Genomic DNA, 113698 nt, shown 5'->3' on the forward strand with positions numbered 1-113698 from the left:
CTTCGAGGAGGCGTCGTCCGAAGCGGACGCGTCCGATTCGTCGTCGGGATCACGGCGCACGATGACCTCGCGTTCGCCCCGCTTCGCGGCCAGCACGAAGTAGATGACCGCGCCGATGAACACGAGCACGGAAACGAGCACGTTGATGCGCATCCCGAAGACCTCGGTGGCCGGGTCGACGCGCATGATCTCGATCCAGAACCGGCCGGCCGTGTAGCCGGCGACGTACAGCGCGAACACCCGGCCGTGGCCCAGCCGGAACTTCCGGTCGGCCCACACGATCAGCAGCACGACGCCGAGGTTCCAGAGCAGTTCGTAGAGGAACGTCGGGTGCACGATCGCGATCGGGGTGTGGTCCAGCGCGACGCCGGCCAGGTCGTCCTTGAAGCCGGTGTCCGGGTCGACCCGCTCGTAGATCTCCAGGCCCCACGGCAGCGTGGTGGGACCGCCGTACAGCTCCTGGTTGAAGTAGTTGCCGAGGCGGCCGACGGCCTGCGCGGCGACGATGCCGGGGGCCAGCGCGTCCGCCATCGCGGGCAGGGGGATGCCCCTGCGCCGGCAGGCGATCAAGGCGCCCACGCCGCCCAGCGCGATGGCGCCCCAGATGCCCAGGCCACCGTTCCAGATGGCCAGCGCGTCGAGCGGGTTGCGGCCCTCACCGAAGTACTTGTGGTAGTCCGTCGCCACGTGGTAGAGCCGACCGCCGATCAGGCCGAACGGGACGGCGAAGACGGCGATGTCGGTGACGTCGCCCTTCTGCCCGCCACGGGCCACCCAGCGGCGCTCACCCCACCAGATGGCCAGGATGATGCCGAGGATGATGCAGAGCGCATAGGCGCGGATCGGGATCGGTCCCAGTTGCCACACGCCCTGGTCGGGGCTGGGGATCGTCGCGAGGTAAGTCGTCACCACGGCCACCACCGTAGTGGGTGCGCCCGTTCGTCCTAGAGGGACAGCTCGATTGTTACCGGGAAGGGTCGTTCGAGCTTCAGGAACCTGCCCTCGCTGCGCGCGATCTCCACGTACTCGATGCCGTCGAGTTCGTGCAGGGTGGCAACCGGCTCAGCGCCCTTCGGGTCTACGACCAGGTAGAACGGCACTCCGGCCTCGGCGTAGAGCCGCTTCTTGAGGGTGAGGTCCTGGAGCCGAGTGCTCGGCGACAACACCTCTGCTGCCAGCACCAGGTCATCGACCGGCAGCAGCAGCCCGTCGAAGCCCACGTGGTTGACCGTGACATCTGGGATCAGCATTCGACCGCCGGACAGGCCGACATTGAGGCCGGGCAGTGCTTCAAGCGCAGGCGGACAAGCAGCCGCCAACGCAGAGCAGACCCGCCATACGAGCCGCTGGTGCCGGGCGGTGCCGAGGGGGCTCACGAGCAGCGCCCCGTCAACCAGTTCGACGCGCTGCGACCGGTCATCGGGCAGGGCGAGCACTTCTTCAAGGGTCCACGGCCCGTCGTGGTGGAACGACGGAGCGGGATGGTCGAAGTGGCGTTCGTAGTCCGCCGGCAGCGCCATGCGACATCACCTCCGGAGGCAGCCCGACGCACGCCAGTGTCGCACGCTGGGTCGTAGATGGGCTTGATCACGAGCCCAGCATGCCGACGGGCGCCGACGATTTCGGCGGTTCAGGGCCGCCGAACGGCGTAGTTCACTCGAACGTGCGTGCTAAGCGGGTGTTGGCACTTGGCGGACCCCGGTGGCCAAGTCCTCGGTCAGCGCCGCCACGGTGTCGTCCTGCACGGCCGACACGAACGCCGACCCCACGATGACACCGTCCGCGAACGCCGCCAGCTCCGCCGCCTGGGCCCCGTTCCGCACGCCCAACCCGACGCCGATCGGCATGTCCGTGTGCTCACGCACCCGCTTGACCAGCGCCGGAGCGGCCGACGACACGACATCGCGCGCCCCGGTCACCCCCATCACCGACGTCGCGTAGAGGAACCCGCGCGAAGACTTCGCCGCCAGGTCGATGCGCTCACCGCTGGACGACGGCGCGACCAGGAAGATCCGGTCCAGGTCGTGCGCGTCGGTGGCCTCGATCCACGCGGCGCCTTCGTCGGGCACCAGGTCGGGCGTGATCACGCCCAGCCCGCCGGCCGCCGCCAGGTCACGCGCGAACCGGTCCACCCCGTACGCCAGCACCGGGTTCCAGTACGTCATCACGACCGCGCGCCCACCGGCCGCCACCACCGACTCGACCACGCCGAACAGGTCCCGCACCCGGAACCCGCCGCGCAGCGCCTGCTCGGCCGCGCGCTGGATGGTGACGCCGTCCAGGACCGGGTCGGAGAACGGCAGGCCGACCTCCACCAGGTCGCACCCGGCCGACACCATCGTCTTCAGCACGTCCTTCGAGCCCTCGACCGACGGGAAGCCCGCCGGGAGGTACCCGATCAACGCCGCCCGCGACTCGGCCCGACAGGTCGAGAAGACCGAAGCCAGCCTGCTCACGACTCCACCCCCAGGCCGAACCACTTGATCGCGGTGTCCATGTCCTTGTCGCCGCGACCGGACAGGTTGACCAGGATCAACCCTTCCGGCCCCAGTTCACGTCCGAGCACTAGTGCGCCGGCCAGCGCGTGCGCCGACTCGACCGCGGGGATGATGCCCTCTTCCCGGGACAGCAGCGCGAACGCCTCCATCGCCTGGGCGTCGGTCACCGGCCGGTACTCGGCGCGTCCGGTGTCCTTCAGGTGCGCGTGCTCGGGCCCGACGCCGGGGTAGTCCAGGCCGGCCGAGATGGAGTGCGCCTCGGTGATCTGCCCGTCCTCGTCCTGCAGGACGTACGACATCGCGCCGTGCAGCGATCCGGGCGTGCCGGCGGTCAGCGTCGCGCCGTGCCGGGCGGTGTCGATGCCGTCGCCGCCGGGCTCAAGGCCGACGAGCCGCACGGACGGGTCGTCGATGAACCCGTGGAAGATGCCGATGGCGTTCGAGCCGCCGCCGACGCACGCGGCCACCACGTCGGGCAGGCGGCCGGCCTTCTCCAGGATCTGCTGACGCGCCTCGATGCCGATGATCCGGTGGAAGTCGCGCACGAGCACCGGGAACGGGTGCGGCCCGGCCGCGGTGCCCAGCAGGTAGTGGGTGTCCTCGACGTTGGCGACCCAGTCGCGCAGCGCCTCGTTGATGGCGTCCTTGAGCGTGCGCGAGCCGGTCTTCACGGGGATGACCCGCGCGCCGAGGAGGCGCATCCGGGCGACGTTCAACGCCTGCCGCTCGGTGTCGACCTCGCCCATGTAGACGACGCAGTCGAGGCCCATCAACGCGCACGCGGTGGCGGTGGCGACGCCGTGCTGGCCGGCGCCGGTCTCGGCGATGACCCGCTTCTTGCCCATCCGCTTGGTGAGCAGCGCCTGGCCCAGCACGTTGTTGATCTTGTGCGAGCCGGTGTGGTTGAGGTCTTCGCGCTTGAGGAACACCCGCGCGCCGCCCGCGTGCGCGGCGAACTTCGGCGCCTCGGTGAGCAGCGACGGACGCCCCGCGAAGTCGCGCAGCAGCCGGGCGAACTCGTCCAGGAACTCCGGATCGACCCTGGCCTTCTCGTAGAACGCGGCGAGTTCGTCGACGGCGCCGATGAGCGCCTCCGGCATGAACCGCCCGCCCCACGGCCCGAAGTGGCCGCGCTCGTCCGGGTCGTGGGGTGTCGGAGCCAACTGGCCGCGCGACATGCGCTCTCCCTCTACCTGCTCGGTGCTATCGACTGGGCCGGGGGCACGCGGGATGCGATCCCGCGGTCACCAGCTTGTTCACCGCGACCTTGGGGTCGCCGCTCGTCACCAGGCTCTCGCCGACCAGCACCGCGTCGGCGCCCGCGCCCGCGTACGCCATCAGGTCGCCCGGACCGGACACGCCGGACTCGGCGATCTTGATGGTGTCGAAGGGCAGGCCGGGCGCGATCCGCCCGAACACGTCCTTGTCCACTTCCAGGGTGTGCAGGTTGCGGGCGTTCACGCCGATGACGCTCGCCCCCGCCTCCAGCGCGCGGTCGGCCTCCTCGGCCGTGTGCACCTCGACCAGGGCGGTCATGCCGAGCGACTCGACCCGGTCCAGCAGGGCGACCAGGGCGTTCTGCTCCAGCGCCGCCACGATCAGCAGCACCAGGTCCGCGCCGTGCAGGCGGGCTTCGTGCACCTGGTACGGGCTGACGATGAAGTCCTTGCGCAGCAGGGGAACCCCCACCGCCGCGCGCACCGCGTCGAAGTCCGCCAGGGACCCGCCGAAGCGGCGTTCCTCGGTCAGCACGCTGATCGCACGCGCGCCGCCCAGCTCGTACTGCACGGCCAGTTCCGCGGGCTCCGCGATGTCGGCCAGCTGTCCCTTGGACGGGCTGCGCCGCTTGACCTCGGCGATCACGCCGACACCCGGTCCACGCAGGATCGACATCACGTCCTGCGGCGGCGGCACCTTGGTCGCCTTCTCCCTGAGCACGTCGAAGGGCAGTGCCGCCTCACGTGTGGCGAGGTCTTCGCGGACGCCTTCGATGATCGATTCGAGCACGGTCATCCGCGCACCCCGCTCGACTCCGTCAGACCTTCCGGTTCAGTCGCAAGCTCCCGCACGTCATGCTCCCCTTCCCGCCACGAGGATGCTAACCCCGCCGGGACCGGCGTCCGGCCACCGGGGTAGGCCCGTTCGCGCTGCTGACCAAGGCCCTCACGAGCCGACGTGCGCAAACGTGCGGGACCGCTGGTCCGGTCGGCCGCCGGCGCGTGGTCAGTCCCGGTCCGTGGGATCGTCGCCGCGTTCCAGCGCGTGCCACAGGTCGCGCTCGGGATCGGCGTTCTTCTTGGCCGCGCCGGGCGTCTGGTAGCCGCCTCCGAGACGTGGCATGGCGGAACCCCGCACCACGAGCAGCACTCCCGCGGCGACCACGGACAACGCCGCCAGGAGCACCAGGCCGCGGCCGGTCGCCGGTCCGTCGGCGTCCAACCCCTGGAACGCCGCCGCGGCTCCCGCGAGGAGCACGACGACGCCCAGCACGCGCCGCACCCAGCCGCCCAACGCCACCACGGCGGCGATGGCGGCCAGGCACAGCAACGCCAGCGGGGTCAGTGCGGGCACGACGTCCGCGCCGGTCCGGTCCGCCGAGGCGTCCCAGGTGATGCCGGAAACGCCCCACAACGCCGCCGCGCCGAGCAGCAGCAGGGCGACCACGATCCACAGTGGACGCCTGCCCGGCCTCACCCCTGGCCCGTCCGACGCGGGCAAGTCGGGCGTGCCCTCGTCAGGCCTGGGCTCCTCAGCCACCGGCTCGTCGCGCGCGGGCGCGCCAGGCACCGGCTTGTCACGCACCGGCTCGTCGCGCTCTGGCCCGTCGGGCGCGGGCACGTCCGACACCGGCCCATCGCGCTCTGGCACGCCGGACGCGGGCACGTCAGACACGGGCCGGGTCCACCGCCGGCGCCATGGTCCCGGCGGTCGCGATCGCGGAGAGCACCGCGCCCGCCTTGTTCAGGCACTCGTTGTCCTCGGCAACCGGGTCGGAGTCGGCCACGATGCCGCCCCCCGCCTGCACGTACGCCACGCCGTCACGCACCAGAGCGGTGCGGATGGCGATCGCGGTGTCGGCGTCGCCGGCGAAGTCCAGGTAGCCGACGACACCGCCGTACAGCCCGCGCCGAGTGGGCTCCAGCTCCTCGATCAGCTCCATCGCCCGCGGCTTGGGCGCGCCGGACAGGGTGCCCGCCGGGAAGCACGCGGCGACCGCGTCGAACGCCGTCTTCCCGTCCGCCAGCTCGCCGCTGACCGTGGACACGATGTGCATGACGTGGCTGTACCGCTCGACCTTGAAGAAGTCGACCACCGTCACCGAGCCCGGCTTGCACACCCGGCCCAGGTCGTTGCGGCCCAGGTCGACGAGCATCAGGTGCTCGGCGCGTTCCTTGTGGTCGGAGAGGAGGTCCTTCTCCAGCAAGGCGTCCTCCTCCTCGTCCACGCCCCTCCAACGGGTGCCCGCGATGGGGTGCGTGGTGGCCTTGCCGTCGCGCACGGTCACCAGCGACTCCGGGCTGCACCCGACGATGTCGAAGTCGTCCAGCCGCAGCAGGTACATGTACGGGCTGGGGTTGGACGTGCGCAGCACGCGGTAGATGTCGAGCGCGTCGGCCTCGGTGCGCATCTCGAACCGCTGCGACAGCACGACCTGGAACGCCTCACCCGCGCGGATGGCCTCCTTGGCCTTCTCCACCGCCGCGTAGTGCTCCTGCTGCGTGCGGCGGCGGACGAACTCCGGCTTCGGCCGGGCGAACACGGCGGCCGACGGCGGGGCGGCGCTCTGGAGGTCCTGCGTCATCCGGTCGAGGCGGGCCACCGCGTCGTCGTACGCGGCGTCCACACGTTCCGGTGAATCGTCCCAGTTGATGGCGTTGGCGATGAGCGTGACGGTGCCCTCGTGGTGGTCCAGCGCGGCCAGGTCGGTCGCCAGCAGCATGACCAGCTCGGGCACGTTCAGGTCGTCCTCGGTCAGCGACGGCAGCCGCTCCAGCCGGCGGACCGCGTCGTAGCCGATGTAGCCGACCATGCCGCCGGTCAGCGGCGGCAGACCGGGCAGCGGGTCGGTCCGCAGCACCTCGATCGTCTCGCGCAGCGCGGCCAGCGGGTCGCCGCCCTCGGGCAGCCCGACCGGGTGCGGGCCCTGCCAGAACGCCTCGCCGCCGGTCGCGGTCAGCGCGCCGGCGCTGCGCGCGCCGACGAACGACCAGCGTGACCAGGAACGACCGTTCTCCGCCGACTCGAACAGGAACGTGCCCGACCGGTCCGCCGCGAGCTTGCGGTACAGCCCGACCGGCGTCTCCGCGTCCGCCAGCAGCCGCCGCACCACCGGGATGACCCGCCGTTCGGCGGCGAGCTCGCGGAACTCCTCGCGCGTCGGGCTGACCTCGCCCAGACCCACACCTGCACCGATGACGCTCACCATGAGCGACATTGTGCCCGTGGTGTCCGTGCACCCCTTCGACCGGGCTCTATTTCAACGCGCGTTGAAAAACTTGCGGGCCTCACGCATGATGGTGGGGTGAACCCAGGCTCGCAACACACCGAACCGAAGCGCCGTGGCCGGCGGTCGGGCGGCGAGGACACCAAGGCCGCGCTGCTGGCCGCCGCACGCGAGGTGTTCGTCGAACGCGGCTATGAGGGCGCGACGGTCCGGCACATCGCCGCACGCGCGGGCGTGGACGCGGCCATGGTCAACCACTGGTTCGGCGGCAAGGAAGGCCTGTTCGCCAAGGCCGTGCTGCAACTGCCGATCGACCCGAACACGCTGGTCGACCACCTGCTCGACGGCCCGGACGAGGCGATCGGCGAACGGATCGTGCGCACGTTCCTCACCGTCTGGGACCCGATCGGCGGCGGCCCGTTCGCCGCCATGGTGCGCAGCGTGACGTCCCACGACCAGGTCGCCGAGGTGATGCGCGGCTTCTTCGTGAACACCCTGCTGAGGCGGATCGTGGTGCACCTCGACGCGCCCGACGGCGACCTGCGCGCGACCCTGGCCGCCAGCCAGATCATCGGCATGGGCATGGTGCGCTACGTGGTCCGGTTCGAGCCGCTCGCGTCGGCGGACGTGGACACGCTGGTCAAGGCCATCGCGCCCAACGTCCAGCGCTACCTCACCGGGGATCTGGGCTGAGCAGCACGGTCGAGTCGAAGCACGTCGCGTCACCGGTGTGGCAGGCCGCGCCGACCTGGTCCACGACCAGCAGCAAGGTGTCCCCGTCGCAGTCCAACCGCACCTCGTGCACGTACTGGGTGTGCCCGGACGTCTCGCCCTTCACCCACAGCTGCTGACGGCTGCGCGAGTAGTACGTGGCGCGGCGGGTGGTGAGCGTGCGGTGCAGGGCCTCGTCGTCCATCCACGCGACCATCAGCACCTCCCCCGTGCCGCGTCGCTGCGCCACGGCGCACACGAGGCCGTCGGCGGTGCGTTTGAGCCGTGACGCGATGGACGGGTCGAGCGCGCTGGTCAACGCTTTCCTCCGATGAAGTGGATCCGGGCGGGCCGGGTGTTGAGCAGCACGACGGCGAAGACGTGGGCCGCGGAGATGAGACCGGACAGCACGCGGATCCACAGCGCGCCCTGGTTGAGCACGGCGAGCAGGTGGATCAGCGCCACCACACCGAACACGAACGCGGCCGTCAGCCGGGCCGCACGGGGGCCCGCGACCAGGCCGCCGACCGCCAGCAGCTCCAGCACCGCGACGATCACCGGGAACTTGATCCAGCTCGGGTCACCGTCGAGCTGCCACTGGATCGCGCCCATCAGGATGAACGCCAGGCCGCCCACCACGCCGATCAGGATCGCGAGGGCCACCTCGGGGGGCGCGTTGCGGGGAGCGAACATCAGCGCACCTCCACGCCCGCGTCGCGCAGGCTGTTCTTCACGTCGCCGATGCGCAGCGTGCCGAAGTGGAAGACGCTGGCGGCGAGCACGGCGTCCGCGCCCTCGGCCACGGCCGGCGGGAAGTGCTCCAACGCGCCCGCGCCGCCGCTGGCGATGAGCGGCACGTCCACCACCTTGCGGGTCAGCCGGATCAGCTCCAGGTCGAAGCCCGCCTTGGTGCCGTCGGCGTCCATCGAGTTCAGCAGGATCTCGCCGACGCCCAGCTCCTGGCCACGGGCGGCCCACTCGACCGCGTCGATGCCGGTGCCCTTGCGCCCGCCGTGCGTGGTGACCTCGAACCCCGACGGGGTCGGCTTCTCGCCCTCGGGCACACGCCGTGCGTCCACGGACAGCACGATGCACTGGGCGCCGAACCGGCGGGACAGCTCGCCCAGCAGCTCGGGACGTGCGATCGCGGCCGTGTTGACGCTCACCTTGTCCGCGCCGGCGCGCAGCAGCTTGTCCACGTCGTCCGCACTGCGCACGCCGCCGCCCACCGTGAGCGGGATGAACACCTGCTCCGCGGTGCGCCTGACCACGTCGAACGTGGTTTCGCGGTCGCTGGACGACGCGGTCACGTCGAGGAACGTCAGCTCGTCCGCGCCCTCCGCGTCGTAGGCCCGCGCCAGCTCGACCGGGTCGCCGGCGTCGACGAGGTTGGTGAAGTTCACGCCCTTCACCACCCGGCCCCGGTCGACGTCGAGGCAGGGGATCACGCGCACCGCTACTGACATGGGTAAAAGCCTACGGGGGTGCTCCGAGCGGCCGGCTCGCGGTGCCCGACCGCCCGACCGGCGGCGTCGGAGCGGGGGGCCGGCGTGTTCTGAGCGTTGAACTCGGGGGTCCTGAACGTAGGACTCACGGGGTCTGAACGTAGGACTCACGGGGGTTGGAGGTTCGACACGAGGGGCCCGGACGTTCGACTCGCGGTCCCACTTTCGGGGGGATGGGACGTGGGACACGTGCCGAGGGGGCGACGTGGCGGCCAAAGTGTGGTTCACTTATGGAGGTCGCAAGTTTTGTGTTCGTGTTTATCCACGCTCGCGAAACGCGTTTGAGCGTGTGATTCCTCAGGGTCAGCGTTTGGACCGGCCGCAGCGGGTGCGTTCGCCCCGTTGGTAGCTGTATGAGGAGTAAAGCATGGCGCAGGGCACCGTGAAGTGGTTCAACTCGGAGAAGGGCTTCGGCTTCATCTCCCCCGAGGATGGCGGCGCTGACGTGTTCGTCCACTACTCGGAGATCCAGAGCGGCGGCTACCGCAGCCTGGAAGAGAACCAGCGCGTGAGCTTCGATGTCGGCCAGGGTGCCAAGGGCCCCCAGGCCACCAACGTGACGGTCATCTGACCTGAGCGTTACCGGTTGAGCCCCGTTCCCACTTGTGGGGGCGGGGCTCTTCCGCGTTCCGGCCAACGTCGCGCGGCGGCTAACGTTGCGTGACATGGACCTCGCAACCGGCAAGTACCTGCTGCTGATCACCTTCCGCAAGAACGGCGCCGCCGTGCCGACACCGGTCTGGGTGGCGGGCGAGGGCGGCACGTTGTACGCGTGGTCCGCCGCCGACGCGGGCAAGGTCAAGCGCATCCGCCGCTCCGGCGACGTCCGGATCGGCCCGTGCGACATCAAGGGCAAGCCCACCGGCGAGCAGATCCCGGCCACCGCGCGACTGCTCGACCAGGCCGGCAGCGACCGCGTCCGGTCCCTCATCGCCAAGAAGTACGGCGTGATGGGCCGGATCACGCTCTTCGGCAGCCGACTCCGTCGAGGCCGTGAGGGCACCGTGGGCATCGAGATCACGCCGTCAACCTGAAGTTGACCGGCCCACGACCGTCAACCTACAGTTGACGGGTGGTAGCCCCGCCGGTCCAGCTCACGGACCTCATCGTCACCGTCGCGTCGGAACACCCGGACGTGCTCGGGAGACTCACCGCGGCCGTGGAGCTGAGCGGCCAGCTGGACGAGCTGGGTGATCACCTCATCGGCCACTTCGTGGACGAGGCACGGCGCGCGGGCGCGAGCTGGACCGACATCGGCGAGAGCATCGGCGTCACCAAGCAGGCCGCGCAGAAGCGGTTCGTGCCCAAGGAGTCGCCGGACCTGAAGCCGAGCTTCGACCGCTACACCGACCGCGCGCGGCGGGTCGTCGTGCTGGCCCGGCACCACGCCCGGTACAGCGAGCACATCGGCACGGAACACCTGCTGCTCGGGCTCTTGGACGAGTCCGGCGGCCTGGCCGCGAAGACGATCGCCAAGCTGGAGGCGTCGGAGGGCACCACGCGGATGGCCGTGCTCAACGCGCTGGACAGCACGGTCCGGCAGCGGCCCGAGCCGCAGCCGTTCACCACGCACTGCAAGAAGGCGCTGGAACTGGCCGTGCGCGCGTCACTGCGCCACGGCCACACCTTCGTCGGTCCCGAACACCTGCTGCTCGGCCTGCTCGCCGAGGGTGGCGGCACCGCGGCCAAGGCCCTGGACGACACGGGTGTGACCAGGGAGGCCGCGGAGGCCTACATCGTCAAGGAGATCAACGACGCGATCAATCGCGCACGGCGGCCAGCGCCTCCGGGAGCGTGAACGCGCCCGCGTAGAGGGCCTTGCCGACGATCGCGCCTTCCACACCGTCGCGGGACAGCTTCGACAGCGCGATCAGATCGTCCACACTGGACACCCCGCCGGAGGCGATCACCGGCGCGTCGGTGCGTGCGCAGACCTCGCGCAACAGGTCGACGTTCGGGCCCTGGAGCGTGCCGTCCTTGCCGACGTCCGTCACCACGTAGCGGGCGCAGCCGTCGCGGTCCAGCCGCTCCAGCACCTCCCACAGGTCGCCGCCGTCCTTCGTCCAGCCGCGCGCGGCCACCCGGTGGCCCTGGTCGGTGATCCGGACGTCCAGCCCCACCGCGATCTTCTCGCCGTGCTCGGCGACGACCTTCGCGCACCACACCGGGTCTTCCAGCGCGGCGGTGCCCAGGTTCACCCGGGCGCAGCCGGTCGCCAGCGCGGCGGCCAGCGAGGCGTCGTCACGGATGCCGCCGGACAGCTCGACCTTCACGTCGAGCTCGCCGACCACGCGGGCCAGCAGTTCGCGGTTGCTGCCGCGGCCGAACGCGGCGTCGAGGTCGACCAGGTGGACCCACTCGGCGCCGTCGCGCTGCCACGCGCGGGCGGCGTCCAACGGGTCGCCGTAGTTGGTCTCGGTGCCGGCCTCGCCCTGGACGAGGCGAACGGCCAGGCCATCGGCCACGTCAACAGCCGGGAGCAGCGTGAAAGTCACACGAACAGCCTAGTTGAAGCTAGTTGAAGCTCTTCAGCCAGTTCTCCAGCAGCTGGGCACCCGCGTCACCGGACTTCTCGGGGTGGAACTGGGTCGCCCACAGCGGCCCGTTCTCGACCGCCGCGACGAACTCGTCGCCGCCGTGCTCGGCCCACGTCACCAGCGGCGCCTTGAGCGTGTCCGACGGGTCCAGCTCCCACTTGCGCACGCCGTACGAGTGCACGAAGTAGTAGCGAGTGTCCGCGTCGAGGCCGGCGAACAGCTTGGTGTCCTCCGGCGCGCGGACCGTGTTCCAGCCCATGTGCGGCACGACCGGCGCTTCCAGCCGCTCCACCGTGCCCGGCCACTCGCCGCAGCCCTCGGTGCGCACGCCGTGCTCGATGCCGGTCTCGAACAGGATCTGCATGCCGACGCAGATGCCGAGCACCGGACGTCCGCCGGCGAGCCGTTGGCCGATGAGCCGACCGCCCCTGATGGCGTCCAGACCGGCCATGCACGCGGCGAACGCGCCGACACCGGGCACCACCACGCCGTCCGCGTCGAGCGCGGCCCGATGGTCGGCGGTCACCTCCACGTCGGCGCCGACGCGCTGGAGCGCGCGCTCGGCGGAGCGGATGTTGCCGAATCCGTAGTCCAGCACAACGACTCGTGGCACGTCACCAGGTTAGGCCAACGGTGAACCGCCCTGGGTCACCGGGACCACCGGCAGCACCGTGTTGATGGGCAGGCCGGCCCGGTCCGGCAGCGCGGTGACCCACGTGTCGGCGCGGCCCTCGTCCACCAGGGCCCGCACCTCGGCGACGTCCGCGGGCAGGTCGACGGGCAGGGGACGGGCGTCCAGCCGCCACCAGCGCAGCAGGCCGACCAGCCGCCGGGCCGGGCCGGTGGAGCCCGCCCGCTCGCCGTCGGTCCACACCTCAGCACCTGGAGTCCAGCGCACCATCAACGCCGCCGCGCCCGTCTCCCGCACCTGCTCCGCGAGCCTTGCGGCGTCCGCGAACCCGATCTGCCTGCGCGGCAGCAGCACGGTCCCGGACGCCACCGGGACCAGGGCGGCCGGGCCCGCCTCCGCGCGGTGCAGGTTCAGCTGCAACTCCGCCGTCGGCGCGGGTGTCCAGATCAGGGTTCTCGGCACGCTCACAGGCAGAGATCATGCCGCAGCCGCCGGGTGACCGAACATCCGACGCACGGCGGCGGCGATGCCGAGCACGTCGAGGTCGTGCGCCGAATCGTGGTCCTCGGCGGTGCCGTAGGCGCGGAGTTCGGCGTCACGCCGCACGCCGAGGGACCGCAGCCGGTGCGGCACGTCGGCCAGAGCCTCCGCCGCCAAGTGCGCGGACGTGCCCTCCAGGTAGGGCTCGACCAGCAGCACGTCGGCCTGGTCCGCCCGGTCCACCGCCGCCTGGAGACCCGCCGCGTCGAACGGCCGGACGGTGGTCGCGTAGAGCACGGTCACGTCCACGTCCCGGGTCGCCTCCAGCACCTTGTCCAGCATCGGCCCGACGGCCACCACCACGCCCTGCCGTCCGCGCCGCAACTCGGTGAACCCCTCGACCACCGGGTGCGGCGACTCGTTCTCCCGCAGCGACAGGCGGATGTAGATCCGGTCGTCGCGCGCCAGGGCGTCCCGGACGATCGGCCCGACCTCGTCCGGGTGTCCGGGCACCCGGACCGTCCAGCCGGGCAGGGTGTCGAACAGCGCCACGTCACCGGGAGCCTGGTGCGTGCGGCCCCACACGGGGTCGTCGTAGGAGCCGCCGATGCTGACCAGCACGCCGCCGACGTCCTGGTGGCCGAAGTCCAGCTTGATCTGCTCGAACGGCCGTTCGACCAGGAACGGCGCGTAGGTGTGCACGACCGGACGCATCCCGCTCAACGCGAGGCCGCTGCCGACGCTCACCAACGCCTGTTCGCGGATACCCACGTTGATCAGGCGTTCTTGTGGCGTGAACACGTCGCGGGAGATCTCGGCGATCACGACCGCCACCCGCGGGTCGTGCCGCATCACGTCCTCCACGGTGTCCACGAACACCTGTCGCATCGACATCACCAGTCCCCCTTCCGGATCTTCGCCACCACGGCCAGCGGACCTTCGTGCTGCTGCGTGAATGCCTCGTGCAGCGCGTCGTGATCGCGGCCGTCCACTGTGGACGCCTGCCACCCCTCGACCTCGAACCGCTTCGCCACCCCGCCGGGCCACCCGTGCGTGCCGGACTCGTTGTCCACCACCACCGTGACGAGGCGGTCCAGCCCGAGCCGTCCGGCCAGCGCGATGGCCTCGTGGTTACTGCCCTCGTCCAACTCCGCGTCCCCGACCAGCACGAACGTCCGCGCGGCGCGTCCCTGGAGACGCAGGCCGAGCGCGGTGCCGACGGCGATCGGCAGACCGTGCCCCAGCGAGCCGCTGCTGATCTCGACGCCCTTGACCAGGACCCGGTCCGGGTGTTGGCCCAGCGGCGAGTCCCACGCCGTCCAGGTGTCCAGTGTGGACGGTTCGAGGTAGCCCTTCGCGGCCAGCACGGCGTAGTACGCCATCGGCCCGTGCCCCTTCGACAGCAGGAACCGGTCCCGGTCCGGGTCGTCCACCCGGTCCGGCGACACGTCCAGCACCCGGTCGTAGAGCACCCACAGCACGTCCAGGGTGGACGCCGCCGCCCACTCGTGCTTCTCATCCCCTGTCATCCGCCGGAACAACGCGGGTATGTCCGCGAACCCCGACTCCCTCGTGACTGTCATGCCTCCACCAAACAACTTCGACTTAGGTCGAGGTCAACCCATAGGATGGGCACGTGAGCAAGTTGCCGGAGATGTTGACCATCGGTCAGGTGGCCGAACGCAGCGGCGTGCCGCACACCGCGCTGAGGTTCTACGAGGAACGGGGCCTGATCGCGTCCGAGCGCACCACGGGCAACCAGCGGCGGTACCCCCGGCACGTGCTGCGGCGGCTGGCGTTCATCCGCACGGCGCAGCGGGTGGGGCTGTCGCTGGAGGACGTGCACGACGCGTTGGCGACGCTGCCCGACAACCGCACGCCGACCAAGTCCGACTGGAGCAGGCTGTCCGCCAACTGGCAGGTCGAGCTGGACGCGCGGATCGACGCGTTGCGGCGGCTGCGCGACCGGCTGACGTCGTGCATCGGGTGCGGCTGCCTGTCGCTGCGGAGCTGTTCGCTGCACAACTTCGACGACGGGCAGGCCGTGGACGGTCCCGGTGCGCCGAAGCTCAAGCCCGCAGTGGAGGGCGGCACGTGAAATTTGGTTGTGGTGCCGTGCTGCACTGGAAGTCGTGCAAGAGATGAAGCAGATGGTCCGCTTGTCGAAGCGGATGTCCAAGGTCCTGCGCCACGCGCCGGAGGAAGTCGGGCTGACGCTCGACGCGGCCGGGTGGGTGGACCTGGACGATTTGGTGCGCGCCCTGGGCGTGACCCGGGCGCGGGTGCTGGAGGTGGTGGAGGGCAACGACAAGCAGCGGTTCGCGATCGAGGACGACCGCATCCGGGCCAGTCAGGGGCACACCGTGGCGGTGTCGTTGGACCTGCCGGTGGCCGAGCCGCCCGCCGAGCTGTACCACGGGACGATCGGGCGGTTCCTGCCCGACATCCTCCGCGACGGGCTGCGGCCGATGGCGCGGCACGACGTGCACCTGTCCGCGACCGTCGAGACGGCGGTGCGGGTCGGGTCACGGCGGGGGAAGCCGGTGGTGCTGGTTGTCGACGCCGCCGCCATGTCGGCCGACGGGCACGAGTTCCGGGTGAGCGCGAACGGCGTGTGGCTCGCTGCCGCCGTGCCGCCTAACTACCTGCGAGAACACGTCTCGTGAGCCAGTCGAGGCCCGCGACGACCTCGTCCGGGCCGAGGCCGCGCACCTGTCTTTGGTACTGGTAGACCTCGGGGGCGAGGGGCGCCATCAGGGCGTCCACCACGGCCGCCGGGGCGCCGTCGACCAGTGCGGCCACGTGCCGCCGCCAGAAGCCGTAGGCGCCGGCCCGGAACCGCGCCCGGCCCGTCTCCGCGCCGAGGACCAGGTGGAGGTGCCGTTCCAGCAGGGCCACCATGGCCCGGTAGAACGCGGCCAGCCGTTCGTCCGGCGGCGCCCCCGGGCCCAGTGGCGGCGGTCCGCTGAGGATGCGTTCCTGGATCTCGTACTCGTGCTCGTCCAGCAGCGCCTGCGCGATGGACGTCGTGTCCGGGTAACGCCGGTAGAGCGTGGCCCGACCCACGCCGGCGGCCCTGGCGATGTCCTCCATCGTGACGCCGACCGCCCCACCCGCGGCCTCGAACACCTCCTCCGCGGCGGCGAGCACGCGGGCCCGGTTGCGGGCGGCGTCGGCCCGCTCCCGAGGACGACCGACGGTGATGGTGGTCTCACCCGGTGACGACATGTGACCAACCATACGCAGACAGCCAAACCGCCCGCGCCCGCCGTCCTGAACGTTGAACTCGAGGGACACGAGTGTTCGACACGCGGGGCCTGAGTGTTCGACTCGCGCGTGTCGAACACTCAGGCCCCGCGTGTCGAACGTTGAGGTACCCCGAGTTCTACGTTCAGGTCCGGGCGGTCAGAGGAGCCAGGTGAGGGCGGCGCCGGCGGTGACGACGGTGAGGATCAGCAGGATGATCGCCAGGCCTCGGGCGGTCTTCCAGGTGCTGTAGACGCCGCCGATCAGGAAGCCCGCCAGTGCCAGCAGGCCGATGACCACGTATTCCTTGGGCACTAGAGGACGCCCTTGGTGGAGGGGACGCCTCCCACGCGCGGGTCCGGTTCGACGGCGGCGCGCAGTGCCCGGGCGACCGCCTTGAACTGCGCCTCGGTGATGTGGTGCGGGTCCCGCCCGTACTCCACCCGGACGTGCAGCGCGATGCCCGCGTGGAACGCCAGCGAGTCGAACACGTGCCGGTTCAGCACGAACGGGTAGTTACCGCCGATGGTGAAGGTGTTGAACTGCTCCGGCTCGCCCACGTGCACGCAGTACGGCCGCCCCGACACGTCCACCGCCGCGTGCGCCAGCGTCTCGTCCATCGGGATCCACGCGTCGCCGAACCGGCGGATGCCCGCCTTGTCCCCCAACGCCTCCCGCAACGCCTGGCCGAGCACGATCGCCACGTCCTCCACGGTGTGGTGCGCGTCGATCTCCACGTCACCCGTCGCCCGCACGACCAGGTCGAACGACCCGTGCACGCCCAACGCGGTGAGCATGTGGTCGTAGAACGGCACGCCCGTGCCGATCTCGACCTTCCCGGTGCCGTCGAGGTCGATCTCGACGTGCACCGACGATTCCCTGGTGGTCCGCTCCACCTTGCCGACCCGGCTCACCGGCCAACCTCCTTGCTCGCCGCGAGGAACGCGTCGTTCTCCTCCGGAGTACCGACCGTCACCCGCAGATGTCCGACGATGCCGACGTCCCTGATCAGCACACCGCGTTCCAGGTACGACCGCCACGTGGCGTGCGCGTCCTCGAACCACCCGAACAGGACGAAGTTCGCGTCGCTGTGCACGACCGAGAAGCCGAGACCCGCCAACGAGTCCATCACCCGGTCGCGTTCGGCCGCGAGCAGGGCCACCGACCCCAGCGTCTCGGACGCGTGCCGCAGCGACGCCCGCGCGGCGGCCTGGGTCAACGCCGACAGGTGGTAGGGCAGCCGCACGAGCTGCAACGCGTCCACCACGGCGGGAGCGGCGGCGAGGTAGCCCAGCCGACCGCCGGCGAACGCGAACGCCTTGCTCATGGTCCGGCTCACGATCAGCTTGGCCGGGTAGTCGTCGAGCAGCACGACCGCGCTCTCCCGCGACGAGAACTCGACGTACGCCTCGTCCACCACGACCATCCCCGGCGAGGCCTCGATCAGCACGCGCAGGTCGGCCACCGGCAGGCTCTGGCCGGTCGGGTTGTTCGGGCTCGTCACGAACACCACGTCCGGTGCGTGCTCGGCGACGATCTCCGCCGCGCGCTCCACGTCCAGCGAGAAGTCGGCACGGCGGGGCGTCGGCACCCACTCGGTGCGCGTGCCGGCCGCGATGATCGGGTGCATCGAGTACGACGGCTCGAAGCCCAACGCCGTCCGCCCGTGGCCGCCGAACGCCTGGAGGATCTGCTGCAACACCTCGTTCGACCCGTTGGCCGCCCACAGGTTCGCCGACATCAGCGGCACGCCCGTGGACGACGTCAGGTAGGCGGCCAGGTCCTCGCGCAGCGCCACCGCGTCCCGGTCGGGGTAGCGGTGCAGCTCGCAGGCGATGGCGGCGACCTCCCGCACCACGTCCGCCACCAGGGCGGGCGTGGGCGGGTACGGGTTCTCGTTCGTGTTCAGCCGCACGGGCACGTCGAGCTGCGGCGCGCCGTAGGGCGTCCGACCGCGCAGGTCGTCGCGCAGGGGGAGGTCGACCTGCTCCACCCGCGATCCGATCGGCTTCACCGGTTGAACCTCGCCATGACGGCCTGGCCGTGCGCGGGCAGGTCCTCGGCGTTCGCCAGCGCCACGACGTGCGGCGCGACGTCGCGCAGCGCGTCCTCGCTGTAGTCGATCACGTGGATGCCGCGCAGGAACGTCTGCACCGACAGCCCGGACGAGTGCCGCGCGCAGCCGGCCGTGGGCAGCACGTGGTTGGAGCCCGCGCAGTAGTCGCCCAGCGACACCGGCGAGTGCGGCCCGACGAAGACGGCGCCGGCCGCGCGCACCCGCGAAGCCACCTCACGGGCGGAAGCGGTCTGGATCTCCAGGTGCTCGGCGGCGTACACGTCGACCACCCGCAGGCCGTCGTCCACAGTGGACACCAGCACGGTGCCGGACTGCCTGCCCCGCAACGCCGTCCGCACGCGTTCGCTGTGCTTGGTCGCGGCGGTCTGGCGGTCCAGCTCGGCGTCGACGGCGTCCGCCAACTCCTCCGACGTGGTCACCAGCACGCTCGCGGCCAGCGTGTCGTGCTCGGCCTGGCTGATCAGGTCGGCGGCCACGTGCACCGGGTCGGCCGTCTCGTCGGCCAGGATCGCGATCTCGGTCGGCCCGGCCTCGGAGTCGATGCCGATCAGGCCGCGCAGCAGGCGCTTGGCGGCGGTCAGGTAGATGTTGCCGGGACCGGTCACCAGGTCGACCGGCTCCAGCACGCCACCGTCGGTGTCCGTGCCGCCGTAGGCGAGCAGGGCGACCGCGAGCGCGCCGCCGACGGCCCACACCTCGGTCACGCCGAGCAGTGCGGCGGCGGCCAGGATCGTCGGGTGCGGCAGGCCGTCGAACTCCGCCTGCGGCGGCGAGCAGACCACCAGCGACTCGACGCCCGCGAGCTCCGCCGGCACCACGTTCATCACCACGGTGGACGGGTACACGGCCAGGCCACCGGGCGCGTACAGGCCCACGCGGGACACCGGCACCCAGCGCTCGGTCACCGTGCCGCCGGGCACCACCTGCGTGGTCGTGTCGACCCGGAGCTGGTCGGCGTGCACCTTGCGGGCGCGGGCGATGGACTCCTCCAGCGCCGCGCGCACGGCCGGGTCCAGCTCGACCAGCGCGCGTTCCAGCTCGGACGCGGGCACGCGGATCGAGGCGGGCCGGACCTTGTCGAACTTCTCGCCGTGCTCCAGCACGGCCTCGACGCCCCGTTCGCGCACGTCGTCCACCAGCGGCCGGACATGATGCAGCACCGCGTCCACGTCGACCTCGGCGCGCGGAAGCGCGGCACGCAGTTCTGCCGGTGACGGGACCCGACCTCGCAGGTCGATGCGGTTGAGCATGCCTCCAAGGGTAAGCGGTCCCGAATTCCGTCAACTGTCACCCCGCGCGGAACCCGGGACGGTCGCGGCCCCCGAAAACCGGTTCTCAGCTCTCGGGCCACGTGAGTGTGTTCGAGGTGATCCTGGTGTCCCCGAGGTCGACGTAGGCGTAGACCTGCGCCCCCGGCACGTCGTAACGCGTGTCACCGCACACCGCCGCGCCGTTCGCGTCAGCGGTGGTGACGCACGGTTCGCTGAAATCCCGCCCGTCGCCGATGGCGACGACCTCGATCCGGGCGATCGGCGGGAACCCGCTGAGCCGCGTGTCGATCCAGTGGCAACTGGGGCTCTCGCACCGGGCGCTGCCCGTCGGCGCGCCGACGGCGATCTCGATGCGAGGACCGGGCGGCGTGGCGGACGGAACCGGCGGCACGACGCCGAGCACGGGCGCGGCGGGCGACCTGGTCGTCGTCGACGGGGGCAGGGTGGTCGAAGTGGGCGACAAGGCGGCCGGAGCGCCCGACTGGCGGCCGGAGCGCCCTGGGCTCACCACTACCAGCAGCAGGATGAGGACCAGCAGGAAGGCGACGCCGAGCAGGCGGTTCACCACGACCAGACCGTGGCCGACCTTGATCTCCGGGACCGGGTGGTTGTGGACGGTGACCGGCATGCTGCCGACGGAAGCCGGTTGGAACACGGCGCCGACCCGGTCCGAATTCACGACGTTCGAAACCTCGCTCTTCGGGTCCACGGTCTCCCCTGCGCGTTCGGCCCGGACGAGTTCGGGCTGCCGACCTTAGACCATTCAGCCCAATGGACGGCGCGCGCAGCGGTCCAGTCCGTCAACTGTCACCCCGCACCGCGACGGCCAACCCGACAAACGGGGGCTACCTCTGTCCGTCACCACCGGGCCACGCTGCGTGTGCGGCACATCTGGCGCCGCACATCTCCGTCGCAACCCTGCTGATGATGGAGGCTTGATGTTCACCAAGCGCCGCGGCCTTGTGGCCGCCGCACTGGTAGCGGGCGTGACCCTGGTGCTCCCTGTGCACCCAGGGTCGGCACAGCCCTCGACCGAGCAGAACCAGCGGACCGTCTTCGAGATCACCGCGACCAGCCCGGAGGCGCGCACGAAGGTCGCGCGGACCGGCGTCGACGTCCTCGGCCAGGACGGCGACCGGCTGACCGTCATCGCCGAACCGCGGCAGCAACGCGCGCTGCGCGCGACCGGGCTGCCCATGAAGAACACCGGTGACGCCGACGCCCAGCTCGCGGGCCTCGGCAAGGCCGACTTCACCGACCCGCAGGTCGGCGCCCAGGACTTCCCGTCCGGCTACGCCGGCTACCACAACTACGCCGAGATGGTCGCCGAGCTGAACCAGACCGTCCGCGACCACCCGAACCTGGTCACGATGCGCAGCATCGGCAAGTCGTACCAGAACCGGGACCTGTGGATGATCAAGATCAGCGACAACCCGGGCGTGGACGAGGCCGAGCCCGAGGTGCTGTTCACCTGCAACCAGCACGCGCGCGAGCACCTCACCGTGGAGATGTGCCTTCACATCATCAAGCGGTACACGGACAACTACGCGTCCAACGCGGCCGTCAAGAGCGCGGTCGACAGCCGGGAGATCTGGATCATCCCCAGCGTCAACCCGGACGGCGCGGAGTACGACATCGCGACCGGCTCGTTCCGCGCGTGGCGGAAGAACCGGCAGCCGAACTCCACCGCGGTCGGCACCGACCCGAACCGCAACTGGGGCTACCAGTGGGGCTGCTGCGGCGGCTCCAGCGGCAGCGGGTCGAGCGACACGTACCGCGGCACGTCCGCGTTCTCCGCTCCCGAGGTCGCCCGCGTGCGCGACTTCGTGGGCACGCGCGTGGTCGGCGGTGTGCAGCAGATCAAGACGCACATCGACTGGCACACGTACTCGGAGCTGATCCTCTGGCCGTACGGCTACACGTACGCCGACACGGCCGCCGGTCTGGACGCCACGCAGGCCAACGTGTTCCAGACCATGGGCCGGCGGATGGCGTCGCTGAACGGGTACACGCCGCAGCAGGCCAGCGACCTGTACATCACCGACGGCAGCGTGGACGACTGGATGTGGGCCGCGCACAAGATCTGGAGCTACACGTTCGAGATGTACCCCAGGTCGGCGAGCGGCACCAGCGGCTTCTACCCGCGCGACACCGTGATCGCGGCGCAGACCTCGCGCAACGACACGGCGGTCCAGTTGTTCCTGGACTACTCCGACTGCGTCCCGCGCATCACCGGGCGCACCTGCTGACGGCCTCCACGGCCTGATCCACCTGCTCGGGCTGGACGAAGTAGTGGGGCGACGCCCGCACGACCTCGTCCAGCCCGCGCCGGGTCATGTCCAGCAACGTCGAGGACGCCGAGCTGACGGTGACCGTCACACCTTCACGAGCCAGTCGGTCACGCACGTCGGCCGCGCCGACGCCGTCCACGGTGAACGTGACGATGCCCGCCATGCGCTCGCCCACGTCCCGCACCGTGACGCCCGGCAAGGCACTGAGTCCGGCACGCAGCCGGCCCGCCCGGTCGGCGACCTCGCGTTCGATCACGTCCAAGCCCTTGGCCAGCGCGTGCCTGGCCGCGGCGATGAGGCCGAGCCGGGCGGCGATGTTCGCCTCCCAGATCTCGTAGACCCTGGCGTCCTCGCGCAGCCGGACGTCGTGCGGCCCGACCCACTCGGCGCTGTGCAGGTCGATCAGCCTCGGCCGCATCCGCCGTGCCGCCTCACGCCGGACCACCAGCGCGCCCGTGCCGCGCGGGCCGCGCAGCCACTTCCGGCCGGTGCAGCTGATCAGGTCGACGCCCAGCTCGTCGGCACGCACCGGCATCTGCCCGATCGATTGGCACGCGTCCAGCAGCACCAGCGCGCCCACGTCGTGCGCCGCGTCGGCGACCTCGCGAGCCGGGTTCACCAGGCCGCTGTTCGTCGGCACGTGCACCAGCGACACGAGCTTGACCCGCTCGTCCAGCATCTCCTTCAACGCGCCCACGTCGATCTGCCCGGACGAGTCGGACGGCACCGCCTCGGCGATCGCGCCCACCTCGCGGGCCCGGTGCAGGATGGGGATCGCGGTGCCCGCGTACTCGGCCTCGCTGTAGAGCACCCGGTCGCCGGCGGCCAGCGGCACGGCGTCGAACGCGGTCAGCCAGGCACGGGTGGCGCTGTCGGTGAACGCGATCTCGTCCGGCTCGGCGCCCAGCAGCTCGGCGAACACCCCGTAACCGGCTTCAAGGTCGTCCTCGCGTTCCCGCGCGGCGACGTAGCCGCCGATCTCGGATTCCCGGCGCAGGTGCGCGAAGACCTCCGCCGACACCTCCTCCGGCGGCAGCGAGGAACCAGCTGAGTCGAGGAAGATCGTCATCGGGGCGTCCACTTCTCCAGGTTCCACCAGGGTCCCCAGGACAACGCGCCGTGGGCGTACGGGTCCACGACCTCCTGGTAGCCGTTCCAGTTCTCCCGCATCACGTACGTGTGCTGCACCGACGCGAGCACCACCATGCCCGGAGCCGCCGCGTACGCCCGCTGGAACTGCTTGTACGCCGCCGCCCGCTGGGCCGGGTCCAGCAGTGAGCGCCCGGTGTCCAGGGCCGCGTCGACCTGCGGGTTCGAGTAGCCCCACGGGTTGCCGGTGTGCAGCGGCTGGTAGGTCATCAGGTCCGGGTCGAACGGGGTGCCGGCGCCGTGCAGCAACGCGTCCACGCCGAGCCTGGGCGTGACGGCCTCCCAGCTCAGGCCGGCCAGCTGCACGTCGATCCCGACCGCCTTGGCGTCCGCCGCGAACGCGGTGGCCAGGTCGGCGCGCACCACGTCGCCGATCGGGTACATCAGCGTGAACCGGGCCGGCACGCCGTCGCGCGCACGCACGCCATCGGTGCCGCGCGCCCAGCCTGCCTGGTCCAGCAGCAGCTCGGCCTGCGCCTTGTCGTGCTCGAACCGCGCGCCGGTCTCCACGAACTCCGGCAGCGTGTCCGGCACCGGCGTGCTCACCGGCGAGCCCTTGCCGCCCAGCAGGTTGTCGACCATGCCCTTGCGGTTGACCGCGTGGTTCAGCGCCATCCGGATCGCGGCGTCGCCCGTCACCTGGCCGCCGCCCGGAAGGGTGATCGCACGCAGGTCGGCACTGCGGTGTGTGACGACCCGCATACCGTTCGTGGTGCCGAAGGACGCGGCCAGCCGGGGCGGCAGCACCGTGCCGTCGAACTCCCCCGCCTGCATCCGCTGGGCCCGGGTGTTGTCGTCCGGCACGAACACCACGGTCAGCTTGCGGATCTTCGGCTCACCGCCGAAGTACGAGGCGTTGGCCTCCAGCACCATCCGGTCGCCCTTGCGCCACTCCGCCAGCCGGTACGGGCCGGTGCCGACCGGCTGGACGTCCCGCAGCGGGACGCCGAGCGCCTCGCTGGGCAGGATGCCGAGCACGAGCATGTGCGGGAACGCCGCCCACGGCTTGGCCAGCGCGAACCGCACCGTGCGCACGTCCAGCTGCTCCACTCCGGTCAGCTCGGGGTACGCGGCGCGCTCGGTCGAGCCGGACGCCGGGTCCAGCAGCGTCCGGTAGGTGGCCACCACGTCCTCGGGGCCGAACGCCGTGCCGTCCGCGAACTTGACGTCGTCGCGCAGCCTCACCGTCCAGCTCAGCCCGTCCGCGGCGGGCGCGGGTGCGCCGACCGCGAGCTGGGGCCGCACCGAGCCGTCCGCGCGGTGCTCCACCAGGCCGTCGTACAGCTTGGACACGCCCTCGCGGCCGTAGCCGAGCAGCGGGTTCAGCGTGGTCGGCTCGACCGGGTCGGCCAGCACGATCGCGCTGCCGTCCGCGGTGCCCTCGGCGTTCGGTGTGGTCGTGCCGGTGCACCCCGCAACGGCAAGGACGGCTGTGACGACAAGCAGGGGCAGTAGGGGGCGCACGAGTCCCGACACTACCTAGAGTGGGCGACATGCGTGTCGCCCTCTGTCAGATCAACTCCTCCACCGATCCGACGGCGAACCTCGACCTGGTGCGTTCGGAGACGAAACGCGCGGCGGCCGGCGGCGCGCGGGTGGTCGTGTTCCCCGAGGCCACGATGTGCCGCTTCGGGGTGTCACTCGGTCCGGTGGCCGAGCCCCTGGACGGGCCGTGGGCGAGCGCGGTGCGTGACATCGCCGACGAGCACGGCGTGGTCGTCGTGGCGGGCATGTTCACCCCCTCGCCAGATGGCCGCGTGGCGAACACCCTGCTGGTCACCGGCGGTGGGCGGCACCTGGGTTACGACAAGATCCACTTGTTCGACGCGTTCGGGTTCGCCGAGTCGCGCACCGTCGCGCCCGGCTCCGAGCCCGTCGTGGTGGAGGTCGACGGCGTCACGTTCGGCCTGGCCACGTGCTACGACGTGCGGTTCCCGGAGCTTTTCCGGGCGCTGGCGGACCTGGGCGCGACGGCAGTGCTGCTGTGCGCGTCGTGGGGCGCCGGGCCGGGCAAGCGGGACCAGTGGGAGCTGCTGGTGCGGGCCAGGGCGTTGGACTGCACGTCGTGGGTGCTGGCGTGCGGCCAGGCCGACCCCGGCGTCGACCACGGCGGCGCGCCCACGGGGATCGGCTTCAGCGCGGTGGTCTCACCCCTGGGTGGCGTGGTCGAGCGGTTGGCCGGCGAACCGGGCCTGATCCTGACCGAAGTGGACACCCAGAGTGTCACGGAGGCGCGGCGGACCCTGCCGGTCCTGGGCAACCGTCGGCTCTGAATATCTTTCGGGGGAACCCCCCATCACACAATCGGGTGGCAGCCGAATAGGTGGCCCTTTACCCCGGGAATCCTTGCGCGGAAGTAAAAACACACGCGAAGGGGACTCTGGCCATGATCAACCAGGCCGAAGTGGACCGTCTGTACGACTGTGAAGTGATCGATGAGCACGGTGAGCGCATCGGCTCGGTGAAACAGGTCTGGCTCGACGACCGCGACGGTCGGCCGATGTGGGCCTCGGTGCACACCGGCCTGTTCGGTCTCAAGGAGTCGTTCGTGCCGATCCAGGACGCGACCCTCGGCAACGGCGTTGTCACCGTGCCCGTGGAGAAGCAGCAGGTGAAGGACGCGCCGCGGATCGACGTGTCGGACCAGCACATGTCCGACCGGCAGCAGGACGAGCTGTACGAGTACTACGGCTTGATCCCGTCCCACCGCACCGCCGAGCACGACCGGCTCCCGGGCCGGGGCCGTGCCGACACGGCGCCCATGGCGGGCGGCCGGACGACCACCGGGCAGACCGGCCAGCGCATGCCGGGCGACCGGATGGCGACCGGGCGCGGGCCCAGCCGGATGCCCGAGCAGACCACCGGGCAGACCGTCGCCGGTCAGACCACGACAGGACGGACGGCGGCCGGACAAACGGCGGCCGGACAGACCGCTGGTCAGCGGGGCAGGCACGAGGCCCGGACCGGTGACGCGGTCACGCGGTACGAGGAAGACATCGAAGTCGGCACCCGCGAGTCGGAGGCCGGCCGGGTGCGGCTGGTCAAGCACGTGGTGACCGAGCAGAAGGACGTCACCGTGCCGGTCACGCACGAAGAGGTCCGCGTGGTGCGCGAACCCGCCGACGGCGAGCCGACCGGGAAGGCGTTCACCGAGGAGGAAGCCGAAGTCACGCTGCGCCGGCAGGAGCCGGTGGTCGAGAAGAAGGTCAAGCCGGTGGAGAAGGTCCGGCTGGAGAAGGAGACCGTCACCGAGCAGGAGCACGTCCGCGGCCAGGTCCGCAAGGAGCGCGTGGACGTGGAGCGCGACGAGCCGACCATGCGGCGCGACGACAAGATGATGCGGCCCGACGAGACCAAGCGGCGCGACACCACCTGAGCCAGGGCGTACCCGCGCCTAGTGCCCCGGGCGCGGGTGCGTCCGACCCCTGTCGGCGGCTCAGCGCAGGTCCAGCCCCAAGTCCAGAGCCGGGGCGGAGTGCGTGAGGCCGCCGACGGCCAGGTAGTCCACGCCGGTCTCGGCGTAGGCGCGGGCCACGGCCAGCGTCAGCCCGCCGGAGGCCTCCAGCCGGACGCCGCCCGCACGCCGCACCGCCTCCGCGCAGTCGGCGACGGTGAAGTTGTCCAGGAGCACCAGTTCCGCTCCCTCGGCCACGGCCTCGTCCAGCTGCTCCAGCGAATCGACCTCGACCTCGCACGGCAGGTGCGGGGCGTGTGCGCGCACGGCCGCCATGGCCGCCCGCACGGAACCCGCGGCCCGCACGTGGTTGTCCTTGATCAGCACGGCGTCGCCGAGGCCGAGCCGGTGGTTCACGCCGCCACCACGGCGGACCGCGTACTTCTCCAGCAGCCGCAGGCCCGGCAGGGTCTTGCGGGAATCGCGCACGCGCGCCTTGGTGCCGGCGATCTCGTCCACCCAGGCGGCGGTGAGCGTGGCCACGCCGGAGAGGTGGCAGAGCAGGTTCAACGCCGTGCGCTCGGCGGTGAGCAGGCCGCGCACCGATCCGCGCAGGACGAGGGCGGGCTCGCCGGGCACGGCCTTGTCGCCGTCCTCCCGACGCTCCAGCACCTCCACGTCGGTGACCTGGCGGAACACCTCCAGCGCCACCGGGACGCCCGCCAGCACACCGGCCGCGCGAGGCGTCAACTCGGCCACGGCGACCGCGTCGGCGGGCACGGTGGCCTCCGTCGTCGCGTCCGCGCCGTACCGCAGGTCTTCCTCGAGCGCCGTCGCGATCACGCGGCGCACGTCCCGCATGTCGAGTTCTTCCCGGGCTTCTTCCTGGGCGGTCATGCCACTCCCATCGCGACGACCGGGTCCGCCAGCACCGGCTGGCCGGACGGGTTGAGCCGGACGACCTGGCTGCGCGACCAGCGCACCTCGTCCCGCTCGGTGAAATCGGTGCGGACGTGGCAGCCGCGCGACTCGTCACGTTCCGCCGCCGCCGCGATCAGCGCACGCGCGGCCACGGTGAGCGCCGCGTCCTCCACCAGTTCCCGGGTGTCCAGCACACGGTCCACAGTGGACAAGTCGAGCACCGAGCCCACCACGGCCAGGCCCTCGGCGTCACGGCCGATCGCCGCGTACCGGGACATGACGCGCTGCAACGAGTCACGTGCCGCGACCGGCGCCGTCGGCAACTGCACGGGTCCGGTGGCAGAGCAGCGGGCCAGCACGTTGAGCGCGATGTCCGCGGCGACCGCCTCGGCCGCGCGCGTGCCGACGACCAGGCCTTCGAGCAGGCTGTTGGACGCCAGCCGGTTCGCGCCGTGCAGCCCGGTCCGGGCCACCTCACCCGCCGCGTACAGGCCGGTCACGCCCGTTCGTCCGTCCACATCGGACACCACGCCGCCGCACGCGAAGTGCGCCGCGGGCGCCACCGGGATCGGCTCGCCCGCCGGGTCGATGCCCGCCTGGCGGCACGCCGCGTGCACGGTCGGGAACCGGCGCGCGAAGTCGGAAATGCCTGTGGCGTCGAGGAAGACGTGGTCGTCCACGCCGCCGGGCGAGGCCGCCATGTGCCGGGTGATCGCCGCCGCGACGACGTCCCGCGGCGCCAGGTCCTCCAGCGGGTGCATGCCCCGCATGACCCGCGCGCCGGTCGCGTCGACCAGCACCGCGCCCTCACCGCGCACCGCCTCGGTCACCAACGGGCAGCGGCCACGCGCGCCGCGCCCGGTGTAGAGCACGGTCGGGTGGAACTGGACGAACTCGACGTCCGCCGCCACCGCGCCCGCGCGCAACGCCAGCGCCAGACCGTCGCCGGTGGCCACCTCCGGGTTGGACGTCGCCTGGTACAGCTGGCCGAGGCCGCCGCTGGCCAGCAGCACCGCGGGCGCGCTGAGCACACCGGGCACGCCGTTGCCGTCCAGCACGAGCAGACCGCAGACCTGGCCGAGCGGAGTCCTGATCGCATCGACGGCGACGTGCTGCTCCAGCACCGGCACCCGCCCGTCGGACGCCGCCGCCAACAGCGCGCGCTCCACCTCCGCGCCGGTCGCGTCACCGCCCGCGTGCACCACCCGGAACGCGCTGTGCCCGCCCTCCCGCGTGCGGGCCAGCCCACCGGTCGGCGACGCGTCGAACACCGCGCCGCGCTCGCGCAGCCTGGCCACGGCCGCCGGACCGCCCGCGATGATCGCCTGCACGGCGTCCTCGTCGCACAGCCCCGCACCCGCGACCAGCGTGTCGCGCACGTGCGCGTCGACCGAGTCGCCCTCGTCGTGCTCGCCTGGCAGCACGACGGCAACGCCGCCCTGAGCCCAGCGCGTGTTGCCGTCCTCACCGGACGCCTTCGTCAGCACCAGGACGCGGAGCCCCAGCTCACGGGCACGCAGCGCCGCCGTCAGACCGGCGACACCCGTGCCGACCACGACCAGGTCGGCTCTCGCCTCCCACAGCGGGGTGTTCATTCGCCGCCGCCGGGCTGCCCGATCTCGATCATGCGCTGCACCGCGCCCCGGGCCCGCTCGGCGGTCTCCAGGTCGACGTGCACCTCGTCCTTGCCCTCGCGCAGCCCGCGCAGCAGGGCCGCCGGGGTGATCATCTTCATGTAGCGGCACGACGCCCGGTCGTTCACCGCCCGGAAGTCGATCCCCGGCGCGGCCCGGCGCAGCTGGTGCAGCATGCCGATCTCGGTGGCAACCAGCACCGACTTCGCGCTGGTCCGCCGCGCGGCCGTGATCATGTCGCCGGTCGACAGGATCTTCACCTTGTCGCCGGGCACGATGCCCTCGCCCGCCAGGTAGAGCGCCGACGTGGCGCAGCCGCACTCGGGGTGGATGAACAGGTCCGCCTCCGGGTTCGCCGCCGCGCGCGCCGCCAGCTCCGGGCCGTTGATGCCCGCGTGGACGTGGCACTCCCCCGCCCAGATGTGCAGGTTCTCCCGGCCGGTCTCGCGCTTCACGTGCTGGCCGAGGTACTGGTCCGGCAGGAACAGCACCTCGCGGTCGGCGGGGATCGACTTCACCACGTCCACCGCGTTCGACGAGGTGCAGCAGATGTCCGTCTCCGCCTTCACCTCGGCCGTCGTGTTGACGTACGAGACGACCACCGCGCCGGGGTGCTCGGTCTTCCACTCGCGCAGCTGCTCGCCCGTGATCGAGTCGGCCAGCGAGCAGCCCGCCCGCTCGTCCGGGATCAGGACCGTCTTGTGCGGCGCGAGGATCTTCGCCGTCTCCGCCATGAAGTGCACGCCGCAGAACACGATGGTGGACGCGTCGCTCGCGGCCGCGATGCGGCTCAGCGCCAGCGAGTCACCGGTGTGGTGGGCGATGTCCTGGATCTCGGGGAGCTGGTAGTTGTGCGCCAGGATGACCGCGTCCCGCTCGCGCGCCAGCTCCAGCACCTCGTCACGCCATGCGGCGTCCGGCGCGATCCCGTCGTAGGCGCCGTCCGAGGTGCGCTCCACATAGGCGGTGGCGACCATGGGTTCCTCCCTTGAGCCAGGTTTTCGCCTATAGGTCGAAAACGTGGCCGATAGTATCAGCCGAGTGGGACTTGCCGGGCATGAGGTGCTGGCCGCGGTGCTCCAGGTGAGAGCCGGATCACTCCAGGTCATGCTGTGGGAGCGCGCTCGGGAACCGCACGCTCACCGCTGGTCACTGCCCGGCGGCGGACTCGGCGACGACGAGGACGTGGAGACGTCGATCCGGCGTCAGCTGGCGGAGAAAGTGGACGTGCGACAACTGTCACACGTGGAGCAGCTGGCCGTCTTCAGCAACCCCGCGCGGGTGCCCGGCCTCCGGGTCGTGGCGACGGCGTTCCTCGGCCTGGTGCCGTCCCACATCGACCCGGTGGTGCCGTCCGACACGGCGTGGCACCCCGTGGACACCCTGCCCTCGACGGCGTTCGACCACCAGGCGATCTGCCGCCGTGCCCGGAGCCGGCTGGCGTCGAAGCTGTCGTACACGAACCTGGGGTTCGCGTTGGCGCCGCCGGAGTTCACGATCTCCGCGTTGCGCTCGCTGTACTCGGCGGCGCTGGGATACAAGGTGTCGGCGACCAACCTGCAACGCGTGCTGTCGCGGCGGGGGTTGCTCGAGCCGACGGGCGGGACCGTGCAGCCGGGGCCGTCCGGTGGTCGGCCGGCGGCGCTGTTCCGGTTCGTGTCCGGGGAAATGCGGATCACCGATCCCTTCGCCGTGCTGCGGCCACCGTCCACCCGTAGCTTGGGCTCGTGACGACGACGCTCCCCCTTTTTCCGCTGGGCACCGTGCTGCTGCCCGGGGCGTCCCTGCCGCTGCACGTGTTCGAGCCCCGCTACCGGCAGTTGACCGTCGACCTGGTGACGGGCGCGGTGCCGGAGCGGACGTTCGGCGTCGTGTCGATCAAGCAGGGGTGGGAGGTCGGCGCGGAGAACGTCGAGGCGCTGTGCGACGTCGGGTGCACGGCGGTGCTCCAGGAGGCGCGGCGGCTGCCGGACGGGCGGTACGACCTGACCACCGTCGGCGGGCGGCGGTTCCGGCTGCTGGACGTGGACGGGGACAGCGCGCCGTACCTGATCGCGTCGGTGCGGTGGCTGCCGGACACGGAGGCGCCGCCGGAGGTCGAAGCCGTGCTGCCGTTGTTGGCGGAGAGCGCGCGTGCGGCGCACGGGCGGTACCGGGACGTGGCGTACGAGAGCGTGACGCGCCGGCCGCCGGCGGCCGACACGGCGATGGCCGACCTGGCGTACGCGTTGGCGGGCGACTGCCTGTTGACGTTGGAGGACCGGCAGCGGCTGCTGGAGGAGACGTCGCCGGCGCGTCGGCTGCGGCTCGTGCGGAAAGTGCTGCACCGCGAGGCGGGCATTCTCGACGCGCTGAGCGCCGTGCCCGCGCCGTTGTCGGAATTGGGCCACCTGCCTCATCGCAACTGACCGTTCCGGCGCCCGGTGTAGGATCCCGCGAATGAATACCATGCGTGCGCTGGTCGACGGCGGTGTGCCCCTGGTCGCGGTGAGCTTCGACGACAACGACTGCGAGCGTGCGGCCCGGGAAGCGCTGGCTTCCGGTGTCGACGTGGCGGAATTGCGCATCGACCGGTTCTCGCGGACCGATGTCGGGCACGTGCTGGAAAAGGTGCACGCGTTCCGGGGCCTGCCGGTCCTGGCGACCGTGCGTTCAGCCGTCGAGGGTGGCGGGTGGGGCGGCACCGAGGAGGAGCGCCTCGACCTGTTCCGCGCCGTCGCGCCGCTGGTGGACGCGGTGGACGTCGAGCTGTCGTCGGGCGGCATCCTGACCGACGTGATCAGCGCGGCGCGTGCGCACGACGCGCTGTCGATCGTGTCGTACCACAATTTCGACCACACGCCCGGTCTCGACTCGCTCGAAGCCATTGTCCGTGACGCCGAAACCGCCGGGGCCGATATCGTCAAAATCTCCACGATGGCGACGTCCGGCACCGACGTGAAGACCCTGGCATCGCTTTTGCTGAACGCCGGCGAGAATACGCAAATGATCGTCATCGCAATGGGCGCGACCGGCACCGCGTCACGAATCTTCTTCCCCGCTCTGGGCTCGCGCCTCACTTATACGTTCATCGGCCACCAGCCCACGTCGGGCCAACTCGATTTCGCCGAGACGTTCGCCCTGATGCGCAAGTTCTACCCGGAGTTCGACCGGCGGAAGGCCCCCGGCGGCTCCTGAGCGTTGAACTCGGGGGTCCTGAACGTAGGACACGCCTGTTCCGAACGTAGGACTCACGCGTCGCGAACGTAGGACTCACGCGACGGGGTGGTTCGCCCTCTTGCTCTATGGTGGGATTGTTCAACAATCCTCTAGCGTGTGGGGTACGGCACACCCTCACGGCTGCGAGGTGATCCCCGAGATGAGCACCACGGACATCGACACCGAGGAAGTCCGAGGCCCGTTCGCCTGGTTCCACACGCTGGGTCGCAACGGCAAACGGGCGTTCGTCGGCGCGTTCGGCGGCTTCGGCCTGGACGCCTACGACTTCCAGGTCCTCCCCCTGGGCCTGTTCGCCATCACCGCCTACTTCGGCATCACCCAAGGCCAAGCGGGCCTGCTCAACACCGTCACCCTCGTCGTCTCCGCCCTCGGCGGCGCGATCGCGGGCATCTTCGCGGACCGCATCGGCCGGGTCCGCACCCTCATGATCACCGTCATCACGTACGCCGTCTTCACCGTCCTGTGCGGCTTCGCCACCAGCTACGAGACGCTGCTGGTGTTCCGCGCCCTCCAGGGCCTGGGCTTCGGCGGCGAGTGGGCGGCCGGCGCGATCCTCGTCGCCGAGTACTGCAAACCCCAGTACCGCGGTCGCACGGTCGCGTTCATCCAGAGCTCGTGGGCCGTCGGCTGGGGCCTGAGCGTGATCGTCTACACCGTCGTGTTCAGCTTCCTGCCCCAGGACATCGCCTGGCGCGTGCTGTTCTGGACCGGCGCGATCCCCGCCGTCCTCGTCTTCTACATCCGCCGCAACGTCAAGGACGCCCCGAAGGCCGAGACGGCGCTGAAGTCCAGCCCGCGCAAGGGGAACTTCAAGGCCGTCTTCGCCGGGAAACTCGGCCGGACCACCCTGTTCGCCGCACTCCTCGCCACCGGCGTCCAAGGCGGCTACTACACGCTGGCGAGCTGGGTGCCGACGTTCCTCAAGACCGAACGCGGCCTGAGCGTCGTCGGCACCGGCGGGTACCTGGCCCTGCTCATCACCGGCGCGTTCGCCGGGTACGTCACCGGCGGCTACCTGACCGACCGGCTCGGCCGCAAGCGCACCTTCACCCTGTTCGCCGTGCTCAGCGCGATCCTCCTCGTCCTGTTCACCCAGATACCCGCGGGCGCGAACTGGCTGATCCTGCTGGTCACGTTCCCGCTCGGCTTCACCTCGTCGGCGATCTTCAGCGGCTTCGGCGCGTTCCTCGCGGAGCTCTACCCGACCGAGCTGCGCGGCACCGGCCAGGGCTTCACCTACAACTTCGGCCGCGCGGTCGGCGCGTTCTTCCCGGCCCTGGTGGGATTCCTGGCGGAGAGCACGGGCGTGGGTGGCGCGATGATCGTCGGCGCGATCGCGTACGGCATCGCCGTGCTGGCGCTCCTCGGGCTCCCCGAGACGAAGGGCGCCGTGCTGACATGACCACGACACCGCAAGAGGTGCGCCGGCACCACGGCGGCCACGCGCCGGGGCACATGTTCGTCACCGACGTGCCCGACGCGGAGTACCGGCTCTGACCCGGCGGGTCCAACCCGAAAGGAGGACCTAACCCAGCCTGCGACCGAGGTCGTCCAGACCGTTCCACGCGGCCAGGCAGCCGTACGCCAGCGCCGTGCCCAAGGGCCACGCCAGCACGCCCCACCACGTCTCCAGCACCGGGGCCAGGGCGATGACGTCACCGACCTCGGGCGCGGCGCCGACGGTGTACTTGCCGGCGGCCGTCCCGGTGCCGGTCAGCTGGCCCAGGTAGGCCGCCACGACCGAGCCGAGCGTGGCCGCCAGCATCACCACCGGCCCGCGCCGTTCCCGCAGCATCCACACCGCGATGCCGGTGATCAGCCCGATGCCCAGCCCGATCAGCACGAACAGCATCAGCCCGTCGAGCCGGTGGTAGCTCTCACCGGTCACCGGGACCATCGACGCGTCCTGCTGCACGACCACGTTCTGCGGCGGCGCGAGCCACGCCCACAGCCACCCCACGGGCAGCCCGAGCAGCGCGATCGCGGACAGCACGGAGAACGCGGGCAGCAGGTCCCGCTTCACCACCACCCGCGGGCGCTGCACCACGTAGTAGTACTCGAACGCCGGCGCGGGTGGCACCCGAACGGGCGTGGCCCGCTCGTCCACCGGTTGCTCCGCCACCCGACGACCTCCCTGCACACGTGACCAGATGCAGGGCAGGTTACCGCGCGGAGGTGATCTCCCCGTGGCGGCTGCACGCGGCGGTCCAGCCGGCGGGCGTCACCTGCACCACCATCCGGCGCGCGCACTCGCCGCAGAACCGCGGCGGGTCGATCACGCCGAGCCGCGAGGCGCACGCCGAGTGGTCCGTCGCGGCAAGGTCCTTGCCGCAGTATCCGCAGTACGTCACAGGGTCTTGCTCAGCTCCTTGATCGGCATGGACAGCTCGCCCAGCATGTCGAGGTCCTGCTGCGCCGGGCGGCCGAGGTTGGTCAGGTAGTTGCCGACGATGATCGCGTTGACGCCGCCGAGCATGCCCTGCTTGGCCCCGAGGTCGCCGAACGTCAGCTCACGGCCGCCGGCGAAGCGCAGGATCGTCCGCGGCAGGGCCAGCCGGAACGCGCCGACCGCGCGCAGGGCGTCCGGGCCTTCCACGATCGGGTAGTTCTCGTACGGGGTGCCGGGGTTCGGGATGAGGAAGTTCAGCGGCACCTCGTCCGGCTCCAGCGAGGCCAGCTGCACGGCGAACTCGGCGCGTTGCGCCAGCGTCTCCCCCATGCCGATGATGCCGCCGCAGCAGACCTCCATACCGGCCTCGCGGATCATCTTGAGCGTGTCCCACCGCTCTTCCCACGAGTGCGTGGTGACCACGTTCGGGAAGTGCGAGCGGGCCGTCTCCAGGTTGTGGTTGTAGCGGTGGACGCCCATCTCCACCAGCTCGTCCACCTGCTCCTGGGTGAGCATGCCGAGCGAGCAGGCGATCTGGATGTCGTTGCCGTCCTCGCGGATGGCCTTGATTCCGTCGCGCACCTGCGACAGCAGCCGCTTGTCCGGCCCGCGCACGGCGGCGACGATGCAGAACTCGGTCGCGCCGGTGTCGGCGGTCTGCCGGGCGGCCTTCACCAGGCCGGGCACGTCCAGCCAGGCCGAGCGCACCGGCGACGGGAACTGCCCGGACTGGGAGCAGAAGTGGCAGTCCTCGGGGCAGCCGCCGGTCTTCAGCGACACGATGCCCTCGACCTCGACCTCCGGCCCGCACCAGCGCATGCGCACCGCGTGCGCGAGCTCCAGCAGGTCGGGGATGCGCTCGTCGGGCAGCTGGAGGACTTCGAGCACCTGCTCCTCGGACAGCCCGACGCCCTGCTCCAGCACCTGCTCACGGGCAACGCTGAGGACATCGACCTGTTCGGGCGCTGCGGTCACGACTTCTCCTCGGGAACTCCGGCGGTGGTCCGCCGTGCAGTCTGCCGCACGGACCTGGGCCGGTCCCAGCGATGTGCGTCACTGGATTCGGTCAGCAGGTGTGCGGCGCGGCGAACTTCTCCGGGTCGAAGTCGCCGCCGAACCACGGCGACAGGGCGTCCCGGGCCATTTCGGCGAACTCCGTGCGGTCCAGCGACCCCGCCCCGTCGGGCAGCACGCCGAGCAGTGGCGCGCCGGCGGCTTCGGGCAGGTCCACGAGGTTGGTGCGGGTGGCCAGGTCGGGTGTGGAAGGCCAGCGGCCGACCACCACGCCGATCGACTCCAGACCCCGCCGGAGCAGGGCTTCCGAGGTCAGCGCGGTCATGTTCAGGGTGCCGAGGCCGGGGTGGGAGACGATCAGCACGGGGGCGTTGAGCGCCCACGCCGCGTCGGCGATGGTCGAGCCCGTGTCGTCGAACCGGACCAGCAGCCCGCCCGCGCCCTCGACCAGCACCAGGTCGTGCGTCTCGTCCAGCGCCACGGCCGCCGAGGCGATCTCGCTGGGGTGCACGGTGGGCAGGCCGGACCGGCGCGCGGCCGTGGCCGGCGCCAGCGGTTCGGGGTATCGACGCAGCTCACGGGTGGTGACCGGGCCGGCGAGGCGGACCACCTCGGCGAGGTCGCCCGGTTCGCCGTCGGCGACGCCGGTCTGCGCGGGCTTGAGCACGGCGACCCGTCGGCCTTCGGCGACGGCCAGTGCCGCCAAGGCGGCGACGACCACCGTCTTGCCGACCTCGGTGCCCGTGCCGGTGATCACGAGGACGCTCACGGGCACCGAGCCTAGGCGTTCACGTAGAGTCGCGGCCGGCCGCGTTCTAAAGTCACACGCATGAGTGAGATCGTTCTCTACGGTGCGGACTGGTGTGGCGACTGCCGACGGGCGAAGGCATGGCTGCGGGAGCACGAAGTGCCGTTCACCGAGGTCGACGTCGAACACGACGACGCGGCCCGCGACCGGGCGATCGAGATCGCCGGCGGACGCAAGAACATCCCGGTGGTCGTGCTGCCGGACGGCCGGGTGCTGATCGAGCCGACGAACACCGAACTCGCCGCCGCCGTCCAGCACTGACGTGGGCAAGAACGGCAGACGCAAGCGCCGACAGCGGAGCACCCAGCAGGAGCGCGACAACATCGCGGTCATCGCAGCCACCCGTTTCCCCCAGCCGGCCGTGCGGACCAAGCCGAAAAACTGGTTCGACCGGCAGAGCGGCGGCGTGCAGACCTTCATCGTCGTGGCGGCAACCGCTTGGTTGATCGGCGGGCACCTGATCATGTGGGACCTGGTGTTCCCCACCCTGGGCAAGGTGGTCGGCCGGGTGCCGGTCGTGTCGACGGTGACCGGCTGGCTGTTCGTCGGTGGCGCGTTCATCGCGTGGGCCGTGGTCGCCTTCAACCGGGGCACCGCGAAACCCGGGACGGCGAACCGGCTCAAGGGCGTGGCCTGGGTGTGGTCGGCGGTCGCGGTGGTGTGCGTTCCCACCTACTACGCCGACGGCGTCAGCCTGCCGGTGGACTTCTGGGCGGGCGTCTACTCGGGTGGGTACGGCGTGTTCGCCGCGCCGCCGGCCCTCGGCGTGGCCGCGCTCGGCTGGTGGCTGGTGTCCGGCGTGGTGCTCAAGCGCAAGGGCAGGCCGACCAACCAGACCGTCGGCTGGATCTGCGTCGCCTACGCGACCCTGCTGCTGGTGTTGGGCTCAACCCTGCTGCGCGTGTGACGCCTCGGCCGCGGCGACGACGGCGGCGCTGATCGCGGCCACGTCGTCGTCCGTGCTGATGAACGGCGGCATGGTGTAGATCAGGTCCCGGAACGGCCGCAGCCACACCCCGTGGTCGACGGCGGCGGCGGTCGCGGCGGCCATGTCCACCGGGTGGTCGAGCTGCACGACGCCGATCGCGCCGAGCACCCGCACGCCACCGGGGGCCTGCGCCAGCCCGGACCTCAGCCCGTTCTCAATCCGCCCCACCGACCCCTTCCAGTCCTGGGACAACAGCAGGTCGGTGGACGCCAGCGCGACCGCCGACGCGAGCGGGTTGCCCATGAACGTCGGCCCGTGGGCCAGCACCGGCACGTCGCCGCGCGAGATGCCGTCCGCCACGCGTGACGTGCACAGGGTCGCCGCCATCGACAGGTATCCGCCGGTCAACGCCTTGCCAAGGCACATGACGTCCGGGCTGATCCCGGCGTGGTCGGCGGCGAACAGCTCACCGGTGCGGCCGAAGCCGGTGGCGATCTCGTCGAAGATCAGCAGCACGTCGTGCGCCAACGTCAGCTCGCGCAGCACGTGCAGGTAGCGCGGGTCGTGGAATCGCATCCCACCGGCGCCCTGCACGACCGGCTCCACGATGACGGCGGCCAGCTCGCCGGCGTGCGCCTCGATCAGGTCGGCCAGCTCCTGGACGTACGCGGTCTCCAGGTCGCGCGGCGGCGCGGACGCGAACACCTGCTCCGGCAGCACGCCCCGCCACAGCGAGTGCATCCCGCCCTCCGGGTCGCACACCGACATCGGCTGGAACGTGTCGCCGTGGTACCCGCCGCGCCACGTCAGCAGCCGCCGCTTCTCCGGCCGGCCCTGTGAACGCCAGTACTGCACCGCCATCTTGACCGCGACCTCGACCGACACCGAGCCCGAGTCGCACAGGAACACGTGCTGCAACGGCTCGGGCGTGATCTCCACCAGCCGTGCCGACAACGCCACCGCGGGCTCGTGGGTGAGGCCGCCGAACATGACGTGGCTCATCCGGCCGAGCTGGTCGCGCACCGCCTCGTCGAGGACGGGGTGCCGGTAGCCGTGGATCGCGGCCCACCAGGACGACATGCCGTCGACGAGCTCGCGGCCGTCGTCCAGCCGCAGCCGGACCCCCGAAGCCGACGAGACCACCAGCGGCTCCAGGGTGCCCGGCATCGGGCCGTACGGGTGCCAGACGTGTGCCTGGTCCAGCTTCAGCAGCTCATCGCGGTCCACGGGGCGTCAGGCTAACCGGGAGCGACTCCAGCCCGCGCATGAGCGTGCCCTGCCGCCACCGCAGCGACTCCGGGTCGGCCGCCAGGGCGAAGTCGAACCGGTCCAGCAGCGACCCGATCGCGATCTCGCCCTCCATCCGGGCCAGCGGCGCGCCCAGGCAGTAGTGCACGCCGTGGCCGAACGCCAGGTGCCCGCCGGCGGGCCGGGTGATGTCGAACCGGTCCGCGTCGGGGAACCGGTCCGCGTCGCGGTTCGCGCCGTTCAGCGACACGACCACCACGCTGCCCTTCGGGATGACCACGTCGCCGACCTCGACGTCCTCCACGGTGACGCGGATCGTGGCGTGGTTGACCGGGCTCTCGTAGCGCAGGAACTCCTCCACCGCGCCCGGCAGCAACGACCGGTCGGCGCGCAGCCTCTCCGCCTGGTCGGGGTGGCGGAGCAGGAGCTGCACGCCGCTGGTGATCAGGTTGACCGTCGTCTCGTGCCCGGCGACCAGCAGCAGGAACGCCATGGAGATCAGTTCCATGTGGTCGAGCCGGTCGCCTTCCTCGTCGGCGTGCACCAGCTCCGAGAAGAAGTCGTCACCCGGGTCGGACCGCTTGTGCTCGACCAGCCGGGTCAGGTAGTCCGCCATCCGACCCGCCGCCTCCTGCACGGCGTCCGCGTCCGGGCCGCCGAGGACGAGGGTGTTCGACCACGCCCGGAAGTCGTCGCGCTGGTCCAGCGGCACGTCGAGCATCTCGCAGATCACCGTGATGGGCAGCGGGAAGGACAGCGCGTCGACCAGGTCGATCCCGGCGCCGGTGGTCGCGGCCTTCGCGGCCATCTCGTCCAGCAGCCCGTCGGTGATCTCCTGCACCCGGGACCGCAGCTGCTCGACCCGCCGCGCGGTGAACGCCTTGGTGACGAGCTTGCGCAGCCGGGTGTGGTCCGGCGGGTCCAGGTTCAGCATGTGCTTCATCAGGGACTGGTCGAACTCCTCCGGCACGTCGTCGTCCCCGACCTTGTTGCGCCGCATGACGTCCGGGAAAGCCCGGTAGTCCTTGCTGAACCGCTGGTCGGCCAGCGCGTGCCGGGCATCCTCGTACCGGGTGACGAGCCACGCCCTCGTGCCGCGCGGCAACACCACTTCGGTCGCCGCCGCCTGCTCGCGCATCCGCGCGTGATAGGCGTGCGGGTCGGTGAAGTACTCGGGTCCGAGCACGTCGAGACCGGCGATCTTCTCCCCCACAGGGATCTCCTCCTCAGTCGAGTAAACCCTGTTCACTCAACGATTCGAGACTCCCTCGTGTCCCCGGATGGGACCTACGTCACCCGATCATCCCAAGCACCCTGGTCCAAGCAGCGCCTTCAGATCGCCCATGAGGGACGGCGTCGGCGTGACCCGCAGCGCGTCGTCCAGCTTCAGCAACGTGTTGCGGCTGCTGTTGATGACGAGGTTCAGGTGCACCTCGGTGGTGCCGGGGTGCGCGGAGAGGACTTCCTTCAGCAACGTCACCAGCTTCGGGTCGCAGCGCGACGCCGCCACCTTCAGCTTCAACGCCTGCGCGCCCAGTTCCGACAGGTCCGGCACGACCAGGTCGTTGGCGATCAGCGACGTCCGGTCCTCCCGCTTCGCCACCCGCGCCTTCACCAGCACGATCGCGTCCTCGGCCACGGACATGCCGTGCACCATGTAGCTCTTGGGGAAGAACAGCACCTCGATGCCGCCCGCCAGGTCCTCCAGCATCGCCGACGCCCACGGCTCGCCGTTCTTGTTCACCCGGCGGGTCACGGTGGTGAGGATGCCGCCCAGCGTGACCTGGGTGCCGTCCTGCACGTCGCCTTCCAGGATGCGCGGGATCGACGTGTCCGAGTAGGACCCGAGCAGCTGCTCCACGCCGTTGAGCGGGTGCCCGGACACGTACAGGCCGAGCATCTCCCGCTCCAGCGTGAGCTGGTGCTTGGCCTCCCAGTGCTCGTCCGGGATTTTCACGTCGAACACGCCCGCGTCGTCGCCGCCGCCGTCACCGAACAGGTCGAACTGGCCGCGCGCCTCTTCCTTCTTGGTCAGCATGATCGCGTCGACCGCCTCGACGTGGACCATGTGCAGGCCCTTGCGCGGGTGGCCGAGCGAGTCGAACGCGCCCGCCTTGATCAGCGATTCGACGACCTTCTTGTTGCACGCCTGGACGTCGACCTTGCGCAGGAAGTCGGAGAAGTCGGCGAACTTCCCCTTCTCCTTGCGGGTCCTGATGATCGCGTCGACCACGTTCGCGCCGACGTTGCGGATCGCGCCGAGGCCGAACCGGATGTCGTTGCCGACCGCGACGAACTCGCGTTCGGACTCGTTGACGTCCGGCGGCAGCACCGTGATGCCCATCCGGCGGCACTCGGCCAGGTAGACGGCCGACTTGTCCTTGTTGTCCGAGTTCGTGGTCAGCAGCGCCGCCATGTACTCGCCGGGGTAGTTCGCCTTGAGGTACGCGGTCCAGTACGCGATCAGGCCGTACGCGGCGGAGTGCGCCTTGTTGAACGCGTAGTCGGCGAACGGGACGAGGATGTCCCACAGCGTCTTGATCGCCTCGGGCGAGTAGCCGTTGGCGAGCATTCCCGCCTCGAAACCCTCGTACTCCTTGTCGAGGATCTCCTTCTTCTTCTTGCCCATCGCGCGGCGGAGCAGGTCCGCTTGGGCGAGCGTGTAGCCCGCCACCTTCCGCGCGATCGCCATGACCTGCTCCTGGTACACGATCAACCCGTAGGTCGTGTCCAGGATCTCGGCCAGCGACTCCTCCAGCTCGGGGTGGATCGGGGTGATCTCCTGCTGCTTGTTCTTGCGCAGCGCGTAGTTCGTGTGCGAGTTCGCGCCCATCGGGCCCGGCCGGTACAGCGCGATGACGGCCGAGACGTCCTCGAAGTTGTCCGGGCGCATGAGCCGCAGCAGGTCGCGCAGGGCGCCGCCGTCGAGCTGGAACACGCCCAGCGTGTCACCGCGGCCCAGCAGCTCGTAGGCCTTCCGGTCGTCGAGGGCGACAGTCGTGATGTCGACGTCGCCCTTGCCGTTGAGCGCGATGTTCTTCAGCGCGTCGTCGATCGTGGTCAGGTTGCTCAGGCCGAGGAAGTCCATCTTCAGCAGGCCGAGCGTCTCGCACGTCGGGTAGTCGAACTGGGTGATGATCGACCCGTCCTGCGGGCGCTTCCAGACCGGGATGTGGTCCGTCAGCGGCTCCGCGGACATGATCACCGCGCAGGCGTGCACGCCCGCGTTGCGGATCAGGCCCTCCAGCCCGCGGCCGGTGTCGATGATCTCCTTGACCTGCGGGTCCGTCTCGTAGAGGGCGCGCACCTCGGCGGCCTCGGAGTACCGCTTGTGCTGCGGGTCGAAGACGCCCGCCAGCGGGATGTCCTTGCCCATCACGGCGGGCGGCATGGCCTTCGAGATCCGGTCGGCGACCGCGTAGCCCGGCTGCCCGTACAGCACGCGGGCCGAGTCCTTGATCGCCGCCTTCGCCTTGATCGTGCCGAACGTGATGACCTGGGCGACCTTGTCGGCGCCCCACTTCTCGGTGACGTACCGGATCACGTCACCGCGCCGGCGCTCGTCGAAGTCGATGTCGATGTCGGGCGGGCTGACCCGGTCCGGGTTCAGGAACCGCTCGAAGATCAGGCCGTGGGCCAGCGGGTCGAGGTCCGTGATGCCCATCGCGTACGCGATCAGCGCGCCCGCGGCGGAACCACGGCCGGGGCCGACCCGGATGCCGTTGGCCTTGGCCCAGTTGATGAAGTCGGCGACCACCAGGAAGTAGGACGGGAAGCCCATCTGGAGGATGACGTCGATCTCGAACTCGACCTGCTTGCGGTGCACCTCGTCCACGCCCTCCGGGAACCGGCGGCGCATGCCCTCCCAGACCTCTTCGCGGAAGTAGTCCGCCTCGGTCTGCCCGTCGGGCGTCGGGTAGCGCGGCATCAGGTTCTGGAAGGCGAACATGCCGGTGGTGTCGACCTTCTCGGCCACCAGCAGGGTGTTGCGGCACCCCTCCTGCCAGGCGTCGGACGAGTCGATCGCGCGCATCTCGTCCGGCGACTTCAGGTGGTAGCCCGTGCCGTCGAACTTGAACCGGTTCGGGTCCGCGAGCGTCTTGCCGGTCTGCACGCACAGCAGCGCCGCGTGCGCGTCACGGTCCTCGGAGTAGGTGTAGTGCGAGTCGTTGGTCACCACGAACGGGATGCTGAGCTTCTTGGCGATGTCCATCAGCCCGCCCCGGACCCGGCTCTCGATCTCGATGCCGTGGTCCATCAGCTCGACGAAGAAGTTCTCCGCGCCGTAGATGTCGCGGTACTTCGCGGCGGCCTCCAGGGCCTCCTTCTCGTGGCCCAGGCGCAGCCGGGTCTGGACCTCGCCGGACGGGCAGCCGGTGGTCGCCATCAGCCCCGCCGCGTGCTCGGCGATCAGCTCGACGTCCATCCGGGGCCACTTGCCCAGCTGACCCTCCGTGGAGGCCCGGCTGGACATCTTCATCAGGTTGTGCAGGCCCTCGTTGTTCCGGGCCCAGATGGTCTGGTGGGTGTACGCGCCGCTGGCTGAGACGTCGTCGGACTTCTGCCCCGGGTCGCCCCACAGCACGCGCTTCTTGTTGAAGCGCGACTCCGGCGCCAGGTACGCCTCGATGCCGATCACCGGCTTGACCCCGGCCGACGTCGCCTGCCGGTAGAAGTCGTAGGCGCCGTACATGTTGCCGTGGTCGGTGATCGCGGCGGCCGTCATGCCCATCCGCTCGCACTCGGCGAACATGTCCTTCAGCTTGGCCGCGCCATCGAGCATCGAGTACTCGGTGTGCACGTGGAGGTGCACAAACGAGTCGGACACCCAAACCCCCCTGAAGATCGCAGCGGGCCCGGGACTCAAAGCGCTCGGGCAAGACGCGCTCGACCCTATAACGACGTCGGGCTCGCATCACCACGACACTCCCCGGTCACGTGGAACTGGGCGGGCGGGTCGATGAGACGGAGATCCATCCAGCCGGGTAGCGTTCTCAGTGTGGTAGCGCCGGATCCCGTCGACGCCCGTCTCCTGGCCATGATCGCCGAGATGGGCCGTGCCGCCGTGCACGAGGTGGCCGCGCGACTGGGCATGGACCCGCGGGAGGCCGCCGCCCGGCTGATCACGTTGTCCGGCAGTGGGCTGCCGCTGCTGGTCGGCGTGGAGTGCGACCCGAACGGCATCCGCAAGGCGTTGGCGAACAGCGTGGCGTGGGGCAGCTACTCGGGGCCCGGCGGCCAGGCCGTCCGCGGCACGCCGAGCGGCCCGTACCCGCCCACGCCCGGCACGGTGCACGGCACGCCGTCCGGCTCGTACCCGGGTCATCCCGTTCCGCAGGGGCCGCCCAGCGCGCCGTTCCCGGCGCAGCACGGCGGGTCCGGACCGGTGCCCGTGTCGGAGCCGATGAGCACGTGGGGCGTGCCCGGCACGTCCGGTTGGGCACGCGGTGACCAGGCGCCCGCGCCGCGGTCCCGCACCGGCAAGATCGGCACCACGTTGGAGACCGAGGGCCTGGAGGGCGCCCGGTTGACCATCCAACTGGTCGAGGTGGTCGACCCGGCGGACTTCCTGTTCACGGCGGCCGGTTACAAGCTGGCGGCCGGTGAACGGGCCGTGGTCGTGCACACGGAGTTGGCGAACGTCGGCCAGGTGCCGTTCAACTCGCTGCCCGACATGTACCTGATGTTGATGACCAACAAGGGTGAGACGGTCGCCAAGGCGCCCGTGTCGCTGTCCTCCCGGCCGCCGCACAAGATCGGCATCCAGCCCGGCGAGACCGCCGGCGGCCACACCGTCTACATCCTGCCCGAGGACACGGTGATCTTCTCGGTCCGCTGGAGCTCCCGCCCCGAGACCGACCTCAACACCCTGGTCTGGACCACCGACGACTAACCCGTGAGTCCTACGTTCAGGACCCGTGAGTCCTACGTTCAGAACGCCTGAATTCAACGCTCAGGACGGTGGGCGGCGTCCTGAGCGTTGAACTCGGGGGTCCGGAACGTAGGACTCACGCGTTCCGAACGTAGGACTCACGGGGTCAGGCGGGGATCGGGGTGGGGTCGGTGTCACGGGTGATGCCCACGTCGCCCCTGGTCAGCGTGGCGAACAGGATCACGGCCAGCACGGTCGCGGACGCCATCACGGTCACCATCGGCAGCACGCTCGCCGACCCGCCCGCACCGACCAGCGGCGCCATCAGGCCACCGACCAGGAACGTCGTCACACCCAGGACGGCCGACGCGCTGCCCGCCGCCTCCGGGTGCCGGGACATCGCCAGCGTCGAGGCGTTCGGCATGAGCAGGCCGACGCTCATCGTCAGCAGGAACAACGGCGGCAGGAACGTCACCAGGCCGCCACCCACCAGACCGCCGATGAGCAGACCCACCCCGCCGGTCGCACAGCCCGCCATGCCGATCTTGAGCAGTGGACGCGGCATGACGCGGCCGGTCAGCGCGGTGTTGAGCAGGCCGGCCAGCAGCACCGCCACCGAGTTCAGCGCGAACACCAGGCTGAACTGCTGCGGCGTGAGCCCGTACACGTTCTGCAACGTGAACGACCCGCCGGCGACGTACGCCAGCAGCGCACCAAGGGCCAACGCCGACGCCAGCGCGTAGCCGAGGAACTTGCGGTCGGCGAGCAGTCCACCGAACACCTTCAACGTGAGCAGCAGGTTCGCCGGACGCCGCTTGCTCTGCGGCAACGTCTCCGGCAGCCCCACGGCCAGGGCGATCAGCAGCAGCAACCCGAGCACACCGAGCACCACGAACGTCCCGCGCCACGACGTGAACCTCAGCAGCTGGCCGCCGAGCACCGGCGCCAACACCGGCCCCAGGCTGTTGACCAGCATCATCAGCGACATGAACCGCGCCATCGCGACACCCTCGAACCGGTCCCGCGCGACCGCCATCGCGATCACGAACCCGGCCGCCACGCCCAGCCCCTGGAGCAGGCGCAGACCGGCGAACGCGAAGGCGTTGGGCGCGACCGCGCAGATGAGCGAGATCACGACGTAGCTGCCGATCCCGACCAACAGCGGCCGACGCCTGCCCCACGAGTCGGACAGCGGTCCCACCACGAGCTGCCCCGCCGACAGACCGAGGATGAACGTCGTCAGCGACAGCTGGATCTGCGACTCGGCCGCGCCGAACTCCGCCGCGATCGCCGGGAACCCCGGCAGGTACATGTCGATCGACAACGGCCCCAGCAGGCACAGGGACCCCAGCAGCACGACCAGTCGGGTCCTGTTGTCCATTCCGGCACTCCCCCCAGGACTCATTTGTCAAAAGCTTCGCAAGACAAACGACCTGAGGAAAGCGATATGTCCGACATCACCCGCCGGGCGCAAGACTTTCGTCCGCGCGACCCCCGAAAAACGTCAGTAACCCTCTGCCCGCAACAGTTCCAGCGCGGCGGCGAGGTCGGCCGGGTACTCGCTGGTGTACGAAACCCACTGCCCGTCGGCCGGGTGGTGGAAGCCGAGCGTCCGGGCGTGCAGCCACTGCCGGGTCACGCCGAGCCGCTTGGCCAGCGACGGATCGGCGCCGTAGGTCAGGTCGCCGACGCACGGGTGCCGCAGCGCCGAGAAGTGCACCCGGATCTGGTGCGTGCGGCCGGTTTCCAGGTGCACGTCGAGCAGTGACGCGGCCCGGAAGGCCTCCACCACCTCGTAGTGCGTGATGCTGGGCTTGCCGTTGGCCATCACGGCGAACTTGTAGTCGTGCTTCGGGTGCCGGTCGATAGGGGCGTCGATGGTGCCCTTGATCGGGTCCGGGTGGCCCTGCACGAGCGCGTGGTAGAGCTTGTCGACGGTGCGTTCCTTGAACGCGTGCTTCAACGCCGAGTAGGCGTGCTCGCTCTTCGCCACCACCATGACGCCGGTCGTGCCGACGTCCAACCGGTGCACGACGCCCTGGCGTTCGGCCGCTCCGGACGTGGCGATCCGGATGCCGGCCGCGGCCAGTCCGCCCACCACGGTCGGGCCGGTCCAGCCGGGGCTGGGGTGCACGGCTACGCCGACCGGCTTGTCCACCACGATGATGTCGTCGTCCTGGTGCAGGATCTCCAGGCCTTCCACCGGCATGACCTGCACCTGGATCGGCCGCTCGGGCTCGGGGAGGGTGACCTCCAGCACCGAGCCCGCGATCAGCCGGTCCGACTTGCCCGCTGGCTGTCCGTCCAGCAGCACGTCGCCGGACTCGGTCAGCCCGACCACCACCGTGCGGGACAGGCCGAGGAGCTTGGCCAGACCGGCGTCGACCCTCATCCCGTCCAGACCGTCCGGAACGGGAAGGGTCCTATAGCCGCTCATGCCCGCACCTCGCTGGCGCTCGGTGCGGCAAGAGCGGCGCGCACTGTGTTGGATGATTCGCTCGCAAGCTCGCTCATGCGCCCGCCTTCTTGGCCGCGGGCTTCTCCACGCGCGTACCGTCGTAGTCACGTTGGAGCAGCGCCATCAGCACGATCACGCCGCCGCCCACGCAGATGGCGGAGTCCGCCACGTTGAACACCGGGAAGAAGTTCCCCCACGGGTCGAGCACCGAGATGAAGTCGACCACGCCGCCGCGCAACGGGCCGGGACCTCGGAAGACGCGGTCCACGAGGTTGCCCATCGCGCCGCCGAGGACCAGGCCGAGGCCGATGGCCCAGCCGACCGACCGCAGCCGGCGCGCGATCCACAGGATGAACCCGACCACGCCGAACGCGATCAGCGCGAGGATCACCGTCCAGCCCTCGGCCAGGCCGAACGCGGCGCCGGTGTTGCGGATCAGCGGCAGGTAGAGGAGGCCGCCGAACAGCTCGACCGGCTCACGCCCCTCCAGGTGCTCCACCGCGAGGATCTTGGTGACCAGGTCGACGGCCAACACGAGCGGTGCGATGACGGCCAGCAGGAGGACCCGTCGCTTGGGCAGCGGTGTGTCCGGCTGTTCCGGCGTGTCCGGCTCGGTGTTGGGATCGGTGCTCACCGGGCCATTGTCCAGCATGCTGGTCAGCGCAGGAACGGCGGGAGCGCGCGCTCGTCGTTCAACGGGGCCCAGCGGCCGTCGCGGAGTTCGTACTCCCACCGCGAGCCCTCGGTGACGAGCGTGCGCAGCGCGGCCACGAAACGGTCCACGTGCTCTTCGGTCGTGCCCAGGCCGATGGACGCCCGCAGCGCGCGCTCGCCGTGCGCAAGACGGTGCACGGCGATGTGAGCGCAGAACGCGCCGTCACGCACGCCGATGCCGTGTTCGGCGGACAGCGCCGCGGCGAGGTAGCCGACGTCCTGACCGCCGGCGGTGAAGCTCACCACACCCACCCGGTCGTGCTCGGCGCCGAAAAGAGCCAGCTCGTGCACGCCGGGAACGGTCGCGAGGCCCGCGCGGAGCCTGGCCAGGAGCGCGCGCTCGTGCTCGACGGTCTGCTCCCAGCTCCGACCCAGCACGTCACAGGCCACGGCCAGGGCGTGCACGCCCACCACGTTCGGCGTGCCGGCCTCGTGCCGCTCGGGCACCGCGGACCAGGCCACGCCCAGCCGGTCGCCGTGGTCCGTGACGCGGGAAGTCGCCCCGCCGCCCACCAGGTACGGCTCGGCGGCCTGCAACCAGTCGGACCGGCCGACCAGGACACCCGAACCGAACGGCGCGTAGATCTTGTGCCCGGACAACACCGTGTAGTCGACGTCGAGCGCGCGCACGTCAACCGGGCGGTGCGGCGCGAGCTGGGCGGCGTCCAGGGCGATCCGGGCGCCGTGCCGACGGGCCACCCGCGCCAATTCCGCCACCGGCCACACCTCACCGGTGACGTTCGAGGCGCCGGTCACCACGACCAGGCGCGGGCCGACCGGCGCCTCGCGCAACGCCCGGTCCAGGTCCAACACCGCCGTAGCGGGCGAGGCTGGGGTACGCAGGCGGCGGACGTTCGGACCGCGCCACGGCAGCAGCGCGGCGTGGTGCTCGGTGTCGAACAGGATCACGGCGGTGTGCTTCGGCACGCTCCTGGCCAGCAGGTTCAGCGCGTCGGTGGTGTTGCGGGTGAACACGACGGCGTCGGTGTCACGGGCGCCGAGGAACCGGCGGACGGACGTGCGGGCCTGCTCGTAGACCTTGGTGCTGACCTGGGACGCGAAGCCCGCGCCCCGGTGCACGCTGGCGTACCAGGGCAGCAGCTCGTCCACCGCGTCGCGGACCTGCTCCAGACAGGGCGCGCTGGCCGCGTGGTCGAGGTTCGCGTACTCGACGCGCTCACCGGTCACCAACGGCACTCGCAGCGTGGAACCGACGACGCGCGGCAGCGCGGCAACAGAGATTCGGGGAACAGCGACGGTCATGACGTGACGCCTCCGGGGTCCGGGACCCCGCCGGAGAGGGAGCCCGCGCTTGCCGGGCGCCCTGCGCGCCAGGCCAGGTCCTCACCGGGGGCACCCCACCGCGGAGGAGGGTTGCCGGCCAGCAAGCCCGGGCTTGTCGCTGGCACTCATGACCTTCACGTCGAAGGTAACCCAGTGCGCCCGCTCACGTCGAGGGCGTTCACATCCTGGGAGACCCGGTCACGGCAGACCTACATCGCCCTTCCAGCGGGCGAACCGGCCGGCCCGGTCCACGGCCCTGATGCGCTGCTCGGTCGCCGTGCGCATGGCCTCCGTGCACACGACCAGCAGCTGGTCGTGCTCCTGCAACCGGGTCGTCGGCTGCGGTGTGAAGCCGTCCTTGTCGCGGACGACGAGGCTCACCGACGACCCCGGCGGCAGCCGCAGTTCGGACAGGTAGACGCCGTGCAGCTTGGAGCCGCGCTGGATGCGGACCTGGAGGAGTTCCGCGCCCAGCTCGTCCAGCGCCGACGAGTCGACCTGCACTTCCTGCGCCTCACCGGACTTGACCAGCTTCAGCCACTTGGCGAGCCACGGCAGGGTCGTCCCCTGCACCAGGGTCAGCACCACGACCAGCACGAACACCGCGTCGACCAGCTGTTGCGCGCCCGGCACGCCCTGGATCAGCGGGATCAGGGCGAACACGATCGGCACGGCGCCGCGCAGCCCGGACCACGAGATGAACACCTGTTCCCGCCAGGGCACCCGGAACGGCAGCGCGGCGCACAGCACCGACAGCGGCCGGGCCAGCAGCACCAGCACGGCCCCCGCGACCAGCGCCGGGACCAGCGCGTCGAGCAGCCGGCCAGGCGACGCGTACAGGCCGAGCAGCACGAACAGGCCGATCTGCGCGATCCAGCCCAGCCCTTCGGCGAACGACAGGGTGTCCGCCCGGTGCGGCAGCCGGGCGTTGCCGAGCACCAGGGCGGCGATGTAGACGGCGAGGAAGCCGGACGCGTGCGCGAGGTCGCCCACGGTGTAGGCGAGCAGGCACACGGCGACCGTGGCCAGCGGGTACAGGCCGGTGGCGGGCAGTGCGGCGCGGCGCAGTCCGATGCCGCCCAGCCAGCCGAGCGCGATGCCGATCACCGCGCCGGCGATCAGCTCGTAGGCCATCAGCAGCGGCGCGGTCCACGTGATCGGCTCGGGTGCGGCCAGCAGCACGACGGCGATGTACACCGGCGCGTCGTTGATGCCGGACTCCAGCTCCAGCGGGCCGATGAGCCGCTTGCCCACGCCCACCCCGCGCAGCACGCTGAACACGGCCGCGGCGTCGGTGGACGACAGCACGGCGCCCCACAGCAACGCGGTGCGCCAGTCCATGTCCAGCAGGAAGTGCAGCGCGAACCCCGTCACCGCGATGCTCACGCCGACGGACACCGTGGACAGCGCGATGCCCAGGCCCAGCGCGGGCCGCACCTCGCTCCACCGGCTGGTGATACCGCCCTCGGTGAGGATCAGCACGAGCGCGGCCGTGCCCAGTGACCGGGTCAGGTCGGCGTCCTCGAACTCGATGCCGACCACGGCCTCGCCGAGCAGCACGCCGATGCCCAGGTAGAGCAGGAGGGACGGCAACCCGAGCCGGATCGACACCCTGACCGCGATGACCGAAAGCAGGAGAACCGCGGCGGCGATGCCGAGGAAGCCCGTCACACCGCCCACTCGACCTCCACGCGTCGTTCCCCGCTGTCATCGACCGTCGGGTCATTCTCCCTGGTGACACCGAGATGGACGAATTCGGAACGCACGGAGTGTCACCGGCCGATGATCACGGCTAGCCGTCGAGCAGGCGGGCCAACACGTCCGCGGCTCCGGCGGGCGCGGGGTCGACCTGGATGACCTTGTCCCGGCCGCGTTCGCCCGCGATGACGTCGACGTCCTGCTTCCGCACGCCGAACGCCCTGGCCAGCGCCTTCCGCACGGCCTCGTTCGCCTTGCCTTCCACGGCGGGCGCGGCGACCGCGACGACGAGCGCGTCGTCACCCCACCGGCCGCCGACGGCCTCCCGCTTCGCACCCGGCTTCACCCGAATGGTGAACCTGAACACGTCAGGCACGGTGCGTCATGACAGCCAGCGTCTCCTCCAGCAACGCGCGCCGCGCCTTGACCAGGTCCGGCGCGGACGACAGCAGCTGGGCCTGCCCGAGGTAGACCGAGTACGCCAGGACGGCCCGCTGGTGCGCCTGCTCGGCGGTGAAGCCGAGTTCGCCGAACAGGTCCTGCAGGTAGCCGATGCGGCGGTCCGTGACGCGGCGCAGGACGGGTGCCACGACCGGGTCGTCCTTGGCCGCGAGCAGGGCCAGCTCGACCGCGCCGTCCTCCACGTCCTCCAGCACCTTGCCGAACAGCACCCGCAGCTTCTCCAGCGGGTCCGGCACCGACTCGACGATCTCGATCACGGCCTCGGTGTGCCGGCGTTCCCAGCGTTCGAGGGTGGCTTTGAGCAGGGCCTCCCGGTTGGGGAAGTGCCAGTAGGCGCTGCCCTTGGTCGCGCCGAGCCGCGCCGCGAGCGGTTCCACCGCGACCGCCGCCACCCCGCCCTCGGCCAAAGCACGGAGAGCCACCCCGGTCCAGTCGTCCTGCGTCCGCCTTGCCACGGCTCCATACGCTACCGTACGGTCGCTTACCATACGGTAGCGTATGGAGGTTGTGATGATCGAGAACGTGCACGTCCGGCAGATCCCCGACAGCGCGGAAGTGATCGACAGAATCGTGGAGCTGTGGCCCGGGGCCTGGCCCCCGCTGGTCCTCGACCGGCCGCTGGGCGTCGGCGCGAAGGGCGGGCACGCGTTCATCCGCTACAGCTGCACCGACCACGTCCCCGGTCAACGGGTCGAGTTCACGTTCGCGCCGAGCTTCGGGCTGGTCGGGACGCACGTGCTGGAAGCGGTGCCGGGTGGCTTGAAGCACACGATCGCCGCTCGGACGCGCGGCCTGATGCGGTTGGGGTGGCCGCTGGCGGTGCGGTGGCTGCACGACGCGCTCATCGAGGACCTGCTGGACAACGCCGCCCGCGCGCTCGGCCACCCGCCCGTTCACCGGGCCAGGTGGTCTCCGTGGGTCCGCTTGATGCGCACGGCGACCGAGAGGAGCGTGAAGCAACCCGCTTGACCGGATTTCCTCCACAACCCCCGGTCTCGTCCGTCTACCCGGTACCGGGACCAGAGGGGGGAGGGTTCGTGACGCCGGAGGATCCCGACGACCACGCGGCCACCTTCAGCGACTTCTACCACCGGGAGCGCACGCGGTTGTTCCGCTTCGCGGCGGTGATGTCGCCTCATCTGGACCACGAGTCCGCGGTGCAGGAGGCGTTCGTCGGCGCGTGGCGGAACTGGCCGGTGATCGCCCCGCCGTCGAGACGTGCTTGGCTGGTGAAGACGATCCGCAACCAGCTGGTGGACCAGGCCCGCCGGCGGGAGCGGCCGGGCGACCTGACCGACGAGGTCGTCGCCCGGCAGCGCGGCACGTACCGGATCCTGGTGCCGAGGCAGCGGGACGCCGAGACGTGGCACGAGCTGATCAGCACGCTGGCGGCCGTGGTGAACCTGCCGGACCACCTGCGCACGGCGTTGGCGCTGCGGTTCTGGGACTTCGGCGACGACGAGATCGCCGACGTGCTGGGCTGCCGGCGCGAGTCGGTGCGCCGGTACGTGTCGCAGGCGCGGGCGGAGATCAGCGAGCGGGTCGGCAACGAGGGGCGACGGGCGCGGGGCTCCCAGCGCGGGAAGGAGACGTCGTGACGGACGAGTTGGACCCACGGCTGGACCAGCTGCGCGCCGAGCTTGTCGAAGCCATCCCGGAGGATCCGGGGACCGACGACCTGGGCGTGGCCGCGATCATGGCGCAGGCCTCCGTCCACGAGCGTCAGGCCGCGTTGGTCGTGGCCGCCCGTGCCGGCTCACGTGCCGCGCTGGACTCGCTGGTGACCGAGCTGACGCCGTTGGTGTGGCACGTGGCCAGGGGCAACGGCCTGGACCAGGCCACCGCCGAGGACGTCGTGCAGACCGTCTGGCTGAGCCTCCTGCGCCACCTGGACCGCCTCGCCGAACCGCGTGCGGTGGCCGGCTGGCTCATCGTGGCCACCCGCCGTGAGGCGCAACGGGCCTGGCGGGACCGCAACGGCCGCCCGGCGCTGTCCACCGACTCGGCCATGGACATGCCCGACGACCGCTGGCTGCCGGAACCGGAAGCCCTCCGCGACGACCGCGACCGCCGCCTCTGGCAGGCGTTCGCCACCCTCCCCCGCCGCTGCCAGGAACTGCTCCGCCTGACCGTCCTGGCCGGCCGAGCCGAATACCGCGCCGTAGCCGAAGCCCTCTCCATGCCCCGCGGCTCGATCGGCCCGACAAGGGGCCGTTGCCTGACCCGGTTGAGAGAACGCCTGGAACAGCACGACATCCGCTGACCAGGCCGTCAGCTCACCGCCAGGACCCGTTCGAGGGTGGCGTAGCCCGCCGGTTCCCAGGTCGGTTTTCCCCCTGGCAGACCGAGCCTCCCGTTCCGCCCGATCCCGATCAGGCCCAGGGCGCGCAGGACGGCCCAGCCACGGGCGCGGGTGACGGTCGCTTCGTCGGCCTGCCCGTAGGCGTCGAAGAACCGACCGGCCGCGCCTGCCGGCAACAGGATCCAGGCGGCGGAAAGATCTGTCGCCGGATCGCCCGCGCACAGCTCGCCGAAGTCGATCACCCCGGCGAGCATCCCGTCCCGGACGACCACGTTCGCCGGGTGCAAGTCACCGTGCAGCCAGAGCGGCGCGCCCAGCCAGACAGGTGCTGCCACGGCCTTCTCCCACACGTCCCGCACGCTGTCGGCGCTCGGGTGATCGCCGATGAGCCCGAACCAGTCCTCGGCCCCTTCCCGCAATCCCGCCAGAGGGATGCCTCGCGTGGCGTTGACCGGCGCGTCGGCGGGCGCTTGGTGGTGCAGCGCCCTGAGGAACTCCGCGAGGACCTCGGCCTCGTCGACGCGGGTGACCGGCGTGTGATCGGCGGGCTCGCCCTCGACCCAGCGCACGATCGTCCAGGTGTGCCCGAACAGGCTCGAAGGTCTGCCGATCCGCACCGGGGTGGGTGTCGGCAGCGGCAGGCGGTTCGCCAACAGCGGCAACCACGTCTGCTCGGTGTGCAGCAGAGCAGGCGCGCGCTCGGTGCGCGGCAGCCGCACGGCCAGTTCCTCCCCGAGTCGCCATTGCCGGTTGTCCCAGCCGCCGTCGACGTCCCGGAGTTCGAGGTCCGCGAGATCCGGGTGCTGCTCTCTCAGCAGCGCTCGCACCAGGTCGCGGTCGAACGTGAACTCGTCCACCAACAAGCCTCCCTGACCTTGCGGAAACGCGAAGGAGGGGCCGGGACGAATGCTCCCGACCCCTCCTCATACCGCCGTCGCGTCAGACCCGGCGCACCGCTACCCGGACCTTCTGGCCGTCACCGACCACACCGTCCGAGCCCTCGGTGACCTCGCCGTACTCGATCGACTCGGTCAAGGTCTCCTCCTTCACGAAGGCCTCGAACTGCCGCACCGCCGCCTCGACCGCCGGCGGCAGCTGCAACGTCAGGGCGATCCGGTCGGACACGTCCAACCCGGCGTCCTTGCGCGCCTGCTGCACCACCCGCACCAGGTCACGGGCCATGCCCTCGGCCGCCAGCTCCTCCGTCACCACGGTGTCCAGCACGACCAGCCCGCCGCCGTTCGGCAACGCCGCCGTCGCGCCCTTGTCCGTCGCCACCAGCCGCTGCTCGTACTCCTCCGGGAACAGCTCGATCCCGGCCGCCACGACGCGACCGTCCACCTCCTGCCAGTCACCGGCCTTGACGGCCTTGATGACCTTCTGCACCTCCGGCCCGAGCCGCGGCCCGGCGGCACGCGCGTTGACCGCCAGCTCGAAGTGGCCGTGCGCGTCCACGTCGGAGGTCAGCTCGACCTCCTTGACGTTCACCTCGTCCCGCAGCACCTCGGCGAACGCCGCCAACTGCGCCACGTCCGCGGAAGCGATCACCAGCTTCGCCAACGGCAGCCGCACCCGCAGCTTGTTCGACTTCCGCAGCGACAACGCCGTGGACGCCACCTGCCGCACCTTGTCCATCGCCGCCACCAGGGCGTCGTCCGCGGGCAGGTCCGCCGCCGACGGGTAGTCCGCCAGGTGGACCGACCGGCCACCGGTCAGCCCGCGCCACACCGACTCCGTGGTCAACGGCAGCAACGGCGCGGTCACCCGGCACACGACTTCCAGCACGGTGTGCAGGGTGTCGATCGCGTCCTGGTCGCCCGACCAGAACCGGTCGCGTGAACGCCGCACGTACCAGTTGGTCAGCACCTCCAGGAACTCCCGGATCGACGCGCACGAGCCCGAGATGTCGTACTCGTCCAGCTGCGCGGTCACGTCGGCCACCAGGTCGTGCGTCTTCGCCAGCACGTACCGGTCCAGCACGTGCGACGACGAAGTCCGCCAGGTCCCCTCGACCCCGTCCGCGTTGGCGTACAGGGCGAGGAAGTACCAGGAGTTCCACAACGGCAGCACGGCCTGCCGCACCGCGTCACGGATACCGCGCTCGGTGACCACCAGGTCACCGCCACGCAGGATCGGCGACGCCATCAGGAACCAGCGCATGGCGTCCGAGCCGTCGCGGTCGAAGACCTCGTTGACGTCCGGGTAGTTCTTGCGCGACTTGGACATCTTCTGCCCGTCGTCGCCCAGCACGATCCCGTGCGCTACGCAGTTGCGGAACGCGGGCCGGTCGAACAGCGCCGTGGCCAGCACGTGCATGGTGTAGAACCAGCCGCGCGTCTGGCCGTTGTACTCGACGATGAAGTCGCCCGGGTAGTGGTCGTCGAACCACTGGGCGTTCTCGAACGGGTAGTGGACCTGGGCGAACGACATCGAGCCGGACTCGAACCAGCAGTCCAGCACCTCGGGCACCCGGCGCATCACGGACTGCCCGGACGGGTCGTCCGGGTTAGGCCGGGTCAGGTTGTCGATCGTCGGCCGGTGCAGGTCGGCCGGACGCACGCCGAAGTCGCGCTCCAGCTCGTCCAACGACCCGTACACGTCCACCCGCGGGTACGCCGGGTCGTCCGACACCCACACCGGGATCGGCGAGCCCCAGAACCGGTTGCGGGAGATGTTCCAGTCGCGGGCGTTCTCCAGCCACTTGCCGAACTGGCCGTCCTTGATGTGCTCGGGCACCCAGTTGATCTGCCCGTTCAGCTCGACCATCCGGTCCTTGAACTGCGAGACCGCGACGAACCACGACGACACCGCACGCTGGATCAGCGCGTTGTCACACCGCCAGCAGTGCGGGTACGGGTGGTCGTAGGTCTCGTGGCGCAGCAGCAGACCCGCTTCCTTCAGGTCGCGGATGATCGGCTTGTTCGCCTCGAAGACCTGCAGCCCCTCGTACGGCGGCACCTCGACGGTGAACCGGCCGTGGGCGTCCACCGGCACGACGACCTCGATGCCCGCCGCGTCGGTGACGAGCTTGTCCTCCTCACCGAAGGCGGGGGCGATGTGGACCAGGCCCGTGCCGTCCTCGGTGGTGACGTAGTCGGCGGCCAGCACCTGGTGCGCGTTCTCCCGGCCGACGAAGAAGTCGAACGGCGGGGCGTACTTCCGGCCCACCAGGTCGGCGCCCTTGCAGCGGGCCACGACCGGCGGTTCCTCGCCCAGCTCACGGGCGTACGCGGGCACACGGGCCTCGGCGAGCAGGTAGCGCTCGCCGTTCGCCTCGACCGTCACGTAGTCCACGTCCGGGTGCACGGCAGCGGCCAGGTTCGACGGCAGCGTCCACGGGGTCGTCGTCCAGACGAGGGCCAGCTCGCCGGTCTCCAGGCGCAGGCCGACGGTCACCGCCGGGTCCTGCCGGTCCCGGTACGTGTCGTCCATCTTGGTCTCGGTGTTGGACAGCGGCGTCTCGCAGCGCCAGCAGTACCAGAGCACCCGGAAGCCCTCGTAGACCAGACCCTTGTCCCACAGGGTCTTGAAGGCCCACATGACGCTTTCCATGTAGTCCAGGTCGAGGGTCTTGTAGTCGTTGTCGAAGTCCACCCAGCGGGCCTGCCGGGTCACGTAGTCGCGCCACTGGTCGGTGTACTGGAGCACCGACGCGCGACAGGCCTCGTTGAACTTCTCGATGCCGAACGCCTCGATCTCGCTCTTCGACGAGAACCCGAGCTGCTTCTCCGCCTCGACCTCGGCGGGCAGGCCGTGGGTGTCCCAGCCGAACCGGCGCTCGACGTGCTTGCCGCGCATGGTCTGGTAGCGCGGGACGACGTCCTTGACGTAGCCGGTGAGCAGGTGGCCGTAGTGCGGCAGGCCGTTGGCGAACGGCGGGCCGTCGTAGAAGACGAACTCGTTCGCCCCGTTGTCCCCCGCCGGTCGGGCGTCGATCGAGGCCTGGAACGTCCGGTCGGACTTCCAGAAGTCGAGGACACCCTCTTCGAGGGCGGGGAAGGACGGCTGGGAGGGAACGGAACCCTCGCCTGCCTTCGGGTAGGCCATCGTGCTGCTCCTCGCGTGCGTCCAACCGGCTCACGGGGACGACACGCCGGTCACGGCGCACCGCGGTACCACCCCGCTTGCCAGGGCGCGAAGGCACTGGCCTCTCTTCGACGGCTGTGACGGGCCGCACCCGTCCGGTTCTACTGAGGCGCGTCCCACCTGGCACGCGCCCGTTCTTCCGGAAGCTCCCCGGTGATGGCCGGATCAACGCCTTGCTACCACCCAGGGTAGCCGAACCGCGCAAACCACTTTGCCGACCGCGCGACTCGCGGGGTCACGGCGTCGCCCGCTTCAGAGCCGCGAGGCTTGAGTCGGGACGGCACACCGCGCACGGCGTGAAGCCCAGCTGGCGTGCCTCGTTGATCGGCAGGCCCAGCGAAGGCCGTGACGCGAGCCAGGAGCACGCGGCGAGGTGGTAGCGGGGACGTTCGTCCAGTACCCGCACCTCGTCGGTGAGCTCGCTCACGATCAGGGAGTCGGCGGCGTCCGTGTCCTCCTCGCCAGGCTCGACTTCTGCCTGATCAGGTGAACTTTCGACCTCCTCCACCCCCGTCCCGCGCTGTTGATCACCAACGCTAACCTGAGGGTGATCAACAACGTCTGTGCCGGCAGCCTGGGCGCCCGCCCGGTGACGAAGCCACCAGTCGAGCACGAGGACCACCGCAGCGGCCCCGCTCGCGCCCACGGACAACCACGCCCAATAGGTCTGGGCGCTGGTCAGCGCGGGCACGAGCAACCCCAGGGCTGCCAGCACCAACAGCAGGACTATGTAGAGCACGTCGAGCAGAGTAGATCAGCTACGCCGATCAGCCGGCTTCGGCGCGCGCCCCGAAGGAGTAGCCACCCTGCTGACGCCCGTCGGACGGCGCGGCGGGACCCCGGTCCTGAAGGTCTCGCAGCGACGACTCGAGCATCGTCTTGAGCCGGGTGCGGTACTCGCGCTCGAACGTCTGAAGCTTGTCGATCTGCTTCTCGAGCGTGTTCTTCTCCTGGGTGATGTTGCCCATCACCTCGGCGTGCTTGCGCTGCGCGTCACGGTCGAGCGCGCCGGCCTTCTCACGGGCCTGCCGCTCCAACGTCTCGGCGCGGGTCCGCGCGTCGTTGAGCATGGTCTCGGCACGCGTGCGCGCCTCGTTGACCATCGTGTCGGCCTTGGCTCGCGCCTCGGACAACAGCTGCTCGGACTTGGTCCGCGCCTCCGACAGCATCCCGTCGGCCTCGGCCTTGGCCTCACCGGTGAGCCGGTCGGCCATCTCCTGGGCCAGACCGAGCACCTTCGCGGCCTGAACGTGGTGGTCGCCACCGCCGCCACCGCCACCGGGAGCGGTCTGCTCCAGTGCCGAAGGGGGCGGCACCGGGGCGAGCCGGCGCGGCTCGTCGACGACACGGCTCGGGCCGACGCCCGCGGCAACCTTCGCCCGGGCGTCTTCGAGGTCGGCACGCGCGGTCTCGACCTGCTGGTCGAGCTGCTCGACCTGCTGGCGCAGGTCGTTGTTCTCCTCGATCAGGCGAGCTAGCTCGCCTTCAACCAGGTCGAGGAACGCGTCCACCTCGTCCTCGTTGTAGCCCCGCTTGCCAATCGGCGGCTTGCTGAACGCGACGTTGTGCACGTCCGCGGGGGTCAACGGCATCAGATCACCTCACGCACTCCTGGGCTGTGGACATCCCTGGTCCCCTCACCTGGGATCGGCTACTCGCATCAGAATGATAACGACCAGCAACAGCACAATAATGGACAAGTCCAGTCCGATGCCCCCGATCCGCACGGTCGGGATGATCCGACGCAGCAGCCGGACCGGGGGATCGGTCACGGTGTAGACGGTCTCAAGCGCCACCGCGACACCGCCCGCAGGCCGCCATCCTCTGGCGAAACTTCGGACGAGTTCCACGACGACACGCGCCGTGAGCAGCAGCCAGAACGAGAACAACACGTAGTAGACCACGAGCCAGAGGGCATCCACAGCGTCAACTGTGCCATCTCTCAGGCCTGGTTGAGGAACCCGCCCTCCGCCAGGCGCCTCCGGTCCTCAGCCGTCACGTCGATGTTCGGTGGTGAGAGAAGGAACACCTTGTTCGTCACCTTGTCGATCGAACCGCGCAGCGCGAACGCGAGCCCGGCCGCGAAGTCGACCAACCGCTTGGCGTCCGCGTCGTCCATGTCGGTGAGGTTCATGATCACCGGCGTGCCGTCGCGGTAGTGCTCGCCGATGGTCCGCGCCTCGTTGTAGCTGCGCGGGTGCAGCGTGGTGATGCGGGCGAGCGGGTGGCTCGGCGGGTCGGCGGCAGGTCGCAGCCTGCCGACCGGCTCGCGCTGCGGTTCGACCGCCAGCGCGCCCTGCGTCTCCGGGCTCCACGAACGTCGTGGACGAACGCCGCGCTCCGGCTCGAGCTCGTCCGCGACGTCCAACTCGGCCCGGTAGCCGTTGGGGGAACGGCGGCGGGCCGTCCGCTGCTCGGGGTAGGGCTCGTACTCCTCCGAATCCGGGTACTCGGCCCTGTAGTCCGCGTAGCGCCGGTCCTCCTCGTAGGCGGCCGGGTCGTCGGCGTACTCGGCGGGAACCATCCCGAAGTAGGCCTTCAGCTTGTGAAACCCGCTCATGGCTTGAGCCCTTCCTCCGCCGAGATCCCTACCCGCAAGGACGTCGCGGCCGTCCCAGAGGTTCCGGACAGTTACGGCGAGGCTAGCCTCCGGCTGCCCAGCAACGCTGTTCCGACACGCACGCACGTGGATCCGTGCGCGATGGCGTCCTCAAGGTCACCGCTCATCCCCGCCGAGATCACGGTGGCATCGGGATGATCGTCCCGCAAGCGGGTTACCGCTTCGTATAGAGCGGCAAACGCCTGCTGTGGAGACATGCCAAGGGGTGCGACAGTCATCACACCGCGCAAAAGAAGTTCACTCGATAGTGCTACGTGATCGGCCAGTCGCGGAAGGTCACCGATCGGGTGACCGCCGCGGGCCTCGTCGCCGTCGACGCTGACCTGGATCAGCACCTCGACCGGCTCGGTGGCGGCCTTGGCGATGGCGTCGGCGAGTCGGATCGAGTCGACCGTGTCGATCCGGTGCGCCCAGCGGAGGACGGACTTGGCCTTGTTCCGCTGGAGCGAGCCGACCATGTGCCACTTCGCGGGCGCGTCCGGGCGCAGTCCGGCGAACTCGGCCGTCTTGCGGTTGGCCTCCTGGTCGCGGTTCTCGGCGAAGTCGGCCAGCCCGAGGTCGCTCAGGATGGCGACGTCCTCGGCCGGGAACGTCTTCGTGACGGCTAACAGGTCCACCTCTTCGGGTGACCGCCCCACCGCCGCGCAAGCCTTGGCGATCCGCTCCGTGACCTCGGCCAGCGACAGGGCCAGCTCTTCGCGCCGGTTCATGACTCCATCCAGATGACGCCCGCGAGCCGCCCCGTGCCCGGAGTGCGGCGGTGGCTGAACAACGACTTCTCCTCGAACGTGCACCGGGGGTCCAGGCCGAGCCTGCCCACGCCCGCGTCGGCGAGCTGCTGCCAGAGGCCGGCCCGCAGGTCCAGCGCCGGTTTGCCGGACCGGGTCTTCGACGCGCTGCCGGGGAGGTGCTTCTCGACGTCGGCGCGCATCGCGGCGGGCACCTCGTAGCACTGCCCGCAGACGGACGGGCCGAGCAGCACCTCGATCCGGTCCTTCCGCGCCCCCAGTTCGACCATGCGGTCCAGGGTCGCCGGGACGACGCCGACACGTGCGCCGACGCGTCCGGCGTGCACGGCGCCGATCACGCCCGATTCCGGATCGCCGAGCAGGACCGGGACGCAGTCCGCGGTCAGCACCACCAGCGCCAGCCGTTCCTGTGCGGTGACGACGGCGTCGGTGGCCTCCAGCGGCCCGTCGACCGGCCCGTCCACCACGGCGACGGTCCGGCCGTGCACCTGTTCCATCCACACCAGGCGTTCCGGTTCGAGGCCGATGCCCTCGGCCAGCCGCTTCCGGTTGGCCGCGACGGCGGCCGGGTCGTCGCCGACGTGGTCGCCGAGGTTGAAGGAGTCGTACGGCGGCTTGGACACGCCACCTTCACGGGTGGTCACGACACGACGGATGCGCACACCCCCAGCTTCCCAGACCCCGCGAGTCGAACCTCCAGGTCCCGCGTGAGTCCTACGTTCAGAACGCGCGAGTCGTACCTTCAGGACCACCGTGTCCTACGTTCAGGACCCCCGAGTTCAACGCTCAGAACAAACGATCTTGTACTGAGCGTTGAACTCGGGGGTCGCGAACGTAGGACTCACGCGTTCCGAACGTAGGACTCACGGGACCTGAACGTAGGACTCACGGGGCCTGAGTGTTCGACACGCGGGACCTGGAGGTTCGACTCGCGCAGGGGGTGACATGGCGGCGCCGCGCCGTCCCGGGTGGGACGGCGCGGCGTCGGTGGTGTGGCGAGGGGTTAGCGCCGCATGAACGGCGGCACGTCCACCTCGTCGTCGGGGTCGTCGGTCACCGGCACGGCCCGGTTCGGCAACGTGCCGCCGGTGTTCCCCTGCATCCCCGGCGTCAGCGACCTGGGCATGGTCGGCTGCGGCGTCCCGTACTGGGACTGGCCGTTGCCCTGGCCGGGCTGCTGCTGCGGCACGACGGGACGGGGCGGCACGACCGGGGGCTGCTGGTCCATCTGCTGCGACACGGGCTGCGACTGCTGGTGCTGCACGGGCTGCTGGTGCGGCTGGTGCTGCACGGGCTGCGGCTGCTGGTGCGGCTGTTGGTGGTGCTCCGGCTGGGTGTGGTTGACCTGACCCGCGGTGGCGGTTGCCACCGGGGTGCCTCGCGGCGGGCTGGACAGAGCCTGAGGCTCCAACTTCTTGTGTGTCGGCCCGCCACTGTCAAAACCCGCCGCGATCACCGTCACACGAACCTCGTCACCGAGCGAGTCGTCGATGACCGTGCCGAAGATGATGTTCGCGTCCGGGTGGGCGGCTTCCTGCACCAGCGAAGCCGACTCGTTGATCTCGAACAGCCCGAGGTCGCTGCCACCGGCGATCGAGAGCAGCACGCCGTGCGCACCCTCCATCGACGCTTCCAGCAGCGGCGAGTTGATCGCCTTCTGGGCGGCTTGGACCGCTCTCCCCTCGCCCCGCGCAGAGCCGATGCCCATCAGGGCACTGCCCGCGCCGGACATGACCGACTTGACGTCGGCGAAGTCGAGGTTGATCAGACCGGGGGTGGTGATCAGGTCGGTGATGCCCTGGACACCGGACAGCAGCACCTCGTCCGCCGAGCGGAACGCGTCCATCAGCGAAACGCCGATGTCGCCGAGCTGGAGCAGCCGGTCGTTGGGGATCACGATGAGGGTGTCGCACTCGTTGCGCAGGGCCTGTATTCCGTCTTCGGCCTGCTTGGCGCGGCGCTTGCCCTCGAACGAGAACGGTCGCGTGACCACACCGATGGTCAGCGCGCCGAGCTTGCGGGCGATCGAGGCCACCACGGGCGCGCCTCCGGTGCCCGTGCCGCCGCCTTCACCGGCGGTCACGAACACCATGTCCGCGCCCTTGAGGACTTCCTCGATCTCTTCACGGTGGTCTTCGGCGGCCTTGTGGCCGACTTCGGGATTGGCGCCGGCTCCCAGGCCGCGGGTGAGTTCGCGGCCGATGTCGAGCTTCACGTCGGCATCCGACATGAGCAGCGCCTGGGCGTCGGTGTTCACCGCGATGAACTCGACACCCTTGAGCCCGACCTCGATCATGCGGTTGACGGCGTTGACACCGCCACCGCCGATGCCGACGACCTTTATCACCGCGAGGTAGTTGTGCGGGGGCGTCATCGGTCCGCCTTCCTGATCGTGTCCGTGCTCATGTGCTGGAGTGGATGACCACCGGTGTCACAGCCCGGACGGATCTCCACCCGGATTGAAACTCTCAACCAGAGGTTCAGAGTTATGTCAACCCCGTATGTTCCTGCTGGACGTTATGCATCGGGAATGCCTCGGTCCAGCAGCCACGCCGTGTTGTGTCCTGACCGGGTGAGCGGTCTCTACTCGCCGGTCATCCCGTCGAGCAGTTCCCGCACCACGTCCAGGTGCCCCGCGTGCCGACCCGTTTCCTCGATCATGTGGATCAGCACCCAGCGCACGGAAAGCACCTTGTCGCCGCGGAACGCCACCTCGTGGTCGAGATCGAGGCCCGCGACGAGTTCCCGACTCACCGTGCACTGCGCAGCGTAGTCGTCGATCAATCGTGAGATCGTCTCACCCGGCTCGACGCGCCAATCCGCGTCCGGGTCCTCCTGCGTGTAGGGGGCCGCGCTGGGCCGTCCGCCGAGGGCGACCTCGAACCAGTAGTGCTCCACCCAACGCAGGTGCCTGACGACCCCCGCAGCGGTGTTGAGCTGCGAAGGGAGCACGGAACGCCGGGCGTCCTCGTCGCTCAGACCGGCGCACTTCAGCTCGATCGTGCCGCGCAGGAAGTCCAGGAATCCGCCCAGCAGGGTGCGTTCGTCGCCGGTGAAAGGAAGTTCGATCCGGTTGTCCACCGGCGTCTGGGTCATCCCCGGAGTATCGCCGCCGGGTCCGGGCCGGGCGATCGACTTTCACCATCGACCGGTGTGGCGGTATTCACCACGCCGATCCCACCACGCCGATCCCACGACGCCGATCTCACGACACGGTCGGCAGCTCCGGGCTGGACACGTCGAACACGGTGCCCTTGCGGGTCATCAGGACCTCCAGCACGGCGGCCTTGCGCGGGGTGTCGGCGGACGAACCCCAGCGGGCCTCCCGACCGGCGCTCAACGTCACCCGGACGTCCGACGGTGTGTCCGCGGTCACGATCAGCACTTCACGCCTCAACGCCTCGGGTAGCTGCGTGATCACGCCGACGGCGGCGGCGAGCGCGTCCGGACCCACCCTCAGCTCCGGCAGCCCGGACGGCGGACTGGTCACGGTGGCGTAGTCCTTGGCGGTCGCGTCCACGAGGTGCGCGCCGTCCGGAGAGATGATCATGGCGACCGGGTCCCGCTCGTCCACGGTGAGCCGCAGCGTGCCGGGCAGCAGCCGTTCGACGTGCACCCCGGCCACGCGGGGCAGTTCGCGGACCCTGGCGTCGACGGCGTGGACGTCCACCCGAACCAACGGCGTGCCGGGCTCGACGGCGGCGGCCTCGCGGACCTGGTCGCCGGTCAGGTGGACCGCGCCACGCACCTCGACCTCACGGACGCCGAGCGCGGGCGTGAACCAGACCGTGCAGACGACCGCCGTCACCACGAGCATGATCATGATCGCGATCAGCCGGCGGCGCACCACCGCACGCCGGTACGGCCGCCGCACCGGACGACGTGACCTGCCGCGCGGCGGGCGACGACGCGGCGCCGGGCGGGAGTCCGGGCCGGACGCGGCCGGGCGACGACGCGCCGCCGTCGCACTCATGTCCGATCCAGCTCGCCGACGATCTCCGGGCCGAGCATGGTGACGTCGCCCGCACCCATGGTGACGATCAGGTCGCCCTCGCCGACCAGGCTCTTGACCAACGTGGGCACCCGGTCGAACGACGGCTCGTAGAACACCTTGCCGACATCCAGCGGCACCAGGCCCGAGACCAGCGCACCGGTCACACCGGGCTCCGGCTGCTCACGAGCGCCGTAGACGTCGAGCACCACGACGGCGTCGGCCGTGCCGAGGGCGGCGGCGAACTCCTCGGCGAACAGCCGGGTCCGCGAGTACAGGTGCGGCTGGAACACCACGACCAGCTTGCCGTCGCCGGCGACCGGCCGGGCGGCGGCGATCTGGGCGGACACCTCGGTCGGGTGGTGGGCGTAGTCGTCGTACACCCGCACGCCCGCGGCCTGGCCCTTGTACTCGAACCGCCGGCGCACGCCGCCGAACGCGGCCAGACCCGCCAGCACGCCCTTGCGGTCCGCGCCCAGTTCCAGCGCGGCGACCAGCGCGGCGAGCGCGTTGCCCGCCATGTGCTCGCCGGGCACGGCCACCCGAACGTCCAGCACCTCGTCGTCGTCGAGTTCGACCTTCATCACGCCGCCGCCGTCTTCGGGCCGGTAGTCGAGCAGCCGGGCCGAGCCGGGACCGGAAGCCGTGCGGCCGTACGGGCGGACCCGGATGCCGAGCTTCGCGGCCCGTTCGGCCAGCGCCGCCGCGCCCGGGTCGTCCGCGCACGCGACCAGCACGCCGTCCGGCTGGATCCGCTCCAGGAACGAGTCGAACACGGCCACGTACGCCTCGACGGTGCCGTGGTGGTCCAGATGGTCGGCCTCGACATTGGTCACGACCGCGACCGAGGGCGAGAAGAAGAGGAACGAGCCGTCGCTCTCGTCGGCCTCTGCGACGAAGACCCCGCCGGTGCCCTGGTGGGCGTTGGCCCCGGACTCGTTCAGGTCACCGCCGATCGCAAAGGACGGGTCCATTCTGCAATGTTGCAGAGCGACCGTGAGCATGGACGTGGTCGAGGTCTTGCCGTGCGTGCCGGCGACGCAGGCCACCCGGTGGTCCAGCATCAACGCGGCCAGCGCCTCGGCCCGCCGCAGCACGATCACGCCGCGTGCGCGGGCCTCCACCAGCTCGGCGTTGTCCTCGCGGATCGCCGTCGACACGACGACCGCCGTGGGGCCGTCGGGCAGGAGGTCGAGGTTCGCGCCGGCGTGGCCGACCGCGATCTGCGCGCCCTGCGCCCGCAACGCGAGCACGGTGCGTGAATCCTTGGCGTCCGAGCCGGACACGTGCGCGCCGCGTGCCAGGAGGATGCGCGCGATGCCGCTCATGCCGGCCCCGCCGATGCCGACCAGGTGCACCCGGTCCAGGACGTCACTCACTTCTTGACCACCTCAAGCACGATGCGGGCCAGCACCTCGTCGGCCTCACGGTGACCGGTGCTCAGCGTGGCCGTCGTCATCGCGGCCAGCCGGTTGCGGTCCGCCACCAGCGGGACCACGTTCGCCGAGATCCACTCCGGCGTCAACTGCTCGTCCGGCACCAGGATGCCGCCACCGGCGGACACCACTGTGGACGCGTTCAGCGCCTGCTCGCCGTTGCCGTGCGGCAGCGGCACGAACACCGCCGGGAGGCCCACGGCGGACACTTCGGCCACCGTCATCGCGCCGGACCGGCACAGCACCGCGTCCGCCGCCGCGTAGGCGAGGTCCATCCGCTCCAGGTACGGCACCGGCACGTACGGCGGCGCGCCCGGCACCGACTGGACCGCCACCGTGTTCTTGGGGCCGTGCGCGTGCAGGACGGCGATCCCGGCCTGGGCGAACGCCGACGCCGCGCCGGACACCGCGTTGTTGATCGACCGGGCGCCCTGCGAGCCGCCGAACACAAGCAGCGTCGGCGCGGTCGGGTGCAGCCCGAAGTGGGCGCGGGCCTGTGCGCGCAGCGCCGCGCGGTCGAGGGACGTGATCGAGTAGCGCAGCGGGATGCCGATGATCTCCGCGTCGGTCAGACCGGAGTCGGGCACGGCGGCGGCGACCCGTTCGGCGAACTTCGCGCCCACCTTGTTGGCGAGACCGGCCTTGGCGTTGGCCTCGTGCACCACGATCGGCACCCGGCCGCGCGCGGCGAGGTAGGCGGGCAGCGCGACGTAGCCGCCGAAGCCGACCACGACGTCCGCGCCGACACGTTCCAGCACCGCACGCGTGTCACGGACCGCGGCACGCACCCGCATCGGCAGCTTGAGCAGGTCGGGCGTCGGCTTGCGCGGCATCGGCACCGGCGGGATCAACTCCAGCGGGTAGCCGCGGGCCGGCACGAGTCTGCTCTCCAGACCGCGCTCGGTGCCCAGCGCGACCACGCGCGCGTCGGGCCGCAGCCGCATGACCGCGTCGGCCAGGGCCAGGGCGGGCTCGATGTGCCCGGCGGTGCCGCCCCCGGCGACCACCACACACGGTCCGACCTGCTGGGGAACCCTGGTCACGCACTTCCTCCTCGTATAGGTGAACCGCTTCGTGAACCGCTCGGTGGACCGCTTCTGGATCGGCTTCGTGAACGGCTAACGCCCGTCACGGCGCCGGGACCGCACGTCCCGGTCCTGGCCGGCCTTTCGGGATTCGCGACGACGGTACTCCGACGGCGGAGCGTGACGACCGGCCATCCGCCTCTCGTCCACGGGCGGCGGCGCGGCCTTGCGACCGCGTGGCGGCGTGGACGGTCGTGAGGGGCGGCGCTTCGGCGGCGGCTTGTACGCCTCGGGCGCGGGCAGCTTCAGCGCGCCGCCGACCCGACCGGGGCCGAGCTTGCGCAACGCCGAGACCGCTTCCGGTTCGTGGCGCGCGCAGTTGGCGAGGATGCCGAACACCACCATCGTGGTGACGATGGACGTGCCGCCGGAGGAGATCATCGGCAGCGTGATGCCGGTGGTGGGCAGCAATTGGACCACGTAGCCGATGTTGATCGCGGCCTGCGCGACCAGCCACACGGTCAGCGTCGCGGACACCATCCGGATCCACGGGTCGGTGTTGCGCGCGGCGATGCGGAGGCCGACGACCGCCAGCAGCCCGAACAGGCCGAGGACCAGCAGGCAGCCGATGAAGCCCAGCTCCTCGCCGATCACGGCGAAGATGAAGTCGCTGTGGACGTTGGGCAGATAACGCCACTTCGAACTGCCGTTGGTGAGGCCCTTTCCGAGGAACCCGCCCTCGGCCAACGCGTAGAGCGCCTGCAACGCCTGGAGCCCGTCACCCTGCGGGTCCGCCTCCGGGTTGAGGAAGCTCTCCACCCGCTTGAGCCGGTAGTCCGCGCCGAGCGCCAGCACCAGCACCCCCGTCACCGCGCCGATCGCGATGACACCGAAGATCCGCATCGGCGCGCCGACGAACCACAGCAGGCTGATCAGCACGATACCGAGCGTGATCGTGCCGGTGAGGTCCGGTTGCAGCATGACCAGCGCGAACACCAGCATCGCCACCGGGACGACCGGGACCATCATGTGCCGGTACTGGTCCAGCAGCGCGCGCTTGGTGACCAGGACGTGCGCGCCCCACAGCGCCAGTGCCAGCTTCGCCGGCTCGATGGGCTGGAACGAAACCGATCCGACCTTGAACCACGACTGCGCGCCGTAGTCCATCGTCCCGAGTGGAGTGAGGACCAGGACCAGCAGGACCACGCAGACGAGCATCGCCATCGTGCTGCCGTGCCGGATCGTGCGCAGCGGGATGCGCAGCACGATCAGGAAGATCACCGCGCCGACGCCGACGTACAGGAGTTGCTTCTTGAAGACGCTGTAGGCGGACTCACCGCCGGCGGCGGCGTCCGGGGCGGACGCGGACAGGACCATGATCAGGCCGAGCACGGTCAGCATGCCGAAGATGGCGAGCAGCAGGTGGAAGTCCGCCAACGGCCGGCCGAGCCACGCGGTCAAGGACGTCCGCGTGACGGCGCGCTTGGCACGCCCGGTACGCCGCCGCGCTCCGGGCGGTCGCTCCACCGGAGTACGGTCCACCGCAGTCATGCGCCCATCGTCTCCCCCTGCGGGCGGCGAAAGCCGACAATCCGCCGCGTGTCGCCCATCGCGACCATGATCACGCCAGGCTACCCGGCTGAAGCGTGCCGCCACTGGACGATGGTGGGACGGGTGGCGGTGACGCGGAATTCGTCGATCAGGGCGATCAGCGTGGCCGGGGAAACGCCGGTGCCAGGCGGGAAGTGGTCACTCACCGTCGTGCGCCACTCCGGTGAGGAAAGATCGCCGACGATCCGACTGACCTGATCGGTGTCGGTGTACTCGACGTAACCGAATCCTTTGAAGAAACCCACGACGACGTGGTGATCGCTGCCCACCTCGCCGGTGAACTCGTTCGTCCGGAGCGGGCGGGCGGTGTGCATCAGGACCGCCTCGCTGGTGTTCGGCCAGGCGAGCAGGTCCACGAACTCCCGGACCTCCGCCCGCGACGCGAGCTCGACTTCATGCGTCGCCCGCTCCCACTCCGTGCCCGGCACGAAGTCGGTCCACGTGGCCATGATCGTCATCGTCGGCGCCCGGTCACGCGTGGTCGAGAGTGCCGCGCTTGGCGGTGGCCAGGAACGCGGTCATCGAGCGGTCGGTGAAGGACAGGGTCGGGCCGGTTGCGTTCTTGCTGTCGCGGACGCGGAACGCGTCGACCGACGAGGCGACCTCCACGCAGGCACCGCCACCGTTGCTCCGGCTGCTCTTGCGCCAGACCGACAGTTCGACGCACTCACCACCGCCGTTGCTGCGGCTGCTCTTACGCCACTCCGACATCACGATCTCCCTGGGCGAGCTAGAGGCCACCGATCACCCGCCTGATCAGTGCGATCGAGTCCTGCGGGTCGAGCGCCGTGGCACGCAGATGATCCAACACCAGGCTATACCGCTCGACCTCGGCCGCTTCGTCCAAATAGAGGCCACCCGTCAGGTTCTCGATGTAGACGACACTCGGGAAGTCAACGAACTTCAGCAGGTGGAAGGCGGTGCCCATCGCCATGTGCTGGCCCTTGCCGAAAGGCAGCACCTGGAGCGTCACATTGGGCATTTCGACCACCTTCGACAGGTGGTTCAACTGTTCCGCGTGCACTTCCGCGCCACCGACCGCCCGACGCAGTGCCGCCTCATCGATGATCGCCCACACCGACAGCGATCCGTCCTCCACCCGGCGCTGCCGCGTCTGGCGCAGCTCGGCGCGTTTGTTGATGACCTCGTCGGTCGCGTCCGGTGCGTAGGCACGCATGGACGACCACGAGTAGGCCGGCGTTTGGAAGAGGCCGGGGATGAGGTCGATCTCGAAGATGTTGACCGTGGTGGCTTCGGATTCCAGGACCACGTACTCCGAGAACCAGTCGAACAGCACATCGCCGTACACATGCCACCAGCCGCGCTTCTTCGCGACCTTCGCCAACCGCAGCAACCAGGCGATCTTCTCCGGAGCGGCCCCGTAAAGCTCGGCCAGCGCCTTGGTGTCTACTATGGACACACCGGTGTACGCCGATTCGATGCGGCTGATCTTCGACTTCGAGTAGCCCAGGTTCTCGACCACGTCATCGAAGTCGAGCCCGGCCTCCTCCCGGAGTTGGGTCAGCGCGCTCGCCAGGACGCGTCGCCGGACTCCCGGACCTTGGTTCTGCGGCATGGTGCGACATTAGCGGGAAACCAGGCCACTGATCGGGTGAACTTATGCCGATAGGCACGATGCGCAGTTGCATCACACCCATCTGAGGTGCACCTTTGGCCGCATGATCTCCGACGCGCTGTCTCGCGCCTTCTCCCTGCTGGACCAGGACATGCTCGGCTACCTCGACGCCGTCGAGCAGCTGACCGACGAGCACCAGACCGACGAAGACACCATCCTCACCGTGGCCCGCACCGAAGTCCCCCGCCTGATCGCCGCCCTGCGCGGCACGCTGGGCAACCACCAAGCCGACATCCTCGGCCTCTGCCTCGGCTGCGCACCGACGTGGATCGACGGCCGGTTCACCCGCACCCCCTGGCCGTGCCCGGTGATCGACGCCGCCCACACCTACCTCAAAGACCCGGACAGCATCTACCCGGACCTCGGTCAGCGGTCCCGGTGAACCAGCTCAGCCGGTCAGCTTCAGCACGGCCTCGGTGAACGCCTGCCCGCGATGGGCGTAGTCGCTGAACATGTCCATCGACGCCGCCGCCGGGGCCAGCACGACCGCGTCCCCGTCCTGAGCCATCGAACGGGCAGCGCGCACGGCGTTTTCCATGGCAGCGTCAGACGCGTCATCCAGCACCGCCACCGGCACTGACGGCGCGTGCCTGGCCAACGCCGAAGCGATCACCTCGCGGTCCGCCCCGATCACCACCGCACCACGCAGCCGATGCCCTTCCGAGCGCACCAACTCGTCCACCGACGCACCCTTGAGCAACCCGCCGGCCACCCACACCACACGCTCGTGCGACCGCAACGACGCCGCAGCAGCATGAGGATTCGTGGCCTTCGAGTCGTTCACGTACGAAACCCCACCGGCCGTCGCCACCAGCACCGCCCGATGCGCCCCCGGCCGGAACTCGCGCAACCCACGTGCCACCGCCGAAGCGGGAACGCCGTGCGCACGGGCCAAAGCCGCAGCAGCCAGGGCATCCGCGATCCCGGGAGGCCCACCAGGCCGAACGTCGTCCGCCGGCAGCAACACCGTGTCCGAAGCCCCGAACGCCCGGTCCACCAACTGCCCGTCGTGGACCCCGAGCTGACCTTCCTCCGGCGACCCCAGCGTGAACCCGATGTGCGCCCGAGCCGACGACCGCGCCAACAGCCGCGCCACCACCGGGTCGTCCACCCCGCCGATCCCGACCTCACCGGTCAGCACACCGGCCTTCGCCGCCGCGTACGCCTCGAACGTCCCGTGCCAGTCCAAGTGGTCCTCGGCCAGGTTCAGCAGCACCCCGGCGAACGGCCGCACGGATGGCGACCAGTGCAGCTGGAAGCTCGACAACTCCACCGCCAGCACCCGACGCCCGGCCAGCAACGCGTCCACCACCGGCAACCCCACGTTGCCGCACGCGACCGCGTCGAGCCCCGCCGCGCGCAGGATCGACTCCAGCATCCCGACGGTCGTCGTCTTGCCGTTCGTCCCGGTCACCGCGAGCCACGTCGGCGGGTCGGCCAGTTCCATGCCCATCCGCCAGGCCAGCTCGACCTCGCCGATCACCTCGACGCCCGCCGCCGCGGCCGCCACCAGCAACGGGCTGGACGGGCGCCAACCGGGGCTGGTCACGACCAAGTCGGTCCCCGGCGGCGGCGCGACCAAGCCGGGCACCAGCGTCACGCCGGGCAGCAGCTGCTCCAGCGCGGCGAGGTTGTCGGCCGAACCGTCGGTCACCGTCACCACGGCGTCCGCCGCCAGCAACGCCTCCGCCGCGGACCGGCCGGTCACCCCGGCGCCGGCGACCAGGACGTGACGACCTGAGAGGAATCCCATGGTCAGCTCTCGACCGCGGTCAGCCACTCGCTGTAGAACAGGCCGAGCCCGAGCATGCAGCACATGCCCGCGAGCAGCCAGAACCGGATGATCACCGTGGTTTCGGCCCAGCCGGCGAGTTCGAAGTGGTGGTGGAACGGCGCCATTCGGAACAGCCGCCGCCGTGACGTGCGGAAGACCGCGACCTGCAACACCACCGACAGCGCCTCGACCACGAACAGACCGCCGATGACGACCATCAGCAGCTCGGTGCGGGTGGTGATGGCCAGACCGGCCACCAGACCGCCCAGCGCGAGCGAGCCCGTGTCACCCATGAAGATCTTGGCGGGCGCGGCGTTCCACCACAGGAAGCCGATGCAGCCGGCCATCGCGGCGGCGGCGACCACGGCCAGGTCCAGCGGGTCGCGCACGTCGTAGCAGCCGGCCACGAGCAGGTTGGAGCAGTTGTAGCGGAACTGCCAGAAGCTGATCACCACGTAGGTGCCGAGCACCATCGCGGACGTGCCGCCGGCCAGACCGTCCAGGCCGTCGGTCAGGTTCACCGCGTTCGACCAGGCGCTGATCGCGGCGTAGCAGAACACCACGAAACCGACGACGCCGAACGACACCACGGAGATGTCGCGCACGAACGACAGGTTCACGGACGCGGGCGTGTACCCGTCCTTGTTCGGGAACTGGATGACCAGCACCGCGAAGATGATCGTGGCGAGGAACTGGCCGACGAGCTTCGCGGTCTTGTTCAGGCCCAGGTTGCGCTGCTTGCGGATCTTGATGAAGTCGTCCAGGAAGCCCACGAGGCCGAGCGACGTGGTCAGCATCAGCACCAGCAGGCCGGACGCGCTGGGCGTCTGCTCCTGCGCGGACGCCGACATGGAGTTCACCAGGTGCGAACCGAGGTAGCCCGCCCACATCGCGACCAGGATCGCGACGCCGCCCATGGTGGGCGTGCCGCGCTTGGTCTTGTGGCTCTGCGGGCCCTCTTCGCGGATCTCCTGGCCGAAACCCTGCCGGGAGAAGACTTTGATCAGGTACGGCGTCAGCATGATCGACGCGATCAGCGCGATGGCCGCCGCGATGAGGATGCTCTTCACTTGCTGACCGCCTCCAGGAGAGCCTCGGCAACCCGCCACAGGCCGTATGAGTTGGATGCCTTCACCAGGACGACGTCACCGGGCCGCACCTGGTCGCGCAGCAGCTCGACGGCCGCCGTCACGTCGGGCACCAAAATCGCTTCTTCTCCCCATGATCCTTCCAGGTGCGCCCCCTGCTGCATCGCTCGGGCGTCCTGACCGACCACGACCAGCTTGTTGATGTCCAAGCGGACCGCGAGCCGTCCGATCTCGTCGTGCGCGCGGATCGAATCCGCACCCAATTCGGCCATCGGGCCCAGCACCGCCCAGCTCCGGCGGGCGGGCGTGGCGGCCCTGGAGATGGTGGCGAGCGACTTCAGGGCCGCGCGCACCGACTCCGGGTTCGCGTTGTACGCGTCGTTGACGATCGTCACACCATCAGGACGTTCGGAGACCGCCATGCGATGCGCGGAGACCCGTTCGGCGTTGCCGAGGCTCTGCGCGATCTGCTCCGGGGTCGCGCCGAGTTCGAGGGCGATCGCGGCGGCGGTGAGGGCGTTGCCGACCTGGTGCGGTCCGTGGACGGCGAGCCGGACGGCCGCCTCGCCCTTCGGCGTGACGAGCGTGAAGCGGGCGCGGGCCTGCTCGTCCAGCTCGACGTCCGTCGCGCGGACGTGGGCGTTCGGGTGCTCGCCGACCAGCACCACCCTGGCCTTGGTGCGCGGGGCCATGCCCGCGACCAGCGGGTCGTCGGCGTTCAGGACCGCGACGCCGTCCTCGGGCAGCGCCTCGACCAGCTCGCCCTTGGCCTGGGCGATGCCCTGCCGTGAGCCGAACTCGCCGACGTGGGCGCTGCCGACGTTCAGCACGGCGCCGACGCGCGGCGGGGCGACCCGGCACAGCTCGGCGATGTGCCCGACGCCCCGGGCGCTGAGCTCCAGCACCAGGAACCGGGTGGTCTCGTCGGCGCGCAGGGCGGTCCACGGGTGGCCCAGCTCGTTGTTGAACGAGCCGGGCGGCGCGATGGTCGGGCCGAGGGGCGCGAGGACCTGGGCGATGAGGTCCTTGGTGGACGTCTTGCCGGACGAGCCGGTCACGCCGATCACGGTCAGGTTTTCGAGCCGGTCCGTGACGTGCCGGGCGAGCCTGGCCAGTGCCGCGAGCACCGCCGCGCCCGCGCCGTCCGTGTCGCCGGACAGCACGTAGGCCTTGCCGGCGGACTGCTCGACGGGCGGCGCGATGACGGCCGGCGCGTCGACCTCGCGTCCGGCCAGCACGCCGACCGCACCCTGCGTGACCGCTTGGGCGGCGAAGTCGTGGCCGTCGACGCGTTCACCGGGCAGCGCCACGAACAGGCCGCCGACCGTGACCTTGCGGGTGTCGAACTCGACGCTGCCGGTGACCACCTCGGCGCCGGTGGCGTTGTGCAGCTTGCCGCCGACCGCCTCGGCGATCTCGGCCAGGCTCAGCTGGATCACTTGACGGCTCCCCGGATCGCGTTCGTCAGTGCGTCCACGTCGGAGAACGGGTGCACGACGCCCGCGACCTCCTGGCCGGTCTCGTGGCCCTTGCCCGCGATCACGACGACGTCGCCGGCGCGTGCGAGGGACACGGCGTGCTCGATGGCGCCGCGGCGGTCGCCGATCTCCACGACCTCGCCGCGTTCGTCGTCCGGCACGGCCAGCGCGCCGCGCAGCATCGCCGCCCGGATCTCCGCCGGGTCCTCGCTGCGCGGGTTGTCGTCGGTGACGACCAGGACGTCGCTGCGCCGGGCCGCCTCCTCGCCCATCAGTGGCCGCTTGGCCGTGTCACGGTCCCCGCCGCAGCCCAGGACGGTGATGATCCGGCCGGTGGCACGGGCGCGGACCGCGTCGAGGGCGAGCGCGACGGCCGCGGGCTTGTGCGAGTAGTCCACGACTGCGGTGAAGCCCTGGCCTTCGTCGATGCGCTGCATCCGGCCGGGGACCTGGACGTTCTTCAAGCCTTCGCGGATGGCCTCGGTCGGGACGCCCTGGGAGTGCAGGCAGGCGATCGCGAGGAGGGCGTTGGCGACGTTGAAGTCGCCGGGGAGGCTGAGCTCGACGTCGATCGTGACGCCGTCCGGGCCGTGCGCGGTGAACGCCTGCTCGCCGGTCGCGGACACGGTGACGTCGGCGGACGTCCAGTCGGCCGGTTTCGTCGTGGCGACCGTGACGGTGTGGTCCTTGACCAGCCGGGGACCCCACTCGCCGTCCACGCAGACCACTTCGGTGTGGGCCCGGCCGTCGAACAGCTCGGCCTTGGTCCGGAAGTAGTCCTCCATGTCGGGGTGGAAGTCCAGGTGGTCCTGGGAGAGGTTGGTGAACGCGCCGATGGAGAACCCGACGCCGCCGACCCGGCCGAGGCGCAGCGCGTGGCTGGAGACCTCCATGGTGACGTCCGTGGTGCCGCATTCGAGCATCACGGCCAGCAGGGCTTGCAGGTCAGGGGCCTCGGGCGTGGTGAGGGCGCTGTCCAGCCGGCGACCGGCGACGCGCGTCTCGACCGTGCCGATGAGCCCCGTGGCGCGACCGGCCGCCCGGAGCACCGAGTCGATCATGTAGCTGGTGGTGGTCTTGCCGGACGTGCCGGTGACGCCCCACACGTTCAGCCTGGTCGACGGGTGACCGTAGACGCGGGACGCGAGGTGCCCGAGCACGGCGCGCGGGTCCGGGTGCACCAGCACGGGCACCCCGTGGACCTTCTCCGCGCCCTCCGCGTCGGTCAGCACGGCCACCGCGCCGTTCTCCACGGCTTGGGCGGCGAAGTCGGCGCCGTGCACGCGTGTGCCCGGCAATGCGGCGAACAGGTCTCCCGGTCGGACGTGCTGGGCGCGCAACGTCACGCCGCCGACCTGGACATGTGCCCGGTCGGGAGCGGTCAGGTGCGCGTCGACCGTCGTGGCGAGTTCGGACACGGCGACGGGCTGGGTGCGGGAAGGGCGAGGCGGAGCGGTCGCGACCTTGCCCCCTAGCTTGGCAGGCACGCGCGGAAGGCTACCGGCGTACGGAGAGTGGTCGCCCGGCACGTCCACTCCGGACCGGTGCCGAGGGTTCGTCACAACCTCCACCCCCTCCCCCGGTCGGCACGGCCGGATGCGGTCGAGCGGGCAACACGCCTGCCCACGCGGGCCTCGTCGTGGCCCGACGCGGGTCCTACGGTGGCAGTCTTGCGGAAGTTCGGCTGGAGGGCCGACGCGGGCACCAGGGCAGGTGCAACGCGCGCCCACCACCCGCGGTGCCGCCAAGGCCACTGTGGAAGCCGCGCCCGCCCGGATCACCGCACCTACCGGCTCACAGCACCAGCGGCACGATCGGGCTCTGCTCGGCGGACAACGGCACCTGGTAGCGCTGCGACAGGTACGACGCGATGTCGTGGAACAGCGGCGCGGCGGACTGGGGGCCGACGGTCGGGTTGTCCAGCATGATGCCGACGACGAACCTGGGGTTGTCGGCGGGCAGGATGCCGGCGAACGTGATCCAGTGCTGGGAGTTGCTGTAGCAGCCGCACTTGGCGTCGATCTGCTGCGCCGTCCCCGTCTTCCCGCTGATCTGGTAGCCGGGCAGTGCCGCCGACGGCCCGGTGCCGGTCTGCCCCGGCGCGTTCTGCACCACCGCCCGGAACATCTCCCGCACCGTCTTCGCCGTCTGCGGGGACACGACCCGCTCGCTCTGCGGCGGCCCCATCTCCTTGCGACTGCCATCGGCCGACACCTCGGCCCGCACGATCCGCGGCGGGATGCGCACGCCGTCGTTCGCGATCGCCTGGTACATCCCGGTCATCTGGAGCAGCGTCATGTTCAGGCCCTGCCCGATCGGCAGGTTGCCGAACGTCGACCCGGACCACTGGTTGAGCGGCGGCACGAACCCCGGTTCCTCACCGGGCAGGCCGGACTGCGTCCGCTCGCCCAGCCCGAACTTCCGCAGCATGTCGTAGTACCGGTCCCGCCCGATCTCCTGCGCCGCCATCAGCGTGCCGACGTTGGAGGACTTCGCGAACACGCCGGTGAACGTCATGTCCAGCCGACCGTGCGGCCAGGCGTCCCCGACCACCCGGTCGGCGACCTTGATGCTGTCGTCCACCTGGAGCACGCTGTCCGGCTGGAACACGCCGTCCTCGATGGCCGTCGCGGCGGTCACGATCTTGTTCACCGAACCCGGCTCGAACACCGACGTGACGGCGATGTTCCGCAACTGGTCCTCGGAGGCCTTGCCGAAGTCGTACGGGTCGAACGTCTTGTCGTTGGCCATCGCCAGGATCTCGCCGGTCCGGCGGTCGAGCACCACCGCGGACCCGCTGCGTGCCGCGCTCTTGGCCGTGTAGTCCTTCACCATGCGCTGCAACGCGTACTGCGTGTCCACGTCCAACGTCAGTTCGAGGCTCTTACCGGGTGTGGCGGCGGCCAGTTCACGCGATCGCCCCGGCCCCGGGATGACGACGTTGTTGCCCTGCATGGTGTCCACGACCCGGCGCCCGTTGCTGCCGGCGAGCAGGTTGTCCTGCGCGTTCTCCAACCCCAGCAGGCCGTGCGTAGCGGGCGGCTCCTTGTCCCGGCGCCAGTTCGCCGCGCCGACGATGTTCGAGGCCAGCTCGCCGTTCGGGTAGACCCGCACGGCCCGGTACTCGGACCCGATGTCGGCGTACTTCTCCGTGATGACGGCGGCCTTGCCCGGATCGACGTTGTCGACCAGCTCGATGTACGTGGTGTCCTTGGACAGCTTGGCGAGGATGGTGTCCCGGTCGGTCTTCTGCCCGTTGACCTCGCGGCCGAGCGTCTGCTCGATGAACCCCGCGATGGCCGCGACCCGGTCCTCGAAGCTGCCGATCTCCGGCTTGGCCTCCAGCTCCTCGGCCCACGTCTGGCGCATCAGCTGGGGCACGGCGTAGAGCGCCCGCGCCTCGACGCTGAACGCCAGCTGCTTGCCGTTGCGGTCGAGGATCGAGCCGCGCGCGGCCGGGATGTCGATGGGCGTGGCGCGCTGCCGCTCGGCTCGCGCGGACAGCGCCTCCGCCTGGAAGCCCTGGACGTGCACGAGCTTGATGCCCGCGGCGACCAGCGCGCCCACCAGCAGCAGCCGGCCGACCGTGAGGCGGACCCGGCTGTTGCCGCGCCGTCGTTTGGGGGCGGGCCCCCGGACGGACAACGGGCGTCGCACGGGCCTGCCCCGGCTGGGCCCCGGCATCACTGACCTCCTGGTACCGGCTGTCCCGCGGGATTCGGCCCGGCCTGCTCCGACCCGGCCGGCGGCTGGGTGGCCTGGCCCTCGGGCGGTGAGACGGCTTGGCCCGCGGGCGGTGAGGCCGCCTGGTCGGGTGGCGTCTGCTGTTGGTTGCCTGGCTGGTTCTGCGCCGGCTGGTTCTGGGCCGGCGCCTCGACCGGAGGCGCGGCGGACGCGGGCGGCGGTGGCGGCTCGACCGCGGACGGCTTGCCGTACACCTCGACCGTCCCGTCCGGCAGCTTCCGCAACCTTGCCGGGTCGCCCGCCGGGAGCATCCCCAGCTTCGCCGCGGCCTCGGCCAGGTTCAGCGGCGACTCGGCCAGCGCGACCTCCTGCCGCAGCTGCTCGACCTGCCGGGCGAGCCGGGTCTCCTCGGCCCGCGCGTCCTGCAACCGGTACGAGTCCGCCGTCGCCTGGGTGGACAGCCACATGATCGCCGTGATGCCCACGCCGAGCACGACCATCACCATCACCACGAACGGCGCCTTGGGCGCCACCACGGGCTGACGGGTCACCGCCGGACCGCGTGCCGCCGAACTGCGCTGCGCCCGCCGCGCGTAGGCGCGCTCCGCCGCCGGCGACCGGCGACGTTCCGCCGGCACGGCCTTCAGCGCGCGCTCACGGGGCTTGGCAGTCCGGGCCGGGGACGGCACACCGCCGCCGGCCCGTGCCGGTGCGGTCATGTCGCCTCCCGGATGCGTTCCGCCGCCCTCAGCCTCACCGAGGCGGCCCTGGGGTTGTCCGCGATCTCCTGCTCGTTCGCCTGCTCGGCGCCCCTGGTCACCAACCGCAGCTGCGGTCCGTGGCCGGGCAACTCGACCGGCAGGTCCTGCGGCGACGTGGACGTGGCCAACGCGGTGAACGCCCGCTTGACCATCCGGTCCTCCAGCGACTGGTAGGCCTCCACGACGATCCGCCCGCCCACGGCCAGCACCGACAACGCGGCGGGCAGCGCCTGTCGCAGCGACTCCAGCTCTTCGTTCACCTCGATGCGCAACGCCTGGAACGTCCGCTTCGCCGGGTGCCCGCCCGTCCGCCTGGTCGCCGCCGGCACCACGTCGTACAGCAGCTCAACCAGCCGACCGCTGGTCGTGAACGGCTCGCGCTCGCGTTCCCGCACCACCGCGCCGGCGATCTTGCGGGCGAACCGCTCCTCGCCGTAGTCGCGCAGGATCCTGGTCAACTCGTTGACCGGGTACGTGTTCAGCACGTCGGCCGCCGTCATCCCGGTGCCCGCGCTCATCCGCATGTCCAGCGGCGAGTCCTTGGAGTACGCGAACCCGCGCTCCTCGGCGTCCAGCTGGAGCGAGGACACGCCGAGGTCCATCAGGATCCCGTCGACCTTCGCGCCGCCGACCGCGTCCGCGATCCCGTCGTAGGTGGTCTGCACGAACTCCACGCGATCACCGAACGGGGCCAGCCGTCGCCGCGACAGCTCGATCGCCTGCGGATCACGGTCCAGCCCGATCAGGCGCACCCGCGGGTGCGCTTGGAGAACAGCCTCGGAGTGCCCGCCCAGACCGAGCGTGCAGTCCACGAACACGGCGTCCCGATCGGCCAACGCGGGGGCCAGCAGATCGAGGACGCGGCCGAGCAGCACCGGCACGTGCCGCGCTGGCTCCACCATGTCCCCTCCCTGGATGGTCCCCCCTCACAAGACAAAAAGTTCGGGTGTCGTCAGGTCCCCGCCCGCCCGTCAGACCTGGCGCCGGGGAAGGTGCGCCAGGGCCGAAAGCCGAGCGGACCGAGGCCTCACGGCACCCGAAACCTCGAAACAACGGCCGGTCAAGCCGGTCTAGAACACGCCGGGCAGCACCTCCTCGCGGGCGGTCGCGTAGCTGTCCTCGTGCTCGTCGAGGTAGGTCTGCCACGCCTGCGCGTCCCAGATCTCCAGCCGGTTGATCGCGCCGATGACCACGCACTCCTTGGTCAGCCCCGCGTAGCGGCGCAGCTCCGGTGCGATGGACACCCGGCCCTGGCCGTCCGGCCGCTGCTCGTCGGTCCCCGCGAACAAATAGCGCTGGTAGGCGCGGACCGCCTCATTCGTGAAAGGTGCGTCCGCGACCTTGCGCGCCATCTGCTCGAACTCGGCCCGAGGGAACACGTAGAGGCAGTGGTCCTGGCCCTTGGTGACCATGAGACCCCCCGCTAGCGCGTCCCGGAACTTCGCAGGCAGCGTCAGTCGGCCCTTGTCGTCCAGCCTCGGGTAGTGAGTGCCCAGGAACACGGCAACCACCTCCCGATGCCGGAACGGACTTCCGACCGGCAGTGGAGCCCCCGTCTGCCCCACCGGCCGCCACAGTACCCCACTTTTCACCACAGTCAACGCTGAAACGGGTGGTTGCACGCCGAGGCGTGAAGCGTTTACGCAGGTAGAGCGAAGATGGCCGACGTGGAGCGTGGTGGGGGACGACGGCCGTGACCACCGCCGCGGGTGAGCCGATCACGGCTGAACTCCACTCGGATGGCGCAGCGAAATCGGGCAAAACCGGTTCAGGCGACACGATGGTGGGGAATGGTGGTGAAGTGGGGTGAACCGGCCGGGCCCACGGGCCGTGGAACCCGTGAGCACCGAACTGTTCAATGCTTGTGGGGCGCTTTGCCCTGGTTTGACACACTGCGTGAAACGCTCACCGCCACCGCGAACCGGTCGCGGTAGGGCCGCGCCCCGCTCCAGGAGGTCGAGTGACTCCGAGTACACAGCCAGCCGCGCTGCCAGAACACTCCTACGGAGGCGCGCCCGCGGCCGAACAGGTGCACAACAACCAGCATGTCAACGCTGTCACCAACAGCACCGTGCCGGGCAGGCCCGACGAAGCGCTCGCCGAGCTCCACGCCGTGGTCGGGCGGATCGCCGCGAACGTCGAAAAGGTCATCGTCGGCAAGCCGGACGTGGTGCGGGTCGCGCTCGTCACATTGCTGGCCGAAGGCCACCTCCTGGTCGAGGACGTGCCGGGCGTCGGCAAGACCTCGCTGGCGAAGGCGTTGGCCCGGTCGATCGACTGCACGGTGAGCCGCATCCAGTTCACCCCCGACCTACTGCCCAGCGACATCACCGGTGTGTCGATCTACAACCGGCAGGACAACGACTTCGAGTTCCGCCCCGGCCCGGTGTTCGCGAACATCGTGGTGGGCGACGAGATCAACCGCGCCTCGCCGAAGACGCAGTCGGCGCTGCTGGAGTGCATGGAAGAGCACCAGGTGACCGTCGACGGGCAGACCTACCCGCTCGGCGCGCCGTTCATGGTGATCGCCACCCAGAACCCGATCGAGATGGAGGGCACCTACGCCCTGCCCGAGGCCCAGCGCGACCGGTTCACGTCGCGGGTCTCCATCGGCTACCCGGACCCGGCGGCCGAGCTGGCGATGGTGGACGAGCACGCGGGCCACGACCCGATGGCCGACCTGCGCCCGGTGTCCGACGCGGAGATGGTGCTGAAGCTGGTGCACGTGGTCCGCCGGGTGCACCTGTCGCCGGAGATCCGCCGGTACGCGGTGGAGCTCGTCGGCGCCACCCGTCGGCTGCCGGAGCTGCGGCTGGGCGCGTCGCCGCGCGCCACGCTGCACCTGGTGCGGGCGGCCAGGGCGCAGGCCGCGTTGGCCGGTCGTGACTTCGTGGTGCCGGACGACGTCCACGCGGTTGCCGTGCCGGTGCTCGCGCACCGCCTCGTGCTGACCGCGGAGGCGCAGGCCGCCCGCCGGTCGGCCACCGACCTGGTGCGCAACCTGCTCCAGCGGGTGCCGGTGCCGCACGCGGCGCTCGACCCGACCGCGCAGTTCCTGCACAACGTCAACCCGAACAACCACCGCTGACATGCGCGGAGCCCTGTCCGGGCTGACCACCCGGGGTCGGTGCCTGTTGGCCGCGGGGTTCGCGGCCGGTTTGTGCGCGATCGTGCTGAACGAGCGCGACCTCCTGCGCGTGTCGGCGTTCGTGGTCGCCTTGCCGCTGCTGGCGGCGTGGTTGGCGCAGCGGGCCCGGATCGGCCTGCACGCGAACCGCATGATGCACCCGAACCGGGTCCAGGTCGGTTCGGCCACGGACGTGCGCGTGGAGCTGCGCAGCGCCGGCCGGCTGCCGACCGGTGGGCTGCTGCTGGAGGACGCGGTGCCGTACGCGCTGGGCGCACGCCCGCGGTTCGTGGTGGAACGGCTGCCGCGCAACATCGTGACCGTGCTGCGGTACCCGCTCAAGCCGGTGATGCGGGGCGTGCAGCAGGTCGGTCCGCTGATGGCCCGGATCACGGATCCGTTCGGCCTGGCCGAGTTCGACCGCGAGATGGCGGGCCGCAGCCGGCTGGTCGTGGTGCCGCGGGTCGTGCAGCTGACCGGTCTGCCGAGCGGTTCGGGCATGGGCTCGGGTGACGACGGCTCGATCCGGCTGCGTGCCGGGCAGGGTGAGGACGACGCGGTGGTGCGCCCGTACCGGCACGGCGACGACCTGCGGAAGGTGCACTGGCGCTCGACCGCGCGGCGGGACGACCTGATGGTGCGCGTCGAGGAACGGCCGTGGCGCGGCGGGACGACCGTGCTCCTGGACCACCGGCTGGTCGCGCACCGGGGCAGCGGTCCCGGCGCGAGCCTGGAGTGGGCGGTGTCGCTGGCCGGGTCGATCTGCCTGCACCTGCACAAGTACGGCCACCGGGTGCGGTTGGTCGGCGACGACGGACGGGTGTTGGCGGGCGGGCAGGGCGACAGCGGGTACAGCGACTCGGTGGTGCTGGACGCGCTGGCCGCGTTGCCGCCGTCGCACCGCCGTGAGCCGGCCGCCGGTATCGATCCCGGCGCGGGCCAGGAGGTCGTCGCGATCCTCGGCGGCAGCACGCCCGCGGTGGTGGACGCGCTGGTGCGCAACCGGCCGCGCGGTATGCGGAGTCTCGCGGTGGTGATGGACGTCCGGGCGTGGGCGTCCGCGTCGGAGGACCCGGCGCCCGACCCGGCCGACGCCGAGCGGTTGTTGAGCGGCGCGGGGTGGGGCGTGGTCGTGGCGCGGCCGACGACGCCGATGGACCAGGTCTGGCAGCAGCTGTGCCACAGCGCGGGCAACCGCGGGCCCGTGGTGCGCACGGAGGTGGGCTAGGTGACCGGCAGAACGGCTGCTCCGCAGGACAGGGTGGTGAGCGTGACGCCGGCGGTGGCCGGTCTGGCCACGCTGTGCGCGGCCACGGCGCTGTCGGGCGTGATCTCCGGCGGGCTGTGGCTGGTGTACCTGGCCGTGGCGATCACCGTGATCGGCGGGGCGGGCGTGCTGCTGCGCTCGACCCGGTTGCCCGCGCCGGTGGTGGGGCTCGGTCAGCTGCTGGCGCTGACGTCCGTGCTGGTGACGATCTTCACCCGCAGCGGTGTGCTGGTCGTGCTGCCGGGGCCGCAGTCGCTGACGGACCTGGTGGCGAAGCTCGGCGAGGCGATGGTCGAGGTGCAGACCGGTGTGCCGCCGGTGCCGGACAGCGAGGCCATGCGCTGCCTGGTGATGGTGGCGATCGGGCTGGTCGCGATCCTGGTGGACACCCTGGCGGTCGGCCTCAAGGCGCCCGCCGCGTCAGGGCTGGTGCTGCTGTGCGTGTTCGCGGTGCCGGCGTCGCTGGCCGACGAGATGCTGCCGGCGTGGACGTTCGTGGTCGGTGTGGGGGCGTTCGCGCTGCTGCTGGCCGTGGACGGACAGCACAAGCACGAGGCGTGGCGAGGGAAGCTGCCCGGCAGTGGGCAGAGCGGAGCGGGTCCGGCGGCGTCCGCGGTGGCAGGGCTGGCCGCGGTGATCGCGCTGGTCGCGGGGTCGAGCATGGCGTTCGTCGGCACGGTCGGGCGGCTGCCCGGCACCGGCGACCAGATCGGCGGCGGCTCCGGCGGTCTGGGCATCGACCCGATGACCGAGCTTCGCGGCATGCTCAACCAGGGCGCGCCGCGGGAGCTGTTCCGGGTCCGCGACCTGCCGACCTCGGCGTACCTGCGGGCGATGACGCTGCGCCAGTACGTGCCGGACAAGGGCTGGCAGCTCGGCGGGAACATGCCGGAGGGCGTGCCCGCGAGCGATGGTCCGCTGCCCGGACAGCCCGGCGACCAGGGTGACGGCGAGGTCGTCAACGTCAAGATCGAGCCGGTGAACTGGGTGGACAACTGGCTGCCGGTCTACGGCCGGCCGCGCGGCATCCAGGAGGTCGACGACAACTGGCGGTACGACCCGGTGCGCGGCATGGTCTACAGCGTCCGGGCGCGCAAGTCCGGCGAGTACACGCTGGAGACGGTGCTGGAGACGCCGTCGGCCGACACGCTGCGGCGGACGAGCGGCCAGGTGGACGTCGACGACGAGTACCTGGAGGCGCCGGGCGTCGAGAGCCGGGTGGCGGACCTGGCGCAGCAGATCGTCTCCGGGCACGACAACCAGTTCGACCAGGCGACCGCGTTGTACCGGTACTTCACCGACGGCACGCAGGGCTTCACGTACACGACGCAGACGTCGGACACGAACACGTCCTCGGACGCGTTGGCGGACTTCGTGCTCACGGGCAAGAAGGGGTTCTGCGAGCAGTACGCGTCGGCCATGGCGATCATGGCGCGGTCGGTCGGCATGGCGTCGCGGGTGGCGCTGGGCTTCACCGCCGGGTTCCCCGTCGGCGACTACCAGACGATCACCTCGCAGGACGCGCACGCGTGGGTGGAGATCTACTTCCCCGGCTACGGCTGGATGGTCTTCGACCCGACGCCGCTGTCCGACGGGCGGGGCGTCACGCCGCCGTACATCTCCGGCCTGAGCCCCGACGACGAGGAAGACGGCTCCACCGCGGGTGCGACGACGACCACGACCACGACGGTGGCGCCGGGTACCAGCAACTCCGCTTCGGCCGTGCCGGGTGCGCAGAACGAAGACGGGACGGGCCAGGCAGACGAGCCGACGCCGACGTGGCACCTGGCGACGTTGATCGTGGCGTTCGTGATTGCGCTGCTGGTGACGGCGCCGGTGCTGTTCGGCGGGTCGTCGCGGGCCGGTCCGGCACGACCCGACCGGCCGGATCGGCAGGTGTTGCCGGGGCAGGCGGTGTGGCTGAGGCAGGCGCCGTGGGTGCGGCGCGCGGCGTTGGTGACGGCCGTGGTGGCCTGGGTGCTGGTGTCGGGGCTGGTGGTGGCGTTGGTGTCGTGGCCGTTGGCCGTGGTGCTGGTGCTGTTGGCGGCGGCAGCCGCGCCGGCGACCGTGCGCGTGTGGCGGCGGCGGGAGCGGTTGCGGGCGGTGGCCGGGTTGGGGCCGGACGCGGCGGGCGCGGCGTGGCAGGAGCTGATCGCGGAGTCGGTGGACCGGGGTACCCGGGTGCCGGTGACCGAGACCGTGCGGGTGGCCGCGCGGCGGTTGGTGCGGGTGCACAACCTGGATGAGCAGGGTCGGAACGGGCTGCGTGCGGTCGTGGGCGCGGTGGAGCGGTCGTGGTACAGCGCTCAGGCGGCGGCGGATCCGTCGCTGCCCGGTGCGGTGGACAGCGTGCGGCAGAGCCTGAACCGAAACGCGCCGCTGGCGTTGAAGGCGAAGTTCCTGCCCCGGTCGGTGCTCCAGCCGAAGCCTCCGGCCGATACCGACCAGCAGGATTGAGCGCCCCGGTCTACGCCGGGTAGTGCGGTGATGGTGCGGTAGTGCGGTAGTGCGGTAGTGCGGTAGTGCGGACTCAGGAGTGGGCCCGCACTACCGGGCACGCCGGGCCTGGCCACGCCAGCACGCCGGGGGGCACTGGACCGCAGGACTGAGCCGACCCTTGCTGCCGCACAACTGGCCCGCTCAACCGGCCAGGCACAACCAGAACCAGCCCCGCACGACCGGCGCACGCAACCGCCTCACGCAACCGGCCCGCTCAACCTGTCCCGCACGACCAGCCCCGCGCTGCTAGACCCGCGCGAGCGGCCCCACACGACCCGCCCCGCACGACCGGCCCCGCACTGCTAGACCCGCACGACTGGCCCGCAAGCCTCGGCCCCATCGGCTCCTGGACAGAAACGCACGGCCCGCCCCGGTGGTTGCGGGGCGGGCCGTGTGCGTTGTTCGGTTGGGCTGTCGCGCGGACTACTCGTCCTCGAAACGGCGACGGAAACGTTCTTCCATCTTCTGAGAGAACGAGCTGCGGCTGGGCCGGCTTCCCTCTTCGCTGGGTTCCTCGGCACCCTGGTCACCACGACGCAATGTCGTCACGGTGAGCAGCACGCCGAAGAACATCAACAGGAAGCCGACCACGCTCACCACCGGGATACCAGCGAGCTTCGGCAACATCACACCCGTAACGAGCAGTGCCACACCCACGGCGAACAACGCGATGCCCTGGATACGACGCCGTCGGGACGGCTTACGCAGCTTGGCGCCGCGCACAGTGGATGCGAACTTCGGGTCCTCGGCGTAGAGCGCGCGCTCGATCTGGTCGAGCAGTCGCTGCTCGTGCTCGGAGAGTGGCATGGCTCCTCCTCCGGCACAGCGGTCGCGGGCGCCGGGTGTTCACGGTTGCCGCCGGTCCCGGCGGACGCCCCGCCCTGGGGGCGTCACAACCAGGATACGATTCGGGAGGCTCCCCGACTACCCAGTCCGTGCCCCTAAGCGGTTCGTTCTGTCACCATCATCCTCACGGGTCAACGGTCAGACCACCGTGAGGTCGCGCAAGTCGCCTCTTCTCCGGCTGTCAAGTGCTCAGCGTGATCAGTTGTTCACTCCGTTGCGAGGTGGAACTGCGGGCTGGGACCGCCGGACTGCGGTCTGGAGGGGTTCGTCAACGCTCGAATCGGACCCAAACCGCCCGATTTCCGGCCTACCCGACCGTCACACGGACCGGATCGTCGCAATCCCGGCCGGTGCTCGAGACGGAGATCACAAACCTCGCCCCCTCCGGGCTAACCCGCACCCCCTCCTCAGGCGGCCGACTTCGGGACCACGAAGCCCGCCCGGCGCCTCCGGTTGCGGAACCGGCCCGCATCGTGTGCGGAGCGTCACTGGTGGATCGTGCTCGACTCCTTTCCTCTGCCGGCGTCGACATCCCCGCCGACATCCGCGCCGACATCCGCGCCGACGATGGCGCGGTCCTTGCCGGCCTTGATCGTCGGTCTGGGGCGCTGCCCCGCCCGCGTGGCGGCACGGAGCACGTCCTGCGCCACGGCCGCCGGGACTTGGCGCAGTCGGGCGGGCGGTGTGTGGAGGACGATCACGCCCGCCGCCGCGAGGAGATCCCCACGGGATGTCGGCGTGCTGAACTGCCACGCCAGGGCGAGGTCGTCCCACCAGGCGTCGGCGATACCCAGCGGGCGGCCCTCGGCGGTACGCACCGGGACGTTCCAGCGCGGGCTCGGCAGCGCCAAGTCGTCCAGCACGGCCCTCGCCCAGGCTTGCGGCACCGAGCGGACGCCGTCCGCCAGTTCGGCCAGGACCTGCCGGACCTGGTCCGAACCACGGGACAGCCACGGTCTGAGATCGGCCAACGGGACGCCGCCGTGGCGGACCACCTCGGTCAGCACGATCCGGATGTCGTCACGCACGCACAGGGCGCCGGCCGCGTCGACCGCGGCCCTGCCGAGCGGGGCCGTCAGGAAGCCCTTGCGCAGGACCGGCTCCGGTAACCGGCGGACGCGCGTGACGCGGACCTTGTCCGTCGGCTCGACCGGGCGGTCGACCAGGATCTGCACCGGTCCGGTGGCCGGCAACGCCCTCATGCCGTGCAGTTGGAGCGCGTCCACACCTGTGAGCAACGTGCGAGGGCCGCCGTACCGGAGGGCCGCCCGCACCAGCTGCGCACGGGTCGGCGGCGTTCGGGCCAGGAGCAGGATCCCGGGTAGGAGGTGCTGCCACGGGCCTCGTGGCCGGCAGCGGACACCCAGCTCCCCGGTCGGCAGGCCGAGGCCCAGCAGTTCCGAGGCGGTGGCGACGCGGCCCGGGAAGAGGCCGCCCAGGGCGTCGACGTCGATGGTGGTGCGGTTCGTGGTTCGCATGTGTCCACGATCGGCGGTCGGGCTGGGAACGTCGATGCGGAGATCGCGAACTGTGGACAACTCGCGGGGCTGTGGACAACTTCCGTCGGGCAGGACGAAAAGGAGGCCTTCCGCAGACCCGACCGTCTGCGGAAGGCCTCGGAAAACGGCAGCCACCCCTCGTTGGCCGCCGCTTGGTCTTAGAGGCGCACGAGGTCTTCGCGGATCTCGACGTCCAGCTCGCGCCGGACGGAGCGGACGTCACGCCAGGCGTCGTGCACGGCGATCAGGCCGCCGGAAAGCACCAGCGCGATGGCAAGCCCGACGACACCGTCGACGTCGGCCTTGAAGACGATCACGACGGCGGCCCAGAGCTGGACGGCGGTGAAGACGAGCGTGCAGGCGAGGCGTTCGGTGAACTGGCGGCGGGACTTGGCCGGCTCCTCGTTGTGGTTCATGACTCCCCCTCTGATCTCGACTGATGTCACATTTGTACGAGGTGTGGCAGTCGAGTTCCGCGTCAGATGACGCACAAGGGGAAATCAGTTGGTGAAGTCGTAGAGACGGCCCACGTGATGGATGTCGATCTTCCGCCGCCCGGTGCTGATGATGCCCTCTTCGCGCAGCGTGCGCAGCACCCGCACGAGGGATTCCCGGGACGTCCCGGCGATCCCGGCCAGCTCTTCCTGGCTCAGCGCGATGACGCCCTGGTCGGCGATCCCGCGCCGCAGCGCCATGTCGATCAGGACGGCGGCGACGCGTTGGGTGGCGGTGCCGCTGATCTGCACCCGCTGCCGGTCGGTGTCGCGCTGCCGGGCCATGACGACGATCAGCACGGCCCACGCGATGCCCGGGTTCCGCTGGCAGAGCGTGGCGAACGACGCGGCGGACAGCACCAACGCCCGGACCACGCCCAGAGCCCGCACGGTCGCCGAGCGGGGCAGGCCGTCGACCGCCGAACGCTCACCCACGAGATCGCCCGGACCACGCACCGCGAGCACTTTCTCGCTGCCGTTCGCGGTGGTCGCGGTCACCCGGAGCAGGCCTCGGCGGACGACCAGCACGTGCCCGGTGACCTCGCCTTCGTGGCAGACCACCGAGCCGGGCGGGTAGTCGCGCTCGACACCCGTCACGCCGAGCACGTCATGCTCGGCCGGGGTGAGCAGGCCCCAGAACCGATCCACGGTCCCCACTGTGCCGGGTGATCGACCCGCGCGGTGTGGATCAGGCCGGCGACCACCCGAACGGCGCTGACCGGCGTCGGACCCCCGAACCCGATCAAGCCGCAGTGGGCGGGATTCGAACCGCTGCGGGCTCGGGCGCCGGGATTCCGGCTCAGGTGTCGGAGTCGGGATCTGAGCGGTCGGGAGCCGACCCTGGGGTCCGAGCGGGCGGGATCCGAGCGGTCGGGGGTGGGCGGCGGGGTTCTAGCGGTCGGGATCCGAGCCACCCGGGTTCGAGCGGTCGGGGGTGGGGCGGTCGGGTTTTGGTTCGTTGAGGCCTGAACGGGCCGGTGCCTGGGCCAGCAGGGAAGCCGGGCGGATCGCGGCCTTGCCGAACTTCGACCGCGCCTGGTCGGCCGCCTGCTCCGCCTCACGCCACCCGCGCTCCGGCGCGTCGAACATCAGCTGCTCGCCGCCGTCGCCCTCCACCAACTGCTCGATCCGCACCCCGATCAGCCGCACCGCCCCCGCCGGCACCTGCTCGTCCAGCAGCGTCGACGCCGTCCGGTACACCTCGTGCGTCACGTCCGTCGCCACCCGCAACGTCTTCGACCTCGTGATCGTGGTGAAGTCGGCGAACCGCACCTTGATCGACACCGTCCGACCGCGCAGCCCCCGCGAACGCAAGCTCGCCGTCGAACGCTCCGCCAGCCGCAGCAGCTCCCGCCGCAGCAACTCCCGGTCGAAGTGGTCGACCTCGAACGTCTCCTCCGCCCCGATCGACTTCTCCCGCGTGGACGGCACCACCGGCCGGTCGTCGTGCCCCTGCGCCAACGCGTGCAAGTGCTCCGCCAACGCCACCCCGAGCACCTTCCGCAGGCGCGGCAACGGGGTCGCGGCCACGTCGGCGACCGTCTCCAGCCCCACCCGGTCCAGCTGCTCGGCCGTCCGCTGCCCCACACCCCACAGCGCCGACACCGGCAACGGGTGCAGGAACGACAGCACCTCGGTGCGCGGCACGACCATGGCGCCGTCCGGCTTGCACATCCCCGACGCCAGCTTGGCCAGGAACTTCGTCGGCGCCACGCCCACCGAGCACGTGATCCCGTGCGCCTCCTCCACCTGCGCCCTGATCAGCCCGGCGATCTGCGCCGGACTCGACCGCATCCGCTTCAGAGCACCGCTCACGTCGAGGAACGCCTCGTCCAGGCTCAACGGCTCCACCAGCGGGGTGATGTCGCGGAAGATCGACATCACCCCGCGCGAGACCTCCTGGTAACGGGCGAAGTTCGGCACCACGAACACCGCGTGCGGCGCGAGCCTGCGGGCGTGCGCGATCGGCATCGCGGACCGGACGCCGAACTCGCGGGCCACGTAGTTCGCCGCCGCCACCACGCCCCGGTTCGCCGTGCCGCCCACGACCACGGGCTTGCCCGCCAACTCCGGCTGGTCGCGGATCTCCACCGACGCGTAGAAGGCGTCCATGTCGACGTGCAGCATCGAGCAGCCGGTGTCGTCCGGCCAGGTGTCGCCGCGCACGATGAAGCGGTCGACCAGACCGCGCGGCAGGTTCGCGCTACGGCCCACGACCACCCCCAACAGGAACCGAACAAGCGTTCGACACTCTACGTCAGCCGGTAGGCCCGGTGCGCGTTCCGCCACCCGATCAGGTTGGCCACGCGCTCCACGTCCGCCAGGGCGAAAGCATGCGCGCGCAGCCCGTGCGACAGGAAATCGGACAGCGCACGGCGGAAGAACAACGCGCCCAGGTAGTACAGCTCGGCCAACCCGTACGCGTCGGTGGAGAACAGGAACTTGCCGAACGGCACGATCTCCAGCGCCTCGGCCAGCACCCGGCTCGCCTGGTGCGCCACCGCGTGCGTGGCCAGGCCGACGTCGACGAACACGTGCGGGAACACCTGCGCCAGGTAGCCGGCGTTGCGGTGGAACGGGTAGTTGTGCAGCAGCATCACCGGCACGCCGAGCCCGGCGGTCGCCCGCAGCAGGTCCGTCAGCAGCAGCGGGTCGCAGTCGCGCAGGGACAGGTCCGAGTCGCCGTACCCGACGTGGAACTGCACCGGGAACCCGCGTTCCAGGGCCTCCCACACCAGGAACCGGGTGATCACCTCGTCCGCGCACCGGGACGATCCGGACGCCAGCCAACGGTCGGCCGCGGCGACGACCGAGGCGTCCGAGGGCCGCTCCGGGTCGAGCGCGAGCCCCACCCGGTAGGCCGCGATCGACTTCGTCGCGACCGCCGACGACAACGCCAGCGCCGAGCGCACCCGGTCCGGGAAACCGGCCGCGCCTTCCGTCACGAGCTCCTCGGCCAACCGCTCCAGCCGCAGCACCGGAAGTTCACTCGAATGGGTGAACACCGACGGTCCGGCCAACCGCTCCGGCGACAGCCCGCCGTCCACCAGGAACATCGAGATCTCCGACGCCACGAGGAACGTCCGGTTCACCTCCGCGGCACCCAGCGACAGCCGCCGCGCGAGGTACTCGTCGGCCGGCGCCAGCACCGGCAGATCCAGCAAAGGCGCACACCAGCGCCGCACCGCCAGGCCCAGCGACGAGTCGAACAGGGACGTTCCGAGCGGCGACACCGAGGGCGCCTCGGTCAGCATCGACTCGAACCCGTCCCGGTCGACGTCGGCCCGCAGCACCCCGTGGCAGTGGTGGTCCACGAGTCGCAACGACGCCACGCAAGGCAGCAGTGGTTCCACTTGTTGAAGACTAGAGACCTGGTGTAACCACGCCAGATGGACACAGCCGAGCGGGAGCACCGCCGTGCGCTTGCCGCCGAACTTGTGGACGACCTGCTGGAGCAGGACGTGGTCGCGGTCGCGCTCACGTGGGTGGACCACAGCGGCATCACGAGGGTGAAGTCGGTGCCGCTCGCGGGCCTGCCCAGAGCCGCGGCGGACGGCGTGGGCGCGTCACCCGTGTTCGACGTGTTCCTGCTGGACGACACGATCATCACCGGGCGGCACGCGGGCGGCCCGGTCGGCGACCTGCGGCTGCGCCCGGACCTGGACCGGCTCACCGTGCTGGCGGGCCAGCCGGGCTGGGCGTGGGCCCCGGCCGACCGCTTCGACCAGCAGGGCGAGCCGCACCCGCAGGACGAACGGGGCCTGGCGCGTGCCGTCGCCGACCGCCTGACCGTGCACGGCTACGAGGTCCAGGCGGGCTTCGAGGTCGAGTGGGTCGTCGGGCAGGGCGACACGGAGGAGTTCCGGCCCGCCGCCACCGGTCCCGCGTACGGCCACGCCCGGCAGGTGGAGCTGTCCGACTACGCCGCGGACCTGCTGTCCGCGTTGGCAGAGCAGGACGTCGAGGTGCTCCAGTTCCACCCCGAGTACGCGCCCGGCCAGTTCGAGCTGTCCACGACGCCCGAGGACCCGGTGCACGCGGCGGACACGTCGGTGCTGGTGCGCGAGACGATCCGGGCGATCTCCATCCGGCACGGCCTGCGCGCGTCGTTCTCGCCGAAGGTCGTCGCCGACGGCGTCGGCAACGGCGGTCACCTGCACATGAGCCTGTGGCGCGACGGCCGGAACCTGTTCGACGGCGGCGAGGGCTGGTTCGGGCTGACCGACGAGGCCGACGCGTTCGCGGCGGGTGTGCTGGAGCGGGCGCCGGCGTTGTGCGCGATCGGCGCGCCGTCCGTGGCCAGCTACCTCCGGCTCGTGCCACAGCACTGGGCGGGCGCGTTCGCGGTGTGGGGCCTGGAGAACCGGGAGGCGGCGCTGCGGCTCGTCGCGGGCCGTGACCTGGAGGTCAAGTGCTACGACCTGTCCGCGAACCCGTACCTCGTGGTGGCGGCCACGATGGCGGCGGGCCTGGCGGGGATCGTGGACCGGGCCCGGCTGCCCGAGCCGGTCGGGGTGGACCCGGCGGTGCTGGCCGATGCGAAGCGCCTGCCGACGTGCCTGGAGGACGCGGTGGCGGCGTTCGAGGCGGACGAGGTGCTGACCGAGGCGTTCGGCGTCGAGTTCGCCGAGACCATCGCCGACGTGCGGCGCGGCGAGATCACCCGGTTCGCCGACTGCTCACCGGAGGAGATCGCCGCGCGGACCCGCTGGCGGCACTAGTCACTAGTTCTGAGCTTCGTCCAACGCCTTGCGCAGCCGGGCCAGCGCACGGTGCTGGGCCACCCGGACCGCGCCGGGCGTGGAGCCGACGGCGACGGCGGTCTCCTCGGCGGACATGCCCAGGACGACCCGCAGCACCAGGATCTCGCGCTGCCGGTCCGGCAGGACGTCCAGCAGCCGGCCCATCCGGTCGGACAGCTCGCTGTGCAGCGTCCGCTGCTCGGGACCCGGTTCGGCGCCCGGCCCGTCCGGCAGCTCGGGCACGGACTCGGCCCGGTTGCGCGCGGACGCACGGTGCGCGTCGGCGACCTTGTGCGCCGCGATCCCGTACACGAAGGCCATGAACGGCCGACCCTGCTCGCGGTAGCCCGGCAACGCCTTCAGCACCGCGAGGCACACCTCCTGCGCCACGTCCTCCGCCGACGCCGACGACCGGTCACCGCGGCCGACCCGAACCCGGCAGTACCGCACGATCACCGGCCGGATCACGGCCAGCAGCTCCTCGACCGCCCGCCGCTCGCCCCGGACCGCCGCTTCGACGAACTCCTCCGGTCCCTCTTCCCGCCGGGCCGGGGCGGCGGACCGCGCGTTCCCGAACCGCACGGACACCACCGCCCTCCCCGCGTGACCTCGTAGTCCCGCCACCAACCCCGACCCGACCAATCCGGACCCGACCGGCCCGGATCCGCCCAACACTGTTGTCATCGCCAGCTCCTCGGCGTCCGCGCGCTGGACGACCATTGGGGGCACATGCCAACGCGACGTCGCACCCACTCGAGGATGACGCCGATCACACGAAGTTGGTCTGAATGGACGCGTTTAGAACGCGATCGGGTGAATAATCGGACTAAAGGTTGCGGCGGGTAACCGAAGTCACGCGGGCTTTCGCGCCATCACGTGCAGGCGTGCGGCGACGTCCCGTAGCGGCGGGTGAGCCGCCGCGGCCAGCTCCAGCTCCGCCAGCGCCTCGGCCGCCCCGGGGTTGGCCTCCAGCACCGCTCCCGGCACCAGGTCGGACACCACGCCGTGACCCTGGACCAGCTCCACCTTCAGGCCCGCGGCCAGCACCAACGCCTCCAGCCCGACCACGTCGAACCGGCGCAGCAGCGGGTCACGGGTGCCGACGAGCTGACCGGACTCGTCGTCCAGCAGCCGCCGTGCGTCGACCAACCGACCGGCGATCGCGCGGTGCAGCACGGCCGCGTACCGGTTCGCCACCAGCACGGACACCGCGCCACCCGGAGCGGCGGCGGCGGCCAGCGCGGCCAGCGCGACACCGGCGTCGTCCACGACCTCCAGCAGCCCGTGCCCGAGCACCAGGTCCGCCGAGCCGTCCCGGTCCAACGCGTCCGTGTCGCCCTGAACAGCGGTGATGCGGTCCAGCACGCCCTCGTCCGCGGCACGGCGGTGCAACGTGGCCAGCGCGTCCGGGCTCGGGTCGACGACCGTCACCGTGCACCCGGCCACGGCCAGCGGCACGGCCCACACGCCGCTGCCACCACCCACGTCGAGCACCCGCGGCGGTTCACCGCCCCTGCGGTCGCGCGCGGCGGTCAGCTCGGCGTCGAGCACCCTGTGTACGGCGTCCGGTCGCATGGACGTAGAGCGTAAGGGCCGTAGGCTGCACAACGTGCATACGGTGGCGGTGCTCAGCCTCAAGGGTGGCGTTGGGAAGACGACGGTCGCGCTCGGTCTGGCGTCGGCCGCGCTTCGGCGTGGGATCCGGACGCTGGTCATCGACCTGGATCCACAGTGCAACGCCACCTCGACGCTGGAACCCGACGACACCGAGGCCAGTGTCTACGACGTCCTCCAGGATCCGAGTGAGGACACGCTGCGCAAGGCGATCGCTCCCAGCGCGTGGGGTGACGGCGTGGACGTGCTGGCCGGCTCGGAGGACGCGGAGTCGCTGAACCACCCCGACCCCGGCGAGACCAGGCTCGGCCGGCTGCGCGAGGCGCTGCGGGTGCTTCGGGACGACGAAGACCCCTACCAGCTGGTGCTGCTGGACTGCCCGCCCTCACTGGGTCAGCTGACCAGGTCCGCGCTGGTCGCGGCCGATCGGGCGCTGCTGGTGACGGAGCCGACGATGTTCGCGGTGGCGGGCGTGCAGCGGGCGTTCGAGGCGGTGCAGGCCGAACGTGAGCACAACGAGGAGCTCCAGCCGCTGGGCGTGGTGGTGAACCGGGTGCGGCCGAGGTCGCACGAGCACCAGTTCCGCATCGACGAGCTGCGCGACATCTTCGGGCCGCTGGTGATGCCGGTGGCGCTGCCGGACCGGCTGGCGGTGCAGCAGGCGCAGGGCGCGTGCATGCCGATCCACGAATGGGGCACGCCGGGCGCGCGCGAGGTGGCGCTGGCGTTCAACCTGGTGCTGGCGCGGATACTGCGGATCAGCCGGAGTAGACGCAGGGCCGTGCACCACGACTTCGACGACGAAGAGATCGAGGAAGCGGTGGACGCGTGACCACCACGCCGCTCCCCGAGTCCGACCGCGGTGCCCGAGGGTGACACGGTCTTCCTGGCCGGGCACCGCCTGAACGAGGCGTTGGCCGGCCGCCGGCTGCTGCGCGGCGAGTTGCGCCACCCGACGTGGGCCACGGCCGATCTGAGCGGCCGGGACGTGCTGGAAGTGCGTTCGGTCGGCAAGCACCTGTTCACCCGCTTCTCCGGTGGTCTGAGCCTGCACAGCCACCTCCGGATGGACGGCGCGTGGCACCTCTACCGGCCCGGTGAACGCTGGCGGCGGCCCGGTCACCAGGTCCGCGCGTTGCTGGAAGTGCCCGACCGGGTCGCGGTGGGGTTCGCGCTGCACGACCTCGAACTGCTCCCGACCGACCAGGAGACGCGGCTCGTCGGGCACCTGGGGCCGGACCTGCTGGGCGACTGGGACGACGGGCGTGCGGCCGAGGCGGTCGCCAGGCTGACCGCGGACCCGGACCGCGAGCTGGGCCTGGCCCTGCTGGACCAGCGCGTGATGGCGGGCGTGGGGAACCTGTACAAGGCCGAGGTGTGCTTCCTGCTGGGCGTGTCGCCGTGGAGCCCGGTGTCGGCGGTGGATCCGGCGGAGGCGGTGCGGTTGGCGCGCAAGCTGCTGCTCGCCAACGCCTGGCACCCGGAGCAGAGCACGACCGGGCTGATGGGGCGTGGCCGGCAGCACTGGGTGTTCGAGCGCGGCGGCAAGCCGTGCCTGCGCTGCGGGACCAGGATCAAGGTCGGCGGGCAGGGCGTGGGTGTGATGGAGCGCCCAGCGTACTGGTGCCCGCGCTGCCAGCCGGGACCAATCGCTTAGGGTTGCTATGTGATCTACAAGAGCGTGGTGCGCAGTGCTTTGTTCCGGATGCACGGTGGGGACCCGGAGCGGGTCCACGAGACCACGCTCGGCCTCCTGGAGCTGATGAGCCCGGCGGCGAAGCTCGTGCCGAGGCAGTCGGCGGCGGAGCGCACGGTGTTCGGCGTGCGGTTCCCCGGCCCGGTCGGACTGGCCGCCGGCCTGGACAAGAACGGCCGGGCGCTGCCCGCGTGGCCCGCGCTCGGGTTCGGGTTCATCGAGGTCGGCACGGTCACCCGGCACCCGCAGCCGGGTAACCCGAGGCCGCGCCTGTTCCGGCTGCGCGACAGCGAAGCGATCATCAACCGGATGGGCTTCAACAACGACGGCGCGCAGGAGCTGGCCAACCGGCTGGACCGCCTGGGCCCGCTGCCCGTGCCGCTGGGCATCAGCCTGGGCAAGTCCAAGGTGACACCGGTCGAGGACGCGGTGGAGGACTACCAGACGTCCCTGCGCGCGCTGTACAAGCACGGCGACTACTTCGCCATCAACATCAGCTCACCCAACACGCCGGGCCTGCGCAGCCTCCAGGACCGGACCGCGTTGACCGAGCTGCTGTCCGCGCTCAACACCACCGCGGACGAGCTGGCCGGGTCGGCGCCGCGCAAGCCGATCCTGGTCAAGATCGCCCCCGACCTGACCGACGAGGCGATCGCCGAACTGCTGGAAGTGTGCGATGCGCACCAGGTCAGCGGCCTGGTCGCGACCAACACCACGCTGTCCCGCGACGGCTTGGCCCCGGCCGACCGGCACCTGGCCCACGAAGCCGGCGGGCTGAGCGGCAAGCCGCTGACCGAACGCGCCCGCGAGGTGGTGCGGTTCGTGAGCAAGGAGACCGACGGCCGGCTGCCGATCATCGGCGTGGGCGGCATCGCGAGCGTGGACGACGCGAAGCGCATGCTCGACGCGGGCGCCGACCTGCTCCAGATCTACACCGCGTTCATCTTCGAGGGCCCCGGACTGATCTACCGCATCAACAAGGAGTGCGTCTGATCAGGAGCTTCGGGCCGCGCGCAGCGAGCGCAGCACGGGGTGCAGGATCACGACCAGCAGCGAGCCCCACACCAGGCCGCCCAGCTCCATGTCCCCCAGCTGCAACGTCAGGTCGCCCACCCCGGCGACCAGGGCCGCGCCGCCGACCAGCGCGTTGCCGGGGTTGGTCAGGTCGACCCGGTTCTCCATCCACACCCGCACGCCGACCAGGCTGATCAGGCCGAACAGCACCAGGGTGGCGCCACCGACCACGCCCGCCGGGATGGTCGCGAGCACCGCCGTGACCTTCGGCGAGAACGACATCGCCACGGCGGCCACACCGGTCACCGCGTAGGCGGCGGTGGAGAAGACCTTGGTCACGCCCATCACGCCGATGTTCTCGGAGTACGTCGCCGTGCCCGAGCCGCCGCCGAAACCGGCCAGCGCGGTGGACACCCCGTTGGCGATGATCGAGTCGCCGACGTTGCCGTCGAGGTTGCGGCCGGTCAGCGCGCCGATCGCCTTGACGTGGCCGACGTTCTCCGCGACCAGCACGATCACCACCGGCAGCACCAGCAGCGTCACCGACGGGCGCAGTTCCGGCGCGTGGAACTCGGGCAGGCCGAACCACGCCGCCGCGCCGACCGCGTCCAGGTCGACCAGGCCGAGCGAGAAGCCGAGCACCCACCCGGCGACCACGCCGATGAGCACGGAGAACCGGAAGAACGACCCGCGGCCCAGCACGCCGCACAGCAGGATGATGCCCAACGTCACCGCGGCGGGCAGCGGTTGCTCGGCGAACGAGTCGGTGGCCCGGTGGGACAGGTTGAGCCCGATCAGCACGACCACCGCGCCGGTCACCACCGGCGGCATCACGGCCTCCAGCAGCCGCACGCCCAGCGCCTTCACCGCCACCCCGATGATGATCACCAGCAGCCCGGCGGCCAGCACGCCCCCGAGTTGCGCGGCGATGCCCTCGTCACGGGCGGCCGACAGCGGCGCGATGAACGCGAACGACGCGCCGAGGTAGCTGGGCACCCGGTTGCGGGTGATCAGCAGGAACAGGAGGGTGCCGACGCCGGAGAACAGCAGCGTGGTGCTGACCGGGAGACCGGTGGTGGCGGGGACGAGAATCGTGGCGCCGGCCATCGCGACCAGGTGTTGGGCGCCGAAACCGATGGTGCGCGGCCAACTCGGCCGCTCCTGCGGCGCGATGGCGTCACCGTCGATCGGGCGGCCATCACCGTGCACGGACCACAACGCCACTCAATGACCTCCCCCGCGACCAGGACGGACCACGCTGTCCGACCAAGGGATCCTGCCACGCCAAGTAGTGGCTGCGGCTATATAACGGTCTGATAATCACACGATCGCAGCAGCGTACGCCAGCATCACGATCGGGTCAGCGGAACTCCGCTACGCAACGTGAGGTAACCGGGGTTCGTGCAGATGGCCCCGTGCCGTCCCGTGCCCGCCGCCCCGCGTCGCCGTTCCGTGCCTGCCGTTCCGTGACGCCGTTCAGCGTCGCCGTTCAGCGGGACAGCTCGCGCAGCGCGGACGCCAGACCCGCGAGGTGGTCCGCCGCGTCGTCCAGCACCTGCCGGGGGTTGGACGCGGTGCTCTCGGCGAGCACCCGACCGGCCGCGGCGACCAAGCCGCAGTAGCCGTCCACACCTTCGTCCAGCTGGACGCGCAGTCTTCGCACGCCCTCGACGAGCGGGGCGCGGTCCAGCGGCGGCGCGGTGTCACGGGCCCGTTCCACCGCCTGCAACTGGTGGGACACGGCCCGGATCGCCGACGCGGCCTCGGCCCCGGTGGCGCGAGCCTGCTCGACCGAGTCGGTCGGCACGGACGTCAGCGCGTCCGAGTCGAGCTGGCGCAGCAGCTCCCGCAACGTGTCCTCGGCGTCCTCCAGCCGTTCCATCGGCTGACGGGCCGCCGAGGAACGGGCGGGCAGCGGCACGCGCACCGGCGCCGCCGCCAGCTGCTTCCGCTCGGTGTCGACGCGCCCCAGCTTCATCTTCGTGCGCACCGCGAGCACCGACGTGCCGGCGAAGCCCAGCGCCGCGCCGATCCCGACGCCCTCGTGCAGCACACCGGCGATGGTGAGCGTGCCGACCACCGCGAGGAGGGCCAGCACGATCAACCAGAAGGTCAGCACGCGGCTCGACCGGCGGTACTGCCGATCGAGCTTCGCGCGCGGGTCGTTCCAGGCGGCGTACCGCCGTTTCACCTGGTCCGCGAGTTGGCCCTGGAGGATCTGGCCCTGCAACTGACCGCCGATGACCTTGGCGATCTCGCCGGCTGCCTTCCGCCGGGGATCCATCGCGGACGCCACCCTCTCAGCCCTGGCTCGCCGGCGGGTTCTGCTGCATCTGCTGGGTCGGCTGCGCCTGCGTCTGCTGCACCCGCTGCTGGATCTCCTGCTGGATGCTCGCGCTCGCGCTGGGCTGACCGCTCGTCACCTCGCCGGCGACCTTGCCGCCCCCCATCGAGGCGCGGATCTGCTCCAACCGGGAGTGGCCCGCCATCTCGGTGGTCGACTGCTGGACCTCCAGCATCCGGCCCTGCACCGAGTTCTGCGCCAGCTCCGCGGACCCGAGGGCGGTGGTGTACCGCTTCTCGATCTTGTCGCGGACCTCCTCCAGCGACGGCGTGTTGCCCGGCGCGGCCAGCTCGGTCATCTGGCGCAGCGAGTGCGAGACCTGCTCCTGCATCTTCGCCTGCTCCAGCTGGCTGAGCAGCTTGGTGCGCTCGGCGAGCTTGGTCTGGAGCACCATCGCGTTGCGCTCGACGGCCTGCTTCGCCTGCGTGGCCGCCTGCAACGCCTGGTCGTGCAGCGTCTTCAGGTCCTCGATGCTCTGCTCGGCGGTCACCAGCTGGGTGGCGAAGCCCTGCGCCGCGGTCTCGAACTGCGTCGCCCGCGCCTCGTCGCCCTTGCCGCGCGCCTCGTCCGCGAGCACGAGCGCCTGACGTGCGGAGGCCTGGAGCTTTTCCACCTCGCCCAGCTGGCGGTTGAGCTTCATCTCAAGCTGGCGCTGGTTGCCGATCACCGCGGCGGCCTGCTGGGACAACGCCTGATGCTGACGCTGAGCCTCCTCGATGGCCTGCTGGATCTGCACCTTCGGGTCGGCGTGCTCGTCGATCTTGGACGAGAACGCCGCCATGAAGTACTTCCATGCCTTCACGAAAGGGTTGGCCATCTCCTACGCCTGCCTTCTCCGCACTTCCCTGGCTCGCGCTCGTGATTGGCAACGACCCGGTGCCGGTGTTGGTTCCATCGTGTCAGTTGTCCCGCGCTGCTTCCACCGACCTGGGGAGATATCCGGGTTCACCCTGAGTCACCCCCTGACTTTCGTCGGCATGGTCATCCTGCCCGCCCGGCTTCCGGCCGACGCGGCGACCCCGGCCGCGGATGCCAAGTCGTTGCACGCCCGACCGGGGAACGCGGAAAACCCCGACCGGGGAAACGCCGAAAGCCGAGCCGGTCGGACCGGCTCGGCTTTCCACGGGTGCGCTGTGGTTACGCCGCCACCACCGCGTTGCGCGGCTTGCTGATCGAAGTGGACAGCCGGTGCGTGAGCACGGGCTGCAACCGCAGGTCGGACAGGTCGTTGCCGATCACCGCGGGCACCATGGTGCCGCCCTCCAGACCCGCGGGCGCGGGAGCGGCCCGTTCGGCGAGTTCGGCCGGGGTGGGCACCGGCTGGTGGAGCGCGCCGATGTCCGAGGCGACCAGGTGCAGTAGTTCGTACAGGGGCAGGTCCAACGCCTCGCAGATCGCGGCCAGCAGTTCGCTGGACGCCTCCTTGCGGCCACGCTCCACCTCTGAGAGGTACCCCAGGCTGACGCGGGCGGTCCTGGAGACCTCGCGCAGCGTGCGGCGTTGGGTGGTGCGGGCATGGCGGAGCCGATCACCGATCGCCTCGCGTAGCAGCACGGTCATCGCGCGCCTCCTTCCGGCCGGCCGTGCCACCACGTTACCGACCCGTTCCGTCGACGGGCAGTGACTTCCGGACACGTCCGCCAAGGGCGAACGAGTGAACTCGCGGGTAAGTTCCCGGGCGCACTGCCCGGTGTGACGGGAAACGCCCTGCTCAAGTCACTCGACGGGGATCTTCAGGTGGGCCAGCAGGAGGTCGAGCGCCGCCATCGCGGATCTTCTGCGGACTTGTCCACGGTCACCACCGAGAGTGAGCGATTCCACCGAAGAACCGGACGAACCGGACAAACCGATGTGGACGGTGCCCGGCGCGACCCCGTCCTGGGGGTCCGGACCGGCCACTCCGGTGAGCCCGAGACCCCACGTCGCCCCGCAGCGCTCCCGTGCGCCCTCGGCGAGCTGTCGGGCCACCTCGGGGTGCACCGCGCCGTGTTCGGCCAGCAGCGCGGCGTCCACGCCCGCGAGCGCCTGTTTGAGGTCGGTCGCGTAGACCACGAGCCCGCCGCGCACCACGGCGCTGGAACCGGGCACGGACGTCAGCTCGACCGTCACCATGCCCGCGGTCAGGGATTCGGCGGTGGCGACCGTCTCGCCGCGCGCCAGGAGCGCGCGGACGACGTCCTCAGCGCTCATGCGCACACCTCGCCAGGGCTCGGCGTGGCAGAGCACGGGGGCGCTGTGTCGAACGACTCGCTCGCCGGCTCGCTCATCAGGCCCCGGCCACCGCCCGCTTCCCCCTCGCCCGCAGCCGGATGGCGCGGATCACGTAGTCGACGCCGGTGACGACCGTCAGCACGACGGCCGCGCCCATGGTGATCACCGCGACCACGTCCAGCCACGCCGGCAGCGGCAGGATGTACAGGCCGATGGCGACGATCTGCACGAGCGTCTTGAGCTTCCCGCCCCGGCTGGCCGGGATCACGCCGTGCCGGATGACCCAGAAGCGCAGCAGCGTCACGCCCAGCTCGCGCACCGCGATGACGATCGTCACCCACCACGGCAGATCGCCCAGCAGGCTCAGCCCGATCAGCGCGGCGCCGGTCAGCGCCTTGTCCGCGATCGGGTCGGCGATCTTGCCGAAGTCGGTGATCAGGCCGTGCTTGCGGGCCAGGTTGCCGTCGATGTGGTCGGTGACCGACGCGAGGGCGAACACGCCGAACGCCCACAGCCGCCACCAGGTCTGGTGGCCGTCCTCGACGAACAGGAGGTAGAGGAACACCGGCACGAGCACCAGCCGGGACATCGTCAGCACGTTGGCGATGTTCAGCACCGGCACGCGCGCGGGCTCCGTCACCTCGGCAGCACCTCGATCGCTGTGACGACCAGGTCGACGCCCTCGGACGCGTCGACCCGGCAGCGGACCAGGTCGCCGACCTTCAGGCCGTCGGCGTTCGTGACCACGCACTCGCCGTCGACCTCGGGCGCCTGGTGGGCGGCCCGGCCGAGGCAGTCGCTCTCGTCGTCCTCCTCGGTCTCGACCAGGACGACGACCTCCTCGCCCACGCGGTCCTCCGCGCGCTGCGAGATCAGCTCCTCGACCAGGTTCGAGATGCGGGAGACGCGCTCGGCGACGGTGTCGGCGTCCAGCTTGTCCGGCAGGTTCTCGGCCTCGGTGCCGTCCTCGTCGGAGTAGCCGAACACGCCGACCGCGTCCAGCCGGGCGGCGGTGAGGAAGCGCTCCAGCTCGGCCACGTCCTCCTCGGTCTCACCGGGGAAGCCGACGATGACGTTGCTGCGGATGCCGGCGCGCGGTGCGAGCGAGCGGATCTGCTCGACCAGGCCGAGGAACGACTCCGTGGACCCGAACCGGCGCATCCGGCGCAGCACGGCCTCGCTGGAGTGCTGGAAGGACATGTCGAAGTAGTCGGCCACGCCCTCGGTGGTGGCGATGGCCTTGACCAGCGTGGGCTTCGTCTCGGCCGGCTGGAGGTAGGACACGCGGACCCGGTCGATGCCGGGGACCTGCGCCAGCCGCTCCAGCAGCTGTTCGAGGCCGCCCAGCTCGCGCGGCAGGTCCTTGGCGTAGGAGGTGGAGTTCTCGGAGACCAGGAAGACCTCGCGGACGCCCTGCTCGGCCAGCCACACCGCCTCGGCCACCACCTCGTCCGGGTGGCGGGACACGAAGGCGCCGCGGAACGACGGGATGGCGCAGAACGAGCAGCGGCGGTCGCAGCCGGAGGCGATCTTCAGCGGGGCGACGGGGGTGTCGGTCAGGCGGGTGCGCAGGACGCGCGGGCCCCAGCCGTGACCGGGCACCTGGACGTCCTCGGCGGCCTTCTGGCGCTGCACGGGGGTGAGCGGGAGGAGCGTGCGCCGGTCGACCGGCTTGTGCGATTCGATGCTCTGACCTGCGAGGACGTCGTCCAGGCGGTCGGAGAGGTCGGTGTAGTGGTCGAACCCGAGCACGGCGTTCGCCTCGGGCAGGTTGTCGGCGAGCTCGGCGCCGTACCGCTCAGCCATGCACCCGACCGCGACCACCTTCGCGCCACTGTCCGCGGCGGCGAGGAGCGTGTCCACGGAGTCCTTCTTCGCGGACTCCACGAAGCCGCACGTGTTCACCACGACCACGTCGGCCTCGTCGTCGACCAGCTCCCAACCGCCGGCGGTGAGGCGGCCGGCGAGTTCTTCGGAGTCGACTTCGTTGCGGGCGCACCCGAGGGTCAGCATGGCGACGCGCTTGGACGTGGTGGGGGAAGACACGGTGCTCAGCGTAACCGGCGCGGACGCCGCCGCCGCCCGGCCCGGCGTGGTCGGTGCGACGAGCGGTCCAGGTCAGGTGTGGAGGACGGTCCGGACGAGCCGCCCGACGTCCGTGGCCGGGTTGTCGGGTCCGAGGAGAGCGGCGCGCGCCACGGCGTCCTCGACGCGCCCGTCGAAGGTCGTGAAGTCGAGCTTCTTCTCGTAGCCGGGAACGTGCAGCACGGTTGTTCCGGCGCGCGGGAATGGCCCGCTTCAACCGACCCGCGAATTCTCGCGCATGGCCGTCAGCCTTTGCCGTTCACAAATCGCGCTTCGTGCGTCTGAGGGGCGCCGCCGTACTGGCCGGCCGGATAGCGCCGTTCCAGGCTGCGCTCTCCGCGAGGCTCGCGGTCGGAGAGCAGGTGGAGCCGGCCAGCTCCAGGCGGTGCCGACGGCCGCGAGCGGCACCGCGGCGAGCAGTCCGGCCGGCATTCACCAATTCGACTCGTCGACCTCGAAACCGGGCCGTGGGATCGGGCTTGAACGGGTTCGCGTGGTTCTCCGCCTAGAGGCCAAGAAGGAGATACTTCACCATGCAGACCGCCGAGTAGGAGCCGGCGGCGGGCGGAGGTTACGTTGAGCGCGTGAACGACCCGATCAACGTGCGTCGCGCCCGCACCGGCGACGTGCGGACGATGAAGACCCTCATCGACGCGTACGCGGGCAAGGTGTTGCTGGCCAAGCCGTTGGTGACGCTGTTCGAGGACGTCCAGGAATTTTGGGTCGCCGAAGACGACGGCGTGGTCCTGGGGTGTGGCGCGCTGCACGTGCTCTGGGAGGACCTGGCCGAGATCCGCTCGGTCGCGGTGGCGCCCACGGCGTTGGGGCGCGGGATCGGCCACCGGATCGTGCACCGGCTCATCGAGACCGCCCGCGAGCTCCAGCTGGAACGCCTGTTCGTACTCACCTTCGAGACGGACTTCTTCGGCAAGCACGGCTTCGTGGAGATCGACGGCACGCCGGTGTCGCCCGAGGTCTATGAGGAGATCATGCGGTCGGCTGACGAAGGCGTGGCCGAGTTCCTGGACCTCTCGTACGTGAAGCCCAACACCCTGGGCAACTCGCGGATGCTCCTGCACCTGTAACTCTTCGAGTAATCACTCGAAGAGTCTTGACTCAACGAACGCCGACCACCAAGATCGGCATCGTGGAGCAGTGGACGGTCGACGAGTTGGCGGTCCGGGTCGGTCTACCGGGCAGCACCATCCGCATGTACCAGACCAAGGGCGTCCTGCACCCCCCTCGCAGGCAAGGCCGAGTCGCCTACTACAACGCCTCCCACCTGGAACGCCTCACGCTCGTCCAACGCCTCCAGTCGCGCGGCTTCTCGCTGCCCGCGATCGCCGAACTGGTGAAGGCACGCGAAAAGGGCGCGAGCGTCGCTGCGGTGCTGGGTCTCGGCGAGGCGGAAGGCCCCGACGACTGGGTCCGGATCAAGGTCCGCGACATCACCCGCCTGGTCCCGCTGGGCGACATCCGCCCCCGCGTCCTGCGCCGCGCCGTGCAACTGGGCCTGGTCCGCTGGCGACGCGGCTGGCCGCACGTCCGCCGCTGGGCGCTGGACTCGGGCAACCGGCTCGCCGCGCTCAGCGTCCCGAGCGACGACGTGCTGGACAAGTTCGCGAACCTGCGCACCTCCACCGACACCATCGCGGCCGACTTCGTCGAGGTGTTCGAGCGCCACCTGTGGCCGCAACTGGCCGACAACGCGGGCCAGGACGACCAACTCGACCGCATGCGCGCACTTCTCGTGGAGTTGACCTACACCGCCGAGACCGTCGTGATCGGCACGCTGCGCGAGTCGATCAGGGACGCGGCGGAGGAGTTCGCCCGCCGCCACCAACTGCTGCCCAGCGACGACTTCAAGCCCGCCTGGGTCGAGGAGCCGGTGGCCATCGCCGAGCGTCTCATCGAGACCGAGGAGGACGACGAGGTCCCCGACGAGCCGACGATCCAGCGGTTCCTCGACCGCGGTGACGAGCACGACGAGCCGCACAGGTGACCGCGGGTCCCGCCCAGGTCGAAGGCCTGGGCGTCCACTCGCGGAGAGCGGCGTGATCGCGGTCCTCGGGGCGCTGGTCGGACTGCGGGCCGGATACCGGTACGACCGGTCCATCGGTCGGCACCCGTTGCGGTCCGGGGTGAAGCGGTTGGTGTTCTGGACGTTGCTGTTCGTCGCCGAGTACCTGGTGGTGCGGTCCGGGTTCACCGCGCTGGGCGTGATGGTGTGGCCGGTCGTGTTCGGGTACGTGCTGGCGGTGTGCCTGATCGGGCCATGGGTGTCGGAGTACTACCGCAGGCGCACGACGTGATCGCCGTGCCGACAGCGTCCGATGTGGACGCTCCGCAGTGGACTGGATCCCTTGCGTGGCTAGGGGTTCACGCAGGGGCCGGCAGGGGTTGAACGGGCGCTCGATCGGGTGCTAGGTGAGGCGGAAACCCGTACCGGACATGGCATTCCGCCGAACTGCCTACGGCTGCGCGAAGTCCCGGCCACCGACTCCGAACCCAACGTTCGTGCGGGCGGACCAACCGACGTTGGACAAGAAGAGCCGGCGTGACCGGTGGATCGGCCTAACCGGACAGGGCGATGCAGTCCAACCGATCTACCTCCGGATGGCCCAGCAACGTCTCACGCGGGCACTCGCTCGGCGGTGCGGCGGGCGCTGAAGTGTTGCCACGCCTGGGATTTCGGAACCGGCCAGTCCGGTCCGCCACTGTGATCGCCGACGGCCGGAAGTTCACCCGTAATTGAGACGGAGTGAGCCGATCGGGGCTGTTGCCCTTTGATCATCGACCGGTACAAACCCTCAAACCTTAAAACCGAGGGGAAGCACAGTGCTCGCGAAATCCCTGCGCAACACGTTCGCAATCATGGTCGCCTCACTCGCCCTGCTGGTCGGCGCCGGTGTCGGTCAGGCGGCGATCAACGCTCCGGCGGTGACCGACGACTACCTCTTCAGCAAGTCCCTGGCCCAGTTCGCGTCCATCCGCACGCAGCGGCCGTACAGCACCCAGCTCGACTGGTCGTCGGACGGCTGCTCCTGGTCGCCGGACAACCCGTTCGGGTTCAAGTTCCTGCCGGCCTGCCACCGGCACGACTTCGGCTACCGCAACTACAAGCGGCAGGGTCGGTTCAACGAGACGACCCGGCTGCGGATCGACAACAACTTCAAGTCCGACATGTACCACCAGTGCGCGGGCAACTGGTCCTGCAACCGGACCGCGGACGCCTACTACCAGGCAGTGCGCCAGTTCGGCGCCAGCTGACGCCGTTCTGGACGTTCCCCCGCCGCGTTTCCGGCGGGGGAACAACCGCGGTCAGTCCTCGTCGGCGTCGTCCGCGGGGCCCGAGCCGCCGCGGATCAGGTAGACGAGCGAGTCCAGCTCGTCCGGTTTGATCAGCACGTCGCGGGCCTTCGAGCCTTCCGACGGGCCCACGACGCCGCGCGTCTCCAGCAGGTCCATCAGGCGTCCGGCCTTGGCGAAGCCCACGCGCAGCTTGCGTTGCAGCATGGACGTCGAGCCGAACTGGGACGTGACGATCAGCTCCGCGGCCTGGATCAGCACTTCCAGGTCGTCACCGATGTCGGCGTCGATCTCCTTCTTCTCGCCCGCCTTCGCCGCCGTGACGCCGTCCGTGTACTCGGGCTGCGCCTGGGTCTTCGCGAAGTTCACGATCTCGGAGATCTCGTCGTCCCCGACGTACGCGCCCTGCACGCGCACCGGCTTCGAGGCGCCCATCGGCAGGTACAGGCCGTCGCCCATGCCGATCAGCTTCTCCGCGCCCGGCTGGTCCAGGATGACGCGCGAGTCGGTCAGCGACGACGTGGCGAACGCCAGCCGGGACGGCACGTTCGTCTTGATCAGACCGGTCACCACGTCCACGGACGGCCGCTGTGTCGCCAGCACCAGGTGGATGCCCGCCGCACGCGCCTTCTGCGTGATCCGGACGATCGCGTCCTCGACGTCGCGCGGCGCGGTCATCATCAGGTCGGCCAGCTCGTCCACGATCGCCATGATGTACGGGTACGGCCGGTAGACGCGCTCGCTGCCCGGTGGCGCGACGATCTCCCCCGACTTGACCTTGCGGTTGAAGTCGTCGATGTGCCGCACCCGGTTGACTTGCATGTCCTGGTAGCGCTGCTCCATCTCCTCGACCAGCCAGGACAGCGCGGCGGCGGCCTTCTTCGGCTGGGTGATGATGGGCGTGATCAGGTGCGGGATGCCCTCGTAGGGCGTCAGCTCGACCATCTTCGGGTCGATCAGGATCATCCGCACCTCCTCCGGCGTGGCCCGCGCCAGCAGCGACACCAGCATCGAGTTCACGAAGCTGGACTTGCCGGAACCGGTGGAGCCCGCGACCAGCAGGTGCGGCATCTTGGTCAGGTTCGCGGTGACGAAGTGGCCTTCGATGTCCTTGCCCAGCCCGATCACCATCGGGTGGTTGTCGTTGACCGTGGACGGCGAGCGCAGCACGTCGCCGAGGCGCACCATCTCGCGGTCGCTGTTGGGGACCTCGATGCCGACCGCCGACTTGCCGGGGATCGGGGCCAGCAGCCGGACGTTGTCGGTGGCCACCGCGTAGGCGATGTTCTTGGTCAGCGCGGTGATCTTCTCGACCTTCACGCCCGGACCCAGTTCCACCTCGTACCGGGTGACCGTGGGACCGCGGGTGAAGCCGGTGACCTGCGCGTCGATGGAGAACTGGTCGAGCACGCCGGTGATGGCCTCGATCATCAGGTCGTTGGCCTTGCTGCGGGCCTTCGGCGCGTCCCCGTCCTTGAGGATGGTGGGCGGCGGCAGCCGGTAGTCGCCCTCGACCGCGCGCACGGCGATCGCGGCCGTCTTCGGGGTCTCCGGGGTGGACTTGGGCTTGGGCGCGGGCTTCACGGGCGGCGGAGGCGGCTCTTCGTCCAGCGGCAGCTCGGGCTGTTCGTCGGGGACGGCGGTGGCCTGGCGGCGACTGCGGGACGGGCGGCGCAGCTTGGCCGGCTTCTCCTCGGGCTCCGGCTCCGCCTCCGGTTCCTCGTCTTCGAAGCCGTCGGACGGTTCCGCCTTGCGGTGCAGGAAGCTGCCCAGTTTCGCGGGCACCTCGCGGATCGGCAGGTGCACCAGCAGGAGCACGCCGTAGCCGAAGATCAGCACCAGCAGCGGTCCGGCGACCCACGGGGTGAGGCCCTGGGCGAGGAACCCGCCGGCGAGGTAGCCGAGCGCGCCACCGGCGTCGCGGCGGGCGATCGGGTCCATCGGCAGGCCGCCGATCAGGTGGAACATGCCGAGGAAGCCGACGGTGACCAGCATCGCGCCGATGACGAGACGGGGCCGGGCCTCCGTGTTCGGGTCGGTGCGCATGAGCGTGACGCCGATCGCCAGCAGCACCACGGGCAGGATCACCGCGGGGCCGCCGACGGAGCTGCGCACGGCGACGTCGACCCACTGACCGACCGGTCCGCCCGCCTGCCACCACACGCCGGCGGCCGTGATCACGGCCAGCGCGATGAGCACCAGCGCCAGGCCGTCACGGCGGTGTGCCGGATCGAGTTCCTTGCCACGGCCCACCGCGCGGACCACCGAACCGACGCCGCGGCCGAGCAGGCCCCACACCTTGCCGACGGAACCGGAGGACTTCTTGGCCGGCGCGCGTTTGGCCGGGGCGCGCTTGGCGGGCGCCCGCTTCGCCGCCGGACGGGACGCGCTCGAACGGGGCTTCGACCCGGATCCGGTGGTGCGGGTCGAGCCCTTGCGCGTAGTCCCAGGTCGGCCGGCCATGATGTATACGGTAGTCCCTCGAACCCCACCAGCCCCAACGGTCACGCTCGACGTGACGTGCGCTGCCAGTCCCCCATAGTTGCCCGGAACGCGGTGCGCCGACACCTCGACACGCCGTAGCCTTTCGCGCTGTGTCCACACCATTGCTGTGGCGCGTGCTGACCGCAGTCGACCAAGGAGTCGTCGGCCTCAGCGGACGACTCGAAGTCACCGGCGACATCCCGGCGGACCTCAGGGGCCGTCCCCTGCTGCTCGCGTCCAACCACATCGGCAACCTCGACCCGTTCGTGCTGATCGCCGCCTGCCGCCGGATCGGTGTCGCGCCGCGCTTCCTGCTCGCGGGCGGTCTGCTCGACGCACCGGTCCTCGGGCCCCTGCTGCGGGGCTCCGGCCACCTGCGGGTGGACCGGGCGGCGGCGGACGTCGGCGAGGCCTACCACCGGACCGTCGAGGCGTTGCGCCGCGGCGGCGACCCGATCGCGCTGTACCCGGAGGGTCGCGTCAGCCTCGATCCCGGGCTGTGGCCGGAACGGGGCAAGACCGGCGCCGCCAGGCTCGCGCTGAGCGGCGGCATCCCGGTGGTCCCGGTCAGCCAGTGGGGCGCGCACGAGGCCGTTTACTGGGGCAACACCCACGTCGACGGTTGGGAGGACGTCAAGCCGTACCTCACGTCCTACGTGCGCGGGATGCGGCGGCGGCCGACGTTCAAGGTGCACTTCGGCAAGCCCGTGGACCTGTCGGGACTGGAAGACGGCAAGCCCGGTGACGCGCGGCGGGCGCACGAGCGGATCATGCGTGCGATCACCGCGGGCCTGGTGCCGTTGCGGATCGACGAGCCGGACCTGCCGAAGTTCCACGACCCCACACGGCCGACCACGGGCAAGAGCCCTTGGAGACCGGAGTAGCTCAGCGCACCACCTTGATGTTGAACGCCGAGGTGCCGAGCGACTGCATCAGCCGCAGCCACAACGGCAGGAACATCTCGGTGCCGCGGGCCGTGGTGATGTCGCCGAGGTCGATCACGTCGGTGTGGCCGAACTCCTTCAGCAGCCCCGTCACCACGGCCTTGGCGGCGTCGTCGTTCCCGGACACGAACACGCTGTGATCCCCCGCCGCCAGCGTCGCCGGACGCGCCATCAGGTCGGCGTTGAGCGTGTTCAACGCCTTCACCACGCGCGCTCCGGGGTGCGCCCGCTGGATCTGCTCGCCCAGCGAGTCGGTGTCCTTGACCGACAGGGTGGGCGGGAAGCCGGCGGCGAAGTCGAGCGGGTTGGCGAGGTCGAGCAGGATCTTGCCGTCGAACGGGCCCGCGGCGTCGAGGATGTCGAGCGCCGCCGCCCCCGTGCCCGCGTGGATCACCACTTCGCCGTGGGCCGCCGTCGCGGCGAAGGTGTCCAGGACGACGGACGGGTGTTCGTCGCGCCACCGGCGGAACTCCTCGTCCGGCCGCGCCAGGGCCGCGGCCACGTCCCGGGTGCCCATCCGCACGTCGTGGCCCAGTTCGGCCGAACGCCCGGCGAGCGCCCGTCCCACCATGCCGGTGCCCAGCACGCCGATTCTCATGACTCCACCTTTACAGACAGGTCTGTCTACTTGACTAGATCGTGAACGTAACAGACAGGTCTGTACAGTTGCAAGATGGCGAAGCGAGGAGAAGCCAGGGACCAGTTGGTGAAGACGGCCCTGCGGCTCTTCTACGCGCACGGCCTGCGTGCGGTCGGCGTCGACACGATCATCGCCGAGTCCGGGGTGGCGAAAGCGACGTTCTACAAGCACTTCCCGGGCAAGGACGACTTGGTGCTGGCGTACCTGGACGAGGTCGACGTGGTGTGGAAGGCGCAGCTGCGGGAGGCGGCGGAGGCGGCCGGACCCGATCCCGCGAAGCAGCTGGTCGGCATGTTCGACGCGTTGGAGGCCGCGTGCCTGCGGGAGGGGTACCGGGGCTGCGCGTTCGTCAACGCCGCCGCGGAGAGCCCGGCGGGCACGCCCGTGCACGAACGGACCGTGCGGCACAAGCGGGAGGTCCGGGAGTGGGTGGAGGGCATGGCGGCGGCGGCCGGCGCCCGTGAGCCCGCGGCGCTGGCGCGGTCGTTGACGGTGATGATCGACGGTGTGCTGGCGGACGGGGTGCTGGAGGCGTTCCCGACGACCGCACGGGTCGCACGGACCGCCGCGTCGGCGTTGGTCGCGGCTTCGGTGAGCACAGGGGTCGCGGGCACAGCGGCAGCGGGCACGGCGGGCGCGAGCGCGTGAGCCGGCACCGGGGTCCGGTGCCGGCTCGGCTCGCTGCGCGTCAGTTCACCGGGATGATGGTCGGCACGATCATCGGGCGACGGCGGTAGGTTTCGGCGACCCAACGGCCCACCACCCGGCGCACGGCCTGCGCGATGCGGTGCGAGTCGGTGATGCCCTCGGCCTCCGTGCGGGACAGCTCCATCTCCACCAGTGACACGGCCTGGTCCAAGGCCTTCGGGTCGTCGGAGAACCCGCGCCCGGACACGGTCGGCGGTGCGACCGCGCGACCGTTCGTGGAGTCCACGGCCACGGTGATGGCGATGAACCCGCCCTCGCCGAGCACCAGCCGGTCGGACAACGTCGACTCGCCGACATCACCGACGGACAGCCCGTCCACGTAGACGTGCCCGACCTCGACCTTGCCGCTGATCGCCGCCTTGCCGTCGATCAGGTCGACCACCACGCCGTCCTCGGCGATGACGACCCGCTCCGGGTCCACCCCGGTCGCCACGGCCAGCGCCGCGTTCGCCCGCAGGTGCCGCCACTCGCCGTGCACCGGCATGACGTTCGTCGGCCGCACCGCGTTGTACAGGAACAGCAGCTCACCGGCGGGCGAGTGGCCGGACACGTGCACCTTGGCGTTCCCCTGGTGCACGACCGTCGCGCCGAGCCGCGCCAGACCGTTCACCACGCCGAACACCGCGTTCTCGTTGCCCGGGATCAGCGACGACGCCAGCACGATCGTGTCCCCGGCCTTGATCGAGATCTGCCGGTGCTCGCCGCGCGCCATCCGGGACAGCGCCGACAGCGGCTCGCCCTGCGACCCGGTGGACACGAACAGCACCTGGTCCTCGGGCATGTCCATGGCCTCGTTGAGGTCCACGAACAGCCCTTCCGGCACGCGCAGGTAGCCCAACTCGGACGCGATGCCCATGTTGCGCACCATCGACCGGCCGACCAGCGCGACCCGCCGGTTGTACTGCACGGCCACGTCCAGCACCTGCTGCACGCGGTGCACGTGGGAGGCGAAGCACGCCACGATCACACGCTGGTTGGCCTTGCGGATGACGTTCTCCAGCACCGGCCCGATCTCGCGCTCCGGCACCACGAACCCGGGCACCTCGGCGTT

117 protein-coding genes and 1 riboswitch (2 of these 118 cut by a window edge) are annotated in these 113698 nt (G+C 70.8%); of the genes, 33 read left to right on the forward strand and 84 right to left on the reverse strand.

Annotation, left to right across the window (positions count from 1 at the left end):
- From lgt to F4560_RS23895, 7 genes are all read right to left on the reverse strand, one after another.
- Positions 1-909, reverse strand: the 5' portion of a protein-coding gene (gene lgt / locus F4560_RS23865; protein ID WP_184923352.1) for a prolipoprotein diacylglyceryl transferase. 156 nt of this gene lie to the left of the window's left edge; 909 of the gene's 1065 nt are visible here — the first part of the coding sequence; its start codon is at positions 907-909; the stop codon falls past the left edge of the window.
- Between the two features lie 35 nt (positions 910-944).
- Positions 945-1520 carry a Uma2 family endonuclease gene (locus tag F4560_RS23870; protein WP_184923354.1) on the reverse strand — a complete coding sequence of 192 codons (576 nt, stop codon included), beginning with the start codon at positions 1518-1520 and terminating at the stop codon, positions 945-947.
- A gap of 150 nt (positions 1521-1670) precedes the next feature.
- Positions 1671-2456, reverse strand: a complete 786-nt coding sequence (gene trpA, locus F4560_RS23875) for a tryptophan synthase subunit alpha (protein WP_184923356.1) — start codon at positions 2454-2456, stop codon at positions 1671-1673.
- A complete protein-coding gene (gene trpB / locus F4560_RS23880) occupies positions 2453-3676 on the reverse strand; it encodes a tryptophan synthase subunit beta (RefSeq protein WP_184923358.1) in 1224 nt (407 codons plus the stop codon). The genes trpA and trpB overlap by 4 nt, the downstream gene beginning before the upstream one ends.
- Before the next feature lie 25 nt (positions 3677-3701).
- Entirely contained in the window at positions 3702-4511 is an 810-nt protein-coding gene (gene trpC, locus F4560_RS23885; RefSeq protein WP_184923360.1) for an indole-3-glycerol phosphate synthase TrpC, read from the reverse strand.
- A 210-nt stretch (positions 4512-4721) separates the two neighbouring features.
- Positions 4722-5390 (reverse strand): Trp biosynthesis-associated membrane protein, encoded by a 669-nt coding sequence (locus tag F4560_RS23890; protein ID WP_312869446.1) that lies wholly within the window; start codon positions 5388-5390, stop codon positions 4722-4724.
- Positions 5383-6924 carry an anthranilate synthase component I gene (locus F4560_RS23895; RefSeq protein ID WP_184923363.1) on the reverse strand — a complete coding sequence of 514 codons (1542 nt, stop codon included), beginning with the start codon at positions 6922-6924 and terminating at the stop codon, positions 5383-5385. Before F4560_RS23895 ends, F4560_RS23890 begins: the two co-directional genes overlap by 8 nt.
- A gap of 96 nt (positions 6925-7020) precedes the next feature.
- On the opposite strand from F4560_RS23895, the gene F4560_RS23900 reads away from it, so the two are divergent.
- Positions 7021-7635 (forward strand): TetR/AcrR family transcriptional regulator, encoded by a 615-nt coding sequence (locus tag F4560_RS23900; protein ID WP_184923365.1) that lies wholly within the window; start codon positions 7021-7023, stop codon positions 7633-7635.
- Here F4560_RS23900 and hisI read toward each other — a convergent pair.
- The 3 genes from hisI to hisF are packed head-to-tail and all read right to left on the reverse strand — an operon-like array spanning position 7616 to position 9119.
- Entirely contained in the window at positions 7616-7972 is a 357-nt protein-coding gene (gene hisI, locus F4560_RS23905) for a phosphoribosyl-AMP cyclohydrolase (RefSeq protein WP_184923367.1), read from the reverse strand. The two genes, F4560_RS23900 and hisI, sit on opposite strands and share 20 nt — an antisense overlap.
- Positions 7969-8346 carry a hypothetical protein gene (locus tag F4560_RS23910; protein ID WP_184923369.1) on the reverse strand — a complete coding sequence of 126 codons (378 nt, stop codon included), beginning with the start codon at positions 8344-8346 and terminating at the stop codon, positions 7969-7971. Before F4560_RS23910 ends, hisI begins: the two co-directional genes overlap by 4 nt.
- Positions 8346-9119, reverse strand: coding sequence for an imidazole glycerol phosphate synthase subunit HisF (gene hisF / locus F4560_RS23915; protein WP_184923371.1), 774 nt, complete (start codon positions 9117-9119; stop codon positions 8346-8348). Before hisF ends, F4560_RS23910 begins: the two co-directional genes overlap by 1 nt.
- A gap of 406 nt (positions 9120-9525) precedes the next feature.
- On the opposite strand from hisF, the gene F4560_RS23920 reads away from it, so the two are divergent.
- From F4560_RS23920 to F4560_RS46270, 3 genes are all read left to right on the forward strand, one after another.
- Positions 9526-9729: a cold-shock protein gene (locus F4560_RS23920; protein ID WP_033437808.1), complete on the forward strand. Its 204-nt coding sequence runs from the start codon at positions 9526-9528 to the stop codon at positions 9727-9729.
- 94 nt (positions 9730-9823) lie between these two features.
- Positions 9824-10192, forward strand: a complete 369-nt coding sequence (locus tag F4560_RS23925; protein WP_184923373.1) for a PPOX class F420-dependent oxidoreductase — start codon at positions 9824-9826, stop codon at positions 10190-10192.
- Positions 10193-10230: 38 nt separating this feature from the next.
- On the forward strand, positions 10231-10956 hold the full coding sequence (locus F4560_RS46270) for a Clp protease N-terminal domain-containing protein (protein WP_184923375.1): 726 nt from the start codon (positions 10231-10233) through the stop codon (positions 10954-10956).
- On the opposite strand, the gene priA is transcribed toward F4560_RS46270, so the two are convergent.
- Genes priA through F4560_RS23955 form a run of 5 tightly spaced genes read right to left on the reverse strand, consistent with a single transcriptional unit; the run spans position 10919 to position 14389 of the window.
- Entirely contained in the window at positions 10919-11653 is a 735-nt protein-coding gene (priA, locus tag F4560_RS23935) for a bifunctional 1-(5-phosphoribosyl)-5-((5-phosphoribosylamino)methylideneamino)imidazole-4-carboxamide isomerase/phosphoribosylanthranilate isomerase PriA (protein WP_184923377.1), read from the reverse strand. The genes F4560_RS46270 and priA overlap by 38 nt on opposite strands.
- Before the next feature lie 19 nt (positions 11654-11672).
- Positions 11673-12308, reverse strand: coding sequence for an imidazole glycerol phosphate synthase subunit HisH (hisH, locus tag F4560_RS23940; protein ID WP_184923379.1), 636 nt, complete (start codon positions 12306-12308; stop codon positions 11673-11675).
- A gap of 9 nt (positions 12309-12317) precedes the next feature.
- Positions 12318-12794, reverse strand: coding sequence for a hypothetical protein (locus F4560_RS23945; protein ID WP_184923381.1), 477 nt, complete (start codon positions 12792-12794; stop codon positions 12318-12320).
- 9 nt (positions 12795-12803) lie between these two features.
- Positions 12804-13700, reverse strand: a complete 897-nt coding sequence (locus F4560_RS23950) for a transketolase family protein (RefSeq protein ID WP_184929353.1) — start codon at positions 13698-13700, stop codon at positions 12804-12806.
- The gene (locus F4560_RS23955) at positions 13700-14389 is read right to left on the reverse strand and encodes a thiamine pyrophosphate-binding protein (protein ID WP_184923383.1); all 690 of its coding nucleotides are present in this window, start codon (positions 14387-14389) and stop codon (positions 13700-13702) included. The genes F4560_RS23950 and F4560_RS23955 overlap by 1 nt, the downstream gene beginning before the upstream one ends.
- Before the next feature lie 71 nt (positions 14390-14460).
- Between F4560_RS23955 and soxR the strand changes: the two genes are divergently transcribed.
- Together soxR and F4560_RS23965 are read left to right on the forward strand one after the other, a co-directional pair.
- Entirely contained in the window at positions 14461-14904 is a 444-nt protein-coding gene (soxR, locus tag F4560_RS23960) for a redox-sensitive transcriptional activator SoxR (protein ID WP_221484556.1), read from the forward strand.
- A gap of 43 nt (positions 14905-14947) precedes the next feature.
- Entirely contained in the window at positions 14948-15472 is a 525-nt protein-coding gene (locus F4560_RS23965) for an RNA 2'-phosphotransferase (RefSeq protein ID WP_246478714.1), read from the forward strand.
- Here the strand turns inward: F4560_RS23965 and F4560_RS23970 are convergent.
- The 6 genes from F4560_RS23970 to F4560_RS23995 all read right to left on the reverse strand — a co-directional run bounded on the left by F4560_RS23970 (position 15444) and on the right by F4560_RS23995 (position 20079).
- The gene (locus tag F4560_RS23970) at positions 15444-16034 is read right to left on the reverse strand and encodes a TetR/AcrR family transcriptional regulator (RefSeq protein ID WP_184923387.1); all 591 of its coding nucleotides are present in this window, start codon (positions 16032-16034) and stop codon (positions 15444-15446) included. The genes F4560_RS23965 and F4560_RS23970 overlap by 29 nt on opposite strands.
- A 177-nt stretch (positions 16035-16211) precedes the next feature.
- Complete coding sequence (locus F4560_RS23975) at positions 16212-16367, reverse strand: CG2302 family histidine operon protein (RefSeq protein WP_184923389.1); 156 nt, start codon at positions 16365-16367, stop codon at positions 16212-16214.
- A complete protein-coding gene (gene hisB / locus F4560_RS23980) occupies positions 16367-16966 on the reverse strand; it encodes an imidazoleglycerol-phosphate dehydratase HisB (RefSeq protein ID WP_184923391.1) in 600 nt (199 codons plus the stop codon). The genes F4560_RS23975 and hisB overlap by 1 nt, the downstream gene beginning before the upstream one ends.
- Positions 16963-18066: a histidinol-phosphate transaminase gene (locus tag F4560_RS23985; RefSeq protein WP_184923393.1), complete on the reverse strand. Its 1104-nt coding sequence runs from the start codon at positions 18064-18066 to the stop codon at positions 16963-16965. Before F4560_RS23985 ends, hisB begins: the two co-directional genes overlap by 4 nt.
- A complete protein-coding gene (hisD, locus tag F4560_RS23990; protein WP_184923395.1) occupies positions 18063-19379 on the reverse strand; it encodes a histidinol dehydrogenase in 1317 nt (438 codons plus the stop codon). Before hisD ends, F4560_RS23985 begins: the two co-directional genes overlap by 4 nt.
- Positions 19380-19464: 85 nt before the next feature.
- Positions 19465-20079 carry a hypothetical protein gene (locus F4560_RS23995; protein WP_184923397.1) on the reverse strand — a complete coding sequence of 205 codons (615 nt, stop codon included), beginning with the start codon at positions 20077-20079 and terminating at the stop codon, positions 19465-19467.
- A 259-nt stretch (positions 20080-20338) separates the two neighbouring features.
- Between F4560_RS23995 and F4560_RS24000 the strand changes: the two genes are divergently transcribed.
- The gene (locus F4560_RS24000) at positions 20339-21649 is read left to right on the forward strand and encodes a M14 family metallopeptidase (protein ID WP_184923399.1); all 1311 of its coding nucleotides are present in this window, start codon (positions 20339-20341) and stop codon (positions 21647-21649) included.
- Here the strand turns inward: F4560_RS24000 and F4560_RS24005 are convergent.
- Both F4560_RS24005 and F4560_RS24010 read right to left on the reverse strand, forming a co-directional pair.
- On the reverse strand, positions 21630-22760 hold the full coding sequence (locus tag F4560_RS24005) for an aminotransferase class V-fold PLP-dependent enzyme (protein WP_184923401.1): 1131 nt from the start codon (positions 22758-22760) through the stop codon (positions 21630-21632). The two genes, F4560_RS24000 and F4560_RS24005, sit on opposite strands and share 20 nt — an antisense overlap.
- A complete protein-coding gene (locus F4560_RS24010) occupies positions 22757-24304 on the reverse strand; it encodes an ABC transporter substrate-binding protein (RefSeq protein ID WP_312869447.1) in 1548 nt (515 codons plus the stop codon). The genes F4560_RS24005 and F4560_RS24010 overlap by 4 nt, the downstream gene beginning before the upstream one ends.
- Positions 24305-24333: 29 nt before the next feature.
- Between F4560_RS24010 and F4560_RS24015 the strand changes: the two genes are divergently transcribed.
- Positions 24334-25113 (forward strand): carbon-nitrogen hydrolase family protein, encoded by a 780-nt coding sequence (locus tag F4560_RS24015; protein ID WP_184923405.1) that lies wholly within the window; start codon positions 24334-24336, stop codon positions 25111-25113.
- Positions 25114-25226: 113 nt separating this feature from the next.
- Positions 25227-26216: a DUF2382 domain-containing protein gene (locus F4560_RS24020; protein ID WP_246477876.1), complete on the forward strand. Its 990-nt coding sequence runs from the start codon at positions 25227-25229 to the stop codon at positions 26214-26216.
- A 60-nt stretch (positions 26217-26276) separates the two neighbouring features.
- Here F4560_RS24020 and nadC read toward each other — a convergent pair whose 3' ends face one another.
- From nadC to nadA, 3 genes are read right to left on the reverse strand one after another with little or no spacing between them, the layout of a single operon-like run.
- Positions 26277-27131: a carboxylating nicotinate-nucleotide diphosphorylase gene (gene nadC / locus F4560_RS24025; protein ID WP_184923409.1), complete on the reverse strand. Its 855-nt coding sequence runs from the start codon at positions 27129-27131 to the stop codon at positions 26277-26279.
- Complete coding sequence (locus F4560_RS24030) at positions 27128-28750, reverse strand: L-aspartate oxidase (protein WP_184923411.1); 1623 nt, start codon at positions 28748-28750, stop codon at positions 27128-27130. Before F4560_RS24030 ends, nadC begins: the two co-directional genes overlap by 4 nt.
- Positions 28747-29766, reverse strand: a complete 1020-nt coding sequence (gene nadA, locus F4560_RS24035) for a quinolinate synthase NadA (RefSeq protein WP_184923413.1) — start codon at positions 29764-29766, stop codon at positions 28747-28749. Before nadA ends, F4560_RS24030 begins: the two co-directional genes overlap by 4 nt.
- Before the next feature lie 64 nt (positions 29767-29830).
- Between nadA and F4560_RS24040 the strand changes: the two genes are divergently transcribed.
- The 4 genes from F4560_RS24040 to F4560_RS24055 all read left to right on the forward strand — a co-directional run bounded on the left by F4560_RS24040 (position 29831) and on the right by F4560_RS24055 (position 33410).
- Complete coding sequence (locus F4560_RS24040; RefSeq protein WP_184923415.1) at positions 29831-30520, forward strand: NUDIX hydrolase; 690 nt, start codon at positions 29831-29833, stop codon at positions 30518-30520.
- Positions 30517-31197, forward strand: coding sequence for an LON peptidase substrate-binding domain-containing protein (locus tag F4560_RS24045; RefSeq protein ID WP_184923417.1), 681 nt, complete (start codon positions 30517-30519; stop codon positions 31195-31197). Before F4560_RS24040 ends, F4560_RS24045 begins: the two co-directional genes overlap by 4 nt.
- A 40-nt stretch (positions 31198-31237) precedes the next feature.
- Complete coding sequence (locus F4560_RS24050) at positions 31238-31966, forward strand: type I 3-dehydroquinate dehydratase (protein ID WP_184923419.1); 729 nt, start codon at positions 31238-31240, stop codon at positions 31964-31966.
- A 181-nt stretch (positions 31967-32147) separates the two neighbouring features.
- A complete protein-coding gene (locus F4560_RS24055) occupies positions 32148-33410 on the forward strand; it encodes an MFS transporter (RefSeq protein WP_184923421.1) in 1263 nt (420 codons plus the stop codon).
- A 123-nt stretch (positions 33411-33533) separates the two neighbouring features.
- On the opposite strand, the gene F4560_RS24060 is transcribed toward F4560_RS24055, so the two are convergent.
- The 4 genes from F4560_RS24060 to bioD form a co-directional block, all read right to left on the reverse strand.
- Complete coding sequence (locus F4560_RS24060; protein WP_184923423.1) at positions 33534-34130, reverse strand: DUF2567 domain-containing protein; 597 nt, start codon at positions 34128-34130, stop codon at positions 33534-33536.
- A 40-nt stretch (positions 34131-34170) separates the two neighbouring features.
- Positions 34171-34359 carry a biotin synthase auxiliary protein BsaP gene (bsaP, locus tag F4560_RS24065; protein WP_184923425.1) on the reverse strand — a complete coding sequence of 63 codons (189 nt, stop codon included), beginning with the start codon at positions 34357-34359 and terminating at the stop codon, positions 34171-34173.
- On the reverse strand, positions 34356-35372 hold the full coding sequence (bioB, locus tag F4560_RS24070; RefSeq protein ID WP_184923427.1) for a biotin synthase BioB: 1017 nt from the start codon (positions 35370-35372) through the stop codon (positions 34356-34358). Before bioB ends, bsaP begins: the two co-directional genes overlap by 4 nt.
- Before the next feature lie 91 nt (positions 35373-35463).
- Positions 35464-36180, reverse strand: a complete 717-nt coding sequence (bioD, locus tag F4560_RS24075) for a dethiobiotin synthase (protein ID WP_184923429.1) — start codon at positions 36178-36180, stop codon at positions 35464-35466.
- Between the two features lie 60 nt (positions 36181-36240).
- Here bioD and F4560_RS24080 point away from each other — a divergent pair, with 60 nt between their 5' ends.
- On the forward strand, positions 36241-36480 hold the full coding sequence (locus F4560_RS24080) for a glutaredoxin family protein (RefSeq protein ID WP_184923431.1): 240 nt from the start codon (positions 36241-36243) through the stop codon (positions 36478-36480).
- Position 36481: 1 nt separating this feature from the next.
- A complete protein-coding gene (locus F4560_RS24085; RefSeq protein WP_184923433.1) occupies positions 36482-37126 on the forward strand; it encodes a hypothetical protein in 645 nt (214 codons plus the stop codon).
- On the opposite strand, the gene F4560_RS24090 is transcribed toward F4560_RS24085, so the two are convergent.
- The 3 genes from F4560_RS24090 to dnaE form a co-directional block, all read right to left on the reverse strand.
- On the reverse strand, positions 37106-38374 hold the full coding sequence (locus tag F4560_RS24090; RefSeq protein WP_184923435.1) for an adenosylmethionine--8-amino-7-oxononanoate transaminase: 1269 nt from the start codon (positions 38372-38374) through the stop codon (positions 37106-37108). The two genes, F4560_RS24085 and F4560_RS24090, sit on opposite strands and share 21 nt — an antisense overlap.
- The gene (locus tag F4560_RS24095) at positions 38361-39608 is read right to left on the reverse strand and encodes a cytochrome P450 family protein (protein WP_312869448.1); all 1248 of its coding nucleotides are present in this window, start codon (positions 39606-39608) and stop codon (positions 38361-38363) included. Before F4560_RS24095 ends, F4560_RS24090 begins: the two co-directional genes overlap by 14 nt.
- An 87-nt stretch (positions 39609-39695) precedes the next feature.
- Positions 39696-43223, reverse strand: coding sequence for a DNA polymerase III subunit alpha (gene dnaE / locus F4560_RS24100; RefSeq protein WP_184923437.1), 3528 nt, complete (start codon positions 43221-43223; stop codon positions 39696-39698).
- Between the two features lie 171 nt (positions 43224-43394).
- On the opposite strand from dnaE, the gene F4560_RS24105 reads away from it, so the two are divergent.
- On the forward strand, positions 43395-44288 hold the full coding sequence (locus F4560_RS24105) for an AsnC family protein (protein ID WP_184923439.1): 894 nt from the start codon (positions 43395-43397) through the stop codon (positions 44286-44288).
- Positions 44289-44433: 145 nt separating this feature from the next.
- Here F4560_RS24105 and F4560_RS24110 read toward each other — a convergent pair whose 3' ends face one another.
- From F4560_RS24110 to F4560_RS24140, 7 genes are all read right to left on the reverse strand, one after another.
- Entirely contained in the window at positions 44434-45648 is a 1215-nt protein-coding gene (locus tag F4560_RS24110) for a multidrug effflux MFS transporter (protein ID WP_184923441.1), read from the reverse strand.
- Positions 45649-45771: 123 nt separating this feature from the next.
- Positions 45772-46704, reverse strand: a complete 933-nt coding sequence (locus F4560_RS24115; RefSeq protein ID WP_184923443.1) for an RluA family pseudouridine synthase — start codon at positions 46702-46704, stop codon at positions 45772-45774.
- A gap of 73 nt (positions 46705-46777) precedes the next feature.
- Complete coding sequence (gene lspA / locus F4560_RS24120) at positions 46778-47359, reverse strand: signal peptidase II (protein ID WP_312869449.1); 582 nt, start codon at positions 47357-47359, stop codon at positions 46778-46780.
- Between the two features lie 23 nt (positions 47360-47382).
- Positions 47383-48702, reverse strand: coding sequence for an aminotransferase class V-fold PLP-dependent enzyme (locus F4560_RS24125; RefSeq protein ID WP_184923447.1), 1320 nt, complete (start codon positions 48700-48702; stop codon positions 47383-47385).
- A 40-nt stretch (positions 48703-48742) separates the two neighbouring features.
- Positions 48743-48856, reverse strand: a riboswitch (SAM riboswitch).
- Between the two features lie 65 nt (positions 48857-48921).
- Positions 48922-50394 carry a potassium/proton antiporter gene (locus F4560_RS24130; RefSeq protein ID WP_184929356.1) on the reverse strand — a complete coding sequence of 491 codons (1473 nt, stop codon included), beginning with the start codon at positions 50392-50394 and terminating at the stop codon, positions 48922-48924.
- Between the two features lie 121 nt (positions 50395-50515).
- A complete protein-coding gene (locus F4560_RS24135) occupies positions 50516-50788 on the reverse strand; it encodes a DUF167 domain-containing protein (protein WP_184923449.1) in 273 nt (90 codons plus the stop codon).
- Between the two features lies 1 nt (position 50789).
- On the reverse strand, positions 50790-51338 hold the full coding sequence (locus tag F4560_RS24140) for a TetR/AcrR family transcriptional regulator (protein WP_312869451.1): 549 nt from the start codon (positions 51336-51338) through the stop codon (positions 50790-50792).
- Positions 51339-51393: 55 nt separating this feature from the next.
- Here F4560_RS24140 and F4560_RS24145 point away from each other — a divergent pair, with 55 nt between their 5' ends.
- From F4560_RS24145 to F4560_RS24155, 3 genes are all read left to right on the forward strand, one after another.
- Positions 51394-51852: an SRPBCC family protein gene (locus F4560_RS24145; protein ID WP_184923453.1), complete on the forward strand. Its 459-nt coding sequence runs from the start codon at positions 51394-51396 to the stop codon at positions 51850-51852.
- Positions 51853-51920: 68 nt separating this feature from the next.
- On the forward strand, positions 51921-52481 hold the full coding sequence (locus F4560_RS24150; protein WP_184923455.1) for an RNA polymerase sigma factor: 561 nt from the start codon (positions 51921-51923) through the stop codon (positions 52479-52481).
- 98 nt (positions 52482-52579) lie between these two features.
- Positions 52580-53146: an RNA polymerase sigma factor gene (locus F4560_RS24155; RefSeq protein ID WP_184929357.1), complete on the forward strand. Its 567-nt coding sequence runs from the start codon at positions 52580-52582 to the stop codon at positions 53144-53146.
- 8 nt (positions 53147-53154) lie between these two features.
- Here the strand turns inward: F4560_RS24155 and F4560_RS24160 are convergent, their stop codons facing one another.
- From F4560_RS24160 to F4560_RS24240, 17 genes are all read right to left on the reverse strand, one after another.
- Positions 53155-54042 (reverse strand): aminoglycoside phosphotransferase family protein, encoded by an 888-nt coding sequence (locus F4560_RS24160; RefSeq protein ID WP_184923457.1) that lies wholly within the window; start codon positions 54040-54042, stop codon positions 53155-53157.
- 82 nt (positions 54043-54124) lie between these two features.
- The gene (gene ileS, locus F4560_RS24165) at positions 54125-57232 is read right to left on the reverse strand and encodes an isoleucine--tRNA ligase (RefSeq protein ID WP_184923459.1); all 3108 of its coding nucleotides are present in this window, start codon (positions 57230-57232) and stop codon (positions 54125-54127) included.
- 274 nt (positions 57233-57506) lie between these two features.
- The gene (locus F4560_RS24170; RefSeq protein WP_184923461.1) at positions 57507-58010 is read right to left on the reverse strand and encodes a hypothetical protein; all 504 of its coding nucleotides are present in this window, start codon (positions 58008-58010) and stop codon (positions 57507-57509) included.
- Between the two features lie 28 nt (positions 58011-58038).
- A complete protein-coding gene (gene wag31 / locus F4560_RS24175; protein WP_184923463.1) occupies positions 58039-58863 on the reverse strand; it encodes a DivIVA-like cell division protein Wag31 in 825 nt (274 codons plus the stop codon).
- A 45-nt stretch (positions 58864-58908) separates the two neighbouring features.
- Positions 58909-59193, reverse strand: coding sequence for a YggT family protein (locus F4560_RS24180; RefSeq protein WP_033437765.1), 285 nt, complete (start codon positions 59191-59193; stop codon positions 58909-58911).
- 20 nt (positions 59194-59213) lie between these two features.
- Positions 59214-59831, reverse strand: coding sequence for a cell division protein SepF (locus F4560_RS24185; protein ID WP_184923465.1), 618 nt, complete (start codon positions 59829-59831; stop codon positions 59214-59216).
- 71 nt (positions 59832-59902) lie between these two features.
- Positions 59903-60601 carry a YggS family pyridoxal phosphate-dependent enzyme gene (locus tag F4560_RS24190; protein ID WP_184923467.1) on the reverse strand — a complete coding sequence of 233 codons (699 nt, stop codon included), beginning with the start codon at positions 60599-60601 and terminating at the stop codon, positions 59903-59905.
- A complete protein-coding gene (pgeF, locus tag F4560_RS24195; protein ID WP_184923469.1) occupies positions 60598-61302 on the reverse strand; it encodes a peptidoglycan editing factor PgeF in 705 nt (234 codons plus the stop codon). Before pgeF ends, F4560_RS24190 begins: the two co-directional genes overlap by 4 nt.
- Before the next feature lie 341 nt (positions 61303-61643).
- Entirely contained in the window at positions 61644-63014 is a 1371-nt protein-coding gene (gene ftsZ, locus F4560_RS24200; protein ID WP_184923471.1) for a cell division protein FtsZ, read from the reverse strand.
- A gap of 209 nt (positions 63015-63223) precedes the next feature.
- Entirely contained in the window at positions 63224-63736 is a 513-nt protein-coding gene (locus tag F4560_RS24205; protein WP_184923473.1) for a DinB family protein, read from the reverse strand.
- A gap of 109 nt (positions 63737-63845) precedes the next feature.
- Positions 63846-64613: a cell division protein FtsQ/DivIB gene (locus tag F4560_RS24210; protein WP_184923475.1), complete on the reverse strand. Its 768-nt coding sequence runs from the start codon at positions 64611-64613 to the stop codon at positions 63846-63848.
- Positions 64610-66010 (reverse strand): UDP-N-acetylmuramate--L-alanine ligase, encoded by a 1401-nt coding sequence (gene murC, locus F4560_RS24215; protein WP_184923478.1) that lies wholly within the window; start codon positions 66008-66010, stop codon positions 64610-64612. Before murC ends, F4560_RS24210 begins: the two co-directional genes overlap by 4 nt.
- Entirely contained in the window at positions 66007-67110 is a 1104-nt protein-coding gene (murG, locus tag F4560_RS24220; protein ID WP_312869452.1) for an undecaprenyldiphospho-muramoylpentapeptide beta-N-acetylglucosaminyltransferase, read from the reverse strand. The genes murC and murG overlap by 4 nt, the downstream gene beginning before the upstream one ends.
- 75 nt (positions 67111-67185) lie before the next feature.
- The gene (gene ftsW / locus F4560_RS24225) at positions 67186-68643 is read right to left on the reverse strand and encodes a putative lipid II flippase FtsW (RefSeq protein ID WP_184923480.1); all 1458 of its coding nucleotides are present in this window, start codon (positions 68641-68643) and stop codon (positions 67186-67188) included.
- Between the two features lie 80 nt (positions 68644-68723).
- On the reverse strand, positions 68724-69152 hold the full coding sequence (locus F4560_RS24230; protein WP_184923482.1) for an Imm1 family immunity protein: 429 nt from the start codon (positions 69150-69152) through the stop codon (positions 68724-68726).
- A gap of 22 nt (positions 69153-69174) precedes the next feature.
- Entirely contained in the window at positions 69175-69414 is a 240-nt protein-coding gene (locus F4560_RS24235; protein WP_184923484.1) for a DUF397 domain-containing protein, read from the reverse strand.
- Between the two features lie 19 nt (positions 69415-69433).
- Positions 69434-70279, reverse strand: coding sequence for a helix-turn-helix domain-containing protein (locus F4560_RS24240; RefSeq protein WP_184923486.1), 846 nt, complete (start codon positions 70277-70279; stop codon positions 69434-69436).
- A 103-nt stretch (positions 70280-70382) separates the two neighbouring features.
- On the opposite strand from F4560_RS24240, the gene F4560_RS24245 reads away from it, so the two are divergent.
- Positions 70383-70721, forward strand: coding sequence for a hypothetical protein (locus F4560_RS24245; protein ID WP_184923488.1), 339 nt, complete (start codon positions 70383-70385; stop codon positions 70719-70721).
- A gap of 6 nt (positions 70722-70727) precedes the next feature.
- Here the strand turns inward: F4560_RS24245 and murD are convergent, their stop codons facing one another.
- The 8 genes from murD to mraZ all read right to left on the reverse strand — a co-directional run bounded on the left by murD (position 70728) and on the right by mraZ (position 80626).
- The gene (gene murD, locus F4560_RS24250) at positions 70728-72092 is read right to left on the reverse strand and encodes a UDP-N-acetylmuramoyl-L-alanine--D-glutamate ligase (RefSeq protein ID WP_184929359.1); all 1365 of its coding nucleotides are present in this window, start codon (positions 72090-72092) and stop codon (positions 70728-70730) included.
- A gap of 2 nt (positions 72093-72094) precedes the next feature.
- Entirely contained in the window at positions 72095-73183 is a 1089-nt protein-coding gene (gene mraY / locus F4560_RS24255; RefSeq protein WP_184923490.1) for a phospho-N-acetylmuramoyl-pentapeptide-transferase, read from the reverse strand.
- The gene (locus tag F4560_RS24260) at positions 73180-74640 is read right to left on the reverse strand and encodes a UDP-N-acetylmuramoyl-tripeptide--D-alanyl-D-alanine ligase (protein WP_184923492.1); all 1461 of its coding nucleotides are present in this window, start codon (positions 74638-74640) and stop codon (positions 73180-73182) included. The genes mraY and F4560_RS24260 overlap by 4 nt, the downstream gene beginning before the upstream one ends.
- The gene (locus tag F4560_RS24265) at positions 74637-76166 is read right to left on the reverse strand and encodes a UDP-N-acetylmuramoyl-L-alanyl-D-glutamate--2,6-diaminopimelate ligase (protein WP_312869453.1); all 1530 of its coding nucleotides are present in this window, start codon (positions 76164-76166) and stop codon (positions 74637-74639) included. Before F4560_RS24265 ends, F4560_RS24260 begins: the two co-directional genes overlap by 4 nt.
- A 307-nt stretch (positions 76167-76473) precedes the next feature.
- Positions 76474-78363, reverse strand: coding sequence for a peptidoglycan D,D-transpeptidase FtsI family protein (locus F4560_RS24270; RefSeq protein WP_184923495.1), 1890 nt, complete (start codon positions 78361-78363; stop codon positions 76474-76476).
- A complete protein-coding gene (gene ftsL, locus F4560_RS24275; protein ID WP_184923497.1) occupies positions 78363-79082 on the reverse strand; it encodes a cell division protein FtsL in 720 nt (239 codons plus the stop codon). Before ftsL ends, F4560_RS24270 begins: the two co-directional genes overlap by 1 nt.
- Positions 79079-80026: a 16S rRNA (cytosine(1402)-N(4))-methyltransferase RsmH gene (gene rsmH / locus F4560_RS24280; RefSeq protein ID WP_184923499.1), complete on the reverse strand. Its 948-nt coding sequence runs from the start codon at positions 80024-80026 to the stop codon at positions 79079-79081. The genes ftsL and rsmH overlap by 4 nt, the downstream gene beginning before the upstream one ends.
- A gap of 168 nt (positions 80027-80194) precedes the next feature.
- A complete protein-coding gene (gene mraZ / locus F4560_RS24285; RefSeq protein ID WP_184923501.1) occupies positions 80195-80626 on the reverse strand; it encodes a division/cell wall cluster transcriptional repressor MraZ in 432 nt (143 codons plus the stop codon).
- Between the two features lie 569 nt (positions 80627-81195).
- On the opposite strand from mraZ, the gene F4560_RS24290 reads away from it, so the two are divergent.
- Genes F4560_RS24290 through F4560_RS24300 form a run of 3 tightly spaced genes read left to right on the forward strand, consistent with a single transcriptional unit; the run spans position 81196 to position 85975 of the window.
- Positions 81196-82212 (forward strand): AAA family ATPase, encoded by a 1017-nt coding sequence (locus F4560_RS24290; protein WP_312869863.1) that lies wholly within the window; start codon positions 81196-81198, stop codon positions 82210-82212.
- A 1-nt stretch (position 82213) separates the two neighbouring features.
- A complete protein-coding gene (locus F4560_RS24295) occupies positions 82214-83479 on the forward strand; it encodes a DUF58 domain-containing protein (protein ID WP_184923505.1) in 1266 nt (421 codons plus the stop codon).
- Positions 83480-85975, forward strand: a complete 2496-nt coding sequence (locus F4560_RS24300; protein WP_184923507.1) for a transglutaminase TgpA family protein — start codon at positions 83480-83482, stop codon at positions 85973-85975.
- Positions 85976-86440: 465 nt separating this feature from the next.
- Here F4560_RS24300 and F4560_RS24305 read toward each other — a convergent pair whose 3' ends face one another.
- The 6 genes from F4560_RS24305 to F4560_RS24330 form a co-directional block, all read right to left on the reverse strand.
- On the reverse strand, positions 86441-86824 hold the full coding sequence (locus F4560_RS24305) for an SCO2097 family morphological protein (RefSeq protein ID WP_033437744.1): 384 nt from the start codon (positions 86822-86824) through the stop codon (positions 86441-86443).
- Between the two features lie 524 nt (positions 86825-87348).
- Positions 87349-88341, reverse strand: a complete 993-nt coding sequence (locus F4560_RS24310) for a hypothetical protein (RefSeq protein WP_184923509.1) — start codon at positions 88339-88341, stop codon at positions 87349-87351.
- A 179-nt stretch (positions 88342-88520) separates the two neighbouring features.
- The gene (locus F4560_RS24315; RefSeq protein WP_184923511.1) at positions 88521-88778 is read right to left on the reverse strand and encodes a hypothetical protein; all 258 of its coding nucleotides are present in this window, start codon (positions 88776-88778) and stop codon (positions 88521-88523) included.
- 84 nt (positions 88779-88862) lie between these two features.
- On the reverse strand, positions 88863-89504 hold the full coding sequence (locus F4560_RS24320; RefSeq protein ID WP_184923513.1) for a Crp/Fnr family transcriptional regulator: 642 nt from the start codon (positions 89502-89504) through the stop codon (positions 88863-88865).
- 243 nt (positions 89505-89747) lie between these two features.
- Positions 89748-91070, reverse strand: coding sequence for a DNA polymerase IV (locus F4560_RS24325; protein ID WP_184923515.1), 1323 nt, complete (start codon positions 91068-91070; stop codon positions 89748-89750).
- A gap of 38 nt (positions 91071-91108) precedes the next feature.
- The gene (locus F4560_RS24330) at positions 91109-92209 is read right to left on the reverse strand and encodes an amidohydrolase family protein (protein WP_184923517.1); all 1101 of its coding nucleotides are present in this window, start codon (positions 92207-92209) and stop codon (positions 91109-91111) included.
- A 36-nt stretch (positions 92210-92245) separates the two neighbouring features.
- Here F4560_RS24330 and F4560_RS24335 point away from each other — a divergent pair, with 36 nt between their 5' ends.
- Positions 92246-93577, forward strand: coding sequence for a glutamine synthetase family protein (locus F4560_RS24335; protein ID WP_184923519.1), 1332 nt, complete (start codon positions 92246-92248; stop codon positions 93575-93577).
- A 3-nt stretch (positions 93578-93580) separates the two neighbouring features.
- Here the strand turns inward: F4560_RS24335 and F4560_RS24340 are convergent, their stop codons facing one another.
- Together F4560_RS24340 and F4560_RS24345 are read right to left on the reverse strand one after the other, a co-directional pair.
- Positions 93581-94282: a sigma-70 family RNA polymerase sigma factor gene (locus tag F4560_RS24340; protein ID WP_184923521.1), complete on the reverse strand. Its 702-nt coding sequence runs from the start codon at positions 94280-94282 to the stop codon at positions 93581-93583.
- A gap of 168 nt (positions 94283-94450) precedes the next feature.
- The gene (locus F4560_RS24345) at positions 94451-95173 is read right to left on the reverse strand and encodes a class I SAM-dependent methyltransferase (protein ID WP_184923523.1); all 723 of its coding nucleotides are present in this window, start codon (positions 95171-95173) and stop codon (positions 94451-94453) included.
- Positions 95174-95207: 34 nt separating this feature from the next.
- Between F4560_RS24345 and F4560_RS24350 the strand changes: the two genes are divergently transcribed.
- From F4560_RS24350 to F4560_RS24360, 3 genes are read left to right on the forward strand one after another with little or no spacing between them, the layout of a single operon-like run.
- Positions 95208-96044, forward strand: a complete 837-nt coding sequence (locus F4560_RS24350) for a ParA family protein (protein ID WP_312869454.1) — start codon at positions 95208-95210, stop codon at positions 96042-96044.
- Between the two features lie 30 nt (positions 96045-96074).
- A complete protein-coding gene (locus F4560_RS24355; protein WP_184923526.1) occupies positions 96075-96869 on the forward strand; it encodes a DNA-formamidopyrimidine glycosylase family protein in 795 nt (264 codons plus the stop codon).
- Between the two features lie 9 nt (positions 96870-96878).
- The gene (locus F4560_RS24360; protein ID WP_184923528.1) at positions 96879-97901 is read left to right on the forward strand and encodes a quinone-dependent dihydroorotate dehydrogenase; all 1023 of its coding nucleotides are present in this window, start codon (positions 96879-96881) and stop codon (positions 97899-97901) included.
- On the opposite strand, the gene F4560_RS24365 is transcribed toward F4560_RS24360, so the two are convergent.
- The 8 genes from F4560_RS24365 to F4560_RS24400 all read right to left on the reverse strand — a co-directional run bounded on the left by F4560_RS24365 (position 97902) and on the right by F4560_RS24400 (position 104745).
- On the reverse strand, positions 97902-99146 hold the full coding sequence (locus tag F4560_RS24365) for a uracil-xanthine permease family protein (RefSeq protein ID WP_184923530.1): 1245 nt from the start codon (positions 99144-99146) through the stop codon (positions 97902-97904).
- Positions 99147-99411: 265 nt separating this feature from the next.
- Entirely contained in the window at positions 99412-100206 is a 795-nt protein-coding gene (pspM, locus tag F4560_RS24370) for a phage shock envelope stress response protein PspM (protein WP_184923532.1), read from the reverse strand.
- A 16-nt stretch (positions 100207-100222) separates the two neighbouring features.
- Positions 100223-101083 carry a PspA/IM30 family protein gene (locus F4560_RS24375; protein ID WP_184923534.1) on the reverse strand — a complete coding sequence of 287 codons (861 nt, stop codon included), beginning with the start codon at positions 101081-101083 and terminating at the stop codon, positions 100223-100225.
- A 320-nt stretch (positions 101084-101403) separates the two neighbouring features.
- The gene (locus F4560_RS24380) at positions 101404-101826 is read right to left on the reverse strand and encodes a helix-turn-helix domain-containing protein (protein WP_184923536.1); all 423 of its coding nucleotides are present in this window, start codon (positions 101824-101826) and stop codon (positions 101404-101406) included.
- Positions 101827-101982: 156 nt separating this feature from the next.
- Positions 101983-102456, reverse strand: coding sequence for a CinA family protein (locus F4560_RS24385; RefSeq protein ID WP_184923538.1), 474 nt, complete (start codon positions 102454-102456; stop codon positions 101983-101985).
- Positions 102457-102532: 76 nt separating this feature from the next.
- Positions 102533-103066, reverse strand: a complete 534-nt coding sequence (gene pgsA, locus F4560_RS24390; protein ID WP_246478728.1) for a CDP-diacylglycerol--glycerol-3-phosphate 3-phosphatidyltransferase — start codon at positions 103064-103066, stop codon at positions 102533-102535.
- Positions 103067-103113: 47 nt separating this feature from the next.
- Positions 103114-104490 carry a 30S ribosomal protein S12 methylthiotransferase RimO gene (gene rimO, locus F4560_RS24395; protein ID WP_184929361.1) on the reverse strand — a complete coding sequence of 459 codons (1377 nt, stop codon included), beginning with the start codon at positions 104488-104490 and terminating at the stop codon, positions 103114-103116.
- Between the two features lie 105 nt (positions 104491-104595).
- Complete coding sequence (locus F4560_RS24400; RefSeq protein WP_184923542.1) at positions 104596-104745, reverse strand: hypothetical protein; 150 nt, start codon at positions 104743-104745, stop codon at positions 104596-104598.
- Between the two features lie 401 nt (positions 104746-105146).
- Between F4560_RS24400 and F4560_RS24405 the strand changes: the two genes are divergently transcribed.
- The 4 genes from F4560_RS24405 to F4560_RS24420 all read left to right on the forward strand — a co-directional run bounded on the left by F4560_RS24405 (position 105147) and on the right by F4560_RS24420 (position 107832).
- The gene (locus F4560_RS24405) at positions 105147-105647 is read left to right on the forward strand and encodes an amino-acid N-acetyltransferase (RefSeq protein WP_184923543.1); all 501 of its coding nucleotides are present in this window, start codon (positions 105147-105149) and stop codon (positions 105645-105647) included.
- A 26-nt stretch (positions 105648-105673) separates the two neighbouring features.
- On the forward strand, positions 105674-106564 hold the full coding sequence (locus tag F4560_RS24410) for a MerR family transcriptional regulator (protein WP_221483625.1): 891 nt from the start codon (positions 105674-105676) through the stop codon (positions 106562-106564).
- Between the two features lie 52 nt (positions 106565-106616).
- Positions 106617-106874: a hypothetical protein gene (locus F4560_RS24415; protein WP_184923545.1), complete on the forward strand. Its 258-nt coding sequence runs from the start codon at positions 106617-106619 to the stop codon at positions 106872-106874.
- A gap of 562 nt (positions 106875-107436) precedes the next feature.
- Complete coding sequence (locus F4560_RS24420) at positions 107437-107832, forward strand: phospholipase (protein ID WP_184923547.1); 396 nt, start codon at positions 107437-107439, stop codon at positions 107830-107832.
- A gap of 51 nt (positions 107833-107883) precedes the next feature.
- Here the strand turns inward: F4560_RS24420 and F4560_RS24425 are convergent, their stop codons facing one another.
- Positions 107884-110334, reverse strand: coding sequence for a DNA translocase FtsK (locus F4560_RS24425; RefSeq protein ID WP_184923549.1), 2451 nt, complete (start codon positions 110332-110334; stop codon positions 107884-107886).
- Between the two features lie 131 nt (positions 110335-110465).
- On the opposite strand from F4560_RS24425, the gene F4560_RS24430 reads away from it, so the two are divergent.
- Positions 110466-111239: a lysophospholipid acyltransferase family protein gene (locus tag F4560_RS24430; protein ID WP_184923551.1), complete on the forward strand. Its 774-nt coding sequence runs from the start codon at positions 110466-110468 to the stop codon at positions 111237-111239.
- Between the two features lies 1 nt (position 111240).
- Here F4560_RS24430 and F4560_RS24435 read toward each other — a convergent pair whose 3' ends face one another.
- On the reverse strand, positions 111241-111897 hold the full coding sequence (locus F4560_RS24435) for an NADPH-dependent F420 reductase (RefSeq protein WP_184923553.1): 657 nt from the start codon (positions 111895-111897) through the stop codon (positions 111241-111243).
- A 75-nt stretch (positions 111898-111972) separates the two neighbouring features.
- On the opposite strand from F4560_RS24435, the gene F4560_RS24440 reads away from it, so the two are divergent.
- The gene (locus tag F4560_RS24440) at positions 111973-112587 is read left to right on the forward strand and encodes a TetR/AcrR family transcriptional regulator (protein ID WP_184923555.1); all 615 of its coding nucleotides are present in this window, start codon (positions 111973-111975) and stop codon (positions 112585-112587) included.
- A gap of 40 nt (positions 112588-112627) precedes the next feature.
- Here F4560_RS24440 and F4560_RS24445 read toward each other — a convergent pair whose 3' ends face one another.
- A protein-coding gene (locus F4560_RS24445; RefSeq protein ID WP_312869455.1) for a ribonuclease J crosses the window boundary here: on the reverse strand, positions 112628-113698 show its 3' portion. The gene runs 612 nt beyond the window's last position; only the last 1071 of its 1683 coding nucleotides appear in the window; the start codon falls outside the window, past its right edge; it ends in the stop codon at positions 112628-112630.

The organism is Saccharothrix ecbatanensis, from assembly GCF_014205015.1.
GTDB classification, from domain to species: domain Bacteria; phylum Actinomycetota; class Actinomycetes; order Mycobacteriales; family Pseudonocardiaceae; genus Actinosynnema; species Actinosynnema ecbatanense.

Coding starts and splice junctions, on each gene's coding strand:
- F4560_RS23870 (WP_184923354.1), bottom strand. CDS start 1,520: ATGGCGCTGCCGGCGGACTACGAACGCCACTTCGACCATCCCGCTCCG.
- trpB (WP_184923358.1), bottom strand. CDS start 3,676: ATGTCGCGCGGCCAGTTGGCTCCGACACCCCACGACCCGGACGAGCGC.
- trpC (WP_184923360.1), bottom strand. CDS start 4,511: ATGACCGTGCTCGAATCGATCATCGAAGGCGTCCGCGAAGACCTCGCC.
- F4560_RS23895 (WP_184923363.1), bottom strand. CDS start 6,924: ATGGTGAGCGTCATCGGTGCAGGTGTGGGTCTGGGCGAGGTCAGCCCG.
- F4560_RS23910 (WP_184923369.1), bottom strand. CDS start 8,346: ATGTTCGCTCCCCGCAACGCGCCCCCCGAGGTGGCCCTCGCGATCCTG.
- hisF (WP_184923371.1), bottom strand. CDS start 9,119: ATGTCAGTAGCGGTGCGCGTGATCCCCTGCCTCGACGTCGACCGGGGC.
- F4560_RS23920 (WP_033437808.1), top strand. CDS start 9,526: ATGGCGCAGGGCACCGTGAAGTGGTTCAACTCGGAGAAGGGCTTCGGC.
- F4560_RS23925 (WP_184923373.1), top strand. CDS start 9,824: ATGGACCTCGCAACCGGCAAGTACCTGCTGCTGATCACCTTCCGCAAG.
- F4560_RS23950 (WP_184929353.1), bottom strand. CDS start 13,700: ATGTCGATGCGACAGGTGTTCGTGGACACCGTGGAGGACGTGATGCGG.
- F4560_RS23955 (WP_184923383.1), bottom strand. CDS start 14,389: ATGACAGTCACGAGGGAGTCGGGGTTCGCGGACATACCCGCGTTGTTC.
- soxR (WP_221484556.1), top strand. CDS start 14,461: ATGTTGACCATCGGTCAGGTGGCCGAACGCAGCGGCGTGCCGCACACC.
- F4560_RS23965 (WP_246478714.1), top strand. CDS start 14,948: ATGAAGCAGATGGTCCGCTTGTCGAAGCGGATGTCCAAGGTCCTGCGC.
- F4560_RS23970 (WP_184923387.1), bottom strand. CDS start 16,034: ATGTCGTCACCGGGTGAGACCACCATCACCGTCGGTCGTCCTCGGGAG.
- hisD (WP_184923395.1), bottom strand. CDS start 19,379: ATGCTCAACCGCATCGACCTGCGAGGTCGGGTCCCGTCACCGGCAGAA.
- F4560_RS24000 (WP_184923399.1), top strand. CDS start 20,339: ATGTTCACCAAGCGCCGCGGCCTTGTGGCCGCCGCACTGGTAGCGGGC.
- F4560_RS24005 (WP_184923401.1), bottom strand. CDS start 22,760: ATGACGATCTTCCTCGACTCAGCTGGTTCCTCGCTGCCGCCGGAGGAG.
- F4560_RS24015 (WP_184923405.1), top strand. CDS start 24,334: ATGCGTGTCGCCCTCTGTCAGATCAACTCCTCCACCGATCCGACGGCG.
- F4560_RS24020 (WP_246477876.1), top strand. CDS start 25,227: ATGATCAACCAGGCCGAAGTGGACCGTCTGTACGACTGTGAAGTGATC.
- nadC (WP_184923409.1), bottom strand. CDS start 27,131: ATGACCGCCCAGGAAGAAGCCCGGGAAGAACTCGACATGCGGGACGTG.
- F4560_RS24030 (WP_184923411.1), bottom strand. CDS start 28,750: ATGAACACCCCGCTGTGGGAGGCGAGAGCCGACCTGGTCGTGGTCGGC.
- nadA (WP_184923413.1), bottom strand. CDS start 29,766: ATGGTCGCCACCGCCTATGTGGAGCGCACCTCGGACGGCGCCTACGAC.
- F4560_RS24050 (WP_184923419.1), top strand. CDS start 31,238: ATGCGTGCGCTGGTCGACGGCGGTGTGCCCCTGGTCGCGGTGAGCTTC.
- F4560_RS24055 (WP_184923421.1), top strand. CDS start 32,148: ATGAGCACCACGGACATCGACACCGAGGAAGTCCGAGGCCCGTTCGCC.
- F4560_RS24080 (WP_184923431.1), top strand. CDS start 36,241: ATGAGTGAGATCGTTCTCTACGGTGCGGACTGGTGTGGCGACTGCCGA.
- F4560_RS24110 (WP_184923441.1), bottom strand. CDS start 45,648: ATGGACAACAGGACCCGACTGGTCGTGCTGCTGGGGTCCCTGTGCCTG.
- F4560_RS24115 (WP_184923443.1), bottom strand. CDS start 46,704: ATGAGCGGCTATAGGACCCTTCCCGTTCCGGACGGTCTGGACGGGATG.
- F4560_RS24125 (WP_184923447.1), bottom strand. CDS start 48,702: ATGACCGTCGCTGTTCCCCGAATCTCTGTTGCCGCGCTGCCGCGCGTC.
- F4560_RS24145 (WP_184923453.1), top strand. CDS start 51,394: ATGATCGAGAACGTGCACGTCCGGCAGATCCCCGACAGCGCGGAAGTG.
- F4560_RS24155 (WP_184929357.1), top strand. CDS start 52,580: ATGGCGCAGGCCTCCGTCCACGAGCGTCAGGCCGCGTTGGTCGTGGCC.
- ileS (WP_184923459.1), bottom strand. CDS start 57,232: ATGGCCTACCCGAAGGCAGGCGAGGGTTCCGTTCCCTCCCAGCCGTCC.
- wag31 (WP_184923463.1), bottom strand. CDS start 58,863: ATGCCGTTGACCCCCGCGGACGTGCACAACGTCGCGTTCAGCAAGCCG.
- F4560_RS24185 (WP_184923465.1), bottom strand. CDS start 59,831: ATGAGCGGGTTTCACAAGCTGAAGGCCTACTTCGGGATGGTTCCCGCC.
- F4560_RS24190 (WP_184923467.1), bottom strand. CDS start 60,601: ATGAACCGGCGCGAAGAGCTGGCCCTGTCGCTGGCCGAGGTCACGGAG.
- ftsZ (WP_184923471.1), bottom strand. CDS start 63,014: ATGACGCCCCCGCACAACTACCTCGCGGTGATAAAGGTCGTCGGCATC.
- F4560_RS24205 (WP_184923473.1), bottom strand. CDS start 63,736: ATGACCCAGACGCCGGTGGACAACCGGATCGAACTTCCTTTCACCGGC.
- F4560_RS24210 (WP_184923475.1), bottom strand. CDS start 64,613: ATGAGTGCGACGGCGGCGCGTCGTCGCCCGGCCGCGTCCGGCCCGGAC.
- ftsW (WP_184923480.1), bottom strand. CDS start 68,643: ATGACTGCGGTGGACCGTACTCCGGTGGAGCGACCGCCCGGAGCGCGG.
- F4560_RS24230 (WP_184923482.1), bottom strand. CDS start 69,152: ATGGCCACGTGGACCGACTTCGTGCCGGGCACGGAGTGGGAGCGGGCG.
- F4560_RS24235 (WP_184923484.1), bottom strand. CDS start 69,414: ATGTCGGAGTGGCGTAAGAGCAGCCGCAGCAACGGCGGTGGTGAGTGC.
- F4560_RS24240 (WP_184923486.1), bottom strand. CDS start 70,279: ATGCCGCAGAACCAAGGTCCGGGAGTCCGGCGACGCGTCCTGGCGAGC.
- F4560_RS24245 (WP_184923488.1), top strand. CDS start 70,383: ATGATCTCCGACGCGCTGTCTCGCGCCTTCTCCCTGCTGGACCAGGAC.
- murD (WP_184929359.1), bottom strand. CDS start 72,092: ATGGGATTCCTCTCAGGTCGTCACGTCCTGGTCGCCGGCGCCGGGGTG.
- F4560_RS24270 (WP_184923495.1), bottom strand. CDS start 78,363: ATGCCGGGGCCCAGCCGGGGCAGGCCCGTGCGACGCCCGTTGTCCGTC.
- ftsL (WP_184923497.1), bottom strand. CDS start 79,082: ATGACCGCACCGGCACGGGCCGGCGGCGGTGTGCCGTCCCCGGCCCGG.
- rsmH (WP_184923499.1), bottom strand. CDS start 80,026: ATGGTGGAGCCAGCGCGGCACGTGCCGGTGCTGCTCGGCCGCGTCCTC.
- F4560_RS24295 (WP_184923505.1), top strand. CDS start 82,214: ATGCGCGGAGCCCTGTCCGGGCTGACCACCCGGGGTCGGTGCCTGTTG.
- F4560_RS24305 (WP_033437744.1), bottom strand. CDS start 86,824: ATGCCACTCTCCGAGCACGAGCAGCGACTGCTCGACCAGATCGAGCGC.
- F4560_RS24310 (WP_184923509.1), bottom strand. CDS start 88,341: ATGCGAACCACGAACCGCACCACCATCGACGTCGACGCCCTGGGCGGC.
- F4560_RS24315 (WP_184923511.1), bottom strand. CDS start 88,778: ATGAACCACAACGAGGAGCCGGCCAAGTCCCGCCGCCAGTTCACCGAA.
- F4560_RS24335 (WP_184923519.1), top strand. CDS start 92,246: ATGGACACAGCCGAGCGGGAGCACCGCCGTGCGCTTGCCGCCGAACTT.
- F4560_RS24340 (WP_184923521.1), bottom strand. CDS start 94,282: ATGACAACAGTGTTGGGCGGATCCGGGCCGGTCGGGTCCGGATTGGTC.
- F4560_RS24345 (WP_184923523.1), bottom strand. CDS start 95,173: ATGCGACCGGACGCCGTACACAGGGTGCTCGACGCCGAGCTGACCGCC.
- pspM (WP_184923532.1), bottom strand. CDS start 100,206: ATGGATCCCCGGCGGAAGGCAGCCGGCGAGATCGCCAAGGTCATCGGC.
- F4560_RS24375 (WP_184923534.1), bottom strand. CDS start 101,083: ATGGCCAACCCTTTCGTGAAGGCATGGAAGTACTTCATGGCGGCGTTC.
- F4560_RS24380 (WP_184923536.1), bottom strand. CDS start 101,826: ATGACCGTGCTGCTACGCGAGGCGATCGGTGATCGGCTCCGCCATGCC.
- F4560_RS24385 (WP_184923538.1), bottom strand. CDS start 102,456: ATGAGCGCTGAGGACGTCGTCCGCGCGCTCCTGGCGCGCGGCGAGACG.
- pgsA (WP_246478728.1), bottom strand. CDS start 103,066: ATGTCCCGGCTGGTGCTCGTGCCGGTGTTCCTCTACCTCCTGTTCGTC.
- rimO (WP_184929361.1), bottom strand. CDS start 104,490: ATGCTGACCCTCGGGTGCGCCCGCAACGAAGTCGACTCCGAAGAACTC.
- F4560_RS24420 (WP_184923547.1), top strand. CDS start 107,437: ATGGTCGCCTCACTCGCCCTGCTGGTCGGCGCCGGTGTCGGTCAGGCG.
- F4560_RS24425 (WP_184923549.1), bottom strand. CDS start 110,334: ATGGCCGGCCGACCTGGGACTACGCGCAAGGGCTCGACCCGCACCACC.
- F4560_RS24435 (WP_184923553.1), bottom strand. CDS start 111,897: ATGAGAATCGGCGTGCTGGGCACCGGCATGGTGGGACGGGCGCTCGCC.
- F4560_RS24440 (WP_184923555.1), top strand. CDS start 111,973: ATGGCGAAGCGAGGAGAAGCCAGGGACCAGTTGGTGAAGACGGCCCTG.